Genomic DNA, 113,398 nt, shown 5'->3' with positions numbered 1-113,398 from the left:
CTCTTGGCGAGCAGCTCGGTGTAGGAGGTCGAGCGGAGACCGCCCGGGAAACCCGAGTGGCGGTAGGCCTTCTTCTTCTCGGCCTTGGCGCCGGTCAGGGCGACCTTGTCGGCGTTGATGATGATGACGAAGTCACCGGTGTCGACGTGCGGCGCGAAGGTCGCCTTGTGCTTGCCGCGGAGCAGCACGGCGGCCTGGCTCGCGAGCCGGCCGAGCACGACGTCGGTGGCGTCGATGACGTGCCACGCGCGGGTCACGTCGCCCGGCTTCGGGGTGAAGGTACGCATGAGAGTCCTCTTGTTGCGGGTCGGATGGCGTGTGCCGAGTGCTCCCGCGAGGGAGCGACGGCCCTCGTGACAGCGCACGGCACACCAGTCGTCCATGCTACGGACCCCCGGCCCGCTCCCCCAAATCGTCGCGACAGGCCACCTGACCTGCACCGACGCCGTCCACATCCTTCGTGCACCACTCTTGTGCAAACAAACTGTGCACAGGTACTGTGCACACATGACCCCTCCGGAGCCCACCGATGACGGCCACCTGACCGGCCTGCGGCTCGACGCCGCGTCCCTGAAGACCCTGGCCCACCCCCTGCGCAGCCGGCTCCTCTCGGCGCTGCGGGTCGGCGGCCCCGCGACGGCCACCGACCTCGCCGCGGCGCTCGGGACCAACTCCGGCGCCACCTCCTACCACCTGCGTCGCCTGGAGTCCGTCGGGCTCGTCGCCGACACCGGCGACGGCGAGGGCAAGCGCCGGCTGTGGCGCGCCGCCACCGAGAGCCACCAGTGGGAGCCCAGCGACTTCGCGGGCGACGACGACGCCGAGAGCGCGCTCGGCTGGCTCCAGCGCGACTACTCCCGCCACCTCGGCGAGCGCTACGAGCGCTGGCTCGACGTCGAGTCGGCGTGGCCCACCGACTGGCGCGACGCGATGGGGATGGACGACTCGTGGGTCGTCGCCACCCCCGACCAGGCCCGAGCCCTGCGCCAGGAGCTCGACGACGTCGTCGCGCGCTACCGCCGCGTCGGCCAGGGCAACCCCTCGGCCCGCCGGGTCGCCGTCTATGCCGTCATGTACCCGGTCGACCTCGACCGCGCCCCGCGGGGCGGCGAGCAGCGGTGAGCGCGCCGGCGCGGACCACGGCCACGCTCGGGGCGGCGCAGGCGCTGCGCGTCCTGCTCCTGCTCACCTTCACCCGCTGGTTCCCCGTCGGCCTCGTCATCGGCGTGACGACGCTCCTCGCCCTCGAGCGGGGCATGTCCCTGGCCCAGCTCGGCGTCATCCTCTCGATGCAGGGCTTCGTCGTCCTCGCGCTCGAGCTGCCGACCGGCGGCTTCGCGGACGCCCTCGGGCGCCGCCCGCTGCTCGTCGCCTCGAGCCTCGTCGCGCTGCTGTCCGCGGTCGTCTTCGTCACGGCGCACACCTTCGCCGCGTTCTGCGTGGCCCTGCTGCTCCAGGGCGTCTTCCGGGCGCTCGACTCCGGGCCGCTGGAGTCCTGGTACGTCGACACCGCCCAGGCCGACGACCCCGGGGTCGCCGTCGAGCGGGGCCTGGCGCGCGCCGGCACCGTGCTCGGCGCGGCCATCGCCACCGGCGCGGTCGTCTCCGGCGGCGTCATCGCCTGGCACCCCGTCGGCACCCTCACCGCGCTCGAGAACGCCTACTGCCTCTCCCTCGTCTTCGTCGCCCTCAACCTCGTCGCCACCCTCCTGCTCCTGCGCGAGCCGCGCACCCACGTCGACGCGCGCGGCGTGCGGCGGGCCCTGGACTCCGCCCGCGAGGCGCCGCGGGTCGTGGCGGCGGCCCTGCGCCTGCTCGGGCGCAACCGCGTGCTGCGCGCGCTCGTCCTCGTCGAGGTCTTCTGGAGCGTCGGGATGATCGCCTTCGAGACCTTCCTGCCCGTCCGCCTGTCCGAGCTCGTCGGGGGCGAGACCGAGGCCGGCGCGCTCATGGGCCCGGTGTCCGCCGTGGCGTGGGGGCTGTTCGCGGCCGGCTCGGCCGCCGCGGCCCTGGTCGCCCGGCGGGTCGGCGTGACCTGGACGGCCATCGCCTCCCGCGTCCTCCAGGGCGGGTTCGTCGTCGTCATGGCGCTCATGACCGGCCCGGTCGGGCTCGTCACGGCGTTCTTCGTCGTCTACACGCTGCACGGCACCGCCGGCCCGGTGCACAGCACGCTCCTGCACCGGCAGGCCGACGCCGGCAACCGCACGACGGTGCTGTCGATCAACTCGATGGTCGGGGGCGGCTGCTACAGCCTCGGGCTGCTCGTGCTCGGCCCCCTCGCCGAGGCGACGAGCACCGCGACCGGCATCCTCGTCGCCGGGGCCTTCAGCGTCCTCGGAGCGCTGTGCTACCTCCCCGCGCTGCGGCAGGAGCGCGCCCTCCCCACGGGCGCCTGACGCCGGCCCCGCCGAGGACCCGGCCGCCCGGTGAACCGTCCGGGCCGTGCCGGCGTACCTCCCTGCGACGGCGGGACGGACCCGCCGGCCGAGGAGGAGACCATGGGACCAAGCACCGCACTGGCCATCGCCGTCACGAGCACCGCCGCCGTCGTCGCGGTCGCCGTGGGCACCACGACACCCGCCGTCGCGGACGGGGACGGGGACCACCACACCGAACGGGCCGCCGAGGTGCGGATCGTGGCCCCCGCCCGGCAGGACGTCGTGGGGGTCGCGGGCCGCGGCTGGGCGGTCGACCTGCGCGTCACCGTGCACGGCCGGGACGCCCTGGCCCGGTCGGGCTTCTCCCCGCAGCTGACCGGTCCGGCCGCCCACGCGAGCACCGCGCCCTTCCCCGGCGCCTTCGCCCCCGGCGCCGACGAGGCGCTGCCCGGCCTGGTCGTCCTCGACTCGACCACCGCGATCGGTGCCGGTGCCGGGCAGAACCTCGCCGGCCTGTTCAACCTCACCGCCCTGACCGACCTCCGGCCCGACCGGGTGTCGGTGATGGACACGTGGATCGTCGGCGCCCCGTCCTTCGGCACGAGCACGCGCTCGACCATCCTCGCGGCCGTCGTCGACGACCTCGACCAGGACGGCCGCTACGACGACGCGCCGGCCGTGGTGCCGGACGCCGACGGTGACGGTGACGTCGACGCCCGTGACCTGCGGGCCCTCGGGCTCGCGTCGCGCGTGGCCTCGGTCGACTTCGTGGTCACCGGACCCTGAGCGCGCCACCATCTCCCCCATGACCCCTCCGGCGGACGAGGCCGCCCTCGCCACGGTGTACGCCGCGCACGCCCCTGCGGTGCTGGCGTACCTGCGTCGACGGGCGGCCTCCCCGCAGGTGGCCGACGACCTCCTGCAGGAGACCTTCCTGCGGGTGTGGCGGACCATCGGCCGGCTCGAGGCGGGGCGCGACGAGCGGGAGGTGCGGGCCTACCTCCTGACCGTCGCCCGCAACGTCGCGACCGACGCCTGGCGCTCCGCCGGCCGCCGGCCCGAGCTCCTCGACGACGGCTCGGTCCTGGGCGCCCTGCCCGAGGAGGACGGCCTGGAGGAGGCCGTCGACGGCTGGCTCGTCGCGGAGGCGCTCGGGCGGCTGCGGCCGGACCACCGGGAGGTGGTGCGGCTGCTCTTCCACGAGGGCCTGTCCGTGCGCCAGGCGGCCGCCCGGCTCGGGGTGCCGGAGGGCACGGTCAAGTCACGCAGCCACTACGCGGTGCGCGCCCTGCGCGTCGCCTTCGAGGAGATGGGAGTCACCCGGTGACCGAGGACCACGACGAGCTGAGGCACCTGCTCGGGCCGTGGGTGCTCGGCGGGCTCGACGCCGCCGACCGTGCCCGCTTCGGCGCCCACCTGGACGGGTGCCCCGTGTGCCGGGCCGAGGTCGAGGCCTCGACGCCGGTGGCGGGCCTCCTGCGCCGCGTCCCCCCGCAGGAGTGGGCCCGACCCGCCACGGACGGCGCCCCGCCGGGGGACCTCGCGCCCCTCCTCCTGGCCGTGGCGGCGCAGCGCCGCGCCGGTCGCCGCCGCACGCTCGCCCTGGGCGCGCTCGCGGCGACCGTCGCCCTCGTGGGGGGCGTCGCGCTCGGGGCACGCCTCGACGGTCCCCAGGACCCACCCCCCGTCGCAGCCGCCATCGCGCTCGCCCCGGCGCCCGGCTCCGGCACCACGGGCCGCGCCGATCTCGCCCCCCGCCCCTGGGGGACCCAGCTGGCCCTCGAGGTGCTCGATCTGCCGAGCACGGGGCGCTACGCGCTGGTCGTGCACTCGACCGACGGCACGCGCGAGACCGGGGCCACGTGGTCCGCCACCGACCGCGCCCGGATCCGCGTCGTCGGGGCCACCTCCCTCCCCCCGGCGCGCATCGCGGTCCTCGAGGTCGTCTCGGTGGAGGGTGGGACCCTCGCCGAAGGACACGCGACCTGACCGATCGGAGAGGGTCTGGCCGGTCCCGGTCACGACCCGGGCGGACGGGTGCGCGACCTCGCCGCGAGGGTTACCGTGGCTGCACCCGAGGGGCCAGGAGGGCCGGGATGACGGCGCTGGGCGGCAACGGAGCCGGGACCACGACCACGACGTGGCCGCTCGACGCGTCCGCGCTCGTCAAGTTCCAGGCCCCGGAGATCGTCTTCGGGATCGGCGCGCTCGCCGAGGCCGGGTACGCCGCCCGTCGGCTCGGGGCACGCCGGCCGTTCGTCGTCACCGACCCCGGGCTCGTCGAGGCGGGCTGGGCCCACGAGCTGCTCGGCCACCTGCGCGAGGTCGGCCTCTCCCCCGTCGTGTGCAGCGACGTCTCGCCCAACCCGCGCGACGTCGAGGTCGCCGCCGCGCACGACCTCTACCGGGCCAACGACTGCGACGTCATCATCGGCCTCGGCGGCGGCTCCGCGATGGACGCCGCCAAGGGGGTCGCCGTGCTCGCCGGCAACGGCGGCTCGATCCTCGACTACCGGGGCGTCGACCAGGTGCACCGCGAGATCCCGCCGACGCTCATGGTGCCGACCACGTCCGGCACCGGCGCCGACGTCAGCCAGTTCTGCATCGTCACCGACACCACGCGCCACGTGAAGGTGACGATCATGGGACGCGCGCTCGTGCCCGACATCTCGATCACGGACCCGCGCCTGCTGACGACGATGCCCGAGTGGCTCAACGCGGCCACCGGTCTCGACGCCCTGACCCACGGGATCGAGGCCTTCGTGTCGCGGGCGCACAACGCCCTCGCCGACGTCCACGCCCTCAACGCCGTCGGCCTGGTCGACCAGCACCTCGTGCAGACGATGCGCAGGCCCGACGACCCCGAGGCCCGCACCGGGATGGCCGAGGCTGCGCTGGCCGCGGGGCTCGCCTTCACCAACGCGATCCTCGGCGCGACGCACGCGATGAGCCACCAGGTCGGCGGTCTCCTGGACGCCCCGCACGGCGTCATCAACGGGATCCTCCTGCCGCACGTCATCCGCTACAACGCCGCGTCCTCCCCCGACCGGTTCGTGCCGCTCGCACGCTCCGCCGGGATCGCCGTCGACGGGATGCCTCCCGCCGAGGCCGCCGAGGCCCTCGCGACGAAGGTGCGCGCGCTGGCCGACGAGGTCGGGGTGCCGCGCTCGCTGCGCTCCCTCGGCATCACCGAGGAGCACCTCGTGACGCTCTCGGAGAACTCCCTCGAGGACGCCTGCCTCACGACGAACCCGCGCCCCACCGACGCCGCCGACATCGAGCGCATCTTCCGGGCCGCGCTGTGAGCGAGGGCGCCACCGACATCTCTCGGCTCACCGGGGTCCGGTCGGGCAAGAACTCCTACTACCCGGCGTACCTGCGCTCGACCGAGCGGACGCAGCGGGCCGTGCGCGCCATGGACACGATCTCGCGGGCGGTCGTGCGCACCGTGGAGGGCCCGCGCGGGCTGCTCGAGGAGGTCGCCCGGGCGGCCGCCGACCACCTCGACGCCGACTGGGCCGTCCTCGCGCTCGCCGACAGCCACCTCGAGCGGGCCCGGCCGCGCTTCGTCGTCATCGGCCCGGACCGGCGCAGCGTCGGCGACCCCACCGAGGTCCCCGAGGCGGTGCGGCTCGAGCTGTCGGCGGTGCGCTCCGGGTACGCCGGCCCGTCGGCGCGCACCGACGTCTGGGTCCGCGTCCCGATGTACCTCGAGGGGCGCCGGGTCGGCGGGCTCGCCGCGCGCCACGGCCTGCACGACGAGCCGGAGCCGGAGGACCTCGCCGTGCTGCGCATCCTCGCCAACCAGGCGGCCGTCTCCCTCCACACGAGCGAGCAGTACCAGGCGGGGCTCTCCCTGCACCGCCGCGCGCAGCGCCTGCACGAGGAGACGCGGGCGCAGGCGCGCGACCTCGCAGCCCGCACCGCCGAGCTGGAGGCGGCCGAGCACCGGCTCGCCGTCGCCGAGCAGCGCGAGCTCGTCGACGCGGAGCGGCACCGCATCGCCCGCGAGCTGCACGACAGCGTGACGCAGTACGTGCTCTCGGCGGGGATGGCCGTCGAGGTCGCGCGCGGCGAGGCCGAGGCGATGGGTGCGCGCGACGTGGGGGCGCAGCTGCAGACCGCGAAGTCGTTGACGCAGACGGCGGTCGAGCAGCTGCGCACCGCGATCTTCGCCCTGACCCGGCCGCACACCGACTCCGTCGCCTCGCTCGAGGACCTCCTGCGCGAGGTCGTGCACCACCACCGGCCGACGCTCGACATCCAGGTACGGGTCGCCGGGCGCACGACCGCGCTCGGCCACGAGGTGCACCACGAGGTCGCCCGGGTCGTCGGCGAGGCGCTCTTCAACGTCGTCACCCACGCCCGGGCGCGGCGGGCCGTCGTCCGGGTCCGGTGGATGCCGGACGCGCTCGTGGTGTCGGTGTCCGACGACGGCGACGGCGAGCCCGCCGCGCTGCGCCGGATGCTCCAGCTCGAGCGCCGGACGGTGCGCGACGGCCGGCACCAGGGCCTGGCCAACATGGACTGCCGCGTGCGCGGCCTCGGCGGCACGCTCGCGTTCCGCCGCTCGCGCCTCGGGGGCGTCCGGCTCACCTTCCGCGTCCCCCTGCCCGTCGTCCGGGTCCCCGCCGGGCTCGCTCCCCCGACCGCCGAGGAGGCCACGCCGTGCTGAGCGCCACCGACGTCCGAGACACCGCCCCCGACGACCGCGAGACCATCGGGGTGATGCTCGTCGACGACCACGCGATCGTCCGGCAGGGGCTGCGCTCCGTGCTCGAGCGGGAACCGGACATCACGGTCGTCGCCGAGGCCTCCTCGCGCGGCGAGGCGCTGGCCGTCCTCGAGCGGGTGACGCCACGCGTCCTGCTCCTCGACCTCAAGCTGTCGTCGTCGAGCGACACCGAGGGCCTCGAGCTCGCGCAGGCCATCAGCACCGGCCACCCGAGCGTCGCGGTGCTCGTGCTCACGACCTTCCTCGACGAGACGCTCGTCCTCGAGGCGGTGCGGGCCGGGGCGCGCGGCTACGTCGTCAAGGACGTCGACACCGCCGCGCTCGTGCGGGCCATCCACGACGTGAGCAAGGGCGAGTCGGCGTTCGACGCGCGGTCGGCCGCGGCGATGGTGCGCGGGATGCAGGCGCCGCCCCAGCCGGTGGCGCCGACGCTGTCGGCGCGCGAGGACGAGGTGCTCCAGCTGTTGGCCCGAGGGCTGTCCAACAAGGAGATCGGGAAGCGGCTCTACATCTCCGAGACGACGGCGAAGTTCCACGTCGGCAACATCCTGCGCAAGCTGGAGGTGTCGGGGCGGGCCGAGGCGGTCTACGAGGCGACGAAGCGCGGGCTGCTGCAGTAGCTGCAGCAGGCGGTGCGGCAGGCGGTGCACCCGGGAGCACCGCGCCCACCGTGACGACGTTCGGATCCCGGCCGCGTACTCCTGTTCTTTGCTGCGGGAGAGCGGTTTTCCACAGCCTTGGTGATGGTCGTCGGTCGTCCACAGGTCTGCGTCCGGGGCTGACGGACTGTCGGTGGCCCCTGCCAGATTGGTCACATGGCAACGGGGACAGGCGAACTCGAGGAGCGACGCTCCCTGCTGAAGGCTGCCACCGACGCCCTGACCGACCTCGACGAGGCCTTGGCCGCCGCACCGGGTGACGACCTCGGCGACCTGATGGAGCTGCTCGACACCCTCGCCGCGCGCGCGTCCGCCGCCCGCGTCCAGGTCACCCTCGAAGCCGTCCGCCGCGGCGAGGTCGCCGGCTCCGCCACCCACGCCTGGGTCCGCACCCACGCCCCCTCCCTGCGACAGTCAGGCGCCGCCGCCGTCACCCGCCTCGCCCTCGACGTCGCCGCCGACGACACCCCCACCCACCGCAACGACCCCGGCCCCGACACCCCCCTCGGCATCGTCTGGGCCGCCGTCCACGACGCACACATCGACGCCCACACCGGGTGCGCCGTCCTGCGCGAGACCACCCGCCTCGCCCCACTGCTCGAGTCCGCCGCGCTGCCCACCGCCACCTCGGGGCTCCTCGCCCTGGCCGCCGAGTACGGGCCGTCCGTGATGCGCCGCCTGCGCCCCCGGCTCCTCGCCGAGCACGGCCACGACGGCGCCCTCGAGGACCTCCACACCCGCCTGGCCGCCGCAGCCCGCCTGTCCATGCCGCACGTGGAGTCCGGGGACCTCACCGAGTACCAGCTCTGGATGACCCCCGCACAGGCCGCCACCCTCGAAGCCGCCATCGGGCCGCCGTCCGCGCCCGCGCCGAACGACGACACCGGCGAGGCCGACCTGCGACCCGCCGGCCAACGCCGCGTCGAAGCCCTCACCGTCGTCTGCGCCACCGCCACCGCCCACACCACCGGCGCCCACGACACCGACCGCGGCCCCGACACCACCCTCCACCTCACCATCCCCCTCGCCGACCTCACCACCACAGACACCGCCACCCCCGCCACCACCTCCGACACCGGTGGGCTGTTCGCCACCCCCACCGGCACACCCGCCCGCGGCGCCGGGACCGTGCTCGCCACCACCGCCGACGGCACCCTCCTCACCCCCGAGACCGCCCGCCGCCTCGGCTGCGACGCCGCCCTCCTGGTCCACCTCCTCGGCACCCGCGGCGAACCCCTGACCCTCACCCGCATCCTGCGCCTGTTCACCCGCGGACAACGCCGCCACCTCCTGTTGCGAGACCGAGGCTGCACCTACCCCGGCTGCACCGCCCCCGCCGCCTGGACCCGAGCCCACCACGTCCACCACTGGGCCGACGGCGGCCCCACCGACATCACCAACGCCGCCCTCCTCTGCGAACGCCACCACACCCACGTCCACCGACGCCGCCTCTGGGCAGAAGTCCACCAACACCCCGACGACCACGGCACCCACGTCACCTGGGACCTCACCCCCCACTCCTACGACCGACACCTCGACACCCTCGAACACCCACCCGACCAAGCCGACGCCGTGGCCTGACGCTCGCCCGGGCCCCGGGGGTACCGGCCGTGAAATCGGTTGCCCGCCGGCGCGTCACGCGCGCACAGTGGCGTCGTGACCGACCGGCCGACCCTGTTCCTCACCGTCGGCCTCCCGGGGGTGGGCAAGACGACCCGGGCCCGGGAGCTCGCGGCGACCCACGGCATCCTGCGGCTCACCCCCGACGACTGGATGGCGCCGCTCCTCGGCGACAGCGATGCCGACGGCCGCCGCGACGTGCTCGAGGGCCGGATGGTCTGGGTCGCCCACGAGGTGCTGCGCAGCGGCGTCGGGGTGGTCCTCGACGTCGGCTGCTGGTCCCCGGAGGAGCGCTACGCGATCCGCGCCGTCACCGAGTCCGCCGGCGGACGCTTCGTCCTGGAGGTGGTCCACGCGGCCGAGGAGGAGCGGCGACGGCGGGCGCGGCAGCGCTGGCTCGACGCACCGGAGACCACGTTCGAGATGACCGACGCGGACCACGACCGCTTCCTCGCCGCGGTCCGGCTGCCGGACGCCGCCGAGCTCTCGGGCGGTCCGCTGCCCGCCCCACCAGCCGGGCACCCGACGTGGCACCGCTGGGCGAGCACGCGCTGGCCGACGCTCCCCGACCTCGCACCGCCGGGCGGGGTCTGACGCGGACGACCGCGGGTCGGGTCAGCGCACCCGGAAGGCGTCGACGTTGACGCGGCCGCTCAGCCGCTCGAGCACCATCGTGTGCTTGCCCGCCGTCAGGGTCGGCCCGGCGACCATCCGGCCGTCGACGATCGTGGGGCTGGACAGGTTCACCGTCCGCACGTACCGGCCGTCGACGGACATCCGGACCTTGCCGCCACCGGGCCCGGTCGACGCGACCCAGTCGGCGCGCGTCCCGGTCCACGTGAGGGTGGCCTTCGCCCCCGACGCCGAGCTGTTCTTCTGCACGTTGCCCGGGCTGCAGGTCGACGCGCCGCACGTGCCCGTGCGCCAGGTGCCGGAGTAGCGGACCGCCGCGGCGTCCTGCTCGACGAGCGTCGGCGCCGCCTGGGTCGTCGTGAAGCTGACCTCCGTGCCGGCGGCCGGAGTCGCGCCGCATCCGCCGGTGGCGTGACCGAGACCGTCCTGGACGGCCGTCGTCCCGCGCCACGGGGCGGGGCTCGTCCGCACCCACGTGTCGTCCGGCCCGAGGTCGTTCTGGTAGCTGTCGCCGAAGACCGCCCTGACCGTCGAGGAGCCCTCGACGAACTGGGCCTCGAAGGCCCACTCGGCGTAGGGGTCGGAGTAGCTGAGCCCGGCGAGGCCGGCCCGCCACTGGACGACGAACGTGCGGTGCGGCGCCGTGCCGTGGACGCCGGTGAAGATGCCGAGGGTCGGCTTCTGCGAGGTCTGCTTGGCGAACCCGCTGTGCACGGCGAAGGCCGCACCCACCTCGGGGTCGGGGAAGCAGCCGATCGACTCGGTGCGCGTCGCGTCACCGGAGAACTGGATGTTGCCGGCGGTGTCGGCGAGCGCCGACGTGTAGGTCTTCCCGAAGAACTTGACCGGGAAGGGGAACTCGAGCGGCGTCGTGCACGCGCTCGTGTTGTTCCACTCGTCGTAGCTGCCGCAGTGGTTGCCGATGTCGGTGCTCGCGCCGAGGAGGCCCACCCCCGTCCGGACGGACGTGACGTAGCCCGGCGACGCGGCCACGGAGGCCGACGACGGGGCCCACGACACGGGCCGCGCCTGCGCGGACGAGAGAGCGAGCGTCGGCGCGCAGAGCCCGATGGCTGCTGCGATCGCGAGCATGGTCCGACCAGTTGGTGCCACGGCGCCTTCCCCTGTCAAAGCCGCTGTACACGAGGAGGGTAACCCCTCCCCGTCCGTCCCGACAGCGGTGTCCCAGCGTGTCCCCGGAGCAGCCGGACGCGACCCCCGCCGAGGTCATCCGCGGTCGAGCACCAGCCACCCGCCGTGGTGCTCGGACACGTCCGCCCGCCAGCCCGCGGCCGCACGGCCCCACTCCCGCAGGGTCTCGAGCGAGACGGCCCACAGGTGTCCGTACTGCTCCGACGGCGAGTCCTCGAGCGGCACGCCGACGACGACCCGCCCGCGCGCGACGCGGCAGGCCTCCCGCAGCACCTGGGCCGCGTGGTCGGGCTCGAGGTGCTCCAGCAGGTGCACCGCGAGGACGGTGTCGGCGCTGCGGTCGGGCAGCGGGACGTGGGCCGCGTCGCAGGCGAGGGTCTGCACGTCCACGCCGAAGCGCGGTGCCATCGCGGCGAGCAGCCGCATCGTGCCGCCCGAGACGTCCGACGCGGTCACCGTGCGGCCGTCGGCGGCCACCCGCAGGGCGAGGAAACCGAAGCAGCTCCCCAGCTCGAGGACCGACCGGCCGCGCACGAGCGACTCGGCCCGGGCGTACACCGGTGCGTAGTCGCGGATGCACCCGTGGCCGGCGGCCGTGCCCGGGGTCGGCTGCGAGCGCGCGGCCGCGCCGACCGCCGCGAGGGTGTTGGCGTAGAACGCCTCCCACGCGACCTCGGGCCGGTCGGCGCACGTGAGTACGACCCCGGTGAACACCCGCTCGAAGAGCTCGGACCCGCGCAGCCACCCCGCCTCGAACAGCTCGTCGGAGAGCAGCCCGGCGAGGTCGTCGTCGACGTCGGACAGGCCGAGCCCGTGCTCGACCACGAGGTCGGCGCCGTCGTGGACGAGGTCGAAGTGCGGCGTGCGCACCGCCCCGAGCCGCATCCGGGTGTCGGGGCGTCGCGGCCGCACCGTCACGACCCCGTCCCGGTAGCAGGCCCCCACCAGCGGGGCGAGGGCGTCGATCGGCGCGACGGTCACACCAGCACCTCCGACATCCGGTGCGAGAACGACTCCAGCGCAACGAGGTTGCGGACCACCTCGATGTGGTCGCACGACGGCTCGTAGAGCGGCAGGTCGCAGCGGCCGAGTCCCCACGAGTACCGCGGCTCCGGCGTCAGCCAGACGACGTGCCGGGCGCGGCGCGCGATCTCCTCGAACGCCCCGACCGCCGGGTCCTTGCCGTTGCCCCGGCCGTCCCCGATGACGACGACCGTCGTCCGACGGGTGATCGCGGACCCGTACTCGTCGAGGAACTGCCGCAGCACGCTGCCGTAGTCGCTGTCGGCGTCGACGTCGACGACGCCGCCGTCCGAGCGACCGGCCATGACCATCGCGAGCGCCTGCTGCACGTGGTGGTCGTCGAACAGGTCGGTGATCTCGGCGACCTCGTCGACGAACGCGAACGAGCGCACCTTGGACGCCACCGACTGCAGCCCGTGGACGAGGTGCAGCGCGAACCCGGACGCCGCCCGCACCGACAGCGACACGTCGCACAGCACGAGGAGCTGCGGGCGGTCCTCCCGCTTGCTCACGAGCACCGGCCGGAACGGCACGCCGTCGTAGCGCATGTTCGAGCGCATCGTCCGCCGGCTGTCGATGACCCCGCGGCCGGCGACGTGGCGCCGCGGCCGGGGGGCGCCCCGCAGTGCCCGCAGCAGCCGGCGCACCGCCTCCTCGAAGGCGAGCCGGTCGGACTCCGCGAGCACCTCCGCCCGCGCGACGTCGAGCTCGCGCTCCTCGACCTCGGCCTGCGTCGCCATCAGCTGCTCGATGTGCTGCTTGATCCGCTCCGGCAGCGAGGCGAGCAGGGGGGCCAGCTGCGCGCGCAGCCGGGCGGTGTCGGGGTCGTCGAGCAGGGCCTCGAGCTCGTCGTCCGGCTCGCCGAGCCAGCTGAGCAGGGCGAGCTCCTCGGCCACGGTCAGCTCGACGTCGAGCTCGGCGCCGCGCGCCTCGGTCAGCCGACCGGGCGTGCCGGGGTTGTGCAGCCGCGACGCCGACACCTGCACCCGGGCGGCCTCACCCTGCGGCGTCACCCCGTCCTTCGAGAGCACGACCTCGTCGGTCATCGACGCCATGTCGATCTTGTTCGCCTCCTGGTGGAGGTTGTACTGCTGCGCGAGGTCCTCGGGGCGGAAGAACTCCCGGATGTCCTGCGGCGCACCGTGGCTGTGCCCCTGCTGCGGGGTGTCGGACAGCTCGTCCGAGATCGTCAGCCCGCTCAGCTCCCCGTCGTCGGAGAGGTCGTCGTGGGCGTGACCGTGCCCCTGCGCCTCGGTGACGACCGAGCGCAGCCGGAAGAACCGGTCGAACACGGCGTCGAACACCTCGAGGTCGCGCCGGTCCTTGACGAGCGTGACCCGCAGCGCCGACCGCAGCACCTCGCGGTCGGCCATGATCCCGGGCTGGGCCGCGGCCTCGAGCGCGTCGACCGTCTCGGCGACGCTCACCCGCATCCCGTGCAGGCGCAGGAAGCGGATGAAGCGGTGCAGCGAGCTCTCCACGACGCCTCGTCAGACCGGCCGCCGCCGGGCCCCGCCGCTGCGGAACGAGCGCTGGCCCTGGCTGCTGGAGACCTGCTTCGGCTCGGCCGGCGCCGCGCTCGGCGACCCGTAGTACGCCTCGTCGTGCCGCCCCGGCCGGTCCTTGCCCGCCCGCACGTCGCGCCCGTCGGGGCCGTCGGTCCCGTCGGTCCCGTCGTGCGCGTGACCGTGCCCGTGGCCATGTCCGTGCCCGTGGCCCGACCCGCGCTCGGCGGGCACCTCCCGGTTCGGGTCGACGAGCCGCGGCAGCTCGCGCGTCGCGAGCCCGAGGTCGCGCTCGTACTTCGTCACGACGTTGAGGGTCTCGGCGAGCACCGGCGCCGACAGCTCGGTCACGCCGAGCACGGCGAGCGTGCGGGCCCAGTCGATCGTCTCCGAGATGCTCGGCGCCTTGCGCAGCTCCAGCCCGCGCAGGCCGCGCACGACCCCGACGAGCTGCTCGGCGAGCGCGTCGGCGAGGCCGGTGTCCTTGGAGCGGATGATCTCGAGCTCGCGCTCGGCGGTCGGGTAGTCGAGGAAGAGGTGGAGGCAGCGGCGCTTGAGGGCCGCCGACAGGTCGCGGGTGTTGTTCGAGGTGAGGACGACGAGGGGCTTCTGCTCGGCGACGAAGGTCCCGACCTCGGGCACCGACACCTGGAACTCCGCGAGCAGCTCGAGGAAGACCGCCTCGAGCGCCTCGTCGGCCCGGTCGACCTCGTCGATGAGCAGCACGACGGGGTCCTCCGACGTGATCGCCTCGAGCAGCGGACGGGCGACGAGGAAGCGCTCGGAGAAGAAGACGCTGTCCTGGGCGGCGATCCGCTCGACCGCGGCCGCGATGTCGGGGGCGTCCTCGACGACCTGCCCGATCTTGTCGCGGAGCATCTGCGTGTAGAGCAGCTGCTTGCCGTAGTCCCACTCGTACAGGGCCTTGGTCTCGTCCTGCCCCTCGTAGCACTGCAGCCGCAGCAGCCGCCTACCCGTCGCGGCGGCCACGCTCTGCGCGAGCTGTGTCTTGCCGACGCCGGCGGGCCCCTCGAGCAGCAGCGGCTTGCCGAGGGCCGACTGGAGGAAGGCGGTCGTCGCGAGCCGGTCGTCGGTGAGGTAGCCGACCTCGCGCAGCCGCTCGCGGGCGTCCTCGACGCTCGCGAACGTGGACGGGGTGGTGGCGGGGTCGGTGCTCACGGGCGGTGTCCTCCAGCGTCGTCGGTGGTGGGCCGTGGGGCCGGAGCCACCCGGGCGCAGCGAGCGCGCCCGGGTGGCTCCGGGGCTCCGGTCACGAGAGCAGGTCGTCCAGGTCGCCGTTCATGCAGTGGTCGACGACCGGTCGCACCGTCTCGAAGGTGCACTCCTTGGCGTTGCCCGGGGTGCAGGCGTCGCCGAGGACGTGGTTGGTGATGCGGTCGACGTCGGCGTCGTCACCGGTGATGACCTTCGCGTTCTCGTAGAACTTCGTCGGGCCCTGTCCCAGACGGTTCTTCGAGTAGCTGTCGGCGGTCACGTCGGTGAACTTCTCGGTGATGCCCACGTCGCGCAGGAGGCGGATCGCGGCCTCGAGGGCGGCGTCGGCGGCCTGCACGTCGGTCATCCCGTAGGTGTCGACACCCATCGCCTGCGCCATGTCGGCGAAGCGCTTGTACTGGGTCGGCATGTTGAAGGCCCAGACGCGCGGCAGCGCGATCGCGTTGTTCAGCCCGTGGTGGGTGTCGTAGAACGCCGACACCGCGTGGCTGATCGAGTGGATGATCCCGAGGCCGCCGGAGTTGAACGCCTGCGCGGCGATGTACTGGGCGTACATCATCCCCTGGCGGCCGGCGAGGTCCTGGCCGTTCCACACCGCCTGGCGCAGGTTCTCCGCGGTCAGCTTGATGGCCCGCAGCGCGTTGCCGAGCGAGGGTTCGAAGTTGAGCCGCGACACGTACGGCTCGCTCGCGTGGGCGAGGACGTCGAACCCGCACTGCGCCGTGTAGTCGACCGGGCAGTCGTAGTAGAGCACCGGGTCGTCGATGGCCAGCGTGGTCACCGAGGCGTCGTCGAACGCGACGTACTTGTGCGGGTTGTCGGGGTCGGTCGTCGTGTCGGTGATGACGTACGCCCACGACGTCTCCGAGCCGGTGCCGGCCGTCGTCGAGACCGCGATGTGCGGCGGGTTCTTCGGGTTCTCGGACTTGTTGAAGCCCTCGAACTCGTTGACGTTGCGGCCGTCGTGGGCCACCGCGACGCGGGCCCCCTTGCAGGCGTCGTGCGAGCTGCCGCCCCCGATGGACACGAACGAGTCGCACTCGTTGTCCTGGTAGAGCGAGACCGCGTCCATGACGTTGTAGTCCTTGGGGTTGGACTCGACCTTGTCGTACACGACAACCTCGAGGCCGTGGTACTTCATCGACTCCACGATCTTGTGCACGACGTTCGTGCCGCGCAGGCCCGACGTCATGACGAGGGTCTTGCGGAAGCCCAGCTTGAGGGCCTCCGGACCGATCATCTCGTGCGCCCCCGGACCCATGAGGGCCCGCGGGAAGGGGTGGAACTCCTTGATGGGGAACGGTTTGAGCAGCTCGTCGACCTGCATCGGACATCCTCCTCGTTGAGGCACTGGGGGTCAGCGGCCTCGACGCTAGGAGCGCCGCGGCGGCGTGCATAGACGAGGACCGGGAAACCGCCCGCCTGCCCGGGGGCGCCCTACCCGGTCCGGCAGGAGGGCACCGACCGGGCGAGGGGTGGGCGCCCCTGTGGTGCGTTCCTAGCGTGGTGGCACGCCCCGTGACGCGGGTCGTGACCTACCGACGATGCTGGGAGAGGAGTCGCCATGACCCCCGAGGAGATGGCGCAGGAGACCACCGAGGTCGAGCCCGACGAGCTGCTCGCCGACACCCTCGTCGAGGACGTGTCCATCGACGGCATGTGCGGCGTCTACTGAGGCCGGCGACGTGCTCGAGCAGTCCTGGGAGCTGAACGGCTCGGTGGCGATCCGCCCCGAGCCGTTCGGTGCCCTGCTCTACGACTTCACCAGCCGCCGGCTCACCTTCCTCAAGGACCCGCGGCTCGTCGCCGTCGTGGAGGGGCTGCAGGCCGCACCCACCGTGGCCGACGCCCTCGACCGGGCCGGCGTCCCCGCCGCCGACCGCCCCGGCTTCGACGCGGCCCTGCGCCGCCTCGCCGACCAGCGGATGATCACCAGGAGGACCGGATGACCCTCGCCCCCGAGCGCCCCGCGGCGCCGCCCGCCCCCGGCACCCGGCTCGTCGAGCACTTCGAGCACGGCCTCGACGCTCCCATCTGCCTCACCTGGGAGCTGACCTACGCCTGCAACCTCGCGTGCGTCCACTGCCTGTCGTCCTCCGGCCGCCGCGACCCGCGCGAGCTGACCACGCAGGAGTGCTTCTCGCTCGTCGAGGAGTTCCAGCGGATGAAGGTGTTCTACGTGAACATCGGCGGCGGCGAGCCGACGGTCCGCCCCGACTTCTGGGAGATCGTCGACCACGCCGTGGCTCATGACGTCGGGGTCAAGTTCTCCACCAACGGTTTCCGCATCACCAAGGAGCGCGCGGCTCGCCTCGCGGCCACCGACTACGTCGACGTCCAGGTCTCCCTCGACGGCGCGACGCCCGAGGTCAACGACGCCGTCCGCGGCGCCGGCACCTACGACGCCGCCCTGCGCGCCCTGCGCAACCTGCGCGACGCGGGGATGACCGACACCAAGCTCTCCGTCGTCTGCACGCGCGAGAACATCCCCCAGCTCGACCGGTTCAAGGAGATCGCCGACGAGCACGGCGCGGTCCTGCGCCTGACCCGGCTGCGCCCGGCCGGCCGCGGCGCCGACGTGTGGAACGACCTGCACCCGCTCGCCGAGCAGCAGCGCGTCCTCTACGACTGGCTCGTGGCGCACGGTGACGGCGTCCTCACCGGTGACTCCTTCTTCCACCTCGCCGCGTTCGGGGACGCCCTGCCCGGGCTCAACCTCTGCGGCGCCGGCCGGGTGGTCTGCCTCGTCGACCCCGTCGGCGACGTCTACGCCTGCCCCTTCGCGATCCACGACCGCTTCCTCGCCGGCAACGTCCGCGACGCCGGGTTCGGCAGCGTCTGGCGCGACGCCGCGCTCTTCGCGGACCTGCGCTCCCCGCAGACCGGGGGCGCGTGCACCCGGTGCTCGGCGTACGACGCCTGCCGCGGCGGGTGCATGGCGGCGAAGTTCTTCACCGGCCTCCCCCTCGACGGCCCCGACCCCGAGTGCGTCAAGGGCAACGCCGAGGCCTCGCTGGCCGCCGTGGCGGACGGGGTGCGCCCGTCGCCGAGCCAGGACCACAGCCACCGCGGCCCGGTCCGCAACGCGCCGGTCCCGGTGACGATCGCCCGGCGCCCGCCGGCCTCGCCGTGCGACGAGAGCCCGGTCGGCCCGGGTCGGGACGCGCTCCGCGCGCGCTGACGCCTCGTGGACCTCGGGACGGCCGCCAGCGGCGAGCACCTCGTCGGGGCGACGCTGCTCGTGCCCCTCGGGGCCTGCGAGCAGCACGGCGCGCACCTCGCCCTCGCCGCCGACTCCCTCGTCGCCGGGGCCGTGTGCGAGCGGGTCGCCGTGCTCCTCGCGGAGCGCGACCCGGGGCGCCGGGTGCTCGTCGCCCCCACGCTCGAGTACGGCGCGAGCGGCGAGCACGAGGGGTTCGCGGGGACGGTCTCCATCGGCACCGAGGCGCTGCGGCTGGTCCTCGTCGAGCTCGTCCGCTCGGCCCGTCGCTGGTGCGGCCCGGTCGTGCTCGTCACGGGGCACGGCGGCAACGCGGAGGCGGTCGCGGCCGCCACCCGCCGCCTGCGGTGGGAGGGCCACGACGTCGGGTGGACCTCGTGCGCCGAGCCGGGGTGGGACGCCCACGCCGGCCGCGCCGAGACCTCGCTCGTCCTCGCCCTCGCACCCGACGCGGTGTCCCCCGCGTCCGCCGTGCCCGGGGCCACCGCACCGCTGCCCGAGCTGCTGCCCCGGCTGCGCGCGGGCGGCGTGGCCGCGGTGACGGCGACCGGCGTCCTCGGCGACCCCCGGGGCGCGAGCGCGGCCGAGGGCCGCTCCCACCTCACCCGGGTCGCCGAGCGCGTGACCGCCCAGGTGCTCGCCGCGGACGTCGACGAGCACGGCCGGCTCGTGCGGCCCGCGCCCGCCGGGGTGCCGGGATGAGCGGCCGCGTCTCCGTCGTCGCCGGTGGGGCTCGCGGTATCGGCGCCGCCGTCGCGCGACGGCTCACGGCTTCCGGGCCGGTCACCGTCCTCGACGACGTCGGCGGCGAGACGCTCGGGTACGCGCACGCGTCGGCCACCGACCGCGACGCGCTGGCGGCCGAGGGCATCCCCTGCCGCGTGGTCGACCTGCGCGACCTCGACGCCACGCGCGCCGCCGTGGACGCCGTCGCCGACGAGCACGGCGGGCTCGACGTCGCGGTGTCGTGCGCGTCGGTCATCGCCGGCGGTGCGCCCCTGTGGGAGACCGCTGCCGAGGTCCGCGACGGGCTCTTCGCCTCCGACGCGGCGACCGCGTGGAACCTCGCGAGCGCGGCGGTCCCCCACCTCCTGCGGCGTCCCGCGGACTCCCGACCGACGGTCGTCGTTCTCACCTCCACCGCGGGCGAGCGCGGGCTCTACGGGCTGTCGGCCTACGTCGTCGCCAAGCACGCCGCGACCGGCGTCGTGCGCGCCCTGGCCGCCGACCTCGTCGGCACCGGGGTCACGGCCGTTGGCGTCGCCCCCGGCGCGACCGGCTCCCCGATGCTCGCCGCCACCGCCCGCCTCTACGGCCTCGACGACGTCCGGTCCCTGACCGAGCACCAGGCGGCGCGGCGCCCGCTCGACCCCGACGAGGTCGCCGCCGTCGTCGAGCTCGCGGCGAGCGCCGGCACCGTGCTGCACGGGGCCGTCCTCGACGCGGGCGGGGGGTCCGGCCGTGGCTGACCTCCCCCACGGCTTCCGGGTGCGTCTCGCCGACGACGCCCACCGCTGCGACGACGGGCGCACGCTGTTCGGCGGCTCCTCGGGGCGCCTCGTGCACCTGCGCCCGGCCGCCCTGCGACGCATCGACGACGCCGGCGTGCTGCGCGTCGACGACCCCACCTCCGCACGCGTCGCCCGGATGCTGCTGGACCGCGGTCTCGCGCACCCGTGGTGGAACGGGAGCCGTCCGTCGTCGACCACCGGGGACGTCACGGTCGTCGTGCCGGTCCTCGACCGCCCGGCCGCGCTGGACCGGCTGCTCGGCGGGCTCCCGGGGACGACCGTCGTGGTCGTCGACGACGGCTCCACCGACCCGGCCGCGATCGTCGAGGTCTGCCGACGCCGGGGGGCGCGCTACGTCCGCCACCCCGAGCGCCGGGGCCCGGCGGCCGCCCGCAACACCGGGCTGCGGGTCGCGACCACCGACGTCGTCGCGTTCGTCGACTCCGACGTCGTCCTCGACGCCGCCTCCCTCGCGGCCCTCCGACGCCACCTCGAGGACCCGGGGGTCGCTCTCGCGGCGCCCCGGGTCCTCGGGCTGGACGAGGGCCGCGGCGTGCTCGCCCGCTACGAGGCCGCCCGCTCCTCCCTCGACCTCGGCGCCTCCCCGGCACGCGTGCACCCGCACGGGCGGGTGTCCTACGTGCCGAGCGCGGTCCTCCTCGCCCGGCGGGAGGCCCTGGGTGACGGCTTCGACGAGTCGCTCGAGGTGGCCGAGGACGTCGACCTCGTGTGGCGGGTCGCCCGCCACCACGACGTGCGCTACGACCCGACCGTCGTCGTCCGGCACGAGCACCGCACGACCGCGCGGGCGTGGCTGTCCCGCAAGGCGTTCTACGGCACCGGAGCAGCACTGCTCGCCGCCCGGCACGGTGAGGCCGTCGCCCCGGCCGTGCTCGCGCCCTGGACGGCGGTGCTCGCCGGCGCCCTCCTCGCGCAGCGCCGCTGGAGCATCCCGGCCGCCGTGGCCGCGAGCGCGGTGGCGCAGGTGACCCTCGCGCGCCGGCTGCGCGGCAGCGACCACCCGCACCGGGCCGCCGCGGCCGTCCTCGGCGTCGCCCTGCACGCCACCCTCACCCAGACCACCGCCCTCGTCGTGCGCCACCACTGGCCGGTCACGGCCGCGCTCGTGCCGTTCTCGCGCCGGGCGCGCCGGGTGGCCCTCGCCGCGGCCGTCCTCGACGGCGTGCTCGACCACCGCCGGGTCCGCCCCGACCTCGACGTCCTGCGCTACACGGCCCTGCGTCGCGCCGAGGACCTCGCCTACGGCGCAGGCCTGTGGCGCGGCTGCCTGCGCGCCCGCTCCCCCCGCGCACTCCTCCCCGTCCTCCGGCCCCGGCCGGCCCCGCCCACCACCCACCCCGAGAGGTGACCTTCATGAGCAGCACCGGATGGTTCGAGACCGTCGCGGAGGCCCAGCGCCGCGCCGAGAAGCGGCTCCCCCGCTCCGTCTACAAGGCCCTGCTCGCCGGGTCCGAGCGCGGGCAGACCTACGAGGACAACATCGCCGCGTTCGCCGAGCTCGGGTTCGCGCCGCACGTCGCGGGCGGCAGCGCCGAGCGCTCGCTCGCCACCCGCGTCATGGGGATGGACCTCGCCCTGCCGGTCATCATCTCGCCCACCGGGGTCCAGGCCGTGCACCCCGAGGGAGAGGTCGCCGTCGCCCGGGCGGCCGCGGCGCGCGGGACGGCGGTCGGGCTCAGCTCCTTCGGGTCCAGCCCGATCGAGGACGTCGTGGCCGCCAACGACCGCACGCTGTTCCAGATCTACTGGTCCGGCGGCCGCGACACGATGACCGAGCGGCTCGAGCGGGCCCGCTCGGCCGGCGCGCAGGGCGTCATCGCCACCCTCGACTGGACCTTCTCGCACGGCCGCGACTGGGGCAGCCCGACCATCCCCGAGGCCCTCACCCCCCGGGCGATGCTCTCCTTCGCCCCCGAGGTCGTCCGCAAGCCGCGCTGGCTGCTGGACTTCGTGCGCTCCGGCGCCCTGCCCGACCTCACGACCCCGAACATGGCACCGCGCGGGCAGAAGGGGCCGACCTTCTTCGGTGCCTACGGCGAGTGGATGACGACGCCGCCGCCCTCCTGGGAGGACATCGCCTGGCTGCGCGAGACGTGGGGCGGCCCGTTCATGGTCAAGGGCATCTGCCGGGTCGACGACGCGCGCCGCGCGGTCGACGCCGGGGCCACGGCCATCTCGGTCTCGACGCACGGCGGCAACAACCTCGACGGCATCCCCGGTGCCATCCGGATGCTCCCGGGCATCGCGGACGCGGTCGGCGACCAGGTCGAGGTCGTCCTCGACTCCGGCATCCGGCGCGGCGGCGACGTCGTCAAGGCGCTCGCCCTCGGCGCGAAGGCCGTGATGATCGGGCGCGCCTACCTCTGGGGGCTCGCCGCCAACGGGCAGGCCGGCGTCGAGAACGTCCTCGACATACTCTCCGGCGGGGTGTCGTCGGCCCTGCTGGGGCTCGGGCGCGGCTCGGTCCAGGAGCTGACCCGCGACGACATCCTCGTGCCGGAGGGGTTCACCCGCACGCTCGGCGCCGCGCAGGTGCCACGCTGACCGGGTGAAGCGGTTCCTCCTCGGTGTCCTGACGACCCTGGTCGTCCTCGTGCTCGGCGTGATCGTCCTCGGGCTCTCGCTCGGCTCGGGGGCCACTCCGGCAGCGCTGCCCTCCCCGCCCCCGTCGGGGGTGCGCGTATCGCCGCCGGGCGACCTCGGGCCTGACGAGACCTGGCTCGGCGCCGTCCGGCTCCAGAGCCGGGAGGTGCTCGCCGCGGAGGGCGACCTCGTCGACGTCGACGCGACCGGCACCGGTGTGCGCTTCGGGCCGGACGGCCTGCGGGCCACGACCCTCGCCGTGCGGGCGACCCTGCCGTTCGGCACCGTCGCCGAGCAGGTGGGCGCCGGGACCCGCCTCTACGCGGCGGGCGAGGGACGCGCCGGGGTCGAGCGGCAGGTGAACGTCCTCGGCCGCGACCTGCTCGTGCGTGCCACCGGGCGGGTCCGGGCCGAGGGCGGCCTGCTGGTCCTCGAGCCCGAGACCGTCGACGTCGGCGGCCCCGGGCCGGTCGACGCGGCCCTCGGCGCCGCGGCCCGGCAGCTGGTGACCATCCGGACCCCCGTGACCGGCCTGCCCGACGGGATGGTCCTGCGCGAGGTCGGGGTCGACGGCGCCGGCTTCGCCGTCCGGCTCGACGGACAGGACGTCGTCCTCGGTCGCTGACCTGGCGCCCGTCACCGGGACGCACCACCCGGGGACGGCGACGGGTCCGCCACCTCGTGGAGGTGGCGGACCCGTCGTCGGTCCGGTGCGAGACCCGGGTCAGGGCGCCTCGGAGGTCACCGTCGTCTCGTGCGTGCGCACGTCGTACAGGAACGTCGTCCGCGCCCCGTCGACCGGCACGGTCACCGACATGTTGGGCCCGTCGGGCACGCCGCCGTCCCCGTAGTTGGTGTCCCACGAGAGGTCGTGCGCGATCTTGAACTCGTAGGTCCCGGCGGGGATACCGGTGAGCGTCAGCGCGTAGACGCCGTCGCCGTCCGGGTCCTGCAGCCACGGCCGCAGGCAGTCGGCCGCCCAGTCCGCGGCGCAGCCGAGCTCGGACTGGAACGAGCCGCCGGCCACGACGACCGGGCCCTGCTCGTCCGACGTCGCCCAGTGCGTCGCGGGGTCGTAGTAGAAGGTGACCTTGCCGTCGGTCGTCTCGACGTCGATGTTCGCGCCGTCGCGCGCACCGCCGGCGCCGTAGTTCTCGGTCCACGCCCGGTCGAGCGCGGCCTTGTACGAGTACGGGCCGACGGGCAGGTCCACCGTCTTCTTCCAGATGCCGTCCGTGGTGTCGAGCGTCGCCTGCGCCTGCTCGCAGTCGGGCAGCCAGTCGGCCGTGCAGCCCATCTCGCTGTTGAGCGTGCCCGCGAAGGCCACGGTGCCCGGCTGGGTGGCGGGGCGGTCACCGTTCTGCGGGACCGTCGCCGACGGCGGCTGCGCCGTCACGGCCCACCCGCTGTCGGCCGCCACGCGCCCGGCGGCGTCCTCGACCACGGCGCGGTACTCCAGCGCGGTGCCGACGGGCATCCCGCTGACGTCATGGAAGACCCGGAACGGCGCGTTGTCGTCGGTGCCGAGCAGGCGCCAGTCGCGGGTGCCGACCGGCCGGTAGAGGAACGTCGCCTGGCTGAAGGTGCCGGACTCGACGCTCGCGCCGACCTCGGTGCGACCGTGCACGGCGTCCCCGTCGAGGTCGAGGGTGACGCGCGGCGCGGCGACGCGGGTGTCGACCGGCGACCACGCCCGCCAGACGGCGACCGTGAGCGGCGGGACCGTCACCGTGACGGAGCCGTCGGCGCCCGTGCGCAGCGTGCTCTTCGTGCCGTACAGGGGCTGGAACCCGCTGCGGCTGGTCCAGGTGTCGAACGTCGCGGTCTTCGGGGTGGTCCCGTTGTTCGCGACGACGAGGTACTCACGCTGCGCGTCCTTCTCGTGCCCCTTGGGGTGGTGCTCGCGCTCGTCGGTGGACCCGACGCGCGAGACCGCGAACAGGCCGGCCCCCTCGTCGGCGTAGCGCTGCACCTGCGCCCCGTCGGCGAGCACCGGGTGCTTGGCCCGCAGCCGCGAGAGCTCGGCGAGGTGACGGTAGATGGGGTGCGTGGTCGAGTAGCGGTCGCGCGAACCGGGCTTGCCGGCGAGGACGGCCTCGTCGTTGTAGACCTGCGTCCTGCTCGCGAACATGTCCTGGCGGGCCAGCTGGTCGCCGCCGGTGCCGATGAAGCCCTGCTCGTCGCCGTAGTACGTGACCGGGTTGCCGCGCATCGTGAACATCAGCGAGTCGGCGAACAGGACGCGCTTGAGCAGGTCCGCGTCGTCCTTCGCGGCGCCCTTGAGGAACATCGCGACCCGGCCCATGTCGTGGTTCCCGAGGAAGGTCGGGAGCTGGTAGGCGTTGCTGTCGGCGTCGGTGTAGTAGTCGTCCTTGGCGAAGAAGTCGGCGAGGACGTTGGCCGGGTTGCCCTTGGCGAAGTCGACGCCCTGCTGCTGGAAGCCGAAGTCGAGCGTCGCCTGCAGCTTGCCGGAGGTCGTGTACTCGGACATGACGGCCGGGTTGCCGTCGTACACCTCACCGAACGCGAAGAAGTCCTTGTTCTTGACCCGCTTGGCCTCGCCGAGGATGTCCGGGATGAACTTCTGCCAGAACTCGAGGTTCACGTGCTTGACGGTGTCGATGCGGAAGCCGTCGATGCCGAAGTCGACCCACTGCTTGTAGATCTCGCCCATCCCGTCGACGACCTCGGGCCGCTCGGTGAACAGGTCGTCGAGGCCGACGAAGTCGCCGTAGGTCGAGGACTCGCCGGCGAAGGTCGAGTCACCCCGGTTGTGGTACATCGTCACGTCGTTGAGCCAGGCCGGGGTCTTGGCCTTCTCGTCGCCCGGGTGGAGGAACGGCGTGTACGGGAAGGAGACCGCGGGGTCCAGCGTCGGGAAGGCCTGGTTGACGTGGTCGCGGTCGTCGAAGGCGGTGCCGCTCGCGTCCTTGTACGGGAAGGCCTTCTTCGTCCGGTAGGTGTACTGGTCCTCGCGGTAGTCGATGACGTCGGCGGTGTGGTTGGTGATGATGTCGAAGAAGACCTTCATCCCCTTCCTGTGCGCCGCGTCGATGAGCTTCTTCATCTCGGCGTTCGTGCCCAGGTGGGGGTCGATCTTCGTGAAGTCGGTGATCCAGTAGCCGTGGTAGCCGGCGCTCTCCTGGCCGGGGCCACCCTGCACCGGCTTGTTCGTGAAGCTCGGCGTCAGCCAGATGGCCGTCGTGCCCATGCCCTTGATGTAGTCGAGCTTCTGGGTCAGGCCCTTGAGGTCACCACCGTGGTAGAAGCCCTTGTGGGTCGGGTCGAAGCCCGTCGTCAGCGGGCCCCCGGTCAGGCCGCCGCGGTCGTTGGCGGTGGAGCCGTTGGCGAACCGGTCGGCCATGACGAAGTAGAACCGCTCGCGCGTCAGGCTGGAGCGCAGCGAGTCCTGGGCCAGGCGGCGGTCGGCCCGGGACGTGCCGCCCGCGAGGTCGACGGGCGTCATCGAGATGGCGTGGGTCGCGTCGTCGTAGGTGAACCGCACGCGGGCGTCGCCCTCGAGCACGAGTGGCACGTTGGGGCCGTCGAACACCCCGCCGGCGCCGTAGTTCTCGGTCCAGCCGTCGTCGAGGGCGACCTTCCACTGGTAGCTGCCGGCCGGCAGGCGGAAGGTCGCGCTCCAGGTGTCGGTGCTCCCCTCACGGGTCAGCTCGGTCGCGTCGCAGTCGGGCGCCCAGTCCGCGGCGCAGCCGAGCTCGCTCTGGAGGTCGCCGACGAGGGCGACCGAGCGGTCGGTGGCCGAGGCGGGGACGGCGGCCAGCAGGCCCGGTGTCCCCAGGACCAGGGCCGTCGCGACGACGGTGGACAGGCGGCGATGGGCTCGGGGCATCGTTGCTCCTCGGGTGGCGGACGGGCGGTCCCGTCCGGCGCGGGCTCTCCGACCAGTGAACCTAGATGCGTAAACGCTTTACATGAAGGGGCAGCGACCGTCCTGACCAAGTCTTTACCCTTCGGCGTCGGCCCCGGGCGGACCTACCGCGTGCGCTGCACCCGTCCCTCGTCCCACACCGGCTCGTCGGCCTCCACGACCCGGCCGTCCTGGCGGAAGACGAGGAAGCGGTCGAGGTCGCGGGCGAACCACCGGTCGTGGGTCACCGCGACAACGGTGCCCTCGAACGCCGCGAGGGCGTCCTCGAGGGCCTCCGCCGAGTGCAGGTCGAGGTTGTCGGTCGGCTCGTCGAGCAGGAGAAGGGTCGCGCCGGACAGCTCGAGCAGGAGGATCTGCAGCCGGGCCTGCTGGCCACCGGACAGCGCGTCGAAGGACTGCTCCGCTGCGCCGGCGAGCCCGTACCGGTCCAGCGCCCGTGCCGCGAGGTCGCGGGGCATCCCGGCCCGGTGCTCGTCCCCGCGGTGGAGGATCTCGAGCAGCGTGCGGCCGTGGAGGGCCGCGTGGTCGTGGGTCTGGGCGAACCAGCCGGGGCGCACCCGGCTGCCGAGGACGACCCGTCCACCGTGCTCGACCGGGCCGGGACGGATCTCCCCGACGGGCTCGTGCTCGCGCTCGGGGTCCGTGCCGCCGGCCGCGAGCAGCCGCAGGAAGTGCGACTTGCCCGACCCGTTGCTGCCGAGCACGCCGACCCGCTCGCCGAACCACAGCTCGGTGTCGAACGGCTCGACGAGCCGCTCCCCGCCGACCCGCAGCTCGAGCCCGGACGCCACGACGGCCCGCTTCGCCGTCCGGCCGCCGGTCAGGCGCATCGACACCCTCTGCCGCAGGGGAACGGCCTCCGGCGGACCGGCCTCCACGAACCGCCGCAGCCGGGTCTCCGCGGCCTGGAGCCGGGCGGCCATGTCGGAGTTGTAGGCCGCCTTCTGCCGGTACATGACGACCAGGGCCTTGAGCTTGGCGTGCTCCTCGTCCCAGCGCCGCCGCAGCTCCTCGAGCCGGGCGTTGCGGTCCTCCCGCGCCGCGTCGTAGGTGGAGAAGCGCCCCGGATGCACCCAGGCGGTGTTGCCGCCGTGCCCCGGCTCGAGGGTGACGATGCGGCTGGCGACCCGGTCGAGGAGCTCGCGGTCGTGGCTGACGAACAGGACGGTCTTCGGGGAGGCGACGAGCTGCTCCTCGAGCCAGCGCTTGGCCGGCACGTCGAGGTAGTTGTCGGGCTCGTCGAGCACGAGCACCTCCTCCGGGCCGCGCAGCAGGGCCTCGAGCACGAGGCGCTTCTGCTCGCCCCCGGAGAGCGTCGTCACCGGGCGCCACTGGGCGCGCTCGTACGGGACGCCGAGCGCGGCGACGGTGCAGACGTCCCAGAGGGTCTCCCACTCGTAGCCGCCGACGTCGCCCCAGTCGACGAGGGCCTGGGCGTAGTCGAGCTGGTCCTGCTCGCTCTCGCGCTCCATCATCGCCAGCTCGGTCCGCTCGACCTCGGCCGCAGCGGCCCGGATGGCGGCCGGGGCCACCGAGACGAGGAGGTCGCGCACGGTGGAGCCGTCACGGACCTTGCCGATGAACTGGCGCATCACCCCGAGACCACCACTGCGGGTCACGACGCCGTCCTGGGCGTCGAGGTCCCCGGCGAGGATGCGCAGCAGGGTCGTCTTGCCGGTCCCGTTCGGCCCGACGAGCGCCACCTTGGCTCCCTCCCCGACCCGCAGGCTCACCTCACGCAGGAGAGGACGGCCGTCCGGGAGCGAGTAGCCGACGCCGGCGATGTCCACGTGTCCCACCCCGTCATGGTGCCAAGTCAGAAGGCGCTCGGCACCCGCATTTTCAGAGCCGCACACGCCTGGCCGGCGTGGCCGCCGGACGCACGAGAGCCCACCGCGGGTGCGGTGGGCTCTGGGGAGGACACGGTGTGGGCGATGACGACCGCTCAGGACGTTCAACGCTCTGGCATCGAACACTCTGGCACTGAACGTCCAGGCATTGACTGCTGAAACGTTGAACGCCAAAGCAGTGGACGCGAGGTGTTCGGGAAACCGAGAAAGGGCCCACCAAACGTGTTGGTGGGCCCTTTCTGGATTGGTTGTCCGGCTGCGTCCTACTCTCCCACACCGTCACCAGTGCAGTACCATCGGCGCTGAAGGGCTTAGCTTCCGGGTTCGGAATGGAGCCGGGCGTTTCCCCTTCGCTATGACAGCCGAAACTCTATGGAGATCTCAAATCGGGTTCCCGACCGTATCTCGGGAACTGCACAGTGGACGCGAACACAGAAAGTCTTGTAAGTGTGTATCAAGTTGTCGGCTTATTAGTACCAGTCAGCTGCATGCATTGCTGCACTTCCACATCTGGCCTATCAACCCGGTAGTCTAGCCGGGAGCCTCTCGGGAACAAGTCCCATGGAAACCTCATCTTGAAGCGTGCTTCCCGCTTAGATGCTTTCAGCGGTTATCACTTCCGAACGTAGCTAATCAGCGGTGCCCTTGGCAGAACAACTGACACACCAGAGGTTCGTCCATCCCGGTCCTCTCGTACTAGGGACAGCCCTTCTCAAGTTTCCTACGCGCACAGAGGATAGGGACCGAACTGTCTCACGACGTTCTAAACCCAGCTCGCGTACCGCTTTAATGGGCGAACAGCCCAACCCTTGGGAGCAACTCCACCCCCAGGATGCGACGAGCCGACATCGAGGTGCCAAACCATGCCGTCGATATGGACTCTTGGGCAAGATCAGCCTGTTATCCCCGGGGTACCTTTTATCCGTTGAGCGACGGCGCTTCCACAAGCCACCGCCGGGTCACTAGTTCCGACTTTCGTCCCTGCTCGACCTGTCAGTCTCGCAGTCAAGCTCCCTTGTGTACTTACACTCGACACCTGATTGCCAACCAGGCTGAGGGAACCTTTGAGCGCCTCCGTTACATTTTAGGAGGCAACCGCCCCAGTTAAACTACCCACCAGGCACTGTCCCTGATCCGGATCACGGACCGAGGTTAGATATCCAGAACGACCAGAGTGGTATTTCAACGTTGACTCCACACACACTGGCGTGCATGCTTCACAGTCTCCCACCTATCCTACACAAGCCGTACCGAACACCAATACCAAGCTATAGTAAAGGTCCCGGGGTCTTTCCGTCCTTCTGCGCGTAACGAGCATCTTTACTCGTAGTGCAATTTCGCCGAGTTCGCGGTTGAGACAGTGGAGAAGTCGTTACGCCATTCGTGCAGGTCGGAACTTACCCGACAAGGAATTTCGCTACCTTAGGATGGTTATAGTTACCACCGCCGTTTACTGGGGCTTAAATTCTGAGCTTCGACCCCAAAGGGATCTAACCCGTCCTCTTAACCTTCCAGCACCGGGCAGGCGTCAGTCCGTATACATCGTCTTGCGACTTCGCACGGACCTGTGTTTTTAGTAAACAGTCGCTTCTCCCTGGTCTCTGCGGCCCTTTCCCCTAGGACGTGAAGTCCTTCAAGGTCTGGGCCCCCCTTCTCCCGAAGTTACGGGGGCATTTTGCCGAATTCCTTAACCACGATTCACTCGATCGCCTTGGTATTCTCTACCTAACCACCTGAGTCGGTTTGGGGTACGGGCGGCTCGAACCTCGCTAGAAGATTTTCTTGGCAGCATAGGATCACCCTGCTTCCCGCATTCGCGGTCACTATCAGGTCTCAGGATATGTGTGACACGGATTTGCCTATGTCACTCCCTACACCCTTGGACGTGGACTACCATCGCCACGCGGAGGCTACCTTCCTGCGTCTCTCCATCGCTTGACTACTACAACCTCGGGTCACGCGTTCCGCCGGCCGACCCACACTCCCGAAGGAGAGCAGGCAGTGGCCGGTTTCAGGCGTTTAGCATCAGAAGGTTCGTCATGGGCGGTTCTTCGCCGGTTCCGGAATATCAACCGGATGTCCATCGACTACGCCTGTCGGCCTCGCCTTAGGTCCCGACTTACCCAGGGCAGATTAGCTTGACCCTGGAACCCTTGGTTATTCGGCGGACGGGTTTCTCACCCGTCATTCGCTACTCATGCCTGCATTCTCACTCGTGTGGCCTCCACGGCTGGATCACTCCGCCGCTTCCCTGGCCACACGACGCTCCCCTACCCATCGACACGCTTGGACCACCAACCCGCAGGCGTGGTGGCCGGGCAATATGTCAATGCCACAGCTTCGGCGGTGTGCTTGAGCCCCGCTACATTGTCGGCGCGGAATCACTTGACCAGTGAGCTATTACGCACTCTTTAAAGGGTGGCTGCTTCTAAGCCAACCTCCTGGTTGTCAATGCAACTCCACATCCTTTCCCACTTAGCACACGCTTAGGGGCCTTAGCTGGTGATCTGGGCTGTTTCCCTCTCGACTACGGAGCTTATCCCCCGCAGTCTCACTGCCACGCTCTCACTTACCGGCATTCGGAGTTTGGCTAACGTCAGTAACCTGGTGAGGCCCATCGGCTATCCAGTAGCTCTACCTCCGGTAAGAAACACGTGACGCTGCACCTAAATGCATTTCGGGGAGAACCAGCTATCACGGAGTTTGATTGGCCTTTCACCCCTACCCACAGCTCATCCCCTCAGTTTTCAACCTAAGTGGGTTCGGTCCTCCACGACGTCTTACCGTCGCTTCAACCTGGCCATGGGTAGATCACTCCGCTTCGGGTCTAGACCCAGCGACTCAATCGCCCTATTCGGACTCGCTTTCGCTACGGCTTCCCCACACGGGTTAACCTCGCCACTGAGCACTAACTCGCAGGCTCATTCTTCAAAAGGCACGCCGTCACCCCACAAGGAGGCTCCGACGGATTGTAGGCAAACGGTTTCAGGATCTATTTCACTCCCCTCCCGGGGTACTTTTCACCTTTCCCTCACGGTACTTGTCCGCTATCGGTCACCAGGGAATATTTAGGCTTAGCGGGTGGTCCCGCCAGATTCACACGGGATTTCTCGGGCCCCGTGCTACTTGGGATACTTCTCTGGAGATCATGACATTTCGTCTACGGGGGTCGCACCCTCTGTGCCGGACCTTTCAATGTCCTTCGACTATGACACGATTTTTTGACTCCATGACAAGGTGTCAGCCTCATCCGAAAAGTCCCACGACCCCGTACCTGCAACGCCTGACAGCTATCACACAGATACGGTTTAGCCTCTTCCGCTTTCGCTCGCCACTACTCACGGAATCGCGGTTGCTTTCTCTTCCTGTGGGTACTGAGATGTTTCACTTCCCCACGTTCCCTCTACCCGCCCTATATATTCAGGCGGGAGTGACTGGACTTGCCTCCAGCCGGGTTTCCCCATTCGGAAATCCTCGGATCACAGTCTGGTTATCGACTCCCCGAGGCTTATCGCAGATTCCTACGTCCTTCTTCGGTTCCTGGTGCCAAGGCATCCACCGTTTGCCCTTAAAAACTTGATGCACAAAGATTTTAAGATGCTCGCGTCCACTGTGTAGTTCTCAACATACGGGCGGGCCCCCACCGTGCGCCGGCGCCTACCAAGCACTCACGCTCGGCGGTTCGTCCGCGGTAGGGGTCCTGGCCGCCCTAGAAGGCGACCCAGAGAGCGAACACCCACACACCCAGAAGGCGTGCAGGTCGTTCGAGCCCTCAGGACCCAACAACGTGTCAGGCACCGCCTCCCCAGGATCCCGCGTTCCACACCCACCCCGAAGGATCAGCCGTACTTGCGAGGACCACCAGGTCCACGGTGCCAGAATCGATGTTCCACCCAGAGCACCCGCTGCCCCACACTCGGGGACAGACCGGGCGTTACATGGACCAGAACCCCTGACCTCCGAAGAGGCCGGCCTGGCCTGTGCTCCTTAGAAAGGAGGTGATCCAGCCGCACCTTCCGGTACGGCTACCTTGTTACGACTTAGTCCCAATCGCCAGTCCCACCTTCGACAGCTCCCTCCACAAGGGTTGGGCCACCGGCTTCGGGTGTTACCGACTTTCGTGACTTGACGGGCGGTGTGTACAAGGCCCGGGAACGTATTCACCGCAGCGTTGCTGATCTGCGATTACTAGCGACTCCGACTTCATGGGGTCGAGTTGCAGACCCCAATCCGAACTGAGACCGGTTTTTTGGGATTCGCTCCACCTCGCGGTTTCGCAGCCCTTTGTACCGGCCATTGTAGCATGTGTGAAGCCCAAGACATAAGGGGCATGATGATTTGACGTCGTCCCCACCTTCCTCCGAGTTGACCCCGGCAGTCTCCTATGAGTCCCCGCCATCACGCGCTGGCAACATAGAACGAGGGTTGCGCTCGTTGCGGGACTTAACCCAACATCTCACGACACGAGCTGACGACAACCATGCACCACCTGTATACGAGTGTCCAAAGAGAACGACATCTCTGCCGCGTTCTCGCATATGTCAAGCCTTGGTAAGGTTCTTCGCGTTGCATCGAATTAATCCACATGCTCCGCCGCTTGTGCGGGCCCCCGTCAATTCCTTTGAGTTTTAGCCTTGCGGCCGTACTCCCCAGGCGGGGAACTTAATGCGTTAGCTGCGGCACGGATCTCGTGGAATGAGACCCACACCTAGTTCCCAACGTTTACGGCGTGGACTACCAGGGTATCTAATCCTGTTCGCTCCCCACGCTTTCGCTTCTCAGCGTCAGTTATGGCCCAGAGACCTGCCTTCGCCATCGGTGTTCCTCCTGATATCTGCGCATTTCACCGCTACACCAGGAATTCCAGTCTCCCCTACCACACTCTAGTCTGCCCGTACCCACCGCAAGTCCGGGGTTGAGCCCCGGATTTTCACGGCAGACGCGACAAACCGCCTACAAGCTCTTTACGCCCAATAATTCCGGACAACGCTCGCACCCTACGTATTACCGCGGCTGCTGGCACGTAGTTAGCCGGTGCTTCTTCTGCAGGTACCGTCACTTTCGCTTCTTCCCTGCTGAAAGAGGTTTACAACCCGAAGGCCGTCATCCCTCACGCGGCGTCGCTGCATCAGGCTTTCGCCCATTGTGCAATATTCCCCACTGCTGCCTCCCGTAGGAGTCTGGGCCGTGTCTCAGTCCCAGTGTGGCCGGTCGCCCTCTCAGGCCGGCTACCCGTCGTCGCCTTGGTGAGCCACTACCTCACCAACAAGCTGATAGGCCGCGAGCCCATCCCAGACCGAAAAACTTTCCACACCATGACCATGCGGCCTGATGTCGTATCCGGTATTAGCTCCGGTTTCCCGGGGTTATTCCAGAGTCTGGGGCAGGTTACTCACGTGTTACTCACCCGTTCGCCACTGATCACCCAAGAGCAAGCTCTCAAGATCACCGTTCGACTTGCATGTGTTAAGCACGCCGCCAGCGTTCGTCCTGAGCCAGGATCAAACTCTCCGTTGATGAATCACATCCACCAGCGCCGTTAAGCAACCAGTGAACAACTCATACACACGAAACGTGTGAAACCCGGCTGAGCACGAACAACCAGCAATAAAGCTGTTTGTTCGTCATCAACCAAAGGAAAAACTCGAGCACCACCCACACCCACCCCAGACGGGACGAGCTAAGAGCGATGCGACGAGGTAAAAATTGGCATCGATTCTTGACACGCTGTTGAGTTCTCAAGGTTCGAACGCGCACCCACGGTCTGTTCTGCGAACATCTCGCCGGGGCTGTTCTGTGTTGTCCCAGTCGCGCTGAAGCAACTGTTCAAACTTACCCGCGTCCATGCTTGGGCGTCAAATCCGTGACCCGCTCTTGGAGCGGCCGGCTTCGATCGCGCTTGGATCTCTGCGGTGCGACCCACACTGTAGCACCCGTTCCGGGCCCTTCTCCACTCACTCCGGCCCGAGCGGGCTGGTGGAGTGGAGCTGGTGGGTGTCGGCCCCGGGACCGGCCTCCGCGGCGAGGTCTCCCTCTGCGGTGTCCGTTCCTCCCTCTCGGGCTGACGTCGAGAACAGTAGATGACTCCCGGCGCCGAACACAAATCCGCCCCCTCCCGACGTGGTGAGCCGGCGCGACGCGCGGCGTTCGCGCAGGTCAGGGCGTCGGGGGCGGCAGCACCCGGACGGCGCGCGCCTCCTCGGCGCGCGCGGCGAGCTCCTCGTCGGGCGGGTAGCGCACCTCCTCGAGCGAGAGCCCGTGCGCCGGCATCACCCGTACCCGCGGGTCCCTCACCGCACCGAGCAGCACCTCGCGCGGGAACCCCACCGGGTGGCGCCCCTCCCCCACCGGGACCACGGCGCCGACCAGAGCGCGGACCATCGAGTGGCAGAAGGCGTCGGCGACGACGCTCGCCTCGAGAACGCCGTCCTCCCCCCGGGCCCAGGCGTAGTGCAGGAGCGTGCGCACCGTGCTCGCCCCCTCCCGTCGCTTGCAGAACGCGGCGAAGTCGTGCAGCCCCACGAGCCCCCGGGCCGCGGTGTCCATCGCCTCCACGTCCAGGCGGTCGCGCACGAGCACGGTGTCGCGCCGGCGCAACGGGTCCATCCCCCCCGGGGCGTCGCACACCCGGTAGCGGTAGCGCCGCTGGAGCGCGGAGAAGCGCGCGTCGAACCCCGTCGGCGCCCGCCGCACCGACCGCACGACGACGTCGGCGGGCAGCACCCCCGTCAGCCGTGTCCGCGCGGCCTCCTCCGGCCCACGGTCCGAGCGCCCGGGCAGCTGCGCGAACGCCTCGTCGTCGACGTCGGCGTGCACCACCTGCCCCCGGGCGTGCACCCCCGCGTCGGTCCGCCCCGCCACGGTCACCCTGACCGGCGCCGGCGCGCGCAGCACCGTGGCCAGCGCGCTCGACAGCTCCCCCTCGACGGTCCGCAGCCCGGGCTGCGCCGCCCATCCCGAGAAGTCGGTCCCGTCGTAGGCGAGGTCGATCCGCAGGCGCACCGTCACGCGCTCCAGCGTACGGGCGCCGAACACACGACGAGGGCCGCCTCCCTCACGGGAGACGGCCCTCGTCGGTGCGGTCGCGGGAGGCTCAGGCCTCGTCCTCGACCTGCTGCTTCGCGGCGCCACCGGCCGGCTCGAAGCCGGCGGCCTCGGCGGCCGCGGCGTCCTTGAACCAGAACTCTGCGACCGTCTGGTCGTACCACTGCGAACCCTCGACGTGGTACTTGCCCGAGTCGGCGTTGCCCTTGACGGTGTAGCCCTCGGGGGCGGCGCCGTCCTCGGTCGCGGCGACGGCACCCTCGGGGAGCTCCGCCGCAGCGGTCTCGTCCGTGGTGGTCTCCTCGACGGGAGCCTCCTCGGCCTTCGCCGAGTCCTTGGCCGCACGCTTGGTGGCGGCCTCGGCCTCCTTGACGGTGGCCTTCTTGGCGACGGGCTCGCGGACGAGCTCGATGATCGCCATCGGGGCGTTGTCGCCCTTGCGCGCGCCGATCTTCGTGATGCGGGTGTAGCCGCCGTTGCGCTCCGCCATGTCGGGAGCGATCTCGACGAAGAGGCGGTGGACGACGCCCTTGTCGCGCACGACCGTCAGCACGCGACGGCGGGCCGAGAGGTCACCGCGCTTGGCGAAGGTGACCATGCGCTCGGCGAGGGGGCGCAGGCGCTTGGCCTTGGCCTCCGTCGTCGTGATGCGGTCGTGCTCGAAGAGCGACGTCGCGAGGTTGGCGAGGATGAGCCGCTCGTGAGCGGGACCGCCTCCGAGACGGGGACCCTTGGTGGGGGTAGGCATTGCTGTTCTCCTTGAGTGACGTGCCGGGAGGCGTTAGGTCAGAGCTGCTCGTCCTCGGCGAACGCCGAGTCGTCCTCGCCCTCACCGAAGGTGAAGTCGTCGTAGCGGTCGGCGATCATGCTCGGGTCGAACCCGGGGGGGCTGTCCTTGAGCGCGAGGCTCATGCCGGCGAGCTTGGCCTTGACCTCGTCGATCGACTTCGCACCGAAGTTGCGGATGTCGAGCAGGTCGGCCTCGCTGCGGCCCACGAGCTCGCCCACGGTGTGGATGCCCTCGCGCTTGAGGCAGTTGTAGGACCGGACGGTGAGGTCGAGGTCCTCGATCGGCAGCGCCAGGTCGGCGGCCAGGGCGGCGTCGGTCGGCGACGGGCCCATGTCGATGCCCTCGGCCTCGACGTTGAGCTCACGGGCCAGGCCGAAGAGCTCGACGAGGGTCTTGCCCGCCGAGGCGAGCGCGTCGCGCGGGGCCATCGAGCTCTTGGTCTCGACGTCGACCACGAGGCGGTCGAAGTCGGTGCGCTGCTCGACGCGGGTGGCCTCGACCTTGTAGGTCACGGTGAGGACCGGGCTGTAGATGGAGTCGACCGGGATGCGGCCGATCTCCTGGTCGCCGGCCTTGTTCTGCACGGCGGAGACGTAGCCGCGGCCACGCTCGACCGTCAGCTCCATCTCGACGGTGCCCTTGTCGTTGAGCGTCGCGATGTGCAGGTCGGGGTTGTGCACCTCGACACCGGCCGGCGGCGCGATGTCCGCGGCGGTGACGGCACCCGCACCCTGCTTGCGCAGGTACATGACGACCGGCTCGTCGTGCTCCGAGGAGACGACGAGGCTCTTGACGTTGAGGATGATCTCGGTGACGTCCTCCTTGACCCCGGGGATCGTGGAGAACTCGTGGAGCACGCCGTCGATGCGGATGCTCGTGACCGCGGCACCCGGGATGCTCGAGAGCAGGGTGCGACGCAGGCTGTTCCCGAGCGTGTAGCCGAAGCCAGGCTCGAGGGGCTCGATGCTGAAACGGCTCCGGTACTCGGAGACGACGTCCTCGGAGAGGACGGGACGCTGTGCGATGAGCACGGTGGTTCTTCCTTCCCACGGGCGACCGCCATATGACGCCTCGTGAACGCCGGGCACCATCCCGGCACCTGCCCCGGCTCGGTCCCCGGGACGGGCTTCGTCCGCGGCGCCGGTCCACCACGAGGGAGGACCGGCGACCGCGGACGTCAGGTCAGTTCTTGGAGTAGAACTCGACGATGAGCTGCTCGGTGAGGACCGTGTCGATCTGCGCACGGATCGGCAGCGAGTGGATGAGGATCTGCAGCGAGCCCGGGACGACCTGCAGCCAGGCCGGGGTCGGGCGGTCGCCGAAGGACTCACGCGCGAGCTGGATCGGGAACGCCTCCACCGACTGCTTGCGCACGGTGATGATGTCGTACTGCTCGACCCGGTAGCTCGGGACGTCGACGCGCTGGCCGTTGACCTCGAAGTGGCCGTGCGTCACGAGCTGGCGCGCCTGACGACGGGTGCGGGCGAGGCCGGCACGGTAGACGACGTTGTCGAGACGGGACTCGAGGATCGTCAGGATGTTCTCGCCGGTCTTGCCGGGGCGGTTGGCCGCCTCCTTGTAGTACCGACGGAACTGCTTCTCCATGACCCCGTAGGTGAAGCGGGCCTTCTGCTTCTCCTGGAGCTGGGTCAGGTACTCCTTCTCCTGGATCCGGCGACGGCCGTGCTGGCCGGGCGGGAACGGGCGGAGGTCGAAGTTCTTGTCACCGCCGACGAGGTCGGTCTTCAGGCGACGCGACTTCTTGGTGATGGGTCCGGTGTAACGGGCCATGTCTCTCTCTTACCTTTCGCGAAGTCTTGTGTCGCTCAGACGCGGCGGCGCTTGGGCGGACGGACGCCGTTGTGCGGCTGGGGGGTGACGTCCTGGATCGAGCCGACCTCGAGGCCGGCCGCGGTCAGGGAACGGATGGCGGTCTCACGACCGGAGCCCGGGCCCTTGACGAAGACGTCCACCTTGCGCATCCCGTGCTCCATGGCACGGCGCGCAGCGGCCTCGGCGGCGGTCTGCGCGGCGAACGGCGTGGACTTGCGCGAACCCTTGAAGCCGACCTGGCCGGCGGAGGCCCAGGAGATGACGGCACCGGTGGGGTCGGTGATCGAGATGATCGTGTTGTTGAACGTGCTCTTGATGTGGGCCTGGCCCACGGCGACGTTCTTCTTCTCCTTGCGGCGCACCTTCTTGGCGCCGGTGTTGCGTCCCTTGGGAGGCATGTGTTTCTCCTACGAAGTCTTCGGAAGCGGTGGTGGCGTGACGCGCGTCAGGCGCGGGTCACTTACCGGCCTTCTTCTTGCCGGCCACGGTGCGCTTGGGGCCCTTGCGGGTGCGCGCGTTGGTCTTGGTCCGCTGGCCCCGGACGGGGAGACCCCGGCGGTGACGCAGGCCCTCGTAGGACCCGATCTCGACCTTGCGGCGGATGTCCGCGGCGACCTCGCGCCGCAGGTCACCCTCGACCTTGAGGTTGTCCTCGATCCAGTCGCGGAGCTTGACCAGGTCGTCGTCACCGAGGTCCTTGACCCGGGTGTCGGCGCTGACGCCGGTGGCCGCGAGGGCCTTCTGCGCGCTGGTCTTCCCGACTCCGAAGATGTAGGTCAGTGCGACCTCGGCGCGCTTGTCGCGCGGGAGGTCGACGCCCATCAGACGTGCCATGTGGGGATGTTTCCTTCTCGTGGTGTCCGGAGGTCTGGAGCAACACCGGTCCGGCCATCCTGGTCCGGTCCCCGGCCTCCGGGCCGGGGGTGACGTCCCGCGTCCACCTGCGATCCAGGTGACCCGTCGGGGGTCGGGTGCTGCGTGCTTCTGGTCTGCGTGCTCGGATCGATGACCCGTGCGGGGCCCTTGCGGGCGGTGGTGCGTCTGACTCGCGTCAGCCCTGGCGCTGCTTGTGGCGCAGGTTCTCGCAGATCACCATGACCCGGCCGTTGCGGCGGATCACCTTGCACTTGTCACAGATCTTCTTGACGCTCGGCTGAACCTTCATGTCGCCTTTGCTGTCTCGTCGATGTGTCTCAGCGGTAGCGGAAGACGATGCGGCCGCGTGTCAGGTCGTACGGGCTCAGCTCCACCACCACACGGTCCTCGGGGAGGATCCGGATGTAGTGCTGCCGCATCTTGCCGGAGATGTGCGCGAGCACCTTGTGACCGTTCGTGAGCTCAACCCTGAACATCGCGTTCGGGAGAGCCTCGACGATCGTGCCCTCGATCTCGATGACGCCGTCCTTCTTGGCCATACCCTCTCAATCCGCCGTTGGGCAGCCCTTCGTCAGGTCGGACCGCCCATGGAAATCGGCCCCGTGCTGCTTCGCAGGACGCACCATGCGGAACGCACACGTGACCGACGTTCAATGCTACGCGAGGCGGGGCACATCACGAAATCCGTGGAAAGCCCCGGGGAACACGCCACCGGGCCGGCCGATGCAGGGGGGGTGGCCGACCCGGTGGGTAGTTCGAGAGGGCGTCCGTGCAGGGGGTGGACGCCCGTCCCCGCGCCCCGGTGGACAGGGGCCTGGACCGTGGGGTCCGGCATCACCGGGGTGCTGAGGACGACTCTTCCCTCTCTGTCAACGACCCACCAACCCCACGGTCACCTCGTGCCGTTTCGGCCCCCGGAGTCACGGACGTCCGGCCGGTGCGACATCAGCCGTTCGGAGGAGTCGGACCCTCCTGCGCGGCCCCGCGCAGCTCGTCGGCGTACAGGGCGAGCACCCGCGCGGCCCCCTCGACCGCGCTCGTCGTGCCCGCGCGGACGGCGGACTCGATGGCCTCGCGCTCGGCGCGCACCCCCGGCGCGGCACGGACGCCGTCGGTCAGCTCTGCGTCGACGAGCGCCCACATCCAGTCCTGCTGCTGCTGGGCGCGCCGCCCGGCGAGCGAGTGCCGCTCCTCGAGGTGGGCCCGGTGCTCGAGCACCGCCTGCCACACCTCGTCGAGCCCGGCGCCGGTGAGGGCCGAGCAGGTGAGGACCGGCGGCCGGCGCACGTCGCGCCCGGGCATCATCAGGCGCATCGCGCCCATGAGCTCGCGGGCGGCGGTGCGGGCCGGGAGCTCGCCGTCGCCGTCGGCCTTGTTGACCGCGATGACGTCGGCGAGCTCGAGGATGCCGCGCTTGATGCCCTGGAGCTGGTCCCCCGCCCGGGCGAGGGTGAGCAGGAGGAAGGTGTCGACCATCTCGGACACCGCGATCTCGTTCTGGCCCACCCCGACGGTCTCGACGACGACGACGTCGAAACCGGCCGCCTCGAGGACGAGCATCGACTCGCGCGTCGCGCGGGCCACCCCGCCGAGGTGGCGGCCGGAAGGGCTCGGCCGCACGAACGCGGCGTCGGAGGCGGTGAGCCGGGCCATCCGGGTGCGGTCGCCGAGGATCGACCCGCCGGTGCGCCGCGAGCTGGGGTCGACGGCGACGACCGCGACCCGGTGCCCCTGCTCGACGAGCCGGACGCCGAGCGCGTCGATGAACGTCGACTTGCCCGCGCCCGGCACCCCGCTGATGCCGACGCGGACCGCTCCCCCGGTGCGGTCCGCGAGCCCCGCCAGCAGCGCTCGGGCCGCCTCGCGGTGGTCCGGGCGGCGCGACTCGAGCAGGGTGATGGCCCGCGCCACGTGCTGGCGCGAGCCCTCCCGGACGCCGGCGACGAGCTCGTCGACGGGGACGGGCTTCACCCGAGCCGCTCGCGCAGCTCGTGGACGAGGGCGACGGCCGCCTTGCTGATGACGGTGCCCGGGGGGTAGATGGCGTCGGCGCCGGCCGCGCGCAGGGCCTCGCGGTCCTGGTCGGGGATGACGCCGCCGACGACGATCATCAGGTCGTCGCGGCCGAGGTCGTCCAGGGCCGCGCGCAGCGCCGGGACGAGGGTCAGGTGGCCGGCCGCGAGCGAGCTGACGCCGACGACGTGCACGTCGGCCTCGACGGCCTGCCGGGCGACCTCCTCCGGCGTCTGGAACAGCGGGCCCACGTCGACGTCGAAGCCGAGGTCGGCGAACGCGGTGGCGATGACCTTCTGCCCGCGGTCGTGGCCGTCCTGGCCCATCTTCGCGACGAGGATGCGCGGGCGGCGGCCCTGCTCCTCCTCGAACTCCTCGACGGCGGCCTGGGCCTCGCGCACGGTCGCGTCCTCCCCGGCCTCGGCGCTGTACACGCCGCCGATCGTACGGATCTGGGCGGTGTAGCGGCCGAACGCCTCCTCCATCGCGAGCGACATCTCGCCGACCGTGGCCTTGGCGCGGGCCGCCTCGATGGCGAGCGCGAGCAGGTTGGTGCCCATCGAGCCGTCGGACCCGGCGCGGGCGGCCTCGGTCATCCGGGCCAGCGCGGCGCGGCAGGCGTCCTCGTCGCGCTCGGCCCGCAGCCGCTCGAGCTTGGCGACCTGGCTCGCGCGCACCGCCGCGTTGTCGACCTTGAGCACCTCGATCGGCTCGTCCTCGTCGACGGGGTAGGTGTTGACGCCGATGACCGGCTGGTGGCCGGAGTCGATGCGGGCCTGGGTGCGGGCCGCGGCCTCCTCGATGCGCATCTTCGGGATGCCGGCCTCGATCGCCTTGGCCATCCCGCCGGCGGCCTCGACCTCCTCGATGTGCTGCCACGCGCGCTCGGCGAGGTCGCGGGTCAGCCGCTCGACGTACGCCGAGCCGCCCCACGGGTCGATGGTGCGCGTCGTGCCGGACTCCTGCTGGAGCACGAGCTGCGTGTTGCGGGCGATGCGCGCCGAGAAGTCGGTCGGGAGGGCGATGGCCTCGTCGAGGGCGTTGGTGTGGAGGGACTGCGTGTGCCCCTGCGTCGCGGCCATCGCCTCGATGCACGTGCGGACGACGTTGTTGTAGACGTCCTGCGCGGTGAGGCTCCAGCCGGAGGTCTGGCTGTGGGTGCGCAGGCTGAGCGACTTCGGGTTGCTCGCCCCCTGCTCGCGCACGAGCCGCGCCCAGAGCAGGCGCGCGGCCCGCATCTTCGCGACCTCCATGTAGAAGTTCATCCCGATGGCCCAGAAGAACGACAGCCGCGGCGCGAACCGGTCGACCTCGAGCCCGACCGCCTGCCCGGCGCGGAGGTACTCCACACCGTCGGCGAGGGTGTACGCGAGCTCGAGGTCCTGCGTCGCCCCGGCCTCCTGCATGTGGTACCCGGAGATCGAGATCGAGTTGAAGCGCGGCATCTCCTGGCTCGTGAAGGCGAAGATGTCGCTGATGATCCGCATCGAGGGCTCGGGCGGGTAGATGTAGGTGTTGCGGACCATGAACTCCTTGAGGATGTCGTTCTGGATGGTCCCGGTCAGCCGGTCCGCGCTCACCCCCTGCTCCTCGGCCGCCACGACGTAGAGCGCGAGCACCGGCACGACGGCGCCGTTCATCGTCATCGACACCGACATCCGGTCCAGCGGGATGCCATCGAAGAGGGTGCGCATGTCGTAGATCGAGTCGATGGCGACGCCGGCCATCCCGACGTCGCCGGCGACGCGCGGGTGGTCGGAGTCGTAGCCGCGGTGGGTCGCGAGGTCGAACGCGACGCTCAGGCCCTTCTGGCCGGCGGCGAGGTTGCGCCGGTAGAAGGCGTTGGACTCCTCGGCGGTGCTGAAGCCCGCGTACTGGCGGATGGTCCACGGCTGGGTCGTGTACATCGTCGGGTAGGGGCCGCGCAGGAACGGCGGCGCGCCGGGGACGGTGTCGAGGAAGTCGAGGCCCTCGAGGTCGCGCTCGGTGTGCAGGGGCGCGACGTCGATGCCCTCGGGGGTGGTCCACACCGTCGCGGCGGGTGCGTCGGTGGGGGGCACGACGTCGGGGGCCGGGGTGCCGGGGCCGAGGTCGAGGCCGGTGAAGTCGGGGACGGTCGTCATCGGGTCTCTCCCTCGGTCGGGGCGCCGAGCCGGTCGAGCAGGTCGGTGAGCAGGGCGACGACGTCCGTGCCGTCGAAGACCTCGCCGTCGACCACGCCGGCGTCGTCGCCGAGCTCGCGGGCGCGGCCGGCGAGCAGGACGTGCTCGGCGCCCGCGGCGCGCAGCTCTGCCACCGCGGCGGCACCGTGCTCGGCGTACTGCTCGCGGCTGCTCGCGAGGACGGCCACCGGGCCGACCTCGTCGGTCGCGGCGAGGCCGCCGACCGCGAGCAGGTTGAGGACGAACCCCTGGCGGGCACCGAAGTCGCGCTGGGCGCCGAGGGTGCGCACGGTGACCTGCGGGGCGTCGAGGGTCCGGGCGCGGTCGCGCAGCCCCTCGAAGACGGCGGCGTCGCGGCGCGGGACGAAGGCGCCCTCGGCCACCGCGAGCGCGGCGCGGGGCCGGCGCTCCGGGGCGGTGTCGGCGAGGTTGGGGAACATCGAGACGCCGGTGATCGGCCGGCGCCGCGTGGCGAGCAGGGGGTCGCGCTCGGCCGTGGCCGCGTCGACCCACTCGCGCAGCAGGCCGTCGCGCAGGGCGGCGCGCACTCCCCCGGCGCGCTCGAGGTCCTGGAAGCGCGCCCAGGCCCGCTCGGCCACCTCGTCGGTCAGGGACTCGAGGTACCACGAACCGCCGCCGGGGTCGGTGACGCGACCGACGTTGGACTCGTCGGCGAGGAGGATCTGCGTGTTGCGGGCGAGCCTGCGCGAGAACCGTTCCGGGAGGCCGGCGACCGTGTCGTGGGGCAGCACCGTGATCGCGTCGGCGCCGCCGATGGAGGCGCCGAACGTCGCGAGGGTGTTGCGCAGGACGTTGACGAAGGGGTCCTCGCGGGTGGCCATCCGCAGGCTAGTCACCGCGTGGGTGCGGGCGCCGCGGTCGGCCTCGGGCACGCCGACGGCCTCGCCGACCCGCGCCCAGGCGCGGCGCAGGGCGCGCAGGACGGCGGCGGTGAGGAACTGGTCGGCGGTGGCGCTGACACGGAACTCGATGTGCCGGAACGCCTTTGCGGGGTCGACGCCGACCTGCTCGAGGTGGCGCAGGTAGTCGACCCCGGTCGCGAGCGCGACGGCGAGCGCGTCGACCTCGCTGGCGCCGGCGTCGTGCAGCACGCGGGCGTCGACGGTGATGGCCCGCCACCCGTCGCGGCCGTCGAGGGCGGCGACGAGGTCGGCGAGCGGCTCGAGGTCCGGTGTGCCGCCGGTGCGCAGGGCGGCCCCGACCGGGTCGAGGCCGAGGTTGCCGCCGACCGAGGGCCGCTCCCCCACGACGTCGAGCAGCGCGCGGGCGGCGCCGGGCTGGTCGGTGGCGGAGGACACGACGACCGGCGCGAGGTCGAGTCGCAGGTCGGCGAGGACCTCGGCGAGGTCGCCGGGCGCGACGCCGTCGTCACCGACGTGCACCCACACCGACGTCACGCCGTGCTCGAGGTCGTCGAGGACGGCGACCCGGGCGCGGGCGGCATCCGGCTCGTCGTGCAGCTGGCGGACGTCCCACGGGAGGGTGGCCTCACGCACGACGCGACCGCGGGTGAACGGCATCGCGCCGGGGACACCGAGCGGTCGGTCCTCGCGCAGGTAGAGGCCGGCCGTCGTCAGGCCGCCGTCGAGCGCGGTGACGAGCGCCCGCTCGGCGTCGGCCGGGTCGGTCCTGGCGTCGTCGGTCCGGCGCTTGTCCAGCACGTCCGCGACGAGCCGCTGCCAGTCCTCGCGCGTGCGGGGGTCGAACCCCTCGGCGAGCGGCAGGTGGCCCTGCGGAGGCGACGACGTCGTCATCGGGCACTCCTGGGGTCGGTGGTCTGCTCCGCCTCCACCCTAGCCAGCGGGCACCCGCCGATCACCGAGACATCGGTCACCCGGCCGGGCGTGCGGGTCGGGGTCCGGCGTCAGGCGTCAGGCGGGCGCGATGTCGGCGAAGGGCACACCGAGCGCGGCGAGCCGCTCGCGGCCCCCGTCCAGCGCGGTGAGGACGCAGGTGCCCGCGGCCGTCACGGCGATCGAGTGCTCCCAGTGCGCGGCGCGCGAGCCGTCGCGGGTGACGACGGTCCACTCGTCCTCGAGCACGGTGTTGTCCTGGTCGCCGAGGGTCACCATCGGCTCGATGCAGATGGTCATCCCGTCGACGACGGTCGGGCTGCGGCCGTCGACGCGGTAGTTCGGGACCTGCGGGTCCATGTGCATCGAGGTGCCGATGCCGTGACCGACGTAGTCCTCGACGATGCCGTACTCACGGCCGCGGCCGTCGCCGGAGGTGGTCAGCGAGTCCTCGACGGCGGCGCCGACGTCGTAGAGCGGGCGGCCGACGCGCAGCGCGGCGATGCCGGCCCACAGGGAGGTCTCGGTGTCGTCGCTCAGCTCGAGGTCCTCGGGGCGCCCGGCCTCGCGGCCACCGACGACGAGCGTGAGGGCGGAGTCGCCGTTCCAGCCGTCGACCTCGGCGCCGCAGTCGACCGAGAGCAGGTCGCCGGCCTCGAGCACGCGCCCGCGCGGGATGCCGTGGACGATCTCGTCGTTGACGCTCGTGCACAGCGTGTGCCGGTAGCCCGGGACGAGCTGGAAGTTGGGGATGCCCCCGTGGTCGCGGATGTGCGCCTCGGCGAGGGCGTCGAGGTCGAGCGTCGTCATCCCCGGGCGCACCTGCGCGCTGACGAGCTCGAGGGTGCGGGCGACGAGCAGGCCCGCGGTCCGCATCTTCGCGAGCTGCTCCGGGGTCTTGGCCTCGACGCGGTCACGGCTGAACAAACCCATGCGGCGAACCCTACCCGCGCCGCCGACGCACCCCCACATCCCCGCATCCCCCCGGTCGAACGACGAGAACATGCCGTCTTGCCCCTGCGCGACGCGGCACGTCCTCGTCGTTCGACTGGTGTCACAGCCCGAGGGAGCGGCGGACCCGAAGAACCAGCGCCGCCCGGCGCCCCCATGAGGCGAGGTCCTCGGCCCAGACCTCGTGGACGCTCCACCCCTCGTCGACGAGCAGCCCTCGACGGGACGCGTCGGCGCTGCGCCGACGACGGTCGGCGTGGACCTCTCCCTGGTACTCGGCGACCACGCGCTGCTGCCTCCAGACGAGGTCCCCCTCGGCGAGCCAGCAGCCCGCACGGTCGGCGATGACCGCGTTCACCTCGGGTTCGGGCAGGCCGGCCTCGTGGAAGACGACCCGGGTCCGGCTCTCCTGCGCGGACCGGACCCCCGGCCGCACGAGGAGGAGCGCCTGCCGCAGGGCGACCGCGCCACGCGGGCGGACCCGCCGTCGGAGCGTCTCGGCCAGCACCTGCCGCCCCACCGACTCCGCCCGGGTCACGCCTGCCGCCTCGTCGATGCGCGTGACGGCCGCGTCCCCAGCCACCACGAGGTCCTCGACGCCGAGCCGCCGCCTGCCGAGGTCCCCGAGGTCGCACCAGGTGTCCGCGACCTCGACCAGGACGACGCTCCCGTCGCGCACGACCGCGCGCGACTCCACACCGCGGTGACCGCGGAGCCCCCGGCGCAGCGGCTGCCCCGAGCCCGACCGGGTCATGACGTCGAGTCCGTCCAGCTGCTCGAGGTCCGAGGGCAGCGGGAGGCGCCACCACCGCGCGGCCGTCACGTGCGAGAAGGCGACTCCGTCGGCCAGCCCGGGGGCGCAGGCACGCATCTGGGCCACGAGATCGGCAGGCACGTCGTGGCACCGCGCGCCACGGGTGGGACGCACGAGGTCCGACCTGCGCAGACGATGTGCGCCCACACCCGCCCGCCGGGCTGCCCCCACGGCGAAGGGGGCGCCCCGGAACTCGGGCGGCAGAGGCGTGGCATCCATCCGGGGATGGTGCTCCGCGAGCGACCCGTGGCTGGGTCGTCATCCACAGGCATCGGTCGAACGACGAGAACATGCCGCGCAAGCCTCGGCTCGCACGGCATGTTCTCGTCGTTCGACTGGGGACGCGCCCAGGTGGTGCGTCAGGCGAGGGCGGAGGTGATCCGCTCGGTCACGGCGTCGACCTCGCCGTCACCGTCGACGGTGACGAGCAGGCCACGCTCGCGGTAGGTCTGCGACAGCGGCCGGGTCTCGCGGTGGTAGATGGCCATCCGCTCGCGGATGACGTCCTCGGTGTCGTCCGCGCGGCCCTCGATCTCGGCGCGCTTGAGCAGCCGACCCACGACGACCTCGTCGTCGACGGTCAGCTCGAGGACGCGGTCGAGCGAGCCGCCGGACGCGGCGAGCATCCCGTCGAGCGCTTCGACCTGGGCGAGGGTGCGCGGGTAGCCGTCGAGGAGGAAGCCCCGTGCGCAGTCGTCCTGGCCGAGGCGGTCCTCGACGATGGCGTTGGTGATCTCGTCCGAGACGTAGCCGCCGGCGGCGAGGATCGCCTTGACCTGCTGCCCCAGCTCGGTCTCGTTCTTGATGTTGGCGCGGAAGATGTCGCCGGTGGAGATGGCGGGGATGCCGAAGTGCTCGGCGATGCGGGAGGCCTGCGTGCCCTTCCCGGCACCGGGCGGACCCAGGATGATCAAGCGCATCAACGGAGGAACCCTTCGTAGTGACGCTGCTGCAGCTGGGCCTCGATCTGCTTCACGGTCTCGAGTCCGACACCGACGATGATGAGGATCGACGTGCCACCGAACGGGAAGTTCTGGTTGGCGTTGACGAGGACCAGCGCGACGAGCGGGAGGAGCGAGATGAGCGCGAGGTAGATCGCGCCGGGCACGGTGATCCGGGTCAGGACGTAGTTGAGGTACTCGGCCGTGGGTCGCCCGGCGCGGATACCCGGGATGAAGCCGCCGTACTTCTTCATGTTGTCGGCGACCTCGGTCGGGTTGAACGTGATCGACACGTAGAAGAACGTGAAGAACAGGATCAGTGCGGTGTACAGCACCATGTAGATCGGGTGGTCACCGCGGGTCAGGTAGCTCTGGATCCAGTCGACCCAGCCGGGGTTGACCCCGTTGGCGCCCTGGTTGAACTGCGCGACGAGCGTGGGCAGCGTCAGCAGCGAGCTCGCGAAGATGACCGGGATGACACCGGCCATGTTGACCTTGAGCGGGATGTAGGTCGAGGTGCCGCCGTAGACGCGCCGGCCGACCATCCGCTTGGCGTACTGCACCGGGATGCGCCGCTGGCTCTGCTCGACGAAGACGACGAGGGCGATGACGACGAGCCCGAGCAGGATGACGGTGAGGAAGACGCCCCAGCCGGCGCGCTGCTGGATGTCCCAGAGCGAGGTCGGGAACTGCGCGGCGATCGAGGTGAAGATGAGGAGCGACATGCCGTTGCCGACGCCCTTGTCGGTGACGAGCTCACCCATCCACATGATGACGCCGGTGCCGGCGGTCATCGTGAGGACCATGATGAGGATGGTCACGACCGAGCTGTCGGTGAGGATGTTCGTGCAGGACGGGTTGTTGAACAGCGTCTGCGGGTTCTGCGCGAAGGTGATGAGCGTGGAGCTCTGGAGGACCGCGAGGCCGATCGTCAGGTAGCGCGTGTACTGCGTCATCTTCGTCTGCCCGGCCTGGCCCTCCTTCTTGAGGGCCTCGAACCGCGGGATGACCACGGTGAGCAGCTGGACGATGATGCTCGCCGTGATGTACGGCATGATCCCCAGCGCGAAGATCGACAGCTGGAGGAGTGCCCCACCGCTGAAGAGGTTGATGAGCCCGAGCAGCTGGTTGCTGTTGTCGGCACCGGCGATGCACTTCTGCACGAGCGGGTAGCTGACGCCGGGGGTCGGCACGTGGGCGCCGAGCCGGAAGATCACGATGATGAACAGCGTGAAGAGCAGCTTCCTGCGCAGGTCGGGCGTCTTGAACGCGCGGCCGAAGGCGGTGAGCACAGGGTCCTCCGTAGGTGGCGGCCGGTGGATGGTGGCCGCGTCGGTCAGCGATCCGTCACAACATACCCGGTGACCCGGCGGGGGCCGGGAGGCACGGGTGGGGTGAACGCGCGGCAGGGCCGGCTCCGGGGGATGTCCCGGAGCCGGCCCTGCGACACGCGGTCATGCGGGGGCGTCAGGCGGTCGTCGCCGAGCCGCCTGCCGCCTCGATCTTCTCCTTGGCGCTGCCGGAGAACGCGTGGGCCGTGACGTTGACGGCCGACGTGATCTCCCCGCTGCCGAGCACCTTCACGAGGTGCCCGTCGCGGACGGCGCCCTTGGCGACCAGGTCCTCGACCGTCACGTCGCCACCCTGCGGGTAGTGCGTGTTCAGCCAGTCGAGGTTGACGACCTGGTACTCGGTCTTGAACGGGTTCTTGAAGCCGCGAAGCTTCGGGAACCGCATGTGCAGCGGCGTGGTGCCACCCTGGAAGCCGACGGGCACCTGGTAGCGGGCCTTGGTGCCCTTGGTGCCGCGACCGGCGGTCTTGCCTCGCTTGCCACCCTCACCGCGACCGACGCGGATCTTGGCCTGCTTGGCGCCGGGCGCCGGGCGCAGGTGGTGGACCTTGAGCGCCGAGGCGCCCGTGGACGCAGCGGACTGTGCGGCCTTCTTCGTGGTGTCGGCCATGATCACTCAACCTCCTCGACGGCGACGAGGTGCGTCACCGTCCGGACCATGCCGCGGATCTCCGGGCGGTCCTCCTTGACGACGACGTCGCCGATGCGCTTCAGACCGAGGGTGCGCAGCGTGTCGCGCTGGTTCTGCTTGCCCCCGATCCCGGAACGGGTCTGGGTCACCTTGATCCGCCCCATCACGCACCGGCCTTCGCCTCGGCCAGGCCGGCGGCCTGGGCGCGGAGCATCGCGGCGGGAGCGACCCGGTCGACCGGGAGGCCACGGCGGGCCGCGACGGCCTCCGGGCGCTCGAGGCCGCGCAGGGCGGCGACGGCCGCGTGCACGATGTTGATCGCGTTGTCCGAGCCGAGGCTCTTGGACAGCACGTCGTGGATGCCGGCGCACTCGAGCACCGCACGCACCGGGCCACCGGCGATGACACCGGTACCGGGGCTGGCGGGGCGGAGCATGACGACACCGGCGGCAGCCTCACCCTGGACGGGGTGGGGGATGGTGCCCTGGATGCGCGGGACGCGGAAGAAGTTCTTCTTCGCCTCCTCGACACCCTTGGCGATCGCCGCGGGCACCTCCTTGGCCTTGCCGTAGCCGACGCCCACGGTGCCGTCACCGTCGCCGACGACGACGAGCGCCGTGAAGCTGAAGCGACGGCCACCCTTGACGACCTTGGCGACGCGGTTGATGGTCACGACGCGCTCGAGGTACTGGTTCTTCTCGGCCTCGCGGGAGTCACGGCCGCCGCGACGGTCGTCACGGCCGCCCCGACGGTCACCGCGCTCGGCGCCGCCGGTGGTCCCGCCGGTGCCTCGACGCTGGGGTCCTGGCATCAGATGTTCCTCTTCTCGACGTTCGTGGTGGTACGAGCAGCGTGGGTCACAGGGCCAGCCCGCCTTCCCGAGCGCCGTCCGCGATGGCGGCGACGCGACCGTGGTACTTGTTGCCGCCACGGTCGAACACGACGGCCTCGACACCCGCGGCCTTGGCACGCGAGGCGACGAGCTCGCCGACCTTCTTGGCCTTCTCGCGCTTGTCGCCCTCGAGGGAGCGCACGTCGGCCTCCATGGTCGACGCCGACGCGACGGTCTTGCCGACGGTGTCGTCGACGACCTGGACGAAGACGTGACGCGAGGAGCGCGAGACGACGAGGCGGGGCCGGACGGCGGTGCCGCTGACCAGCTTGCGGACGCGAGTGTGACGGCGCGTGCGCGCAGCCGACTTGCCCTTGGCGCGCTTGACGATCATGGCCATCGGTTACTTACCAGCCTTTCCGACCTTGCGGCGGATCTGCTCGCCCGCGTAGCGGACGCCCTTGCCCTTGTACGGGTCGGGCTTGCGGAGCTTGCGGATGTTCGCGGCGACCTCGCCGACGAGCTGCTTGTCGATGCCCTGGACCGAGAACCGGGTCTGGTTCTCCACCACGAAGGTGATGCCGGCCGGCGGCTCGACGGTGATCGAGTGCGAGTACCCGAGCGCGAACTCGAGGTTCGAGCCCTTGGCCAGCACGCGGTAACCGGTGCCGTGGATCTCGAGCTTCTTCTCGTAGCCCTCGGTGACACCGAGGACCATGTTGTTGACGAGCGAGCGGGTCAGGCCGTGGAGCGAGCGCGAGGTGCGCTCGTCGTTGGGCCGCTTGACCTCGAGCACGCCGTCGGCCTGCTCGATGGTGATCGGCTCGGCCACGGTGTGCGTGAGCTCGCCCTTGGGACCCTTCACGGTGACGTGCTGACCGGCAACGGTCACGTCGACACCCGAGGGGACGGTGACGGGGAGACGTCCGATACGCGACATGTCTGCTACCCCTTACCAGACGTAGGCGAGGACTTCCCCACCCACACCCTTGTTGGCGGCCTGACGGTCGGTCAGCAGGCCGGACGACGTCGAGATGATCGCGACACCGAGACCACCGAGAACCTTGGGAAGGTTGGTGGACTTGGCGTACACGCGCAGCCCGGGCTTGCTCACGCGGCGCAGGCCGGCGATGGAACGCTCACGGTTCGGGCCGTACTTGAGGTTCACCGTGAGGGTCTTGCCCACCTCGGCGTCCTCGACGGTCCAGCCGGCGATGTAACCCTCGGCCTCGAGGATCTCGGCGACGTGGCTCTTGAGCTTCGAGAACGGCATGGAGACTGCGTCCTTGTGCGCCGAGTTGGCGTTCCGGACGCGGGTCAGCATGTCCGCGATCGGGTCGGTCATGGTCATTGGGCTTCTCCGCCCTCTCTCACCGCGGTTTCTGCCGACGTTCTCGGCGGACCTGCGATGTAGATGGTCTGTGGATGGGGTGCCGCCCGGGGGCGGCGGGGGTGAGGACTTACCAGCTGGACTTGGTCACACCGGGGAGCTCGCCCGCGTGGGCCATCTCCCGCAGGCAGATCCGGCACAGGCCGAACTTGCGGTAGACCGAGTGCGGGCGCCCGCAGCGCTGGCAGCGCGTGTAGCCGCGGACCGCGAACTTCGGCTTCTTGTTCGCCTTGTTGACCAGGGCGGTCTTGGCCATGTCAGTTCTCCTTGAAGGGGAAGCCGAGCGCCTTGAGCAGCGCGCGTCCCTCGTCGTCGTTCGTCGCGGTGGTGACGACCGTGATGTCCATGCCGCGGACCCGGTCGATCTTGTCCTGGTCGATCTCGTGGAACATCGACTGCTCCGTGAGACCGAAGGTGTAGTTGCCACGCCCGTCGAACTGCTTCGGCGAGAGGCCGCGGAAGTCGCGGATGCGCGGCAGCGCGATGGTGACGAGCCGGTCGAGGAACTCCCACATCCGGTCGCCGCGCAACGTGGTGTGCGTGCCGATCGGCATGCCCTCACGCAGCTTGAACTGGGCGATGGACTTGCGGGCCTTCGTCACGACCGGCTTCTGGCCGGTGATGGCGGTGAGGTCGCGGACGGCACCCTCGATGAGCTTGCTGTCCTTGGCGGCGTCGCCGACGCCCATGTTGACGACGACCTTGACGACACCCGGGACCTGCATGACGTTCGGGTAGCCGAACTGGTCACGCAGGGCGCCCTTGATCTCGTCCTGGTAGCGCGCCTTGAGGCGGGGCTTGGTAGCGGTCTCGGCCATCTCTCTCACAGGTCCTTGCCCGAGCGCACGCCCACGCGGACACGGCTCGTCTTCTGACGGCCGTCGCGCTCGACGGTCTCGACGCGGGTCTTGACACGGGTCGGCTTCTTGTCCGAGGGGTCGACGATGGCCACGTTGCTCGCGTGGATCGGCGCCTCCTGGACGACGAGGCCACCGGTGCGGCTGCCCCGGGTGGACTCCCCCGCCTTGGTGTGCCGGGTCACCCGGTTGACACCCTCGACGGTGACGCGGCCGGTCTCGCGGTTGACCGCGATGACCTTGCCGGTCTGGCCCTTGTCCTTGCCGGCGAGCACCTGGACGGTGTCGCCCTTCTTGATCTTCGAGGCCATGGTTCAGAGCACCTCCGGCGCCAGGCTGATGATCTTCATGAACTTCTTCTCGCGCAGCTCGCGCCCGACCGGGCCGAAGATGCGCGTGCCACGGGGGTCACCGTCGTTGCGGAGGATGACCGCGGCGTTCTCGTCGAAGCGGATGTAGGAACCGTCGGGACGACGGCGCTCCTTGCGCGTCCGGACGATGACGGCCTTGACGACGTCGCCCTTCTTCACGTTGCCGCCCGGGATCGCGTCCTTGACGGTGGCGACGATGGTGTCGCCGATGCCGGCGTACCGGCGACCGGAACCACCGAGAACACGGATGCAGAGGATCTCCTTCGCACCGGTGTTGTCGGCGACACGCAGTCGCGACTCCTGCTGGATCACTGTCTAACTCCTACTCGTCGTGCTGGTTCTCGCCGGGGCGAGCCTGGCCGAACTGACTGGATTGCCTTGCGGCAGAGGCTTACTTGGCCTTCTCGAGGATCTCGACGACGCGCCAGCGCTTCGTCGCGGACAGCGGCCGGGTCTCCATGATGAGGACGCGGTCGCCGATGCCGGCGGCGTTGGCCTCGTCGTGGGCCTTGACCTTGCTCGAGCGGCGCAGGACCTTGCCGTAGAGCGCGTGCTTGACGCGGTCCTCGACCTCGACGACGACGGTCTTGTCCATCTTGTCGCTCACCACGTAGCCCTGGCGGGTCTTGCGGTCGTTGCGGCTGACGGTGGTCACGGTCTCGTCCTTCTTCTCGCTCACTTGGCCTCACCCTTCACGCCGATGCCGAGCTCGCGCTCACGCATCTCGGTGTAGATCCGGGCGATGTCCTTGCGGACGGCACGCAGCCGGCCGTGGTTGTCCAGCTGCCCGGTGGCGGACTGGAAGCGGAGGTTGAACAGCTCCTCCTTGGCCTTGCGCAGCTCGTCGACGAGACGCTCGTCGTCGAAGCCCCGCATCTCCTTGGGGCTCAGGTCCTTGGAACCGACTGCCATCAGAAGTCACCACCCTCACGCCGGACGAAGCGGCACTTCATCGGCAGCTTGTGCATCGCGAGACGCAGGGCCTCGCGCGCGACGTCCTCCGGGACACCGGAGAGCTCGAACATGATCCGACCCGGCTTGACGTTGGCGATCCACCACTCGGGGGACCCCTTGCCGGAGCCCATGCGGGTCTCGGCCGGCTTCTTGGTCAGCGGGCGGTCCGGGTAGATGTTGATCCAGACCTTTCCACCACGCTTGATGTACCGGGTCATCGCGATACGCGCGGACTCGATCTGGCGGTTGGTGACGTAGGCGGGCTCGAGGGCCTGGATGCCGTAGTCACCGAACGCGATGGTCGTACCGCCCTTGGCCATACCCGAGCGACCCGGGTGGTGCTGCTTGCGGTGCTTGACTCGACGGGGAATCAACATGGGTCAGGACTCCTCGGTGCTCGGAGCGGCCGGGGCCTGCTCCTGCTGGGCCTGGGCGGCGGGGGCCTCGGTGCGACGGGCGCGGGCCGGACGGTCGGCGCCGTCACGACGCGGGCCGCGACCCTGGCGCGGAGCCGTGGCCTGCTGGGCCGCGAGCTCGCGAGCGGTCATGTCGCCCTTGTAGATCCACACCTTGACGCCGATGCGCCCGAACGTGGTCTTGGCCTCGTACAGGCCGTAGTCGATCTGCGCACGAAGGGTGTGCAGCGGCACGCGACCCTCGCGGTAGAACTCGGTGCGGCTCATCTCCGCGCCGCCGAGGCGACCGGAGACCTGCACGCGGATGCCCTTCGCGCCGGCGCGGGTGGCCGACTGCATGCCCTTGCGCATGGCGCGACGGAACGAGACACGGGCGGACAGCTGCTCGGCGATGCCCTGCGCGACGAGCTGGGCCTCCTGCTCGGGGTTCTTGACCTCGAGGATGTTCAGCTGCACCTGCTTGCCCGTGAGCTTCTCGAGCTCGCCGCGGATGCGGTCGGCCTCGGCGCCGCGGCGGCCGATGACGATGCCCGGGCGGGCGGTGTGGATGTCGACGCGGACGCGGTCACGCGTGCGCTCGATGTCGACACGGGCGATACCGGCGCGGTCCATGCCCGTGGACATGAGCTTGCGGATCGCCACGTCCTCCTTGACGTAGTCGCGGTAGCGCTGACCCTCCTTGGTGGAGTCGGCGAACCAACGGCTCTTGTGCTCCGTGGTGATCCCGAGACGGAAGCCGTGCGGGTTGACCTTCTGACCCATCAGCGGGTGCCTCCGTTCGTGGTCTTGGCGGGCTTGGGAGCGACGACCACCGTGATGTGGCTCGTGCGCTTGTTGATGCGGCCGGCGCGGCCCTGGGCGCGCGGGCGGAAACGCTTCATGGTCGGGCCCTCGTCGACGAAGGCCGCCGAGACGACGAGCTCGCGCTCGTCGAACCGCTCGGCCGTCTTGTCGGCGCGGACACGGGCGTTGGCGATCGCGGACTCGAGGACCTTGAGGACCTGCTCGCTCGCCGCCTGGGGGGCGAAGCGCAGGACCGACACGGCCTCGGGGGCGGCCTTGCCGCGGATGAGGTCGACGACGCGGCGCGCCTTCATCGGCGTGATCCGGGTGTGGCGGGCGACGGCCCGCGACTCCAGCGTGGTGTTGTCGGTGGCCATCAGCGACGACGCCCCTTCTTGTCGTCCTTCACGTGACCCTTGAAGGTGCGGGTCGGTGCGAACTCGCCGAGCTTGTGGCCGACCATCGCCTCGGTGACGAACACCGGGGCGTGCTTGCGGCCGTCGTGGACGGCGAAGGTGTGGCCGAGCATGTCCGGGCTGATGACCGAACGGCGCGACCAGGTCTTGATGACGTTCTTGGTGCCCGCTTCGTTCTGGACATCCACCTTCTTCTGCAGGTGGTCGTCGATGAAGGGGCCCTTCTTCAGGCTACGAGGCATTCCAAAGGCTCCTTATCAGCGCTTCTTGCCAGTACGACGGCGACGCACGATGAGCTTGTCGCTGGGCTTGCCGGGGCGGCGGGTGCGGCCCTCGGGCTGACCCCAGGGGCTCACCGGGTGGCGACCACCGGAGGTGCGACCCTCACCACCACCGTGGGGGTGGTCGACCGGGTTCATGACGACACCACGGACGGTCGGGCGCTTGCCCTTCCAGCGCATGCGGCCGGCCTTGCCCCAGTTGATGTTCGACTGCTCGGCGTTGCCGACCTCGCCGACGGTGGCGCGGCAGCGCACGTCGACGTTGCGGATCTCACCGGACGGCATGCGCAGCTGCGCGTAGGGGCCGTCCTTGGCGACGAGCTGCACGCGGACACCGGCCGAGCGGGCGATCTTCGCACCGCCACCGGGCTTGAGCTCGACGGCGTGGATGACCGTACCGGTCGGGATGTTGCGCAGCGGCAGCGTGTTGCCGGGCTTGATGTCGGCGGCCGGACCGTTCTCGATCGTCGCGCCCTGCTCGAGGCCCTTGGGCGCCAGGATGTAGCGCTTCTCGCCGTCCGCGTAGTGCAGGAGCGCGATGCGCGCCGTGCGGTTGGGGTCGTACTCGATGTGCGCGACCTTGGCCGGCACGCCGTCCTTGTCGTGGCGACGGAAGTCGATCACGCGGTAGGCGCGCTTGTGGCCCCCACCGATGTGACGCGTGGTGATGCGGCCGTTGCTGTTGCGACCACCGCTCTTGGTCAGCGGACGGACGAGGGACTTCTCGGGGGTGGAGCGGGTGACCTCGACGAAGTCGGCCACGCTCGACCCGCGACGCCCAGGCGTCGTCGGCTTGTACTTGCGGATACCCATGGTGTAGTCCTCAGCTTCCTCAGGCGCCGGCGCTGCCGAAGATGTCGATCGAGCCCTCGCGGAGGGTGACGATCGCGCGCTTGGTGTCCTTGCGCTTGCCGGTGCCGAACCGCGTGCGACGGGACTTGCCCTGGCGGTTCATCGTGTGCACGGAGTCGACCTTGACCTTGAAGATCTCCTCGACGGCGATCTTGATCTCGGTCTTGTTCGACCGCGGGTCGACGAGGAAGGTGTACTTGCCCTCGTCGAGGAGGCCGTACGACTTCTCGGACACGACCGGCGCGATCAGGATGTCGCGGGGGTTCTTGCCCTGGCTCACTTCTGCTCCTCCTCGGCCTTCGCGGCGGTCTTCTTGGCCGCGGCCTTCTTGGCGGGCTTGGCGGCGGCGACGGTCTCACCGGTGAACGCCTCGTAGGCGGCCTTGGTGAAGACGACGTCGTCGGCGCACAGCACGTCGTAGGTGTTGAGCTGGTCGACCGCGAGCACGTGGACCTCGGCGAGGTTGCGCACCGACTTGAGCGACACGATGTCGCTGCGGTCGAGGACGACGAGCAGGTTCGGGCGCTCGGTCAGGCCGGCGAACAGGGTCCGCGCCGCCTTGGTCGAGGGGGCCTCGCCGTTGGCGATGGCCTCCACCACGTGGATGCGGCCGTGGCGCGCCCGGTCGGAGAGGGCACCGCGCAGGGCGGCGGCCTTCATCTTCTTGGGGGTGCGCTGCGCGTAGTCACGCGGCTGCGGGCCGTGGACGGTGCCACCGCCGGCGAACTGCGGCGCGCGGGTCGAGCCCTGACGGGCGCGGCCGGTGCCCTTCTGGCGGTACGGCTTGCGCCCACCGCCGCGGACCTCGCCGCGGGTCTTCGTCGCGTGCGTCCCCTGGCGGGCCGCCGCGAGCTGCGCGACGACGACCTGGTGGATGAGCGGGACGTTGGTCTGGACGTCGAAGATCTCCGTGGGGAGGGTGACGTCGAGCGTCGTGGTAGCCATGTCAGGCCCCCTTCGCGGCCGAGCGGACGAGGACGACCGCACCGCGGGGACCGGGGACGGCGCCCTTGACGAGCAGCAGGCCCTTGTCGGCGTCCACGGCGTGGATCGTGAGGTTCTGCGTGGTGTGGCGCACGCCGCCCATGCGGCCGGCCATGCGCATGCCCTTGAACACGCGACCCGGGGTGGCGCAGCCACCGATCGAGCCGGGCTTGCGGTGGTTCTTGTGCGCACCGTGGGAGGAGCTCACACCGTGGAAGCCGTGGCGCTTCATGACACCGGCGAAGCCCTTGCCCTTGGTCGTCGCGGAGACGTCGACCGAGGAGCCGGACTCGAAGGTGTCGGCGCCGAGCTCCTGGCCGAGCGAGTACTCGCCCGCGTCGGCCGTGCGGATCTCGATGAGGAAGCGGCGCGGCGTGACGCCGGCCTTCTCGAAGTGGCCGGCCAGCGGCTTGGTGACCTTGCGGGGGTCGATGGCGCCGTAGCCGAGCTGGACGGCCGCGTAGCCGTCGACCCCGGCCGCACGGACCTGGGTGACGACGTTGGGGCCGGCCTGGATCACGGTGACGGGCACGAGTCGGTTGTTCTCGTCCCACACCTGGGTCATGCCGAGCTTGGTGCCCAGCAGACCCTTCTGGGTCTTCGTGGCAGTAGTCATCGCGAGCCTCAGAGCTTGATCTCGATGTTGACGTCAGCCGGGAGGTCGAGACGCATCAGCGAGTCGACGGCCTTGGGCGTCGGGTCGATGATGTCGATGAGGCGCTTGTGCGTGCGCATCTCGAAGTGCTCGCGGCTGTCCTTGTACTTGTGCGGCGACCGGATGACGCAGAAGACGTTCTTCTCCGTCGGCAGCGGCACGGGGCCAACCACGGTCGCACCCGCGCGGGTCACGGTGTCGACGATCTTGCGCGCCGAGCTGTCGATGACCTCGTGGTCATACGACTTCAACCGGATGCGGATCTTCTGTCCCGCCATCTGTTGTTCCGTCTCTCTCTCGCCGTCCATCTGTCAAAGTGCCGGCCCGTGGACTTCCGACCCCCGCGGTCGGGCGTGTCGCCCTGTTTCCGCAGTCCGGGCGTGTGCGATCTCTCGCAGCTCGTCCGTGGGTCTGGCTGTCCGGTGGAACCGGGCCTGGCTCTTCGCCGACGAGCCGCCCCGCCGTCCGGCGGTTCAGTACCTCGTCGCGGTGGGCATCCTGTCCCGGTCTGGGACGCGGACGCACGCCAAGCAACCCCGCTAGTCTGCCAGAGCCCCCGGGCCCCGACCAAATCGGGCGCTACACCGTCGGGCGCCCCTCCCCCGGAACGTCCACGGGCGCGGCGCGTCGAGCACCCCCCAAGAACTGTTTGACACAGGCGGACCAGCGGCGTCACACTCCCCAAGAACCCTTTGGAGGTAGTGATGACCGATCCCGGCCACCTGCGGGCCCTCGCCCACCCCACCCGGCTGCGCATCCTGTCGCTGCTCACCGGCAGCGCCCTCACGGCGGCGGACGTCGCCCGGGAGCTGGGGCTCACGCACGCCAACGCCTCCTACCACCTGCGCCTCCTGCGCGACGCCGGCGAGCTCGTCGTCGCGGGCGAGGAGAGCATCCGCGGCGGGCGCGCGGTGCGCTACCGCCACCCGTGGCGCGAGGAGGACCGCCCCGGCTCAACGACCGGTGGTGAGGTCGACCCGGGTGCGGCCGAGCTCGTCGTGCGGGCCGCCGCCCAGGAGGTGCAGCGCCGCTACCGCGACCGGCGGCGCGACCTGCCGGGGCTCGTCACGGATGCCGAGCTGTGGGTCGAGGAGGAGACCTGGCTGCGCGCCCGCGAGCTCCTGCTCGAGGCCGCCACCCTCGTGCACGACGGCGCGCGGGCGCCGCGCAGCGAGGGCACGACGCTCGTCAACCTCTCGCTGTTCGCCTTCGCGATGGACCCACGGTGAGCCTCCTCCCCTCGGCGGGCCCCCTGCGGCACCCGGCCTTCGCCTGGTACCTCGCCTCCCGCGGCGTCAACCTGCTCGGCACCACGGCCGCCACCGTGGCGCTGGCCTTCGCGGTCCTCGACCTCGGGGGGTCGACCACCGCCCTCGGGCAGGTGCTCGCGGCGCGCACGCTCCCGATGGTCGCCCTCCTCCTGTTCGGCGGGGTGCTGGCCGACCGGCTCCCCCGCTCCCTGGTCCTGCAGGCCTCCAACCTCTCCAGCGGCCTGCTCCAGGCGGCCACCGCCGCCCTCCTCCTCACCGGCCACGCCCCGCTCTGGGCGGTGGTCGTCCTCCAGGCGCTGCAGGGGGCCGCCACGGGGGTGGGGTGGCCGGCGATGGCGGGGATGGTGCCGACCCTCGTCCCCGCGGACGAGCTCCAGCGGGCCAACGCCCTCGTGAGCATGACCCGGGGTCTCACCGCGGTCGCCGGCCCGAGCCTCGGCACCCTCCTCGTGGTCACCGTCGGCTCCGGGTGGGCGGTGCTCGCCGACGCCGCGGCCTGGTTCGTCGCCGCCGTGCTGCTCCTGCCCGTGCGCCGGTCCGCTCCACGACGGGCGCCCGCCGAGCGCGCCGGGCCGCGGGCGTCGACGCTCGTCGAGCTGCGCGAGGGGTGGCGGCTGTTCCGGCGCACCACCTGGCTGTGGGTCGTCGTCGCGGCCTTCGGCGTCCTCAACGCCATCGGCGGCGGTGCGTGGCTGACCCTCGGCCCCGCCCTCGCGGAGGACACCATCGGTCGCCAGGCCTGGGGCTGGGCGCTCTCCGCGGAGGCCGCCGGTGCGCTCCTCGGCACCGTGGCCCTCCTGCGGGTCCGGATGCCCCGGCCGCTGCTCGTCGGCCTGCCCGCCGTCGCCCTGCTCGGGCTCCCCATGATCGCGCTCGGCCTCGACGCCCGGGTGCTACCCCTGCTCGTCCTGACCTGCGTGGCCGGCGTCGGCCTCGAGGTCTTCGGGATGGGGTGGAACCTCGCCGTGCAGGAGAACGTCCCGGAGGCCCAGCTCTCGCGCGCCTACTCCTACGACGCCCTCGGGTCGCTCGTGGCGATGCCGGTCGGGCAGCTGGTGTACGGCCCGCTGGGGGACCGCTTCGGCGTCGGGCCGGTCGTGCTGTGGAGCGGTGTCGCCTATGTCGTCATCGCGCTGCTCGTGCTGCTGTCGCGCTCCGTGCGCCGGCTGCCCCGAGCGCCGTCACCCCGGACCGCGGCCGACCCCGCCACCGCGGCCCCAGGGTGACCAGGCCGACGCCGAGGACGAGCAGCACGCCGCCCAGCACGACGAGCAGGGTCGGGACCTCGCCGTCGGCGAGCCAGGCGGTGACGATGCCGATCGGCGGGACGAGGAGCGTGAAGGGCGCGACGTCCGAGGCCGGATGGCGCTCGAGCAGCCGGTTCCAGATGCCGTAGCCGACGAGGCTCGCGAGCACCGCGGTGTACGCGGTCGAGAGCCAGGTGACGAGCGAGAGGTGGGCCAGGGCGTCGCCGACGACCGCCGGGCCGTCGAGCAGGAGGCTCAGCCCGAGGGCCGGCACCGGCACGACGAGCGCCGACCACACGGTGAGGCCGAGGCCGCCGGGCACCCCGAGCCGGCGGACGAGCACGTTGCCGGTGGCCCACGACAGCGCCGCGAGCACGCAGACGACGAGGGCCACCGCCGGGACGCTGCCCCCGCGACCGAGGGCGACGACACCGAGCCCCACGGCCCCGAGGCCCACGCCGGCCAGCTGCACCCGCAGCGGGCGCTCCCCGAGGACGAGGGCGGCGAGCCCGACGGTGAGGACGGCCTGGGCCTGGAGCACGAGCGAGGCCAGGCCGGGCGGCATCCCGAGGGCCAGGGCCGTGTAGAGGAGCCCGAACTGCCCGAGGCTCATGCACGCCCCGACGGCGAGGACCCGGCGCAGGGGCGCGGCCGGCCGGGCGACGAACGGGAGGGCGAGCAGGACGACGGCGAAGCGCAGCGCGACGAAGAGCAGCGGCGGCACCCCGTCGAGCCCACGCTCGATGACGACGAAGTTCATCCCCCAGACGACCATGACGAGGAGGGCGGAGAGGGTGTCGCGCAGGGGCATGGGGACCATCCTCGCCGTCGAAGACCGTTCAGCACCAGCGCAGGATCGGCCATGATTCCGTGTAGCGTCGCTACATGATCGAGCTCGAGCACCTCGCGACCCTCGCCGCCGTCCGGCGCACCGGCTCGGTCGGCGGCGCCGCCACCGAGCTGGGGTACACGCCCTCGGCGGTCTCGCAGCAGGTCAAGCGGCTGGAGCGCCGGGTCGGTGGGCCGGTCCTCGAGCGGGTCGGCCGCGGGGTGATGCTCACCGAGCTCGGGCGCCACCTCGTCGACGAGGGCGGCGACATCCTCGCCCGGCTCGAGCGCCTCGAGTCCGGGCTCGGGCGGGTCACGGGCGGCCCCGTCGTCGGCAGCGTCCGGCTCGTCGCGTTCTCGACCGCCGTGCGCGGCCTGCTCGCCCCGGCCCTGCGCGCCCTCGCCACCGACGAGCCGGGCCTGACCGTCACCCTCGTCGAGCGCGACCCGCACGAGGCCATCGCCCTCGTCGCCGCCGGCGGCGCCGACGCGGCCCTGGTCCACAACTGGGGCGACCTGCCCCTGCCCTTCCCCGAGCACGTCGAGGTCGTCGGCCTCGGGGTCGACACCGCCGACGTGCTCGTGCACCGCGACCACCCGCTCGCCGGGGCGCGCAGCGCCACCGCGCTCGACCTCGTCGACGACGACTGGGTCTGCGCCCCCGAGGGGTCGGTGTGCCACGGGTGGCTGACCCACATGTTCGACCTGCACGGGACCCGCCCGCGCATCCGGCACTGGTCGTGGGAGTTCGCCTCGCACGTGGGCCTCGTCGCCGAGGGGGTCTGCGTCAGCCTCGTCCCCCGGCTCGGGCGCGAGGAGCTGCCGCCCTCCGTCGTCGCGGTCCCGCTGACCGACCCCGTGCCGACCCGCCGCGTCATGATGACCTGGCGACGCACGATGGCCCCCTCCCCCGCCATCGCCCGGGTCCGCGAGGCCCTCGCCGACGTCGCCGGCCGGCGGCTCTTCCCCGTGCCCTGAGCGCCGGCCCGGGCACGTCGAAGGGCCCGCACCCCCGGGGGGATGCGGGCCCTTCGACGAGCTGCCGGTCGGTGACCGGCGTCAGGTCACTTGGTGATCTTGGTGACCCGGCCGGCGCCGACGGTGCGGCCTCCCTCGCGGATGGCGAACTTGAGGCCCTCCTCCATGGCGATGGGCTGGATGAGCTCGACGGCCATCTCGGTGTTGTCACCGGGCATGACCATCTCGGTGCCCTCCGGCAGCGTCACGACACCGGTGACGTCCGTGGTCCGGAAGTAGAACTGCGGGCGGTAGTTGTCGTAGAACGGGGTGTGACGGCCACCCTCGTCCTTGGACAGGATGTAGACGTTGGCGTCGAAGCCGGTGTGCGGGGTGATCGACCCCGGCTTGACGACGACCTGGCCGCGCTCGACGTCCTCGCGCTTGATGCCGCGCAGGAGCAGCCCGACGTTCTCGCCCGCACGACCCTCGTCGAGGAGCTTGCGGAACATCTCGATGCCGGTGGCCGTGGTCTTGGTGGCCGGGCCGGTGTGGATGCCGACGATCTCGACCTCCTCGTTGACCTTGAGGACACCGCGCTCGATGCGGCCGGTGACGACGGTGCCACGACCGGTGATCGTGAAGACGTCCTCGACGGGCATGAGGAACGGCTTGTCGGTGTCGCGCTCCGGCTCCGGGATGTAGTTGTCCACGGCGTCCATGAGCTCGAGGACCGTCTGGCCCCACTCGGCGTCGCCCTCGAGCGCCTTGAGCGCCGAGACCTTGACGACGGGGAGGTCGTCACCGGGGAACTCGTAGGAGCTCAGCAGCTCGCGGACCTCCATCTCGACGAGCTCGAGGATCTCCTCGTCGTCGACCATGTCGGCCTTGTTGAGCGCCACGACGACGTAGGGGACGCCGACCTGGCGGGCCAGGAGGACGTGCTCCTTCGTCTGCGGCATCGGACCGTCGGTGGCGGCGACGACGAGGATCGCGCCGTCCATCTGCGCCGCACCCGTGATCATGTTCTTCACGTAGTCGGCGTGGCCCGGGCAGTCGACGTGGGCGTAGTGACGGCCCTCGGTCTGGTACTCGATGTGCGCGATGGAGATCGTGATACCGCGCTGCTTCTCCTCGGGCGCCTTGTCGATGTCGTCGAACGCGAACTGGGGGTTCAGGTCCGGGTACTTGTCGTGCAGGACCTTGGAGATCGCAGCAGTCAGCGTCGTCTTACCGTGGTCGATGTGACCGATGGTGCCGATGTTGACGTGCGGCTTGGTCCGCTCGAACTTTGCCTTCGCCACTTGATGTCCTCCTCAGGACTGATTTCTCGGTAACGCCGTTACGACCGGGCAGGACGTGGCGTCGTCTGGGGGTTGGTTGGAAGTGCTTCTCTCAGGCGAGATCAGCGACCACTGTAGCGGTCACTCGCCCCGGGTCTTCTTGATGATCTCCTCGGCCACCGACTTGGGGACCTCGGCGTAGGAGTCGAACTCCATCGAGTAGTTCGCCCGACCCTGGGTCTTGGACCGCAGGTCGCCGACGTACCCGAACATCTCCGACAGCGGGACCAGGCCGCGGACGACCTTGGCGCCGGAGATGTCCTCCATGGCCTGGATGTGGCCACGCCGCGAGTTGATGTCGCCGATGACCTCACCCATGTAGTCCTCGGGGGTGCGGACCTCGACGGCCATCATCGGCTCGAGGAGGACCGGCTCGCACTTGCGGACGGCCTCCTTGAGCGCCATCGAGCCGGCGATCTTGAACGCCATCTCCGAGGAGTCGACGTCGTGGTACGCACCGTCGAGGAGCGTCGCCTTGATGCCGACCAGCGGGTAGCCGGCGAGCACGCCGTACTGCATGGCGTCCTGGATGCCGGCGTCGACCGACGGGATGTACTCGCGCGGGATGCGACCACCGGTCACCTTGTTGGAGAACTCGTAGAGCTCGCCGTCGGCGGTGTCCAGGGGCTCCAGCGCGATCTGGACCTTCGCGAACTGGCCCGAGCCACCCGTCTGCTTCTTGTGGGTGTAGTCGTAGCGCTCGAGGGTCCGCTTGATGGTCTCGCGGTAGGCGACCTGCGGCTTGCCGACGTTCGCCTCGACCTTGAACTCGCGCCGCATGCGGTCGACGAGGATGTCGAGGTGGAGCTCGCCCATGCCGGCGATGATCGTCTGGCCGGTGTCCTCGTCGAGGTGCACCTGGAAGGTCGGGTCCTCCTCGGCCAGCTTCTGGATCGCGGTGCCGAGCTTCTCCTGGTCACCCTTGGTCTTGGGCTCGATGGCAACCTGGATGACGGGCTCGGGGAAGGTCATCGACTCGAGCACGACCGGCTTGTCGATGTCGCAGAGCGTGTCACCGGTGGTCGTGGTCTTCAGGCCGATGGCGGCGTAGATGTGGCCGGCCATCGCGTCCTCGACCGGGTTCTCCTTGTTGGCGTGCATCTGGAAGAGCTTCCCGATGCGCTCCTTCTTGACCTTGGTGCTGTTGAGCACCTGGGTGCCGGCGGAGATGTGGCCGGAGTAGACGCGGATGAAGGTCAGCGTGCCGAAGAACGGGTGCGAGGCGACCTTGAAGGCGAGCGCGGAGAACGGCTCGTCCTTGCTGGGCTTGCGCTCGACCTTCTCCTCCTCGTTGCCCGGGGCGTGACCCTCCATCGCCGGCACGTCGAGCGGCGAGGGGAGGTAGTCGACGACCGCGTCGAGCATCGGCTGGACGCCGCGGTTCTTGAACGCGGAGCCGCACAGGACGGGGTAGACCTCGGAGGAGATCGTCATCTTGCGGATGCCGGCCTTGAGCTCCTCGGGCGTGAGCTCGCCACCCTCGAGGTACTTCTCCATGAGGGCGTCGTCGGACTCGGCGACGCGCTCGATGAGGTGGTGGCGGTACTCCTCCACGCGCTCGACGAGGTCGGCCGGGATGTCCTGGATCTCGTACTTGGCGCCCATGGTGACGTCGCCCTTGGCGTCGCCCTCCCACACGAGAGCGCGCTTGAAGATGAGGTCGACGACACCGACGAAGTCGTTCTCGGCGCCGATCGGCAGCTGGAGCACGAGGGGCTCCGCGCCGAGGCGGTCCTTGATGGTGTCGACGGTGAAGTAGAAGTCCGCGCCGAGCTTGTCCATCTTGTTGACGAAGCAGATGCGGGGGACGTTGTACTTGTCGGCCTGGCGCCAGACCGTCTCGGACTGGGGCTCCACGCCCTCCTTGCCGTCGAAGACGGCGACGGCGCCGTCGAGGACGCGCAGGGAGCGCTCGACCTCGACCGTGAAGTCGACGTGACCGGGGGTGTCGATGATGTTGATCTGCGACCCCTCCCAGAAGGAGGTGACGGCGGCGGAGGTGATGGTGATCCCCCGCTCCTTCTCCTGCTCCATCCAGTCGGTGGTGGAGGCGCCGTCGTGCGTCTCACCCATCTTCCGGTTGACACCGGTGTAGAAGAGGATGCGCTCGGTCGCCGTCGTCTTGCCGGCGTCGATGTGCGCCATGATGCCGATGTTGCGGACCTTGTTGAGGTCCGTCAGGACGTCCTGTGCCACGTTCAGTGCTCTCGTCTCGTCGCTTCGGGTGGTGCGGGGTGGTGCGGTCGTGCACCGGTGGCCCGGGGAGCCGGCCGCGGGGCGGCGCGGCTCCCCGGACGGGGTCACCAGCGGTAGTGCGCGAAGGCCTTGTTCGACTCGGCCATCTTGTGCGTGTCCTCGCGACGCTTCACCGCGGCACCCAGGCCGTTGGAGGCGTCGAGGATCTCGTTCATGAGGCGCTCGGTCATCGTCTTCTCACGACGCTGACGGGAGTAGCCGACGAGCCAGCGCAGCGACAGGGTCGTCGCACGGTTCGGCTTGACCTCGATCGGGACCTGGTAGGTCGCACCGCCGACGCGGCGGGACTTGACCTCGAGGGTCGGCTTGATGTTGTCGAGCGCGCGCTTGAGCGTCTGCACCGGGTCGGTGCCGGTCTTCTCGCGGCAGCCCTCGAGCGCGCCGTAGACGATGCGCTCGGCGGTGGACTTCTTGCCGTCCAGGAGGACCTTGTTGACCAGCGAGGTCACCAGCGGGGACTGGTGGACCGGGTCGATGACGAGCGGCCGCTTCGGAGCGGGTCCCTTGCGAGGCATCAGCCCTTCACCTTCTTCGCGCCGTAGCGGCTGCGAGCCTGCTGGCGGTTCTTGACGCCCTGGGTGTCGAGCGCACCGCGGATGATCTTGTAGCGCACGCCGGGGAGGTCCTTCACGCGACCGCCGCGGACGAGCACCATGGAGTGCTCCTGGAGGTTGTGGCCGACACCGGGGATGTAGGCGGTGACCTCGATGCCGCTGGTCAGGCGCACGCGGGCGACCTTGCGCAGGGCGGAGTTCGGCTTCTTGGGGGTGGTCGTGTACACACGCGTGCACACGCCGCGGCGCTGCGGGGAGCCCTTGAGGGCAGGGGTCTTGGCCTTGACGGCCTTGTCCTGCCGGCCCTTGCGCACCAGCTGGTTGATGGTAGGCAACCTGAGTCCTTCGGTCTGGTCTGGTCAAGCGACGGCGGTGGCGCCGTCACTCCTTGTCATGGCCGGTGCTCGACCCCCGCGTTCGGGTGTGTCGCACCGGCTGCTCCTCCCTGCACTCCCCATGCGCCATTCCCCGGGGGGATGTGGTGTGGTGGGGCGCCCGGCAGGAGGTGGGCGAGGCCGTTCCCGTCACCTCGCGGTGTCGGTCCCGGCTCCTGGATCTGGTCCTAGCCAGACACAACAGCCAAGGATACCGGGCCGCGCGTGGCCGCCCAAATCGGTTGCCGGCGCCCCGGCTCAGCCCTGCGCCCGCTCGAAGGCCGGGGCGTAGCGGAAGGGCCCGGCGAGCTCGGGGCGCCAGGGGCGCAGGCGCAGCAGCTGGAAGAAGCGGTCCTCCCACGGACCGGGCGAGCCCACCCCGTGCTCGGCCGCGGTCTCGAAGCCGAAGGCGCCGTAGAACCCGGGGTCGCCGAGGAGGACGACCGAGGGCTCGGCGAGCTGCTCCGCGGTCGCGACCACCGACGCGACGAGGGCCGACCCGATGCCCTGGGCCATGTGGTCGGGCCGCACCGCGAGCGGTCCGAGGCCGACCGAGCGCCCCTCCCCCATGCTCGCCCGGCTGCAGGTCACCGAGCCCACGACCTCGGCGTCCAGCTCGGCGACGAAGGTGAGCGCGGGCAGCACGTCGCCGTCGGCGCGCAGGCCGTCGACGACCGCCACCTCGGCGCGGCCGTCGGAGTACTCGGTGCTCGCGAAGGCGGCGAGGACGAGGTCCCGGACGGCGGCGAGGTCCTCGGGACGCTCGGGACGGATGACGAGGTCGCGGCGCATGGCCCCATCCTCCCGTATCGCGGCCGGGCTCCGGTCAGCCCGACCGGCCCCGGCGGCGGCGCAGCACGAGCGCCGCGACGACGGCGGCGCACAGCAGGAGCGCGGCGGCGGGCGCCCAGCCCGGCAGCGCCTCGCGGCGGGCGTCGGCCCCCGGGGTGGCCACCGCGAGCAGCCACCGCACGGCGGCCGGCGCGACGGTGACGAGGAAGGCCCCGACCGCCGCCCCGGCGAGCACGAGGATCACGCGGGCCCGGGTCATCCCCCCATCCTGCCCGACCCCCGGCACGCCGACGGGCGGGCACCCCGGTGGTCTCCCACCGTGGTGCCCGCCCGGTCGGCGGTGCGGCGACTCAGATCCGGTCGAGACCGAGCTCGCTGTCGTCGAGGCGCACGGCCTCGCCCGACCCGGGGCCGAACGAGAACGCGTAGTCCTCGTAGTTCGGCATCGAGTACATGGCCGCCTTGGCCTCCTCGGTCGGCTCCACCGCGATGTTGCGGTAGCGGGGCAGACCCGTGCCGGCCGGGATGAGCTTGCCGAGGATGACGTTCTCCTTGAGGCCGAGGAGGGAGTCGGAACGACCCTCCATGGCGGCCTCGGTGAGGACGCGGGTGGTCTCCTGGAAGGAGGCCGCCGACAGCCACGACTCGGTCGCGAGCGAGGCCTTGGTGATCCCCATGAGCTCGGGACGACCCGAGGCCGGCTTGCCGCCCTCGGCGACGACGCGACGGTTCTCCTCCTCGAAGCGCCCGCGCTCGGCGAGCATGCCCGGGAGCAGGTCGGCGTCGCCCGACTCGATGATCGTGATCCGGCGCAGCATCTGCCGGACGATGACCTCGATGTGCTTGTCGTGGATCGACACACCCTGCTGGCGGTAGACGTTCTGCACCTCGTCGACGAGGTGCTCCTGCGTCTTGCGCGGGCCGAGGATGCGCAGCACCTGCTTGGGGTCGATCGACCCCTGCGTCAGCTGCGCACCGACCTCGACGTGCTGGCCGTCCTGGATGAGCAGGCGGGCCCGCTTGGTCACCGGGTAGGCGTGCTCCTCCGAGCCGTCGTCCGGCGTGAGGAGGATGCGACGCGCCTTGTCGGTCTCCTCGATCGTCACGCGGCCGGAGGCCTCGGCGATCGGCGAGACACCCTTGGGCGTGCGGGCCTCGAAGAGCTCGACGACACGCGGCAGACCCTGCGTGATGTCGTCACCGGCCACACCACCGGTGTGGAAGGTGCGCATCGTCAGCTGGGTGCCGGGCTCACCGATGGACTGCGCCGCGATGATGCCGACGGCCTCACCGATGTCGACGAGCTTGCCGGTGGCCAGCGAGCGGCCGTAGCACTTGGCGCAGGTCCCGACCTTGGAGTCGCAGGTGAGGACCGAGCGGACCTTGACCGCGTCGACGCCGGCCGCGAAGAGCGCGCCGATGACGACGTCCCCGAGGTCGATGCCGGCCTCGGCGAGGACCTCGCCGTCCTGGACGACGTCCTCGGCGAGCGAGCGGGCGTAGACCGAGGTCTCGACGTCGTCGTGGACCGTGCGGGCGCCGGTGCGCTCGTCGGTGCTCGCGATCGGCATCTTGAGGCCGCGCTCGGTGCCGCAGTCGTCCTCGCGGATGATGACGTCCTGCGAGACGTCGACGAGGCGACGGGTCAGGTAGCCCGAGTCCGCCGTGCGCAGCGCCGTGTCGGCCAGACCCTTGCGGGAGCCGTGCGTCGAGATGAAGAACTCGAGCACGGTGAGGCCCTCGCGGAAGTTCGCGCGGATCGGTCGCGGGATGATGTCGCCCTTCGGGTTCGACACCAGGCCACGCATACCGGCGATCTGGCGCAGCTGCATCCAGTTACCGCGAGCACCCGAGGAGACCATCTTGTAGATGGTGTTGTCCTTCGGGATGTTCGCCTCCATCTCCTTGGCGACCTCGTTCGTGGCCTGCGTCCAGATCTCGATGAGCTCCTGGCGACGCTCGTCGTCGGTGATCAGACCGCGCTCGTACTGCGTCTGGACCTTCGTGGCCTTGGTCTCGTAGCCGTCGAGGATCTCGAGCTTGCGCGGGGGCGTGACGACGTCGGAGATGGCGACCGTGGTGCCGGACCGGGTGGCCCAGTGGAAGCCGTACTCCTTGAGCGCGTCGAGGCTCGCCGCGACCTGCACCTTGCTGTACCGCTCGGCGAGGTCGTTGACGATCGTCGACAGGCGCTTCTTGTCGACCTGGTCGTTGACGTACGGGTAGTCCTCCGGGAGCGTCTCGTTGAAGAGCGCGCGACCGAGGGTCGTCTCGAGCGTCAGGGTCTGGACGAAGCCGTCGGCGTCGACCTCGACACCCTCGGGGAGGGTCGACATCGGGGTCGGCACGAGGTGCTCGAGGCGGATCTTGACGACCGAGCCGAGCTCGATCTGACCCGCGTCGAAGGCCATCCGCGCCTCGGAGGGCGTCGCGAAGACGCGCCCCTCGCCCTTACCGTTCTCGACCGCCGAGGTGAGGTGGTAGAGACCGATGATCATGTCCTGGGTGGGCATGGTCACGGGGCGGCCGTCGGCCGGCTTGAGGATGTTGTTCGAGGACAGCATGAGGATGCGGGCCTCGGCCTGCGCCTCCGCCGACAGCGGCACGTGCACGGCCATCTGGTCACCGTCGAAGTCCGCGTTGAACGCGGTGCAGACGAGCGGGTGGATCTGGATGGCCTTGCCCTCGACGAGCTGCGGCTCGAAGGCCTGGATGCCGAGGCGGTGCAGCGTGGGTGCGCGGTTGAGCAGCACCGGGTGCTCGGTGATGACCTCTTCGAGGACGTCCCAGACGACCGGACGCTGGCGCTCGACCATCCGCTTGGCGGACTTGATGTTCTGCGCGTGGTCGAGGTCGACGAGCCGCTTCATGACGAACGGCTTGAACAGCTCGAGCGCCATCTGCTTCGGCAGGCCGCACTGGTGCAGCTTGAGCTGCGGGCCGACGACGATGACCGAACGGCCGGAGTAGTCGACGCGCTTGCCGAGGAGGTTCTGGCGGAAGCGACCCTGCTTGCCCTTGAGCATGTCGGACAGCGACTTGAGCGGACGGTTGCCGGGGCCCGTGACCGGGCGACCGCGACGGCCGTTGTCGAACAGGCTGTCGACGGCCTCCTGGAGCATCCGCTTCTCGTTGTTGACGATGATCTCGGGCGCACCGAGGTCGAGCAGCCGCTTGAGGCGGTTGTTGCGGTTGATGACGCGGCGGTACAGGTCGTTGAGGTCCGAGGTCGCGAAGCGGCCACCGTCGAGCTGCACCATCGGGCGCAGGTCCGGCGGGATGACCGGGATCGCGTCGAGGACCATGCCGGCCGGCTGGTTCGTCGTCGTCTGGAAGGCCGAGACCACCTTGAGGCGCTTGAGGGCGCGGGTCTTGCGCTGGCCCTTGCCGGTCGCGATGATCTCGCGCAGCGTCTCGGACTCCGCGTCGAGGTCGAAGGTCTCGAGGCGCTTCTGGATCGCCGCGGCGCCCATCCCGCCCTCGAAGTAGAGACCGAAGCGGTCACGCATCTCGCGGTAGAGGACCTCGTCGCCCTCGAGGTCCTGGACCTTGAGGTTCTTGAAGCGGTCCCAGACCTGCTCGAGGCGCTCGACCTGCTGGTCGGCGCGACGGCGGATCGCGTTCATCTCGCGCTCGGCGGAGTCGCGGACCTTGCGCTTGGCGTCGGACTTGGCACCCTCGGCCTCGAGGGCGGCGATGTCGTCCTCGAGCTTCTTGGCGCGGCCCTCGACGTCGGCGTCGCGGCGGTTCTCGATCTCCTTCTTCTCGACCTGGATCTGGGCCTCGAGCGAGGGCAGGTCGGCGTGCCGCTGCTCGTCGTCGACGCTCGTGATCATGTAGGCCGCGAAGTAGATGACCTTCTCGAGGTCCTTCGGGGCGAGGTCGAGCAGGTAGCCGAGGCGGCTCGGGACACCCTTGAAGTACCAGATGTGGGTGACGGGGGCGGCGAGCTCGATGTGGCCCATCCGCTCACGACGCACGGCGGCGCGGGTGACCTCGACGCCGCAGCGCTCGCAGATGATGCCCTTGAAGCGGACCCGCTTGTACTTGCCGCAGGCGCACTCCCAGTCCCGGGTCGGGCCGAAGATCTTCTCGCAGAAGAGGCCGTCCTTCTCGGGCTTGAGGGTGCGGTAGTTGATCGTCTCGGGCTTCTTGACCTCACCGTGGCTCCAGGCGCGGATGGAGTCCGCGGTGGCGAGGCCGATCCGGAGCTCGTCGAAGAAGTTGACGTCGAGCACGTGGTTCCTTCTTTCGTTTCTTACGTCAGTCGTGGTCTGTCAGGTGGTGTGTCGAGCGGGTGGTGGGCCGGGGCGCGCGGGGCGCCCCGGCCCGTCACCTGTCAGACCTCTTCGACGCTGCTCGGCTCACGCCGGGACAGGTCGATGCCGAGCTCCTCGGCGGCACGGAAGACGTCGTCCTCCGCGTCGTGCATCTCGATGGTGGACCCGTCGCTGGACAGGACCTCCACGTTGAGGCAGAGGGACTGCATCTCCTTGATGAGCACCTTGAAGGACTCGGGGATGCCGGGCTCGGGGATGTTGTCGCCCTTGACGATCGCCTCGTAGACCTTGACGCGGCCGTTGACGTCGTCGGACTTGATGGTGAGCAGCTCCTGCAGCGCGTAGGCGGCGCCGTACGCCTCCAGGGCCCAGACCTCCATCTCACCGAAGCGCTGGCCACCGAACTGGGCCTTACCGCCGAGCGGCTGCTGGGTGATCATCGAGTAGGGACCCGTGCTGCGCGCGTGGATCTTGTCGTCCACGAGGTGGTGCAGCTTGAGGATGTACATGTAGCCGACCGAGACGGCCTCCGGGAACGGCTCGCCGGAGCGGCCGTCGAAGAGGCGGGCCTTGCCCGTGCCGTCGATGAGGCGGACGTCGTCGCGGGTCTTGCGCGTGCTGTCGAGCAGACCGACGATCTCGTTCTCGCGGACACCGTCGAACACCGGCGAGGCGACGCGGGTGCCGGCCGGGGCCTGGCGCGCGTCCCCGGGGATGAGGTCGGCCCACTCGGGCGTGCCCTCGATCTCCCAGCCGCGGCTCGCGGCCCAGCCGAGGTGCAGCTCGAGGATCTGGCCGACGTTCATGCGGCCGGGGACACCGAGCGGGTTGAGCACGACGTCGACCGGCGTGCCGTCCTCGAGGAAGGGCATGTCCTCGATCGGGAGGATCTTGGAGATGACGCCCTTGTTGCCGTGGCGGCCGGCGAGCTTGTCGCCGTCGGTGATCTTGCGCTTGTTCGCCACGTAGACGCGGACCAGCTGGTTGACGCCCGGGGGCAGCTCGTCGCCCTCGTCCTTGTCGAAGACCTTGACGCCGATGACGGTGCCGGTCTCGCCGTGGGGGACCTTGAGGGAGGTGTCGCGGACCTCGCGGGCCTTCTCGCCGAAGATGGCGCGCAGCAGGCGCTCCTCCGGGGTGAGCTCGGTCTCGCCCTTGGGCGTGACCTTGCCGACGAGCAGGTCGCCGTCGCGGACCTCGGCACCGATGCGGATGATGCCGCGCTCGTCGAGGTCGGCGAGGACGTCCTCGGACACGTTCGGGATGTCCCGGGTGATCTCCTCGGGGCCGAGCTTGGTGTCGCGGGCGTCGACCTCGTGCTCCTCGATGTGGATCGAGGAGAGGACGTCGTCCTGCACCAGGCGCTGGCTGAGGATGATCGCGTCCTCGTAGTTGTGGCCCTCCCACGGCATGAACGCCACGAGGAGGTTGCGCCCGAGCGCCATCTCGCCACCGTCGGTCGCGGGACCGTCGGCGATGAGCTGGCCGGCCTCGAGGCGCTGGCCCTCGTCGACGCGCACGACCTGGTTGTAGCTGTTGCCCTGGTTCGAGCGGTCGAACTTCGCGATCCGGTAGGTGCGCGAGGTGCCGTCGTCGGCGGCGACGGTCACGAGGTCCGCGGAGACCTCGGTGACGACACCGGCCTTCTCGGCGACGACGACGTCACCGGAGTCGACGGCGGCGCGCAGCTCCATGCCGGTGCCGACGAGCGGGGCCTCGGCCCGCACGAGCGGGACGGCCTGACGCTGCATGTTCGAGCCCATGAGGGCGCGGTTGGCGTCGTCGTGCTCGAGGAACGGGATGAGCGCGGTCGCCGCGGACACCATCTGGCGCGGGGAGACGTCGATGTAGTCGACCTCGGCGGCCGGGACGTACTCGACCTCGCCACCCTTGACGCGCACGAGGACGCGCTCGTCGACGAAGTGCGTGCTGTCCTGGGAGAGCGTCGCGTTCGCCTGGGCGATGACGTGCTCGTCCTCCTCGTCGGCCGAGAGGTAGTGGATCTCGTCGGTGACGCGACCCTTGTCGACCTTGCGGTACGGGGTCTCGATGAAGCCGAAGGAGTTGATCCGCCCGTAGGACGCGAGCGAGCCGATGAGGCCGATGTTCGGGCCTTCAGGGGTCTCGATCGGGCACATGCGGCCGTAGTGCGACGGGTGGACGTCGCGGACCTCCATGCCGGCGCGGTCACGGGAGAGACCACCCGGGCCGAGGGCCGAGAGACGCCGCTTGTGCGTCAGGCCCGCGAGCGGGTTGTTCTGGTCCATGAACTGGGAGAGCTGGCTGGTGCCGAAGAACTCCTTGATGGACGCCACGACCGGGCGGATGTTGATGAGCGTCTGCGGCGTGATCGCCTCGACGTCCTGGGTCGTCATCCGCTCGCGGACGACACGCTCCATCCGGGACAGGCCGGTGCGGACCTGGTTCTGGATGAGCTCGCCGACGTTGCGCAGGCGGCGGTTGCCGAAGTGGTCGATGTCGTCGGTCTCGACGCGGATGTCGACGGCCTCGCCGCGGCGGGTGCCGGGCATCGTGTCCTCGCCGGCGTGCAGCGCGACGAGGTACTTGATCGTGGCGACGATGTCCTCGAGGCCGAGGGTCGAGGTCGACAGCTCGCTCTCGATGCCGAGCTTCTTGTTGATCTTGTAGCGACCGACCTTCGCGAGGTCGTAGCGCTTGCCGTTGAAGTAGAGGTTGTCGAGCAGGGTCTGCGCGGCCTCCTTGGTCGGCGGCTCGCCCGGACGCAGCTTGCGGTAGATGTCCAGCAGCGCGTCGTCCTGACCCGTGGTGTTGTCCTTCTCCAGGGTCATGCGCATCGACTCGTAGTCGCCGAACTCCTCGAGGATCTCGGCCTCGGACATGCCGAGGGCCTTGAGGAGGACCGTGACCGACTGCTTGCGCTTGCGGTCGACGCGGACGCCGACCATGTCGCGCTTGTCGATCTCGAACTCGAGCCAGGCGCCGCGGCTCGGGATGACCTTGGTGGAGTAGACGTCCTTGTCGGAGGTCTTGTCCGGGGTGCGCTCGAAGTACACGCCCGGGGAGCGGACGAGCTGCGAGACGACGACGCGCTCGGTGCCGTTGATGATGAAGGTGCCGCGCTCGGTCATGAGCGGGAAGTCGCCCATGAAGACCGTCTGGCTCTTGATCTCGCCGGTGGTGTTGTTCATGAACTCGGCGGTGACGAACAGGGGCGCGGAGTAGGTCTGGTCGCGCTCCTTGCAGTCCTCGATCGAGTACTTGACGTCCTCGAAGCGGTGGTCGCGGAAGCTCAGCGACATCGAGCCGCTGAAGTCCTCGATCGGGGAGATCTCCTCGAAGATCTCCTCGAGTCCGGAGCGCTCCGGGACGTCGTCGCGGCCGGCCTCCAGGGCGGCGGCGACGCGCTCCTGCCAGCGCTCGTTGCCGAGCAGCCAGTCGAAGCTCTCGGTCTGCAGGGCGAGGAGGTCGGGGACCTCCAGCGGCTCACGGATCTTGGCGAACGAGAGACGGCCCGAAGCCGTCAGTGCGGTGGTCATCTTGGACGTGGTGCGCGAGGCAGCCAAGGAGGGTTCCTTCCACGGGCCTGGTCTGTTGTGCGAACTGGCCGCTCCCGACCCCATCGACCACCGTGTGCCGTGCCCACGCGGGTCCACCCGGGACAGCCGGGGGCATGGCGATGGGACGACTCGACGACGAGCGAGGGAAGGTTAGGGGCAGCGCAAAGAGATAGCATACCCGACGAAGGCAGCACCGTCCAACCGCGTCAAGCCCCCAGGCTCCCGGTGCGGCCCCCCGCGTGAGCAGGTGACGCGCAACAGGATGACGCCGCCAGGTGCCCGCGTCAAGCGAAACCGCCGTTCCCGGCGTGCCGCGCTCCGTGCGCGGGCGTCCCGGAGCCCTGCGTGCGGGTGCCCCGGACGGGCCCGGGGGCCGTCGTCAGTAGGCCGAGAGCTGCTCGACGAGCCAACGGCCGTCGACCTTGCGCATCGTCGCGATGACCCGGTTCTGGTCGACCGAGGGCTGCTCCTGGCCCTGCGCGGTCTTCGCCTGGTCGAGGAAGACCTGGACGGTGACGGTGTCGGGGGTCTGGCCCATGACGCCGGCTTCGTAGCTGCGCGCCTGGACCGTCACCTTCTGCTTCTGCGCGACCGGCGCGATGGTGGAGGCCATCGTCACGGCGTACTCCTTCTTGAAGGAGCCGGTCAGCAGGCCCGCGTTGCGCTGCGCCTGCGCGTCGAGGGTCTGCCAGCCGTACGACAGCAGCTGCTCGAGGGAGGTGCGGGCCGCCGCGGTGGCCGCCCGGGCGTCGCGCTCGCGCGCGCCGGGGTCGCGCAGCGAGACGGTGAGGACGAGCGCGAAGGCGACGAGGGCGAGGACGAGCAGGGTCAGGGGGGTCGCGACGCCGGCGGACAGCCGACCACGGCGCTCCTGGGCGGCGTCGTCGGGCCCGGTACCGTCGTGCTCCGTGTCGTCGTGCTCCGTGCCGTCGTGCCCGGTGTCGTCCTCGAGGGCCTGGACGTGCTCGACGGGTTCGTGGGTGACGGGCTCGGTGACGACGGGCGCGGTCACGACGTCCTCGGCCCGGTCCCCCACGACGGGCTCGGCCGGGGTGGTCGGGGCGGACATGGGCGCCCCGGGCTCGGGGGCCTGCTCGGCGGGTCGGCCGTGGCGGCGGCGCTGGCCGGCCACGCGGGGCCGGCGACGGTCATCCGACGAACTCAAGGCGCTCCACCTTCCACGTGCCACCGAGCTCCCGCAGGCCGAGCTTGACCCGGTAGGTCTTGGTCTCGCCGTCCGGGACGTTGGTGTTGCTCGTCGGCGCGACGATGCCGACGATGACCTGGGCCGAGTCGCGGTCGCCCGACACCAGCGCCGCCTCGGCCCGCTCGACGCGCGAGGTCGACCTGTTCTGCACGACGACGGTCCGCAGGTCGGCGAGGCTCTTGCCGTAGCTGTCGAGGAACTCCCCCGTGGCCCCGTCCTGCACCCGCTGGGTGTCGACGTCCACCTCCCGGTAGTCGAGGGTCGCGAAGTTGACGGCCAGCTGCCGGCCGGCCGCGAGCGCGTCGCGCTGGGCCTGCTCCAGCTGCCGACCCTCGTACCAGGCGCGGCCGCGGGTCGCGCCGAGCACGACCGTCGCGACGACGACGAGCGCGACGAGGGCCCACAGGACGCGGACGGTGCGGGTCATCGGGTGGCCTCCTCCATGATCCAGGACAGGCCGCCGCCGGCGGCCGGGGCGACGGGGGCGCCGACGGTCGCGGGCGCCCCGTAGGCGGTGGTCCCGAGCGGGACCGGCTCGGAACCGTACGCCATCGCGTAGCTCGTGCTGCCGGCCGGGCGCGCGCCGGGCGCGTTCTGCGCGCCGCGCACGGTCGAGGCCGACCCCCGGGGCAGCGTGCAGCGGGCGTCGGTGTTGACCGGCGGCAGTCCGCTCGTGCGGTTGGGGTCGGTCTTGGTCGTCCCCCCGTAGCCCTGGGTGCAGGGCCCCGGCGACTGCGAGAGCTGGAGGCCGAAGTGGGCGCTGCCGTCGCCGGGGACGACGGTGTAGCCGCCCGCGACGACCTCGGGGTAGGTGATGAGCAGCTGGTCGATACCGTCGACGCGGGCGCTCGTCACCTGCCCGACGGTCACGAGGTTGGCGAGCAGCGTCGCGAGCGAGGTGCGGTTCTCCGCGACGACCGCCTCGAGCTCGCGCGAGGCCACGGCGCCGCGGTCGAGGACGACGCGCAGGTCGGGGTCGGAGTCGCGCAGCGTCTCGGAGATGCGGGCGAGGTTGCCCGAGAGGGTCCGGATCTGCGAGGCGCCCTCGCGCTGGGTGTCGAGCACGACCTTGCCCGAGCGCAGCAGGGCGACGGTGTCGGGCAGCGCCTCGATCGCGCTGCGGGTCAACGCGTCCCCGTCGTCGATGAGCCGGCCGAGGTCGTCGCCGGTCCCCTCGAAGCCGGTGCCCAGCTCGTCGACGACCGTCGCGAGGTCGTCCTTCGGGACCGAGCGGACCGTGCGGTCGACGTCGAGGAGCAGCTGGTCGACGCGCAGCGGGGTGGCGGTGTCGTCGCGCGCGATGACGTCGCCGTCGGCGAGGTACGGGGCGCCGGCGGCTCGCGGCTGGAGGTCGAGGTACTGCTCCCCCACGGCCGAGCGGTTCTCGACGACGGCGCGGGTGTCGGTGGGCACCTCGACGCCGCTCTCGAGCTTCGCGTGGGCGCGGACGCCGTCGGCGCTGAGGGTCAGCTCCTCGACCCGCCCGACGCGGACCCCGCGGTAGGTGACCTCGGCGCCCTCGAAGATGCCACCGGAGCTCGCGAGGTCGACGACCACGGTCGGGCCGGTGCCGAAGACGCGCTCGGTGAGCCCGACGTAGCTCGCCGAGAGGATCGACGTCGCGACGACGGTGATGACGAGGAAGAGCCCGAGCTGGACCCGGGTCAGGCGGCGGATCACGGCTGCCCCCCGGTGTAGAGGGTGGTCCAGGACGCGTCCTCGGTGGAGCCGCCGCCGAGGCACACGGGCGGGCAGAGCGGCCCGCCGGAGCGCGTCGGCAGGGGCAGGCTCGGCAGGACCGTCGGCACCGGCACCGTCACGGTCGGCAGCGCCGTCGGGAGGGCGGTCGGGAGCCTGGTCGGCAGCACGGTGGGCAGCGAGGTCGGCAGGATCGTGGGCAACGAGGTCGGCAGGGGCAGGGTGAGGCCCCGCAGGTCGAGGTCCGCCGTCACGCGCAGGTTCGTGTAGTCGCCCTTGATGGCCTGCAGCGAGGAGTCGGGGAAGGGGTAGGTGAGCAGCAGCTGGAGGCTCGCGGGCAGGTCGTCGCCGGCCTTCGCCAGCTGGGCGAGCACGGGCTTCAGGGCCTCCAGGTTCGCCAGCGTGTCCTCGCGCGAGGCCCGCACGACCCGCGTGCCGACCTTGCCGAGGCGGTCGAGCGAGGTGAGCATCGTCGTCAGCTGCTCGCGCTGGTCGGCGAGGATCTTCAGGCCCTTCGGCAGCTCCCGCAGGACCCCCTCGAGCTCGTCGCGCCGCTGCGCCAGGCTCGCGCTCAGCCGGTCGATGCCGTCGATCGCGCGGATGATCTCGGCCTTCTGCTCGTCCAGGCCCCCGACGAAGGTGTCGAGCTGGGTGATGAGGCTCCTCACGTCGTCGGTGCGCCCCCGCAGCGCGTTGTTCAGCTCGGTCTCGATGACCTTGAGCTGGCCCACTCCCCCGCCGTTGAGCAGCATCGAGAGGGCGGCCAGCACCTCCTCGACCTCGGGGTTGCGGCCGGTGCGCTCCAGCGGGATGAGGTCGCCGTCGCCGAGCCGGCCGGAGCCGCCGCCGTCGGGGCGCTCGAGGGCGACGTACTTCTCGCCGAGGAGCGAGGTCTGCTTGAGCTCGGCCCGGGTGTCGTCGGGCAGGTCGCTCGCGGCCGGCACGCGCATCGTCACGCGGGCGGTCCAGCCGTCGAGGTCGATGGCCGTCACCTCGCCGACGGTGACCTCGTCGACCTTGACCGACGAGCGCGGGACGAGGTCGAGGACGTCGGTGAACTCCGCCCTGACGGTGATCTGGCGGCCCTCGGCCCGGGGACCTCCCGGGAGCGGCAGGTCGTAGACGCTCGTGCAGCCCGCGAGGACGAGGACGACGAGGGCGCTGACGACGGCGGTGGCGCGGCGGCGGGTGGTGGTCATCCGAGCAGCCCTCCGAGGGTCGGGTCGGCGCCGCGCAGCAGGCCGCCGGTGTCGCCCCGCGAGCCGGTGAGCCCGCCGAGGACGTCCGGCAGCTTCAGGTCGAGGAGGCCGGAGCTCTTGCAGAGGTCGGTGTTGCCCGTGCCGGTGGGGCCGGTGACGAGCGAGCAGAGGAGCAGCCCGGGCCGGTCGGTGCCCTGGATGGTCGCCCGGGTGTCGAGCGTGCCCGTCTTCTCGTCGTAGGCCAGCTGGAGGTTGGAGAGGGCGACGGGGGCGTCCTCGAGGGTCTCGGCCAGGGCCTTGCGCTCCTGCGCGACCGCGGAGGTGACGTCGGTGAGGCGCGCCACGTCGTCCTTGAGCACGGCGCGGTTGTCGCGGACGAACGAGGTGACCTGGTCCAGGGCGACCGCGAGGTTGGCCAGGGCCGAGGCGAGGTCGTCGCGCTCGTCGTCGAGGGCGGTGGTGACCGACGCGAGGTTCTCGTTGAGCCGGCGCACCTGCTTGTCGTTGGCGGCCACCGTCTCGGTGAAGGTGTTGAGGTTCTTCACGGTGGAGAAGAGGTCGCCGCGCCCCTCCGCGAAGGTCTGCACGGCCCGCGAGAGGTTGACGGTCGTGTCGTGGAGGGTCTGCCCGTTGCCGTCGAGGTTCGCGGCGCCGGTCTCGAGCACCCGCGAGAGCGCACCGTCGGCGTTGGCCCCCTGCGGCCCGAGCGCGACCATGAGGTCGTCGAGGCTCTGGCTGACGCGGTCGAGCTCGACGGGGACGGCGGTGCGCTCCAACGGGATCCGGGCGCCGTCACGCATCCGGGGGCCGTCGGTCCAGACCGGCAGCAGCTGGACGTAGCGGTCGCTGACGAGCGAGGGCGCGACGATGGCCGCCTGGGCGTCCGCGGGCACGGGGTGCTCGGTCGTCACGTCGAGGTCGACCCGGACGGTCTTCCCGCGCGGCTCCACGGCCGTGACCTCGCCGACCTTGACGCCGAGGATGCGGACGTCCGACCCGGGGAAGAGGCCGACCGCGCGGACGAACTCGGCGGTGAGGTGCATCGGCTGCGGCCGGGGCCAGGCGACCGCGACGACCGCCACGAGGGCGAGGACGAGGACACCGGCCGCGAGCGCGAGGCGTCGGGGCGTGCGGCGGGCGGCGGCGGCCACGCGGGCGGCGCCGGGGAGCGTGCGTCGGGTCATCCGCGCCCCACCCCTCCCACGGGGTTGGTGAGGTTCTGGATGTAGGTGTCGAACCACGGCCCGGTGCCGAGCGTGTTCGCGAACAGCCGGGTGAAGGGCGCCATCGCGCGGATGGTCGCCCGCAGGTCCTCCTCGTGGTCCTGCAGCGTGGAGAGGACCCCCTTGAGCTGCTCGAGGGCCGGTCGCAGCTCGGCCCGGTTGTCGCGGACCAGCCCGGTCACCTGCTCGGCGAGGGCGCTCGTGTTCGTGAAGAGGGTGTGGATGGCCTCGCGCCGGGTCTCGAGCTCGGCGACGAGGAGGTCGGCATCCTCGATCAGCCGGTCGACGACCGCGTTCTGCTCCGCCACGGTGCCCGTGACCGAGTCGGCGGCCCGGAGCAGCTCGCGCAGCTTCTCGTCGCGGCTCGCGATGGTCGACGAGAGCCGGCTCAGCCCGTCGAGCGCGCCACGGACGTTCTCGGGGGTGTCCTCGAACTCGGTCGCGAGGACGTCGAGGGAGCGGGCCAGCTGGTCGGTGTCGATCCGCTCGGTCGTGCGGGTGAGGTCGGAGAACGCGGTGACGACGTCGTACGAGGAGACGGTGCGCGACAGCGGGATCTGCGCGCCGACCTTCATCCGGCCGGTGCCGCGGGGCTCGAGGCCGACGTACTTCTCGCCGAGGAGGGTCTTGATGCGCACGGACGCCCCCGTCGTCGGCCCGAAGGCGACGTCCTCGGTGACGCGGAAGTCGACGCGCACGTGCGAGCCCTCGAGGTCGACGCCGGTGACCTGGCCGACCGTCACGCCCGCGATCCGCACGTCGTCGCCGTCGCGCAGGCCGCCGGCCTCGGTGAAGGCCGCGCTGTAGTCGTCGCCGCCGCCGATGAAGGGCAGGCTCGAGGCGTTGAACGCGAGCACCATGAGCACGACCATCGCCGCGATGCCCGCGATGCCGAGCCGCAGCGTGTTGCGGTCGCGCGGAGGCCGACCGGCCCGCGCCCGGCGGGAGGGCAGGCGGGGCAGGCTCGGCAGCCGGAGCGCCCTCACGACCGGCACCTCGCCGCCGCGACGTCGTAGCCCAGCCCGCCGGGCGTCTTGCCGGTGGGCAGCAGGAGGTTCTGCACGTCGAAGCGGCAGAGGTAGAAGTTGAACCACGAGCCGTAGGTCGCCGTCCGGGTGATGGTCGAGATCTTCGTCGGCGCCTGCGCGATGAAGCGCTCGAACTCCTGGGTGTTCTGCGGCTCGTTCAGCGTCCCCGCGAGGTCGCCGAGGTTCGCGATGTCGCTCTTGAGGTCCGGACGGGCGGCCTGCAGCAGGCTCGCGGTGTCACCGGTCAGCGCGTTGATGTTCGTCAGCGAGTCGCCGATGGCCTTGCGGTCCTGCGCCAGCCCGGAGACGAACCGCTGGAGCTGCGTCAGGAGGTCGGCGAAGGCGGTGTCGTTGGACTCCACCGTCCCGAGCACGGTGTTGAGGTTGTCGATCGTCCGGCCGATGACGGCGTCGCGGTCGGCGAGCGCCTGCGTGAGCGACGCGGTCTGCCCGAGGAGGCTGTTGACGTCGCCACCCTCGCCCTGGAGGACGGAGATGACCTGCGCGGACAGCTCGTTGACGTCCTGCGGCGACAGTGCGGCGAACAGCGGCTTGAAGCCGTTGAAGAGCACCGTGAGGTCGAGCGCGGGGTGCGTGCGCCCCAGCGGGATCGTGCCGCCCTCGGGCAGCGGCGTGGCGTCGCCCGGCTCCTGGGTCAGCGCGACGTAGCGCTCGCCGACGAGGTTGCGGTACTTGATGGTCGCCGCCGTGCCCTGCGTGAGGGTCGAGCTGCGCAGCACCTCGAAGGTCACCTCGGCGCTCACCCGGTCCTTCGCGACCCGGATGTCCTGGACGGTGCCGACGCGCACGCCGGCGATCCGGACGTCCTGGCCGCTGTTCAGGCCGGTGACGTCGGTGAAGACGGCGCGGTAGGTGGCCTTGTCGCCGGGCAGGACGTTGGCGATGGTCGCCGCGAGGACACCCGTGGCGAGCACGGTGACGACGACGAACGCGACGAGCTTGACGAGGCTGGGGCCGGTCCTCACTGGTCGACCACCGCCCCCCGCAGCATCGGGCCGGCGAGGAGGGTGGTCAGCGCCGAGGGCTCGCCGTGCCCCTCGGAGGCCAGCGCGATGGCGACGACCTCCTGCTCGGCCCGGGTCCCGGCCAGGCCGGAGTCGACGTTGCCGACGGCGACCGCCCCGGGCGCGAGCAGCGCCGAGGGCACCGACGAGCCGGCGGCGCCGCCCGTGCCGTCGGCGAAGGTCACCGACCCGCGCGGGTTCTTCTGGCTGCCGCCGGGCGAGGGGAGGCCGCGGCAGGTGGGCCCGCGGTCGTCCTGCCACGCCGGCTCCTGGCCGGGGCGGTAGGCGCTGCGCTGCGGCGGCGTCTCGAGGGTGATGTGGAACTGGCCGCCGGCGAAGATGCCCTCGGCTCGCGGGATCCAGTTGACCAGCCCCCGTGCGAGACAGGGGTAGACGGGCGCGTGCTTGGCGAGGACCTCCAGCGTCGGACGCTGCACCCGGCCGACCTGGATGATCCGGTCCTCGTTCTGCTCGAGGAAGGCGGCGGTCGTGTTGGCGAAACCGGCCGTCCCCGCGAGGAAGCCCGTGAGCTGGTCCTGCTTCTCGACGATGGTCGTGTTCGTCGTGCGCAGCGCGTTCGCGGCGCGCAGCAGGTCGGGAGCGGCCTCGGCGTACGTGCTCGCGAGGTCGGCCAGGCCGCTGATGTCCTCCTGGACCAGGGGCAGGCTCGGGTTGAGCTCGGTGAAGTAGCGGTTGACGAGGACGAGGTTCTCGCCGAGCTTCGTCCCCCGGCCGTCGAGGGCGGTCGCGAGCGCGTTGAGCGTCGCCGCCAGCTTCTCCGGCCGGACCGTGCGCAGCAGCGGCAGCAGCTCCTCGAAGACCCGCTCGAGCTCGATGGCGACGCTGGTCCGGTCCTGCGGGATGACGTCGCCCTCGCGGATCGCCCGGCCGGGGTCGCCCTGCGGCGCGACGAGGTCGACGAAGCGCTCGCCGAAGAGGGTCTTGGGCAGCAGCCGGGCGCTGACCGAGGCCGGGACGAGGTCGGTGGCGGCGGGGTCGAGCGCCAGCGTGAGCGTCGCGCCCTGCGGGCTCGAGGAGATGGAGCGCACCTCGCCGACGACGACGCCGCGGATCTTGACGTCGGCGGCCTCCTGGAGCTGGCTCCCGATCCGGTCGGTGCGCAGCGTGACGGTGACGACCTGCGTGAAGACCTTCTCGAAGGTGGCGACGGACGCCGCGACGCCGAGCACGGCGACGAGCAGGAACGCGACGCCGTACGCCCGCTCCCGCAGCCCCGCGAGGAACCCACCGCTCATCCGGCGATCCTCACCGTCGTCGTCGCGCCCCAGATCGCGAGGCTGAGGAAGAAGTCGATGACGTTGACGGCGACGATCGAGGTGCGCACCGCCCGGCCGACCGCGACGCCGACCCCGGCCGGCCCGCCGCTCGCGGTGTAGCCGTAGTAGCAGTGGATGCCGATGATGACGACGGCGAACACGAGCACCTTGGCGAAGGACCAGAGGATGTCGCCGGGCGGCAGGAACAGGTGGAAGTAGTGGTCGTAGGTGCCCTTGGACTGCCCGAAGTAGTCGGTGACGATGAAGCGGGTCGCCGCGTACGACGAGAGCAGCCCGAGGACGTAGAGGGGGATGACCGCGACGAAGCCGGCGATCATCCGGGTCGTCACGAGGAAGGGCAGGCTCGGGATGCCCATGACCTCGAGGGCGTCGACCTCCTCGCTGATCCGCATCGCCCCGAGCTGCGCGGTGAAGCCACAGCCGACGGTCGCCGCGAGGGCCAGGCCGGCCACCAGCGGCGCGATCTCGCGGGTGTTGAGGTAGGCCGAGACGAAGCCGGCGAACGCGCCGGTGCCGAGCTGGTCGAGCGAGCTGTAGCCCTGGAGGCCGACCTGGCTGCCGGTGAAGAAGGCGAGGAAGGTCAGCACGCCCACGGTGCCGCCGATGACGCTGAGGGCGCCGGTGCCGAGCGAGACCTCGGCGAGCAGGCGGACGACCTCGCGCCGGTAGCGCCGCAGGGTGCGCGGCACCCACCCGACGGACTGCACGTAGAAGCGCATCTGGGCGCTCAGCTCGTCGAGGAGCCGCAGCGGGGCGCGCGTGAGGGAGGGCAGGCGGGACATCGGCGTCAGATCTTCTGGGGGACGACTTGGAAGTACACCGCGCTGATGACGAAGTTGACGACGAACAGGAGCATGAAGGTGATGACGACGGCCTGGTTGACCGCGTCGCCGACACCCTTCGGGCCGCCGCCGGCGGTCAGCCCCTTGTACGAGGCGACGAGCGCGGCGAGCATCCCGAAGAGCAGCGCCTTGACCTCGGCGGTCACGAGGTCGGCGGTCTGCGCGAGGGCGGTGAACGAGGCGACGTAGGCGCCGGGCGTCCCGCCCTGGACCATGACGTTGAAGACGTAGCCGCCGGCGACGCCGACGACCGAGACGAGGCCGTTGAGCAGCGCGGCGACGATCATCGTCGCGAGGACCCGGGGCACGACGAGGCGCTGGATCGGTGAGATGCCGAGCACCTCCATCGCGTCGACCTCCTCGCGGATCTTGCGCGAGCCGAGGTCGGCGCAGATGGCCGAGCCGCCCGCGCCGGCGACGAGGAGCGCGGTGACCAGCGGCGAGGCCTCGCGCACGACCGCGAGGACCGAGGCGGCGCCGGTGAACGACTGGGCCCCCAGCTGCCGGGTCAGGGTGCCGAGCTGGAGGGCGATGACCGCGCCGAACGGGATGGACACCAGCGCCGTCGGGACGATGGTCACCGAGGCGACGAACCACGCCTGCTGGATGAGCTCCTTGAGCTGGAAGGGCCGCTTGGGCAGCGCCCTCGCGACGTCGAGGCACATCCCGAAGAACGAGCCGGCCTGGCGCAGGCCGCCGGTCACGACGCTCACGCCTGCGCTCCCGTGCGCACGCCGACGATGCCGGCCGTCGTCGAGGCGAAGCTGCCGGGGGGCGGGGTGACGCCGTTCGCCGTGCACCACTCCCCCGCCGTCCGCTCGGCCCGGCGCGGCGCCCCGTCGCTCGTCGGCAGCTGGAGCGGGATCGGCGGCAGCGGCGGGAGCTCCTGGCCGGACTCGGCCGCGAGCTCGTCGGCGTCCTTCTCCTCGGACATCCCGATCGGGCCGACGGTCTGGGCGTTGAGGAACTGACGGACCACCGGCTCCTCGGAGGACAGGAGCATCTCCCGCGGCCCGAACATCGCGAGGTGCTTGTGGTAGAGCAGGCCGATGTTGTCCGGCACCGTCCGGGCGGTGTTGATGTCGTGCGTGACGATGAGGAAGGTCGCGTCGATCTGCGCGTTGAGGTCGACGAAGAGCTGGTTGATGTAGCTCGTGCGGACGGGGTCCAGGCCGGAGTCCGGCTCGTCGATGAGGAGGATCTGCGGGTCGAGCACGAGGGCGCGGGCCAGGCCGGCGCGCTTCCTCATCCCGCCGGAGATCTCGCCGGGCAGCTTCTCCTCGGCGCCCGCGAGCCCGACGAGCTCCATCTTCTCGCGGACGACCGCGGCGACCTCCTTCTCGCTCTTGCGCGTGTGCTCGCGCAGCGGGAAGGCGACGTTGTCGAACAGGCTCATCGAGCCGAAGAGCGCGCCGTCCTGGAAGAGCACGCCGAAGAGCTTGCGGACCTCGTAGAGGTCGTCGCCGCGCAGCTGCACGACGTCGCGGCCGTCGATGACGATCGAGCCCCGGTCGGGGCGGATGAGCCCGACGAGGGTCTTGAGGAAGACCGACTTGCCGGTGCCCGAGGGGCCGAGGAGGACGGAGATCTCGCCGGCGGGGAGGGTGAGGGTCACGTCGTCCCAGATGAGCTGGCTCCCGAACCTCTTGGTCAGGCCGCTCACCGCGATCTCGACACCCATGTCGACCCTTCGTCGTGTGCGCTCCGGTGCGTGCGCGCCGAAGTTACCCAGTGGTAGGCCCCCGGCGCCGGACCATCAGACCACGAGCGGTCGGGTGACGACACGTTGAGGACCTATGGGTTTTCTCAGGTGGACGAATGCCCGTTCGCACGCCCGGACCCGGCCACGGAGACGGGTTCGGAGCCCTCCCCCCGACCGGATGGGTCCGGGGACGCCAGCGGGGCCCGACCGCGAACGGTCGGGCCCCGCTGGTGCGAAGCGAGTCCCCTCACGGGGACGGGCTCACTTGAGGGTGACGGTGGCGCCGGCGCCCTCGAGCTGCTCCTTGGCCTTCTCGGCCGCGGCCTTGTCGACCTTCTCGAGGACGGGCTTCGGGGCGCCGTCGACGAGGTCCTTGGCCTCCTTGAGACCGAGGGAGGTCAGCGCGCGGACCTCCTTGATGACGGCGATCTTCTTGTCGCCGGCAGCCTCGAGGACGACGTCGAACTCGTCCTGCTCGGCGGGGGCCTCGGCCTCGCCGGCGGCGGGGGCGGCGGCACCGGCGACCGCGACGGGCGCGGCGGCGGTGACGTTGAAGGTGTCCTCGAACTCCTTGACGAACTCGGAGAGCTCGATCAGGGTCATCTCCTTGAAGGCGTCAAGGAGCTCGTCGGTGCTGAGCTTGGCCATGATGGCGTCCTTTCGTTGATGCACTGTGCCGTGAGTGGCGGATTGTGTGGTGAGCGGGCCCGTGAGGGTCAGCTCTCGTCGCCACCCTCGGCGACGTCGGTGGCCGGGGCGTCAGCCTCGGCGGGGGTCTCCTCGGCCTCGGCCGGGGCGGCGGCGGTGTCCACCGGGCCCTCGGTCTCGACCTTGGCCCGCAGCGCGTCGACCGTGCGAGCGGCCTTCGAGAGCGGAGCGGCGAAGAGGTAGACGGCCTGGCTGAGCGACGCGTTCATGGCGCCGGCCAGCTTGGCGAGGAGCACCTCGCGGGACTCGAGGTCCGCGAGCTTGGTGATCTCCTCGGCGGAGAGGGTCTTGCCCTCGAGCACGCCGGCCTTGATCACCAGGAGGGGGTTGGCCTTGGCGAAGTCGCGCAGACCCTTCGCAGCCTCCACCGGGTCGCCCTCGACGAAGGCGATGGCGGACGGACCGACGAGCTGACCGTCGAACGCGGTCACCCCGGCGTCCTTGGCGGCGAGCTGGGTCAGCGTGTTCTTGACCACGGCGTAGGTCGCGTTGCCACGCAGGGTGTTGCGCAGGTCGGTGATCTGCTTCACCGAGAGTCCCCGGTACTCCGTGAGGACGGCGGCGTTGCTGCTCTGGAACTTCTCCGAGAGCTCGGCGATCGCCGCGGCCTTGTCGGGACGTGACATTCGGGCCTCCTTCCGTCGGGTCGGACCGACGGGAAGGGCCCGGGACGAGAACGAGCCCCGGCACAGGGCACGGGGCTCGGGGCGCACGACGGGTCGTGACGTTCCGGTACTTCGCAGCCTGCGCTGGTCGCCCACTCGCGGTGGATCCTTCGGTCACGTGCGGGTGCACGCGACGACCGGCGGTCTTTGGTCGTGGACCAGCGTACGGGACGCGGCCCCGTGCCCCAAATCGCCGTCGCGGCGCGCGTGGCCCGGACGCGCCCGCGGCGCCCCGGGAGGTCCCGGGGCGCCGCGGCGCATGGTGCGTGGTGCGGTCGAGTGGTCAGCTCGTCGGCAGCTCGAAGGTGCCGACCTCGCTCGCCGGCGGGGCCTGGACGGTGACGGGCTCGCCCCACTTGGAGTAGGTCATGACGAGCTTCTGGCCGGCCAGGTCGGTCGTGACCGTCTGCGGCAGGCCCTCGGCGTCGAAGGACATCTCGTAGGAGACGCCGTCGGGCATCTGCTTGAGCGCCTCCTCGGTGACCCCGGGGATGCCGGCCGCCTGCTTCTTGACCATCTGCGCGAGCTGGTCCTTGGTCAGCTTGACCTCGTAGGTCGTCACGCCGTCCTGGACCTTGGTCACGGTGCCCTTGACGCCGTCGACGTCCTTGAGCTGCTCGGTGGGGTTGGCCATCGCCGACTCCATCTGCTGGAGCATCGGCCCCATCATCTGCGACATGGAGTCCTTGCCCTGCGGGTCGATCTTGATCCACTGCTTGCCGCCGGACATCTGCTTGAACTCCTCGCCGCCCATGTACATGACCTTGTCGATGTACACGACCTTGAAGGACTGGCCGGACTCGGTCAGGTCCATCGCCATCTTCGGGGAGGAGCCGCTGTAGTCGAGGTCGGCCTCGATGGTCCCCTCGGTGCCGGTCGACATCGACATGTGGGCGGTCTTCTTCGCCTGGACGGCGGCCGCGCTCTGCTCGGCGAGGGTCTTCAGCTCGACCGTGTCGCCGACCTTCGCGGTGGGTGCCTTGCTCTCCTGCACGGCGGCGGCGGACGACGCGGCCCCGGTGGAGGTCTCGGTCGTGCTCGAGCCGCAGGCGCCGAGGGCGAGGGCCCCGGACAGGACCAGGGCGGACAGGACGGTGCGCTTCATACGGTGCTTCCCCCGATGGGTCGTCGTGGACGGAGGGCCCGTGGGGGCCGTCCGGGTTCTTGCCAGCGTACGTCTCCGACGACGCGGCCACCGCACCGGTTCCGGGTTCGTGACCACTTCGCGACCGCCCGGCCACCCCCCGGTCGCACGACGGAGCCCGCCGCCCCGGTGGGGGCGACGGGCTCCGTCGTGGTGAGGGACCGCTCAGGCGTCGGCCTGCTCCTCGAGGAGGTTGCGGGTCTTGCTGGAGTCGAGCGGGATGCCCGGGCCCATCGTCGTCGACAGCGTGGCCTTCGAGATGTAGCGGCCCTTGGAGCTGGCCGGCTTGAGGCGCAGCACCTCCTCCAGGGCGGTGGCGTAGTTCTCGACGAGGGCCTTCTCGTCGAAGGACGCCTTGCCGATGATGAAGTGGAGGTTGGCGTGCTTGTCGACGCGGAACTCGATCTTGCCGCCCTTGATGTCGGTCACGGCCTTGGCCGTGTCCATCGTGACCGTGCCGGTCTTCGGGTTCGGCATGAGACCGCGCGGGCCGAGGACCTTGCCGAGCCGGCCGACCTTGCCCATGAGGTCGGGCGTCGCGACGACGGCGTCGAAGTCGAGCCAGCCGCCGGCCACCTTCTCGAGGAGGTCGTCGGAGCCGACGTAGTCGGCGCCGGCCGCGGTGGCCGCCTCGGCCTTGTCGCCGTTGGCGAAGACGAGGACGCGGGCGGTCTTGCCCGTGCCGTGCGGGAGGTTGACCGTGCCGCGGACCATCTGGTCGGCCTTGCGCGGGTCGACCCCGAGGCGGAAGGCCACCTCGACGGTCTCGTCGTACTTGGCGGACGCGACGTCCTTGGCGAGGCGGACGGCCTCCAGCGGGCTGTACAGGGTGTCCGCGTCGATCTTCTCGGTCGCGGCGTTGTAGGCCTTGCTGCGCTTCATGTGCTGCTCCTGGGAGTGGTGGTGGAGTCGTGGTCGTCGGGCCAGCGCAGGCCCTGCCACAGGGGGTGGGACCGGGCTCAGAGCTCGGTCTCGATGCCCATCTGACGGGCGGTGCCGGCGATGATCTTCATCGCGGCGTCGACGTCGTTGGCGTTGAGGTCGGGCATCTTGGTCTCGGCGATCTCACGGAGCTGGTCCTTGGTGAGCTTGCCGGCCTTGGTCTTGTGCGGCTCGCCCGAGCCCTTCTGGACGCCGGCGGCCTTCTTGATGAGCTCCGAGGCCGGCGGGGTCTTCGTGATGAAGGTGAACGAGCGGTCTTCGTAGACCGTGATGACGACGGGGATGATGCTGCCGCGCTGGTGCTCGGTCGCCGCGTTGTACGCCTTGACGAACTCCATGATGTTGACGCCGTGCTGACCGAGCGCGGGGCCGACCGGGGGCGCCGGGGTGGCGGCACCGGCCTGGATCTGCAGGTTGATGTACCCGGAGACCTTCTTCTTGGGGGGCATGTCTGTCCTTCTTCGGTGGTGTGGGCCGACGCCGTGGGCGATGACCCCTTTGCAGTGTCCGCGGGTCCCCCGCGAAAGGGGCCTCCGGTCAGATCTTGGCGACCTGGCCGAAGGAGAGCTCGACCGGGGTCTCCCGGCCGAAGATCGAGACGAGCACCTTGAGCTTCTGGGTGTCGGCGTTGATCTCGGAGATCGTCGCCGGCAGCGTCTCGAAGGGGCCGTCCATGACGGTGACCGACTCGCCGACCTCGAAGTCGACGACGGTCGCGTCGCCCGAGGAGGAGCCGGAGGAGGAGGCGGAGCCACCGGACGCGGCCGCGGCGGCGGGCGTCTCGAGGTCGGCCGGCTTGAGCATCGTGAAGACCTCGTCGAGGGTCAGCGGCACCGGCTGGTGCGCGTTGCCGACGAAGCCGGTGACGCCCGGCGTGTGCCGCACGGCGCCCCACGACTCGTCGGTGAGGTCCATCCGGACGAGGACGTAGCCGGGCATCCGGACGCGGCGGACGAGCTTGCGCTGCCCGCTCTTGATCTCGGTGACCTCTTCCATCGGGACCTGCACCTCGAAGATGTAGTCCTCCATGTTGAGGGACTGGGTGCGGTTCTCGAGGTTGGCCTTGACGCGGTTCTCGTAGCCCGCGTAGGAGTGCACGACGTACCAGTCGCCGAACTTCGAGGCGAGGTCGTCCTTGAACGCCTTGACCGGGTCGACGGCGTCGAGGACGTCGCCGTCCTCGTCGACGGGGGTGGCCGGCTCGTCGTCCTCGACGTCGGCATCGGCGTCGGCGTCGGGCGCCTCGTCGGTGGTGTCGTCCGCGGTCGCGTCGTCGGCGACCTCGTCGGCGGTGGTGTCACCGTCGTCGTCGGTGCCGGCCTCGCGGGCGGCGTCGAAGGACTCGGCCGCGGCGGCGTCGACCTCCTGCACGGGGGTGTCGTCGACGGGAACCTCTGCGGTGTCGTCGGACCCCTGCTGGGGGGTGTCGGTCCACTGGTCGGACACGGGTGACCTCTTCCTTCGTCTGGCGGGTGCCGGGGGCGGGTGCGCGCGGAGGCGCGCGTCAGGAGCCGAGGACCAGGCCGACGAGCTTGCTGAAGCCGAGGTCGAGCCCGGACACGATCGCCATCATCACCGTGACGAACACGATGACGACGAGCGTGTAGTTCCAGAGCTCGTTCCGGGTGGGCCGGACGACCTTGCGGAGCTCGTCGAGGATCTGGCCGACGAACAGCCCGATGGCGCGGAACAGCCGCGAGACGGGGTTGCCGCCGCGCTCACGGCCCTTGGCGGGGCGGGAGCCGGCCTCGGTCTGGCCCAGGTCGGTCACGACTTGCCTCTTCACGTCGAGCTGGTCGGTTGCGGATGCCTACGGCGCGGCACGACCGTGAAAGGGGACCCGGACGACGCCGGGCCGCAGATCGTGGACGTACCACACGTGCGACGCAGGGCAGGAGGGACTCGAACCCCCAACCGCCGGTTTTGGAGACCGGTGCTCTACCAATTGAGCCACTGCCCTGTGGGACCGCCGTTGGGTGGCGGGCCCGGGGTGGTGCGACCTTCTGACGGGCACGCCGACATGGTGGTCACACCGAACGGACAGCATACGTGACGCCCCGGCCCCGGCGCGAACCCGCCCCGGGGCCGGAGGTCACCCCACCGGCCGGACGCGAGGTCAGCGCAGGGGGAAGGCGCCGTACATCATGCGGTGGTTCGACGGGGTGAACTGGGTCTTCACGCTGCCGCCCTGGCGCGCCGTCTTCGCAGCCCACGAGAACACGTAGTCGTACTTGCGGTCGGTGTTCTTCTTCACCCGTCCGATGGTGAACAGTCCGGCGCGCGCCTCGTTCCCCGTGCCGGCCGTCTGGTTCAGCTCGACGAAGTCGCCCCGGGCCTTGGTGCCGAGCGCGTACATCTGGGCCATCTCCCGGTCCGTCGGCAGGCTGTTGAAGTCTCCGCCCACGAGGACCGGGTTCTGCGCGTTCCACAGCCGCGCCTTGTCCTTGATCGCGCGCGTCATCGTCAACCGGAGCGCTGCACGGTCGGCCTCACGACCGGAGGGCAGATGGGTGGAGCACGCCCGCGTCGACTTCTTCCTGTAGGTGAAGTTCAGGCACGCGAGCCCGTAGGACTGACCCTTGTCGGGCTCCTCGAGGAGGGTGACCGAGTTGCCCTGACCCTTGGCGCCGCGCTGGTTGAGCATGACCACCTCGCCGATCACACCATCCGAGCAGTCGCCCTGGTTCGTCCGCCGGATGTGGAACTCCCTGGGCCCCTTCCCGTCGAGCTGCTTCAGCATGCTCTGGCAGACCTCTTGGAGGAACACGACCTCCGGACCGGGCGACTTGGCGCTGTCGGCCAGCGCGAGGACCTTCTGGAGCGCCTCGGGCTTCTTGGCCACGTTGTGCGTGATGACGCGGATCGAGCCCGTCGCGGCCTCGGCCGGTGCGGCCGTCGTCACCGTCGTCGCGAGGCCTCCCCCGGCCACGACCGCCGCCGCGACCGCCGTGACGGTCAGCCGGGCCTTCATCCCCCGTGTGGAACGCATGTGTGACTTCCTCTCGCTGTGCGGGGCACCGCTCGTCGGCCCCCTCCGACGACCCTCGCAGGGGCCCGCGTCCCACGCCATGGGGAGCGCTCCCCGCCCGCGCGGACGTTCTGGGACGATGGCCGGGTGAGCACCTCAGCCGCCTCCCGCACCCCCCTCGCCGAGCGCTCCCCCGAGGAGCTGCGCGCGTTCGCCGACGAGCAGCGCGCCGCCTACACGGCCCTGCGCGAGCGTGGGCTCTCCCTCGACCTCACGCGGGGCAAGCCCAGCCCCGAGCAGCTCGACCTCGCCGAGCGCCTCCTCACCCTCCCCGAGGGTCACCGCGACGCGGCGGGCACCGACGTGCGCAACTACGGCGGGCTCGAGGGGCTGCCCGAGCTGCGCTCGATGTTCGCCGAGCTCCTCGGCGTCGACGCCGACCAGGTCGTCGCGGGCGGCAACGCGAGCCTGACGATGATGCACGAGGTCCTCGTCGACCACCTGCTGCACGGCGGCCTCGGCTCGCCGCGGCCGTGGAAGGACGAGGAGAAGGTCACCTTCATCTGCCCGGTGCCCGGCTACGACCGGCACTACACGATGCTCGAGCACTACGGCATCGAGATGGTCACCGTCCCGATGCTCGAGGACGGCCCGGACGTCGCCGCCGTCGAGGCGCTCGTCAAGGACGACCCGAGCGTCAAGGGCCTGTGGATCGTGCCCACCTACGCCAACCCGGCCGGCTCGGTCGTGACCCAGGAGGTCGCGGCCCGTCTGGCGTCGATGCCCACCGCCGCCCCCGACTTCCGCCTGTTCTGGGACAACGCCTACGCGCTGCACCACCTGACGAGCGACGAGGCGAAGTCGGCGGACATCCTCTCTCTCGCCTCCGCCGCGGGGAACCCGCACCGCCCGATCGTCTTCGCGTCGACGAGCAAGATCACCTTCGCGGGGGCGGGCGTCGCCTTCCTCGCCGGGTCGCGCGAGACCGTCGCCTGGTACCTGTCGCACCTGAAGTTCGCGTCCATCGGGCCGGACAAGGTCAACCACCTGCGCCACGTGCAGTTCTTCGGCTCGGCCGACGGCGTGCGCGCGCACATGGCGAAGCACCGCGACATCCTCGCGCCGAAGTTCGCGGCCGTCGGCGAGGCCCTCGCGGACGGGCTCGCGGGGCTCGGCATCGCCGAGTGGAGCACCCCGCGCGGTGGCTACTTCGTCAACCTCGACGTGCCGGACGGGTGCGCGTCGCGCGTCGTGCAGCTCGCGAAGGAGGCCGGCATCGCGCTCACCCCGGCCGGGGCGTCCTTCCCCTACGGCAAGGACCCGCGCGACCGGAACATCCGTCTCGCACCGTCGTTCCCGTCGCTCGACGAGGTGCGCACGGCGATGGCCGGGGTCGCGACGTGCGTCGCCCTCGCCGCCGCCGAGCAGCGGCTCGCCGACGTAGGCTGAGGCGATGAGCGACCAGCCGGAGAACGTGACCGACGACCTCGGGAGCTACTCCCTCGACGACGAGGACCAGCTCCAGCCCGAGGACACCCTCGACGGGGCCGTGGACCCGCTGGACCGCGGCTACTCCCCGCCCGAGAAGCTGCACGGCTCCCTCGCCCACGGTGTGACCGCCGAGGAGCAGAGCCGTGACGAGACGATCGAGGAGCGCATCCACCAGGAGGTGCCGGACCCCACGTCGGCCTACGGCGCCCCCGACAACGAGTCCGGCCTCGACGTCGACCGCGTCGGCGGCGACGACCCCGACGCCATCGACGCCGAGGACGACTGGCTCGGCGACGGCGAGGTCGGCGACGAGCGCGCCGGCCGGCTCGTGGCCCCCGACGAGGGCCTGGCCGAGGACGACGAGAAGGACCTCGTGGGTGACGACGTCGGCATCGACGGCGCCGCGGCCTCCGCGGAGGAGGCGGCGATGCACGTCGTCGACGAGGAGACCTCGGAGGAGTGAGCGAGGCACCGGCCGGGAGCACCCCGGCGGTGCGTCGTGAGGACGGCCGCGTCCCCTCGGGGGCGCGGCCGCTCGCGACCCTGCCGAAGGCGCACCTGCACCTGCACTTCACCGGCTCGATGCGCGTCACGACGGTGCGCGAGATGGCGGCCGCCCACGGGATGCGGCTGCCCGCGACGCTGACGCACGACTACCCCCCGCTCTTCGACGCCGCCGACGAGCGCGGCTGGTTCCGCTTCCAGCGCCTGTACGACGTCGCGCGGGCCTGCGTGCGCGGCGAGGAGGACATGCGGCGCATCGTCCGCGAGGCGGCGCTCGACGACGGCGCCGAGGGCTCGCGGTGGCTCGAGATCCAGGTCGACCCGACGTCGTACGCGCCGTTCGTCGGGGGCATCACGCCGGCGCTGGAGATCGTCCTCGACGAGGCGGCTTCGGTCTCGCGCGAGCCGGGGGCGGCGCAGGTCGGGGTCGTCGTGGCGGCGTCCCGGATGCGGCACCCGCTCGAGGCGCGCACGCTGGCCCGGCTGGCGGCGCGCAACGCGGGGAGCGGCCCGGGGGCCGTCGTCGGCTTCGGGCTGTCGAACGACGAGCGCCGGGGCGACACGGCGGAGTTCGCGGCGGCGTTCCGCATCGCGCGGGACGCGGGGCTGGCGTCGGTGCCGCACGCCGGTGAGCTGCTCGGGGCCGAGGCGGTGGCGGCGACGCTGGACGCGGCGCTGCCGGACCGCATCGGCCACGGCGTGCGCTCGGTGGAGGACCCGCGGGTGCTGGAGCGGGTCGTCGAGGCCGGGGTGGCGCTCGAGGTGTGCCCGGGGTCGAACGTGGCGCTGGGGGTCTACGACGTGGCGGCGGACGTGCCGCTGCGCCGGCTGCTGTCCGCGGGGGCGGTCGTGGCGCTCGGCGCGGACGACCCGCTGATCTTCGGCTCACGCCTGGTGGAGCAGTACGAGACCGCGCGCTCCGTGCACGGGCTGTCCGACGCCGAGCTGGCCGGGCTGGCCCGCTCGTCGCTGGCGGCCAGCCGGGCGCCGGCGTCGGTGCGCGCGGAGGCCGAGGCCGACATCGAGGCCTGGCTGACCTGAGCAGGTCGTCACAGCCCGACTGATTGCGAGTTCGACCGCTCGACGCGCTGTTCCAGGGTGTGTCGAGCGGCGGAGCTCGCAACAAGTGCAGATTGAGGGCGGGGTCGAGGTGAAACCCGACCACCAGCGGGTCCCCTTTCACCTCGACCCGATGTCCTTGGACTCCGGACGATCTGCGTCATCACGACAGCGGAGGCTCGCGTCCGTGGTCGTCCACAGGGGGGATGCCGGCGCGCCGTCGTCCACAGTCCGCGCGAGGGGTCTGTCGGCCGGTGGCGGAACGGGGTGAGGCTCCCGGCATGAGACTCCTTCCCCTCACCTCCCCCACCGTCGCCCGCGAGCTGCATGCGGCGCGGGTGGCCCTCACGGTGGCCCACGAGGTCGGCGTGGCGCTGCGGACCCACCGCCGCGGGCTGGGCCTCGGGCAGCGCGCCTACGCTCGACATCGCGGATGGTCGACGAGCCACGTCGCACGGCTCGAGACCGACGCCGGTGACCTCCGGCTCACCGACGTGGTCGCTGCCCTCGGGCCCACGGAGTACCGCCTCGCGCTCTGTCACCGGGGCCACCCGGAACCCGACCCCGACACGCCGCCGGTCGCCCTGGCGGTGCCCGTGGCGCCCACGCGTTGGCCGCCCGCCGAGCTGCTCGCGCTCGGGCGACCCGGCAGCCGCGACCCGACGGACGGGAGCAACAGCCCTGCCACCACCGACGAGCCCCCGGCGCTCAGCGCGTGACTCCCCACGGCAGCACCGTCCCGGACGCCGGTCAGGCCATGGCCGGGTCGGGACGTGAGGTGCCGGTGCCGGTGCCGGTGCCGGTGCGTCAGGGGGTCCGGCGCGCCGGTCACGCCGTGGCCGGGTCGGGACGTGTGAATGTGGGTGGGGGTCCCGGTGCGTCAGAGGGTCTGGCCGAGGAGGACCGGCTCGTTGACGAGCGTCACCCCGAACGCGTCCTGCACGCCGTCGCGCACCTCGCGGGCCAGCGCCACGACGTCGGCCGCCCGGGCGCCGCCGCGGTTGGTCACCGCGAGCGTGTGCTTGGTCGACAGCGCGGCCGGCCCGGGCATCGCGTAGCCCTTGCCGAAGCCTGCCCGCTCGATGAGCCAGGCGGCCGAGGTCTTGACCGCACCGCCGGCCTCGGGGAAGCGCGGGGGCACCGCGTCGTCACCGAGCCGCTGCGCGACGCGGGCCTCGAGGGAGGCGAACTCGTCCGCCGTGAGCACCGGGTTGGTGAAGAACGAGCCGCACGACCAGGTGTCGTGGTCGTCCGCGTCGAGGACCATCCCGCGCCGGCGTCGCTGCGCGAGCACGGCCTCCCGGGCGTCGGCCAGCGGGACGCGGGCCCCGACCTCGACCCCCAGCTGGGTCGCGAGGTCGGCGTAGCGCACCGGCCCGGACAGGTCGGCGAGCACGAGCTGGAACATGACGTCGAGGACGACGTAGCGGTCGGTGCCCTTGAAGAGCGAGTGGCGGTAGGTGAACCGGCAGTCGAGCGACATCATCGTCCGGACGCGCTCCTCGAGGCGGTCCCAGACCCGCACCCGGGCGATCGTCTGGGAGACCTCCTGGCCGTACGCACCGACGTTCTGCACCGGCGTCGCGCCGGTCGAGCCGGGGATGCCGGAGAGCGCCTCGACGCCCGACCAGCCCTCGGCCACGGCGCGCTCGACGAACGGGTCCCACGGCTCACCGGCCGCGACGACGACGTTGGCGCCACCGCAGGAGTCCTCCGAGTCGACCTCGACCCCCGTCGTCGCGACGAGCACGACCGTGCCGGCAAAGCCCTCGTCCGGGAGGACGAGGTTGGACCCGCCCCCGAGCACGAGCAGCGGCTCGTCGGCGTCGTCGACCTCGCGCACGGCGTCGACGAGCTCGTCCGTGGTCTCCGCGACGACCATCCGCGCCGCCGGGCCGCCGACGCGCATGGTCGTGTGGCCCGCGAGGGGCTCGTCGTGCAGCTCGCGCATCAGTCGAGGCGGACCACGGCGATGCACCGGCCGAGGACCTTCTGGCCCTCGCTCGTGGCGGTCAGCTCGACCGTCGCCCGGCGGGTCTCGGGGTCGAGCGCCTTGACGACGCCCTGGACGACGAGCTCGGCCCCCGTGGCCGGCACGACGACGGGCTTGGTGAAGCGCGTGCCGTACTCGACGACGCGACCGGCGTCGCCGGCCCACTCGGAGACGACCGTGCCGGCGGCGCCCATCGTCCACATCCCGTGGGCGATGACGTCGGGGAGGCCGACGGAGCGCGCGAAGGACTCGTCCTGGTGGATGGGGTTCTGGTCCCCCGAGGCGTTCGCGTAGGCGACGAGCGTCTCGCGGCCGACCGGGACGGTGACCGGCCCGACGGTGTCGCCGACGGCGACGGACTCCAGCGTGCGGACGGCCATCAGTCCTCCCCTCCCCGGACGACGATGGTCGAGGTGCACGTCGCGAGCGCCTCGCCGCCGGTCGTCGCGAGCTCGGTCCGGGTGGTGACCATCGAGTGGCCGCCGGCCTGGCGGACGGCGTCGACGGTCAGGGTGCCGACGACCTCGTCGCCGGCCGTGATCGGGCGGTGGTGGACGAACCGCTGCTCGCCGTGGACGACCCGGCTGTAGTCGATGCCGGCCTCCGGGTCGGCGACGTAGGCGCGGTCCGAGGCCTGTGCGAAGCGCACGGCCATCGTCGGCGGCGCGACCACGTCGGCGTACCCGGCCGCGCGGGCGGCCTCGGGGTCGGTGTGGACCGGGTCGCTCGAGCCCACGGCCGCGGCGAACGCGGCGATGAGGGCGGCGTCGACGGGGTAGGGCCCGCTCGGCGGGTAGGTGCGTCCGACGAAGTCGGGGTTAACGGCCATGCCGCCCACTCTAGGGGCGGGCGCCCCGGGGACGACGCGAGGCCGCCCGCACCCTGGGGGTGCGGGCGGCCTCGTCGGCTGCGGGCGCGTCGGTGACGCGCCGGCGTCAGCGGGTCTCGCGGTGCGCGGTGTGCTTCTTGCAGCGCGGGCAGAACTTGGCCAGCTCGAGCCGGTCGGGGTCGTTGCGCCGGTTCTTCTTGGTGATGTAGTTGCGCTCCTTGCACTCCGTGCACGCCAGCGTGATCTTGGGGCGGACGTCGGTGGCCTTGGCCATGGAAGCAACCTGCTCTCGGGAACGAAGTGTGGATCTGGGGTGGCGCCTCGGCGCGGATCTCGACCGCGCGCAGCACCAAGCACAACAGGGTACGCGGTCCGTGGGGTGACACGGAAATCGCGACCTCGGTAGCGGGAGCGGGGCTCGATCCCGCGACCTCACGATTATGAGTCGTGCGCTCTAACCAGCTGAGCTACCCCGCCAGGGGGAACGACCAGGAGTCCTTCTCGGGGAGCCGGACTCCGGCCGGACCAGAGCCCCCTGTCGGAATCGAACCGACGACCTTTTCCTTACCATGGAAACGCTCTGCCGACTGAGCTAAGGGGGCGTGCGCACCAGCCGAAAACCGCTCTGGAGCGCGACGGAGACACTACACGGTCACTCTCGGTCGAGCGAAATCCGGGCCTCCACGAGAGCCGGTCCGTACCAGGTGAGGAGCCGCCCGGACACCAGCCGGGTGGGCACCCGACCGAACGCCTCGGGCCCGTCGAGCGACGTGAACTCGTAGGGCTCGTCGGGCAGCAGGACGAGGTCCGCGAGCGCGGGGTCGTCGAGCGCGGCGACGTCCGCGCTCGGGTAGCGGCCGGTCCCCGCCGCTCCCCCGACGACCTCGTACCCGCAGCGCGCGAGGAGGTCGGCGGTGAACGTCGGCCGGCCGACGACCATCCACGGGTCGCGCCAGACGGGGACGACGACGCGCGCCGTGGCCGCCGGCACGGGGCCCGCCCACGCGGCGCGCGCCTCCCCCAGCCACCCGGGCTCGGGCACCTCCAGCGCCTCGGTGAGCAGGCGCGCCATCGAGGCCAGCGACTGCGGCACGGTCTCGATGTCGGTCACCCAGACCGCCAGCCCCCGCTCGCGCATCCGGCGCACGTCGAGCTCGCGGTTCTCCTCCTTGTTCGCCACGACCAGGTCGGGCGCCAGGGCGGCGACGGCGGCGAGGTCGGGGTTCTTGGTGCCCCGCACGCGGCCGACGTCGAGGTCGGCCGGGTGGGTGCACCAGTCCGTCGCCCCGACGAGCCGGTCGGGGCAGGTGGCGGCGAGCGCCTCGGTGAGCGAGGGGACGAGCGAGACGACGCGGCGCGCCGGGCCCGCGAGGGGCACCGGCGCGCCGAGGTCGTCGCGCAGGGGCGCGCGGGTGGCCGGCACGGTCAGCGCGGCGCCATCCGCAGCGCGCCGTCCATCCGGATGACCTCGCCGTTGAGGTAGTCGTGCTCGACGATCGAGACGGCGAGCTGCGCGTACTCCTCCGGTCGCGCGAGGCGCTGCGGGAACGGCACCCCGGCGGCGAGGCCGGCGCGGAACTCGTCGGAGACGGTGGCGAGCATCGGCGTCTCGACGATGCCCGGGGCAATGGTCATGACCCGGATGCCGTGCTGCGCGAGGTCGCGGGCCGCCGGCAGCGTGAGGCCGACGATGCCGCCCTTGCTCGAGCTGTACGCGGCCTGGCCGACCTGCCCGTCGTAGGCGGCGATGCTCGCCGTGTTGACGACGACGCCGCGCTGGCCGTCGGCGTCCGGCTCGGTGGCGGCCATCGCCTCGGCGGCGACGGTGAGGACCACGAAGGTGCCGAGGAGGTTGACCTCGACGACCTTGCGGTAGAGGTCGATCGAGTGCGTGCCCTTGCGGCCGAGGATGCGGGCCGACGGACCGATGCCGGCGCAGTTGACGACGACGCGCAGCGGGCGGTCGGCGTCGCCGGCCGCGACCGCGACGGCGGCGCGGACGTCGGCCTCGGAGGTGACGTCGGTGGGGACGTACTCGACGCCGTCGACGGCCGGGGCGTTCTCGCAGGCGTCGGGGAGGTCGAGGGCGACCACGCGGGCGCCGCGACCGGCGAGGGCGGCGGCGGTGGCCGCGCCGAGGCCGGAGGCGCCGCCGGTGACCAGGGCGGTGGTGTCAGCGATCTGCATGGCGCCATCCTGCCCTGCCCCGGGCCGCCCGCCGGGATCGGGCGACGGGCGGTCGGTGGCCGGTCGTACGGTGGGCGCATGGAGCTGCGCATCGGAGGACACGTCGACCAGGCCGACCCGGTGGCGGAGGCCGTCGCCCGGGGCGCCACGCTCAGCCAGCTCTTCCTCGGCGACCCGCAGAGCTACAAGGGCCCTGTGGTCGAGCACGCCGGGGGCGCCGAGGCGCTGCGGGCGGCGGCCGAGGCCGCGGGCGTCGACCTCTACGTCCACGCGCCCTACCCGATCAACGTCGCCTCGACGAACAACCGCATCCGCATCCCCGGGCGCAAGCTGCTCCAGCAGCACCTGCACGCCGCCGCCGAGATCGGCGCCAAGGGCGTCGTCGTCCACGGGGGCCACCTCGGCAAGGACGAGGACGCCGCGAAGGGCTTCGACAACTGGCGCAAGTGCATCGACGGCCTCGAGATGCCCGTGCGGCTCCTCATCGAGAACACGGCCGGCGGGGACAACGCGATGGCCCGGCGGCTCGAGGCGGTCGCACGCCTCTGGGAGGCCATCGGGCGCGCCGAGGGCGGCGACACCGTCGGCTTCTGCCTCGACACCTGCCACGCACACGCCGGGGGCAACGACCTCGCCGACGTCGCCGCGAAGGTCCGGGCGATCACCGGGCGCATCGACCTCGTGCACTGCAACGACAGCCGCGACGAGTTCGACTCCGGCGCCGACCGCCACACCAACCTCGGCTCGGGGCACATCGAGGCCGCCGACATCGCCCACGTCGTGCGCGAGGCCGCGGCGCCGGTCGTCGTCGAGACCCCCGGCGGGGTCGAGGGGCAGCGCGCCGACATCGCGTGGCTGCGTGACCGGTTGGCCTGACCCGATCGGACAGGGTCGGCTCCCGCGTCGACGCCCGTCGGGGTCGTCCGTAGCGTCCTGGCGGGTCCACGCCACCGGCCGAGGAGACCCGACGACGATGTCGACCCACCGCGCGACCAGCCCCACGACCCGCCTCACCCGCCGCACCGTCGGCGGGGCGGCCCTCGCCCTCGGCGCCCTCGGCGCGACGGGGACGACCGCCTCCGCGGCCCCCTCCCGCCCCGGCCCGGCGACCGGGCGCGGGCAGTGGGCCGCCCGCGCCGAGGACGCCTACGCGGCCCTCCAGCGGCACTTCGCCGTGCGCGACGGCAGCCGGCTCTACCTCGAGCACTGGCCCCCGGCGCCCGAGGACCCGACCTACTCCTACGAGTGGCCGTTCTCGCAGGCGCACGGGGCGACCCTCGACCTCACCGGCCTGCCCGGCGCCACCGGCCGTCGCTACCTCGACGACCTCGCCGAGCGCCGCACCGGCCAGCGCCGCTACTTCAGCGAGGCCGGCTCGACCGGCCTGCCCGGGTACGCCTCGGCCCCGACGGCTCCGTGGGGTGGCGGCGGCGACTTCTTCTACGACGACAACGAGTGGGTGGGGCTCATCGACGTCCAGCGCCACCTCATGCACCGCGACCCCGCGGCCGTCCGCGACGCCCGGATGATCTTCGAGCTCGTCGTCTCGGGCTGGGACGACGACCCCTCGCACCCGGCGCCCGGGGGTGTCTTCTGGACGCAGGCGCCGTGGAGCCAGGACCGCAACACGGTGTCGAACATGCCCGGCGCCCAGCTCGGGCTGCGGCTGTTCCAGCTGACCCGCGAGCGCCGCTACCTCGACTGGGCGCGGCGGACGTACGCCTGGACCAACGAGCACCTGCAGATCCGCGACGGCGCGCAGGCCGGGCTCTACCACGACCACCTCGACCTCGCCGGCACGGTGGAGAAGACGGTCTGGAGCTACAACCAGGGCGTGCCGGTCGGGGTCGACACGCTGCTCCACCTCGTGACCGGGGAACGGCGTTACCTGCGGGAGGCGTGCCGCGTCGCCGACGCCGCGCGGCGCTTCTACGCGCAGCCGGACCCGCAGCAGCCGGGCCTGACGCGCCTGGACACCCAGCCGGTGTTCTTCAACTCCATCTACTTCAAGAACCTCCTGCTGCTGGCCTCGGTGACGGGCGAGCGCCGGGCCGCCGACGACCTGGCCGCCTACGCCGACCGCGTGTGGCGCACCCGCCGCGACCCCGCGACCGGGGTCTTCCGGTTCGGCGGAGACTCGACGCAGATGATCGAGCAGGCGGCGGTCGTCCAGCTGTTCGCCGTGCTGGCGTGGTCGCCGAAGGACTGGTCGCACCTGTACTGAGCGCGACCCGCGGGGCCGGCCGGGACCCCCGGCCGGCCCCGCGGCGTCATCCGGCGAGATGGCCCCACGCCCCGGACAGCTCGCGCCACGGACCCGTCGCCGCGACCCGCCCGTCGACGAGGACGAGCACGCGGTCGGCCTCGGCGAGCGCGGCGCGCTTCGAGGTGGCGCCGACGACGGTCGTGCGGCGCGCCCGCAGCGCGGTCCACAGCTCGACCTCGGTCGCCGCGTCGAGGGCGCTCGAGACGTCGTCGGCGAGGAGGAGCTCGGTCTCGGCCGCGAGCGCCCGCGCGAGGGCGAGGCGCTGCACCTGCCCGCCGGAGAGCCGGACCCCGCGGTGCCCGACGAGGGCGTCGTGGCCCCCGGCCTCGCGGACGTCGTCGCCGAGCCGGGCGTCGGCGATGGCGCCCTCGAGCGAGCGACCGTGCCCGAGCGCGACGTTGTCGGCGAACGACCCGGAGAGCACCCGGGGCACCTGCGCCACGTGGGCGACCTGCCCCGGCCGCAGGAAGACCTCGGCGTCCTCGACCTCGACGCCGTTCCAGGTGATCGAGCCGGTGTGCTCGAGCAGCCCGGCGAGGGCGGAGATCAGGCTCGACTTGCCGGAGCCGACCTGGCCGAGGAGGAGGACGAGCTCGCCGGAGCGCACCGTGAGGTCGACGCCCTCGACGCCGCGGGTGCCGTCGTCGTGGACGGCGCCGACGCCGTGCAGCCGCAGCTCCTGCAGCGGCACGCGCCCGGGGACCGGGGCGGCCGGCGCCGTGCCGGCGACGAGGTCGACGCCGGTCGGCAGCCGGACGAGGTCGACGCCCCCGGCGAGGCGGCTCGTCGCCTGCTGCCACGAGCGGGTGCCCGGGGCCTCGGTGACGACGGCGCCGGCGACCCGGCCGAACCAGTCGAAGCCGTTGACCGCCCCGGCGACGAGGATCGCGGTGGCGAGCGACCACCCGCCGAGCACGTAGGTGCCCCAGGCGGCGACGACGCCGCACTGCACCATGACGATGGGCACGCCGTCGAGGACGGCCTGGACGCGGTGCTCGAAGACGGCCGCGCGCACCCGGCCGGCGTCGACGCGGCGCAGGTGTCGGTGGGCCGAGGGGGTCGCGGCCGCGAGCTTGACCGTGCGCGCGGACTCCAGCACCGAGACGACGGCCCGGCCGAAGCGCGCCCGGGCCCGGGAGGACTCGGTGGCCGAGCGACCGGCGATCGGCCGACCGACCGCCGAGGCGAGGGCCGCCCCGAGGAGGACGACGAGCAGCACCCCGCCCGCGAGCAGGCTGCCCCCGAGCAGGGCGGTGACGACGACGATCCCGAGGCCGTTGAGGAAGTCGACCCAGCGGTCGGCGTACAGGGCGTAGCGGTCGGCGTCCATCGAGCGGGCGACGACCTCGCCGGCCGGCGTGCGCTCGAGCCGGTGCTGGCGGGTCTGCCCGAGCAGCACCGACATCCGCACCCGGAGCATGACCTCGATCCACCAGCGCGGGTAGCGCCGCATCGCCGCGACGAGCACGAAGGGGGCGAACAGGACCGAGGCCGCCGTCAGGCCCGTGAGCACGACGGTCGTGGTGTCCCACGCGGCGTCGGCCTGCAGCCGCTCGACGAGGCGCCCCCAGACGAAGCCGGTGGCCGCCCCGAAGGCGCCGCCGAGCGCGGAGACGAGGAAGAGCAGGGCCGGCCAGACGCCCCACCACGGGCGCACGAGCAGCGCCGAGAGGATGCCACGGGTCAGCGAGGGCCCGTGCCCGGGGTCGGGCAGGTCCGGGGCGGGGCCGGCCCGGCGGGCCCCGGCCACGGCGGTGGCGCCGGGCTCGACCGCGCTCGGCGCGGGCTCGCTGGGGACGGGTGCGAGGTCGTCGCCGCTCGCCTCGAGCAGCGTGCGGAACGGCCCGGGGACCCGGGCCAGCTCGGCGCGCGGGCCCTGCTGGACGACACGGCCGTGGTCGAGCACGGCGACGCGCTCGGCCCGCCGGGTCGTCGAGAGCCGGTGCGCCACGAGGATGCCCGTGCGGCCGGTGAGCAGGCGGTCGGCCGCCCGGACGACGAGGGCCTCGGTCAGCGGGTCCATCCGGGCCGTCGCCTCGTCGAGGACGACGACGGACACGTCGCGCACGAGCAGGCGGGCGAAGGCGACGAGCTGCTCCTCCCCCGCGGACAGCGACGTGCCGCCCGGCCCGAGGAGGGTGTCGAGGCCGTCGGGCAGGCCGGCGACCCACCGGTCGAGCCCGAGCTGGCCGACGGCGGCCTCGACCCGGGCGCGCGGCAGGTCGGCGAAGAGGGTGATGTTCTCGGCGAGGGTGCCGGCGAGGACCTCGGTGCGCTGGGTGACGACGCCGACCGCCGCCCGCAGTTGCTGCAGGTCGAGGTCGAGGACGTCGACGCCGCCGAGGAGCACCGTGCCGGGCTCGGGCTCGACCGCGCGCGAGACGAGCGAGGCGAGGGTCGACTTGCCCGACCCGGTGCGCCCGACGAGCGCGCAGGTGCGACCGCCGGGCACCGTCAGGTCGACGTCGCGCAGCGCGAAGTCGCCCTGGGCGTACCCGAAGTGCAGGTCCCGGAACTCGAGCTCGAGGGGGCCGGCCGGCACGGGGAGGCCACCGGTCGGCTCCGGCGACGCCCCGAGGAGCTGGCGCAGCCGCGTCACCGCCCCGAGCCCGGCCTGGAGCTCGGGGAGGTGGCGGGCCATCTGGTCGACCTGGCCGACGAACGTGCTCGTGACGAGGAAGAGCGTGACGAGCCGGGCGACGGACAGCCCGCCGCCGGCGACGAGGGCGACCCCGGCGACGCTCGTGCCGGCGAGCATCCCGTAGAGGAGGACGCCGGTGCGACGGGTCACCCGGGCCTGGAGGTCGATGACCCGGGCGAACCGCGCGTGGACGACCGACGAGAGCCGCGCGAGCCGGGCGACGACGTGGGCCTGGCCGAGGCTCGTGCGCAGGTCGTCGCGGGCGGTCACGCCCTCCTCGAGCGCGGCGGCGTGGTCGGTCCAGGCGATCTCCTCGTCGAGCTTGCGCGCGGCGATCTCCGGGAGGAGGCGGCGCACGAGGAGCACGGCCGCGGTCGCCGTCAGCGGGAACAGCACCCACGCGGGCCACCAGGTGAGCCCGGCGACGACCCACATCGGCACGGCGGCGAAGACGGTCCTCAGCGCGTCCCAGACCTGGCGCCGCAGCATCGCGCCGACGTCGTGGGTGTCGGCGTCGACCCGGTCGAGGATCTCGCCGACCGCCTGCTCGCCGAGGTCGGGCAGCGGCTGGGCCAGCGCGGCGGCGACGAGGTCGTCGCGCAGCCGCCCCTCGGCGCGGTCGACGACCCCGGCCCAGACCGTGCGGCCGGCGGTGTCGAGGACGGCCGCGCCGACGACGCAGAGGGCGAGCATCCCGACGAGGCGGGTCGAGGGGTTGGCCGCGAGCAGGCCGGCGACGACGGTGCCGAGCGTGCGGCCCAGCGCGCCGGTCGCGGAGGCGACGAGCGCGAGACCGGTCGGCCAGCCGCGCAGCCGCCCGAGGCGCAGCGTGCGCTCGGCGGGCACGACGGCATCACCCGCCGGCGCGAGCGTCGGCGTGAGCGGTGTCGCGGTCGTCGTCCCCACCCGAGAAAACTACGTCGTGCCGCCGACACCCGGCACCCGGGTTTTCGGCCGCGCCCCACCCGGTCGCTCCCGTCACTACGCTCGCGGCATGCCCGCGTTCACGTGGCTCCCGGCCAACGAGGCGACGCCCGAGGACGTCGAGGCGGTCCTCGGCGCCGGTGGCGCACGCCGCTGCCGCTGCCAGGCCCTCAAGGTGCCGGGGTGGATCTGGCGCGACAGCACGCAGGAGGAGCGCGAGGCGGCGCTCGTCGCACAGACCGGCTGCGGCACCGACGGACCCACCTCGGGGCTCGTCGGGTACGTCGACGGCGAGCCGGCCGGCTGGGTCGCCGTCGAGCCCCGCGAGAACTACCCCCGCATCTGGTCGCGCAAGGCACCGTGGATGCGGATGGACCCCGACGCCGAGGGCATCTGGTCCGTCACCTGCTTCGTCGTGGCCAAGGGCCACCGCCGGCAGGGCCTCGTGTACGAGCTGGCCGCCGCCACGGTCGAGTACGGCCGGCAGGTCGGCGCCCGCCTGCTCGAGGGCTACCCGACCGAGCCGCCGCCGGGCAAGACCGTCATCTGGGACGAGGCGTCCGTGGGCGTGCTCCAGGTCTTCCTCGAGGCCGGGTACGAGGTGCACGCCTCCCCCACCCTGCGGCGACGGGTCGTGCGCCACCACCTCGGCGCCTGAGCGCGCGTCAGACGTTGCGGCGGTACTGGCCGCCCACCTCGAAGAACGCCTCGGTCACCTGCTGGAGCGAGCAGACGCGCGCGGCCTCGACGAGCACCGCGAAGACGTTCTCGCCGCTCGTCGCCGCGGCCTTGAGGCGCGCGAGCGCCACCTCGGCCTCCTCGCGGTGGTCGGCGCGGAAGGACTCGACGCGGGCCAGCTGTCCCTCCTTCTCGTCCTCGGTGGCGCGCGCGAGCACGACCTCCTTGGGCGAGACGTCGGCCTCGGGCCGCACGAAGGTGTTGACGCCGACGATCGGCAGCGAGCCGTCGTGCTTGCGGTGCTCGTAGAGCATCGACTCGTCCTGGATGCGCCCGCGCTGGTAGCCGGTCTCCATCGCACCGAGCACGCCGCCGCGCTCGGAGATGCGGTCGAACTCGGCGAGCACGGCGGCCTCGACGAGGTCGGTCAGCTCGTCGACGACGAACGAGCCCTGGAGCGGGTTCTCGTTCATCGCCAGGCCCCACTCGCGGTTGATGACGAGCTGGATGGCCAGGGCCCGGCGCACCGACTCCTCCGACGGGGTCGTGACGGCCTCGTCGTAGGCGTTGGTGTGCAGGCTGTTCGCGTTGTCGTAGATCGCGGTCAGCGCCTGGAGCGTGGTGCGGATGTCGTTGAAGTCCATCTCCTGCGCGTGGAGGGAGCGGCCGCTCGTCTGGACGTGGTACTTGAGCTTCTGGCTGCGCTCGTTGGCGCCGTACTTCTCGCGCATCGCCACCGCCCAGATGCGGCGGGCGACGCGGCCGATGACGGTGTACTCCGGGTCCATCCCGTTGCTGAAGAAGAACGACAGGTTGGGCGCGAAGTCGTCGATGGCCATGCCGCGCGCGAGGTAGGCCTCGACGTAGGTGAAGCCGTTGGCGAGGGTGAACGCGAGCTGGCTGATGGGGTTCGCCCCGGCCTCGGCGATGTGGTACCCGCTGATCGAGACCGAGTAGAAGTTGCGGACCTGGTTCTCGATGAACCACTCCTGGATGTCGGCCATCATCCGCAGCGAGAACTCGGTGGAGAACAGGCAGGTGTTCTGGCCCTGGTCCTCCTTGAGGATGTCGGCCTGCACCGTGCCGCGGACCGTGGCCAGCGCCCGGGCGCGCACGGCGTGGCGCTCGTCCTCGCTCGGCTCACGACCGTTCTCCTGCACCCACTTCTCGACCTCGCGGTCCATCGCGGTGTTGAGGAAGAACGCGAGGATGGTCGGCGCCGGGCCGTTGATCGTCATCGAGACGCTCGTCGTCGGCGAGGTGAGGTCGAAGCCGTCGTAGAGCGCCTTCATGTCGTCGAGCGTCGCGACGGAGACGCCGGAGGTGCCGACCTTGCCGTAGATGTCGGGGCGCCGGTCGGGGTCGCGCCCGTAGAGCGTGACGGAGTCGAACGCGGTCGACAGTCGGGTCGCCGGCTGCCCCTCGGAGAGGAGCTTGAAGCGGCGGTTGGTGCGGAACGGGTCGCCCTCGCCGGCGAACATCCGGGCGGGGTCCTCGTTGTCGCGCTTGAAGGGGAAGACGCCCGCGGTGAAGGGGAACCGGCCGGGCAGGTTCTCGCGGCGCAGGAAGGTCAGCAGGTCGCCGTCGTCGGCGTGGCGCGGCAGGCTGACCCGCCGGACGACGTTGCCGGACAGCGTCTCCCGCGTCAGCTTGGTGTGGATCTCCCTGTCGCGCACCGTGACGACCTGCTCGTCGCCCGAGTACGCCTCGACGACGGACGGCCACTGCTCGAGGGCCTTGCGGGCCTCGGCGGGCAGGGCGTCACGCGCGTCGTCGAGGAGGGCGTCGAGGTCGGCGGTGTCCTTGCCGGCGGCCGCGAGCGCGGCGCGGGCGTCGCCGAGGCGCTGGACGCGACGGGCGGCGTCGGCCCACCGCTCGGTGTCGTCGTGGAAGCCGCGGACGGTCTCGGCGATCTCGGCGAGGTAGCGCACCCGCTGCGGCGGCACGACCTGGCGCAGCATCGTCGAGTGGCGCACGTCGACCGGTGCGAGGGCGCCCTCGTCGACGGTGAGGCCCTTCGCGGCCAGCTGCGCGCGCAGCTCCTGGTAGAGCGCGGTGACGCCGTCGTCGTTGAACGTCGCGGCCGAGGTGCCGAACACCGGCATGTCCTCGGGGCGCTTGCCGAAGGCCTCGCGGTTGCGGACCATCTGGCGGCCGACGTCGCGCAGGGCGTCGAGGGCGCCACGTCGCTCGAACTTGTTGACGGCGACGACGTGGGCGAGGTCGAGCATGTCGATCTTCTCGAGCTGGCTCGCGGCGCCGAACTCGGGCGTCATGACGTAGAGGTTGACGTCGGCGTACGACGTGATGGCGGCGTCGCCCTGGCCGATGCCGGGGGTCTCGACGACGACGAGGTCGTAGCCGGCGGCCTTGAGCACCGTGAGGACGTCCTCGAGCGCCTCGGGCACCTCGCGGTGGCCACGCGTCGCGAGCGAGCGGAAGTAGACGCGGTCGCCGTCGAGGCTGTTCATCCGGATGCGGTCGCCGAGCAGCGCCCCGCCGCCGCGACGACGGGTGGGGTCGACGGCGACGCAGGCGATGCGCAGCTTGTCCTGCTGGTCGGTGCGCAGGCGGCGCACGAGCTCGTCGGTGAGGCTGGACTTGCCGGAGCCGCCGGTGCCCGTGATGCCGAGGACCGGCACGGTGCGGGCCGCGGCGGCGCGCCGGAGCTCGGCGCGGAAGGCGTCGTCGAGGTGGCCGCTCTCGGCGCCGCTGATGGCGCGGGCGACGGCCGAGCGCTCGCCGGAGAGCACCGCCTCGACGGTGGTCGGGGCGAGGTCCCAGAGGTCGCGGTCGCAGGCGGCGACGACCTGGTTGACCATCCCGGGCAGGCCGAGCCGCTGGCCGTCCTCGGGGCTGAAGATCGTCACCCCGGCGGCGCGCAGGCGCTCGATCTCGCGGGGGACGATGACGCCACCCCCGCCGCCGACGACCTGGACGTGGCCGGCGCCGGCCTCGCGCAGCAGCTCGACGAGGTACTCGAAGTACTCGACGTGCCCGCCCTGGTAGGAGCTGACCGCGATGCCCTGCGCGTCCTCGTCGAGCGCGGCGTCGACGACCTCGCGGACCGAGCGGTTGTGCCCGAGGTGGACGACCTCTGCCCCCTGGCCCTGCATGATCCGCCGCATGATGTTGATCGACGCGTCGTGCCCGTCGAACAGGCTCGAGGCGGTGACGATGCGGACGGGGTGCGTCGGGACGTGGAGTCCCTCGCTCGGCTGCGCTGCCATGGGGTGGGTCCTTCCGGGGTCGCCGGGTGGCGTTCTCCCGAGATAGTAGGACGTCCAACTACCTACCCGGAAGTCACGACCGGGCGGCCAGCCAGTCGACCGCCTCGGCGTAGCCGGCGACGCCGTGCCCGATGACGTGGTGGTCGCAGACGTCGGCGAGGTAGGAGAAGTGCCGGAACTCCTCGCGGGCATGGATGTCGCTGATGTGCACCTCGACGCGGGGCACCCGGCAGGCCGCGAGGGCGTCGCGCAGGGCGACGGAGGTGTGCGTGTACCCCGCGGCGTTGACGACCATCCCGGCGATGCCGGCCCGCCCCTCCTGCACCCAGTCGACGAGCGTGCCCTCGTGGTTGGACTGCCGGAAGTCGACGGTCAGGCCGTGGCGGGCGGCCGCCTCGTGGCAGAGGCGCTCGACGTCGGCGAGGGTCTCGTGGCCGTACACGGCGGGCTCGCGCTCGCCGAGCAGGTTGAGGTTCGGGCCGTTGAGCACGAGCACGGTGCGGGCGTCCATGGGCCGCAGCATCCCACGCCCCGGTTGCGGCCCACCGGGTCCCGACGTCTGATGGAGGGATGACCTCCACCCCTCGGTCCCCCTCCGCCTCGCGCCGCACCCTCATCGCCGGCACCGTCGCCGCCGGGGGCGCCCTCGGCGCCTCCGCGGTCGCCGGCCCGGCCGCGGCCGCCGCCTCGTCGGGCGGGCACGGCTCGTCCACGCAGGACTGGCCCGACGGCCCGGGCCGTCCCCTGCGCGCCCAGCGGCCCACCGACGAGCTGCGCCGGATGCTGCGCGAGATCGACCCGGAGCGCATCGACGCGACGATCCGGCGGCTGGTGTCGTTCGGCACCCGGCACACCCTCTCGTCGCAGGACGACCCGCGCCGCGGCATCGGCGCGGCCCGCGACTGGCTGTTCGACGAGCTGTCCCGCTCCGCCCGGGCCTCGGGCGGCCGGATGACGGTCGCGAAGCAGTCCTACGTCCAGCAGCCGGCCAGCCGCATCCCGACGGCCACGCGCATCACCAACGTCGTCGCGACCCTGCGCGGCTCGAGCGAGCCCGAGCGGGTCTACGTCGTCTCGGGGCACTACGACTCGCGGGTCACCGACGTCATGGACGCCACGAGCGACGCCCCCGGCGCGGACGACGACGCCTCGGGTGTCGCGGTCGTGCTCGAGATGGCGCGGGTCATGGCGAGGCACCGGCCGGCCGCCACCATCGTCTTCGCGGCGGTCGCGGGCGAGGAGCAGGGCCTCTACGGGTCGACGTACCTCGCCGAGTCCTTCCGCGCCGCCGGCACCGACGTGCAGGCGATGTTCACCAACGACATCGTCGGCAGCCCGACCGCCGACGACGGCACCCGCGACCCCCGCAGCCTGCGGCTGTTCGCCGAGGGCGTCCCGAGCGACGAGACCCCCGAGGAGGCCGCGGTGCGCCGCTCGGTCGGCGGCGAGAACGACTCCCCCGCACGGCAGCTCGCCCGGTTCGTCACCGACGTCGCGCACCGCGACGTCACCGGGATGGACGTGCGCGTGATCTACCGGCGCGACCGCTACCTGCGCGGCGGCGACCACATCCCCTTCCTCGAGCGCGGGTTCCCCGCCGCCCGGTTCACCGAGCCGAACGAGGACTACGACCACCAGCACCAGGACGTGCGCGTCGAGGACGGGCGCCGGATCGGCGACCTGCCGGAGTTCTGCGACCCGCGCTACGTCGCCGGGGTCGCGCGGGTCAATGCGGCGACGCTGTGGTCGCTCGCGACGGCCCCGGGCACCCCGACGGGTGTCACCGTGGAGACGACCGAGCTGACGAACGACACGGTCCTGCACTGGGCGCCGACGCCGGGGGCGGCCGGGCACGAGGTCGTGTGGCGGCCGACGACGGAACCCGACTGGACGCACGTCATCGACGCCGGCCGCGCGAGCACGATCCGCATCGACCTCTCCAAGGACAACGTCGTCTTCGGTGTCCGGTCGGTGGGCCGCGACGGGCGGCGCAGCCCGGCGGCCTTCCCGCAGCCGCAGCGCTGAGGGTCCGAGGGCGGGCTGCGGTCAGCGGCGAAGGGTGTCGGTCAGCACCGCGTCGCAGCCGGCCGGCTGCGGCGTGAAGTCACGGGCCACGTCCGCCGCCCGGGCCCGGCCGAGGTTCCAGCCCAGCCAGTCGTCGTCGGTGCCCAGGCTGCCCGTCCCGCTCGAGTACGGGCGCTGGAGGACGCAGTCCGCGACGTCGCGCGGCAGGCGCTCGGCGATGACCGGGGCGGCGTCGGCCGAGAGGCCGGAGAGGTAGAGGGCGTCGAGGGTGCGGCCTGCCTCGTAGCGGTCGATGTTGCGGTGCGCGACCCAGGCGTCCGGGTTCATCGCCGCGAAGCCGAGGGTGAAGACCGCGCCCGTCACGAGCACCGCCCGCGGCACCCAGCGCCACGACAGCCGCAGCACCCCGACGAGCAGGAGCACGACCACGGTGCCGAGCCACAGCTCGAAG

Annotated in this window: 111 protein-coding genes, 3 tRNA genes and 3 rRNA genes (2 of these 117 cut by a window edge); 29 read left to right on the top strand and 88 right to left on the bottom strand. The window is 71.6% G+C overall.

All coding sequences use genetic code 11. From position 1 onward, the window contains the following. Positions 1-287, bottom strand: partial view of a 50S ribosomal protein L13 gene (gene rplM, locus HL663_RS08055; protein ID WP_173027848.1) — the 5' portion only. 157 nt of this gene lie to the left of the window's left edge; only the first 287 of its 444 coding nucleotides appear in the window; it begins with the start codon at positions 285-287; its stop codon lies off the left edge, out of view. Between the two features lie 220 nt (positions 288-507). On the opposite strand from rplM, the gene HL663_RS08050 reads away from it, so the two are divergent. From HL663_RS08050 to HL663_RS08005, 10 genes are all read left to right on the top strand, one after another. After that, entirely contained in the window at positions 508-1,122 is a 615-nt protein-coding gene (locus HL663_RS08050; protein ID WP_173027847.1) for an ArsR/SmtB family transcription factor, read from the top strand. Beyond that, positions 1,119-2,399 (top strand): MFS transporter, encoded by a 1,281-nt coding sequence (locus HL663_RS08045; protein WP_173027846.1) that lies wholly within the window; start codon positions 1,119-1,121, stop codon positions 2,397-2,399. Before HL663_RS08050 ends, HL663_RS08045 begins: the two co-directional genes overlap by 4 nt. A gap of 102 nt (positions 2,400-2,501) precedes the next feature. Continuing rightward, positions 2,502-3,167 carry a hypothetical protein gene (locus HL663_RS08040; protein WP_173027845.1) on the top strand — a complete coding sequence of 222 codons (666 nt, stop codon included), beginning with the start codon at positions 2,502-2,504 and terminating at the stop codon, positions 3,165-3,167. 19 nt (positions 3,168-3,186) lie between these two features. Continuing rightward, complete coding sequence (locus HL663_RS08035) at positions 3,187-3,708, top strand: sigma-70 family RNA polymerase sigma factor (protein WP_173027844.1); 522 nt, start codon at positions 3,187-3,189, stop codon at positions 3,706-3,708. Continuing rightward, complete coding sequence (locus HL663_RS08030) at positions 3,705-4,370, top strand: anti-sigma factor family protein (RefSeq protein WP_173027843.1); 666 nt, start codon at positions 3,705-3,707, stop codon at positions 4,368-4,370. Before HL663_RS08035 ends, HL663_RS08030 begins: the two co-directional genes overlap by 4 nt. Positions 4,371-4,477: 107 nt before the next feature. Beyond that, the gene (locus HL663_RS08025) at positions 4,478-5,686 is read left to right on the top strand and encodes an iron-containing alcohol dehydrogenase (RefSeq protein ID WP_173027842.1); all 1,209 of its coding nucleotides are present in this window, start codon (positions 4,478-4,480) and stop codon (positions 5,684-5,686) included. Beyond that, positions 5,683-7,056, top strand: coding sequence for a MadS family sensor histidine kinase (locus HL663_RS08020; RefSeq protein ID WP_173027841.1), 1,374 nt, complete (start codon positions 5,683-5,685; stop codon positions 7,054-7,056). Before HL663_RS08025 ends, HL663_RS08020 begins: the two co-directional genes overlap by 4 nt. Then, the gene (locus HL663_RS08015; RefSeq protein WP_286176003.1) at positions 7,050-7,736 is read left to right on the top strand and encodes a MadR family response regulator transcription factor; all 687 of its coding nucleotides are present in this window, start codon (positions 7,050-7,052) and stop codon (positions 7,734-7,736) included. The genes HL663_RS08020 and HL663_RS08015 overlap by 7 nt, the downstream gene beginning before the upstream one ends. 195 nt (positions 7,737-7,931) lie before the next feature. Beyond that, positions 7,932-9,356 (top strand): HNH endonuclease signature motif containing protein, encoded by a 1,425-nt coding sequence (locus tag HL663_RS08010; protein WP_173027840.1) that lies wholly within the window; start codon positions 7,932-7,934, stop codon positions 9,354-9,356. A 75-nt stretch (positions 9,357-9,431) separates the two neighbouring features. Beyond that, positions 9,432-9,989, top strand: a complete 558-nt coding sequence (locus HL663_RS08005) for a P-loop nucleotide/nucleoside kinase family protein (protein WP_173027839.1) — start codon at positions 9,432-9,434, stop codon at positions 9,987-9,989. A 21-nt stretch (positions 9,990-10,010) separates the two neighbouring features. Here the strand turns inward: HL663_RS08005 and HL663_RS08000 are convergent, their stop codons facing one another. From HL663_RS08000 to mdo, 5 genes are all read right to left on the bottom strand, one after another. Further along, entirely contained in the window at positions 10,011-11,120 is a 1,110-nt protein-coding gene (locus tag HL663_RS08000) for an NIDO-like domain-containing protein (protein WP_173027838.1), read from the bottom strand. A gap of 135 nt (positions 11,121-11,255) precedes the next feature. After that, a complete protein-coding gene (gene mftM / locus HL663_RS07995; protein WP_173027837.1) occupies positions 11,256-12,161 on the bottom strand; it encodes a mycofactocin oligosaccharide methyltransferase MftM in 906 nt (301 codons plus the stop codon). After that, positions 12,158-13,684, bottom strand: coding sequence for a VWA domain-containing protein (locus HL663_RS07990; protein ID WP_173027836.1), 1,527 nt, complete (start codon positions 13,682-13,684; stop codon positions 12,158-12,160). Before HL663_RS07990 ends, mftM begins: the two co-directional genes overlap by 4 nt. Before the next feature lie 9 nt (positions 13,685-13,693). Beyond that, on the bottom strand, positions 13,694-14,887 hold the full coding sequence (locus HL663_RS07985; protein ID WP_173027835.1) for an AAA family ATPase: 1,194 nt from the start codon (positions 14,885-14,887) through the stop codon (positions 13,694-13,696). A 91-nt stretch (positions 14,888-14,978) separates the two neighbouring features. Beyond that, the gene (gene mdo, locus HL663_RS07980; protein WP_173027834.1) at positions 14,979-16,271 is read right to left on the bottom strand and encodes an NDMA-dependent methanol dehydrogenase; all 1,293 of its coding nucleotides are present in this window, start codon (positions 16,269-16,271) and stop codon (positions 14,979-14,981) included. 237 nt (positions 16,272-16,508) lie between these two features. Between mdo and mftA the strand changes: the two genes are divergently transcribed. Genes mftA through HL663_RS07940 form a run of 8 tightly spaced genes read left to right on the top strand, consistent with a single transcriptional unit; the run spans position 16,509 to position 22,904 of the window. Further along, positions 16,509-16,619, top strand: a complete 111-nt coding sequence (mftA, locus tag HL663_RS07975) for a mycofactocin precursor MftA (protein WP_173027833.1) — start codon at positions 16,509-16,511, stop codon at positions 16,617-16,619. 10 nt (positions 16,620-16,629) lie between these two features. Beyond that, positions 16,630-16,893 carry a mycofactocin biosynthesis chaperone MftB gene (gene mftB / locus HL663_RS07970; protein ID WP_030529738.1) on the top strand — a complete coding sequence of 88 codons (264 nt, stop codon included), beginning with the start codon at positions 16,630-16,632 and terminating at the stop codon, positions 16,891-16,893. Then, positions 16,890-18,125, top strand: a complete 1,236-nt coding sequence (gene mftC / locus HL663_RS07965) for a mycofactocin radical SAM maturase (protein WP_173027832.1) — start codon at positions 16,890-16,892, stop codon at positions 18,123-18,125. Before mftB ends, mftC begins: the two co-directional genes overlap by 4 nt. A gap of 6 nt (positions 18,126-18,131) precedes the next feature. Next, the gene (gene mftE / locus HL663_RS07960; RefSeq protein WP_173027831.1) at positions 18,132-18,866 is read left to right on the top strand and encodes a mycofactocin biosynthesis peptidyl-dipeptidase MftE; all 735 of its coding nucleotides are present in this window, start codon (positions 18,132-18,134) and stop codon (positions 18,864-18,866) included. Beyond that, positions 18,863-19,633 carry a mycofactocin-coupled SDR family oxidoreductase gene (locus HL663_RS07955; protein WP_173027830.1) on the top strand — a complete coding sequence of 257 codons (771 nt, stop codon included), beginning with the start codon at positions 18,863-18,865 and terminating at the stop codon, positions 19,631-19,633. The genes mftE and HL663_RS07955 overlap by 4 nt, the downstream gene beginning before the upstream one ends. Then, complete coding sequence (mftF, locus tag HL663_RS07950; RefSeq protein WP_173027829.1) at positions 19,626-21,044, top strand: mycofactocin biosynthesis glycosyltransferase MftF; 1,419 nt, start codon at positions 19,626-19,628, stop codon at positions 21,042-21,044. The genes HL663_RS07955 and mftF overlap by 8 nt, the downstream gene beginning before the upstream one ends. Positions 21,045-21,049: 5 nt before the next feature. Then, the gene (mftD, locus tag HL663_RS07945; RefSeq protein ID WP_173027828.1) at positions 21,050-22,240 is read left to right on the top strand and encodes a pre-mycofactocin synthase MftD; all 1,191 of its coding nucleotides are present in this window, start codon (positions 21,050-21,052) and stop codon (positions 22,238-22,240) included. Between the two features lie 4 nt (positions 22,241-22,244). Beyond that, positions 22,245-22,904, top strand: coding sequence for an LmeA family phospholipid-binding protein (locus tag HL663_RS07940; RefSeq protein ID WP_173027827.1), 660 nt, complete (start codon positions 22,245-22,247; stop codon positions 22,902-22,904). A gap of 99 nt (positions 22,905-23,003) precedes the next feature. Here HL663_RS07940 and HL663_RS07935 read toward each other — a convergent pair whose 3' ends face one another. The 41 genes from HL663_RS07935 to rpsJ all read right to left on the bottom strand — a co-directional run bounded on the left by HL663_RS07935 (position 23,004) and on the right by rpsJ (position 58,308). After that, entirely contained in the window at positions 23,004-26,129 is a 3,126-nt protein-coding gene (locus HL663_RS07935; RefSeq protein WP_173027826.1) for a pullulanase X25 domain-containing protein, read from the bottom strand. Positions 26,130-26,272: 143 nt separating this feature from the next. Beyond that, positions 26,273-27,967 (bottom strand): ABC-F family ATP-binding cassette domain-containing protein, encoded by a 1,695-nt coding sequence (locus tag HL663_RS07930; protein WP_173027825.1) that lies wholly within the window; start codon positions 27,965-27,967, stop codon positions 26,273-26,275. A gap of 301 nt (positions 27,968-28,268) precedes the next feature. Next, a 5S ribosomal RNA gene (gene rrf, locus HL663_RS07925) occupies positions 28,269-28,385 on the bottom strand. Between the two features lie 83 nt (positions 28,386-28,468). After that, positions 28,469-31,600: ribosomal RNA gene (locus HL663_RS07920) — 23S ribosomal RNA — on the bottom strand. 409 nt (positions 31,601-32,009) lie between these two features. Further along, positions 32,010-33,535, bottom strand: a 16S ribosomal RNA gene (locus tag HL663_RS07915). Together the 16S, 23S and 5S rRNA genes form the textbook arrangement of a ribosomal RNA operon. 639 nt (positions 33,536-34,174) lie before the next feature. Further along, positions 34,175-35,020 carry a tRNA pseudouridine(38-40) synthase TruA gene (gene truA, locus HL663_RS07910; RefSeq protein WP_173030060.1) on the bottom strand — a complete coding sequence of 282 codons (846 nt, stop codon included), beginning with the start codon at positions 35,018-35,020 and terminating at the stop codon, positions 34,175-34,177. 91 nt (positions 35,021-35,111) lie between these two features. After that, positions 35,112-35,810, bottom strand: coding sequence for a 50S ribosomal protein L17, sunset domain variant (rplQ, locus tag HL663_RS07905; protein WP_173027824.1), 699 nt, complete (start codon positions 35,808-35,810; stop codon positions 35,112-35,114). 38 nt (positions 35,811-35,848) lie between these two features. Continuing rightward, complete coding sequence (locus tag HL663_RS07900; protein ID WP_030526859.1) at positions 35,849-36,883, bottom strand: DNA-directed RNA polymerase subunit alpha; 1,035 nt, start codon at positions 36,881-36,883, stop codon at positions 35,849-35,851. Between the two features lie 151 nt (positions 36,884-37,034). Continuing rightward, positions 37,035-37,643, bottom strand: a complete 609-nt coding sequence (rpsD, locus tag HL663_RS07895; protein WP_173027823.1) for a 30S ribosomal protein S4 — start codon at positions 37,641-37,643, stop codon at positions 37,035-37,037. 35 nt (positions 37,644-37,678) lie between these two features. Then, positions 37,679-38,083, bottom strand: coding sequence for a 30S ribosomal protein S11 (rpsK, locus tag HL663_RS07890; protein ID WP_030526857.1), 405 nt, complete (start codon positions 38,081-38,083; stop codon positions 37,679-37,681). Positions 38,084-38,141: 58 nt separating this feature from the next. Next, entirely contained in the window at positions 38,142-38,519 is a 378-nt protein-coding gene (rpsM, locus tag HL663_RS07885; protein ID WP_173027822.1) for a 30S ribosomal protein S13, read from the bottom strand. A gap of 217 nt (positions 38,520-38,736) precedes the next feature. Continuing rightward, the gene (gene rpmJ, locus HL663_RS07880) at positions 38,737-38,850 is read right to left on the bottom strand and encodes a 50S ribosomal protein L36 (protein ID WP_006592630.1); all 114 of its coding nucleotides are present in this window, start codon (positions 38,848-38,850) and stop codon (positions 38,737-38,739) included. 28 nt (positions 38,851-38,878) lie between these two features. Next, entirely contained in the window at positions 38,879-39,100 is a 222-nt protein-coding gene (gene infA / locus HL663_RS07875; protein WP_006946284.1) for a translation initiation factor IF-1, read from the bottom strand. A gap of 406 nt (positions 39,101-39,506) precedes the next feature. Beyond that, positions 39,507-40,532 (bottom strand): methylmalonyl Co-A mutase-associated GTPase MeaB, encoded by a 1,026-nt coding sequence (meaB, locus tag HL663_RS07870; RefSeq protein ID WP_173027821.1) that lies wholly within the window; start codon positions 40,530-40,532, stop codon positions 39,507-39,509. Continuing rightward, positions 40,529-42,697: a methylmalonyl-CoA mutase gene (scpA, locus tag HL663_RS07865; RefSeq protein ID WP_173027820.1), complete on the bottom strand. Its 2,169-nt coding sequence runs from the start codon at positions 42,695-42,697 to the stop codon at positions 40,529-40,531. The genes meaB and scpA overlap by 4 nt, the downstream gene beginning before the upstream one ends. Then, complete coding sequence (locus HL663_RS07860) at positions 42,694-44,511, bottom strand: methylmalonyl-CoA mutase subunit beta (protein ID WP_173027819.1); 1,818 nt, start codon at positions 44,509-44,511, stop codon at positions 42,694-42,696. The genes scpA and HL663_RS07860 overlap by 4 nt, the downstream gene beginning before the upstream one ends. Positions 44,512-44,628: 117 nt before the next feature. Then, the gene (gene map / locus HL663_RS07855) at positions 44,629-45,483 is read right to left on the bottom strand and encodes a type I methionyl aminopeptidase (RefSeq protein ID WP_173027818.1); all 855 of its coding nucleotides are present in this window, start codon (positions 45,481-45,483) and stop codon (positions 44,629-44,631) included. A 121-nt stretch (positions 45,484-45,604) separates the two neighbouring features. Beyond that, complete coding sequence (locus tag HL663_RS07850; protein ID WP_173027817.1) at positions 45,605-46,396, bottom strand: hypothetical protein; 792 nt, start codon at positions 46,394-46,396, stop codon at positions 45,605-45,607. A gap of 278 nt (positions 46,397-46,674) precedes the next feature. Further along, positions 46,675-47,235: an adenylate kinase gene (locus tag HL663_RS07845; RefSeq protein ID WP_173027816.1), complete on the bottom strand. Its 561-nt coding sequence runs from the start codon at positions 47,233-47,235 to the stop codon at positions 46,675-46,677. After that, positions 47,235-48,548 (bottom strand): preprotein translocase subunit SecY, encoded by a 1,314-nt coding sequence (gene secY, locus HL663_RS07840; protein WP_173027815.1) that lies wholly within the window; start codon positions 48,546-48,548, stop codon positions 47,235-47,237. Before secY ends, HL663_RS07845 begins: the two co-directional genes overlap by 1 nt. A gap of 175 nt (positions 48,549-48,723) precedes the next feature. Beyond that, a complete protein-coding gene (gene rplO / locus HL663_RS07835; protein ID WP_173027814.1) occupies positions 48,724-49,218 on the bottom strand; it encodes a 50S ribosomal protein L15 in 495 nt (164 codons plus the stop codon). Positions 49,219-49,220: 2 nt separating this feature from the next. After that, the gene (rpmD, locus tag HL663_RS07830) at positions 49,221-49,403 is read right to left on the bottom strand and encodes a 50S ribosomal protein L30 (RefSeq protein ID WP_173027813.1); all 183 of its coding nucleotides are present in this window, start codon (positions 49,401-49,403) and stop codon (positions 49,221-49,223) included. After that, positions 49,403-50,050: a 30S ribosomal protein S5 gene (gene rpsE / locus HL663_RS07825; RefSeq protein WP_173027812.1), complete on the bottom strand. Its 648-nt coding sequence runs from the start codon at positions 50,048-50,050 to the stop codon at positions 49,403-49,405. The genes rpmD and rpsE overlap by 1 nt, the downstream gene beginning before the upstream one ends. A 46-nt stretch (positions 50,051-50,096) precedes the next feature. After that, the gene (rplR, locus tag HL663_RS07820) at positions 50,097-50,471 is read right to left on the bottom strand and encodes a 50S ribosomal protein L18 (protein WP_286176002.1); all 375 of its coding nucleotides are present in this window, start codon (positions 50,469-50,471) and stop codon (positions 50,097-50,099) included. 3 nt (positions 50,472-50,474) lie between these two features. Further along, a complete protein-coding gene (rplF, locus tag HL663_RS07815) occupies positions 50,475-51,011 on the bottom strand; it encodes a 50S ribosomal protein L6 (protein WP_173027811.1) in 537 nt (178 codons plus the stop codon). Between the two features lie 12 nt (positions 51,012-51,023). Then, positions 51,024-51,422, bottom strand: coding sequence for a 30S ribosomal protein S8 (rpsH, locus tag HL663_RS07810; RefSeq protein WP_173027810.1), 399 nt, complete (start codon positions 51,420-51,422; stop codon positions 51,024-51,026). Between the two features lie 109 nt (positions 51,423-51,531). Continuing rightward, complete coding sequence (locus HL663_RS07805) at positions 51,532-51,717, bottom strand: type Z 30S ribosomal protein S14 (RefSeq protein ID WP_030526842.1); 186 nt, start codon at positions 51,715-51,717, stop codon at positions 51,532-51,534. A 1-nt stretch (position 51,718) separates the two neighbouring features. Beyond that, on the bottom strand, positions 51,719-52,279 hold the full coding sequence (gene rplE / locus HL663_RS07800) for a 50S ribosomal protein L5 (protein ID WP_173027809.1): 561 nt from the start codon (positions 52,277-52,279) through the stop codon (positions 51,719-51,721). A 5-nt stretch (positions 52,280-52,284) separates the two neighbouring features. Beyond that, complete coding sequence (gene rplX, locus HL663_RS07795) at positions 52,285-52,629, bottom strand: 50S ribosomal protein L24 (RefSeq protein WP_173027808.1); 345 nt, start codon at positions 52,627-52,629, stop codon at positions 52,285-52,287. A 3-nt stretch (positions 52,630-52,632) separates the two neighbouring features. Next, positions 52,633-53,001: a 50S ribosomal protein L14 gene (rplN, locus tag HL663_RS07790; RefSeq protein WP_030526839.1), complete on the bottom strand. Its 369-nt coding sequence runs from the start codon at positions 52,999-53,001 to the stop codon at positions 52,633-52,635. 79 nt (positions 53,002-53,080) lie between these two features. After that, positions 53,081-53,368 (bottom strand): 30S ribosomal protein S17, encoded by a 288-nt coding sequence (rpsQ, locus tag HL663_RS07785; protein WP_173027807.1) that lies wholly within the window; start codon positions 53,366-53,368, stop codon positions 53,081-53,083. Continuing rightward, positions 53,365-53,601 (bottom strand): 50S ribosomal protein L29, encoded by a 237-nt coding sequence (gene rpmC / locus HL663_RS07780; protein WP_030526837.1) that lies wholly within the window; start codon positions 53,599-53,601, stop codon positions 53,365-53,367. The genes rpsQ and rpmC overlap by 4 nt, the downstream gene beginning before the upstream one ends. After that, positions 53,601-54,020 carry a 50S ribosomal protein L16 gene (gene rplP / locus HL663_RS07775; protein WP_030526836.1) on the bottom strand — a complete coding sequence of 140 codons (420 nt, stop codon included), beginning with the start codon at positions 54,018-54,020 and terminating at the stop codon, positions 53,601-53,603. Before rplP ends, rpmC begins: the two co-directional genes overlap by 1 nt. Positions 54,021-54,023: 3 nt before the next feature. Further along, positions 54,024-54,821 (bottom strand): 30S ribosomal protein S3, encoded by a 798-nt coding sequence (rpsC, locus tag HL663_RS07770; protein ID WP_030526835.1) that lies wholly within the window; start codon positions 54,819-54,821, stop codon positions 54,024-54,026. Beyond that, positions 54,821-55,219, bottom strand: a complete 399-nt coding sequence (rplV, locus tag HL663_RS07765) for a 50S ribosomal protein L22 (protein WP_502709042.1) — start codon at positions 55,217-55,219, stop codon at positions 54,821-54,823. The genes rpsC and rplV overlap by 1 nt, the downstream gene beginning before the upstream one ends. Further along, on the bottom strand, positions 55,219-55,500 hold the full coding sequence (gene rpsS, locus HL663_RS07760; protein ID WP_030526833.1) for a 30S ribosomal protein S19: 282 nt from the start codon (positions 55,498-55,500) through the stop codon (positions 55,219-55,221). The genes rplV and rpsS overlap by 1 nt, the downstream gene beginning before the upstream one ends. 15 nt (positions 55,501-55,515) lie before the next feature. Further along, entirely contained in the window at positions 55,516-56,352 is an 837-nt protein-coding gene (rplB, locus tag HL663_RS07755) for a 50S ribosomal protein L2 (protein ID WP_173027806.1), read from the bottom strand. A 19-nt stretch (positions 56,353-56,371) separates the two neighbouring features. Then, positions 56,372-56,671: a 50S ribosomal protein L23 gene (gene rplW, locus HL663_RS07750; RefSeq protein ID WP_030526831.1), complete on the bottom strand. Its 300-nt coding sequence runs from the start codon at positions 56,669-56,671 to the stop codon at positions 56,372-56,374. Continuing rightward, positions 56,668-57,336, bottom strand: a complete 669-nt coding sequence (gene rplD / locus HL663_RS07745; RefSeq protein WP_173027805.1) for a 50S ribosomal protein L4 — start codon at positions 57,334-57,336, stop codon at positions 56,668-56,670. Before rplD ends, rplW begins: the two co-directional genes overlap by 4 nt. Before the next feature lies 1 nt (position 57,337). After that, a complete protein-coding gene (gene rplC, locus HL663_RS07740) occupies positions 57,338-57,991 on the bottom strand; it encodes a 50S ribosomal protein L3 (RefSeq protein ID WP_173027804.1) in 654 nt (217 codons plus the stop codon). Positions 57,992-57,999: 8 nt separating this feature from the next. Then, entirely contained in the window at positions 58,000-58,308 is a 309-nt protein-coding gene (gene rpsJ / locus HL663_RS07735) for a 30S ribosomal protein S10 (RefSeq protein WP_012867945.1), read from the bottom strand. A 426-nt stretch (positions 58,309-58,734) separates the two neighbouring features. Between rpsJ and HL663_RS07730 the strand changes: the two genes are divergently transcribed. Next, a complete protein-coding gene (locus tag HL663_RS07730) occupies positions 58,735-59,259 on the top strand; it encodes an ArsR/SmtB family transcription factor (protein WP_173027803.1) in 525 nt (174 codons plus the stop codon). Next, positions 59,256-60,527, top strand: coding sequence for an MFS transporter (locus tag HL663_RS07725; protein ID WP_173027802.1), 1,272 nt, complete (start codon positions 59,256-59,258; stop codon positions 60,525-60,527). The genes HL663_RS07730 and HL663_RS07725 overlap by 4 nt, the downstream gene beginning before the upstream one ends. On the opposite strand, the gene HL663_RS07720 is transcribed toward HL663_RS07725, so the two are convergent. Beyond that, positions 60,427-61,359, bottom strand: coding sequence for an EamA family transporter (locus tag HL663_RS07720; RefSeq protein WP_173027801.1), 933 nt, complete (start codon positions 61,357-61,359; stop codon positions 60,427-60,429). The two genes, HL663_RS07725 and HL663_RS07720, sit on opposite strands and share 101 nt — an antisense overlap. A gap of 74 nt (positions 61,360-61,433) precedes the next feature. Between HL663_RS07720 and HL663_RS07715 the strand changes: the two genes are divergently transcribed. After that, positions 61,434-62,354 carry a LysR family transcriptional regulator gene (locus HL663_RS07715; RefSeq protein ID WP_173027800.1) on the top strand — a complete coding sequence of 307 codons (921 nt, stop codon included), beginning with the start codon at positions 61,434-61,436 and terminating at the stop codon, positions 62,352-62,354. A gap of 86 nt (positions 62,355-62,440) precedes the next feature. Here HL663_RS07715 and tuf read toward each other — a convergent pair whose 3' ends face one another. The 28 genes from tuf to HL663_RS07575 all read right to left on the bottom strand — a co-directional run bounded on the left by tuf (position 62,441) and on the right by HL663_RS07575 (position 93,141). After that, the gene (tuf, locus tag HL663_RS07710) at positions 62,441-63,637 is read right to left on the bottom strand and encodes an elongation factor Tu (RefSeq protein WP_173027799.1); all 1,197 of its coding nucleotides are present in this window, start codon (positions 63,635-63,637) and stop codon (positions 62,441-62,443) included. Between the two features lie 120 nt (positions 63,638-63,757). After that, the gene (gene fusA, locus HL663_RS07705) at positions 63,758-65,872 is read right to left on the bottom strand and encodes an elongation factor G (RefSeq protein ID WP_173027798.1); all 2,115 of its coding nucleotides are present in this window, start codon (positions 65,870-65,872) and stop codon (positions 63,758-63,760) included. A gap of 104 nt (positions 65,873-65,976) precedes the next feature. Further along, positions 65,977-66,447 carry a 30S ribosomal protein S7 gene (rpsG, locus tag HL663_RS07700; RefSeq protein ID WP_030526822.1) on the bottom strand — a complete coding sequence of 157 codons (471 nt, stop codon included), beginning with the start codon at positions 66,445-66,447 and terminating at the stop codon, positions 65,977-65,979. Then, on the bottom strand, positions 66,447-66,821 hold the full coding sequence (gene rpsL, locus HL663_RS07695; protein WP_055815452.1) for a 30S ribosomal protein S12: 375 nt from the start codon (positions 66,819-66,821) through the stop codon (positions 66,447-66,449). Before rpsL ends, rpsG begins: the two co-directional genes overlap by 1 nt. A gap of 297 nt (positions 66,822-67,118) precedes the next feature. Next, the gene (locus HL663_RS07690) at positions 67,119-67,652 is read right to left on the bottom strand and encodes a GNAT family N-acetyltransferase (protein WP_173027797.1); all 534 of its coding nucleotides are present in this window, start codon (positions 67,650-67,652) and stop codon (positions 67,119-67,121) included. 34 nt (positions 67,653-67,686) lie between these two features. Beyond that, positions 67,687-67,911, bottom strand: a complete 225-nt coding sequence (locus HL663_RS07685; protein WP_173027796.1) for a hypothetical protein — start codon at positions 67,909-67,911, stop codon at positions 67,687-67,689. 91 nt (positions 67,912-68,002) lie between these two features. Then, positions 68,003-71,890, bottom strand: a complete 3,888-nt coding sequence (locus HL663_RS07680) for a DNA-directed RNA polymerase subunit beta' (RefSeq protein WP_173027795.1) — start codon at positions 71,888-71,890, stop codon at positions 68,003-68,005. A gap of 101 nt (positions 71,891-71,991) precedes the next feature. Continuing rightward, positions 71,992-75,477, bottom strand: a complete 3,486-nt coding sequence (rpoB, locus tag HL663_RS07675) for a DNA-directed RNA polymerase subunit beta (RefSeq protein ID WP_216842703.1) — start codon at positions 75,475-75,477, stop codon at positions 71,992-71,994. A 373-nt stretch (positions 75,478-75,850) separates the two neighbouring features. Continuing rightward, a complete protein-coding gene (locus HL663_RS07670; protein WP_173027793.1) occupies positions 75,851-76,540 on the bottom strand; it encodes a hypothetical protein in 690 nt (229 codons plus the stop codon). A gap of 79 nt (positions 76,541-76,619) precedes the next feature. Continuing rightward, positions 76,620-77,105: an Rv1363c family protein gene (locus HL663_RS07665; RefSeq protein WP_173027792.1), complete on the bottom strand. Its 486-nt coding sequence runs from the start codon at positions 77,103-77,105 to the stop codon at positions 76,620-76,622. Continuing rightward, positions 77,102-78,358 (bottom strand): MCE family protein, encoded by a 1,257-nt coding sequence (locus HL663_RS07660; RefSeq protein WP_173027791.1) that lies wholly within the window; start codon positions 78,356-78,358, stop codon positions 77,102-77,104. The genes HL663_RS07665 and HL663_RS07660 overlap by 4 nt, the downstream gene beginning before the upstream one ends. Next, positions 78,355-79,575: an MCE family protein gene (locus tag HL663_RS07655; RefSeq protein ID WP_173027790.1), complete on the bottom strand. Its 1,221-nt coding sequence runs from the start codon at positions 79,573-79,575 to the stop codon at positions 78,355-78,357. The genes HL663_RS07660 and HL663_RS07655 overlap by 4 nt, the downstream gene beginning before the upstream one ends. Further along, positions 79,572-80,759 carry an MCE family protein gene (locus HL663_RS07650; protein ID WP_173027789.1) on the bottom strand — a complete coding sequence of 396 codons (1,188 nt, stop codon included), beginning with the start codon at positions 80,757-80,759 and terminating at the stop codon, positions 79,572-79,574. The genes HL663_RS07655 and HL663_RS07650 overlap by 4 nt, the downstream gene beginning before the upstream one ends. Further along, the gene (locus HL663_RS07645; RefSeq protein ID WP_286176001.1) at positions 80,756-81,784 is read right to left on the bottom strand and encodes an MCE family protein; all 1,029 of its coding nucleotides are present in this window, start codon (positions 81,782-81,784) and stop codon (positions 80,756-80,758) included. The genes HL663_RS07650 and HL663_RS07645 overlap by 4 nt, the downstream gene beginning before the upstream one ends. Continuing rightward, on the bottom strand, positions 81,781-82,812 hold the full coding sequence (locus tag HL663_RS07640; protein WP_173027787.1) for an MCE family protein: 1,032 nt from the start codon (positions 82,810-82,812) through the stop codon (positions 81,781-81,783). The genes HL663_RS07645 and HL663_RS07640 overlap by 4 nt, the downstream gene beginning before the upstream one ends. Further along, entirely contained in the window at positions 82,809-84,107 is a 1,299-nt protein-coding gene (locus tag HL663_RS07635; protein ID WP_173027786.1) for an MCE family protein, read from the bottom strand. The genes HL663_RS07640 and HL663_RS07635 overlap by 4 nt, the downstream gene beginning before the upstream one ends. Then, positions 84,104-84,931 carry an MlaE family ABC transporter permease gene (locus tag HL663_RS07630; protein ID WP_173027785.1) on the bottom strand — a complete coding sequence of 276 codons (828 nt, stop codon included), beginning with the start codon at positions 84,929-84,931 and terminating at the stop codon, positions 84,104-84,106. The genes HL663_RS07635 and HL663_RS07630 overlap by 4 nt, the downstream gene beginning before the upstream one ends. Positions 84,932-84,936: 5 nt before the next feature. Beyond that, on the bottom strand, positions 84,937-85,704 hold the full coding sequence (locus HL663_RS07625) for an MlaE family ABC transporter permease (RefSeq protein WP_286176000.1): 768 nt from the start codon (positions 85,702-85,704) through the stop codon (positions 84,937-84,939). Then, on the bottom strand, positions 85,701-86,672 hold the full coding sequence (locus HL663_RS07620; protein ID WP_173027784.1) for an ABC transporter ATP-binding protein: 972 nt from the start codon (positions 86,670-86,672) through the stop codon (positions 85,701-85,703). Before HL663_RS07620 ends, HL663_RS07625 begins: the two co-directional genes overlap by 4 nt. Before the next feature lie 282 nt (positions 86,673-86,954). Beyond that, positions 86,955-87,341 carry a 50S ribosomal protein L7/L12 gene (gene rplL / locus HL663_RS07615; protein ID WP_173027783.1) on the bottom strand — a complete coding sequence of 129 codons (387 nt, stop codon included), beginning with the start codon at positions 87,339-87,341 and terminating at the stop codon, positions 86,955-86,957. A gap of 68 nt (positions 87,342-87,409) precedes the next feature. Further along, positions 87,410-88,027, bottom strand: a complete 618-nt coding sequence (rplJ, locus tag HL663_RS07610) for a 50S ribosomal protein L10 (protein ID WP_173027782.1) — start codon at positions 88,025-88,027, stop codon at positions 87,410-87,412. Between the two features lie 322 nt (positions 88,028-88,349). After that, positions 88,350-89,171 carry an SCO4651 family lipoprotein gene (locus HL663_RS07605; protein ID WP_173027781.1) on the bottom strand — a complete coding sequence of 274 codons (822 nt, stop codon included), beginning with the start codon at positions 89,169-89,171 and terminating at the stop codon, positions 88,350-88,352. A gap of 204 nt (positions 89,172-89,375) precedes the next feature. Next, entirely contained in the window at positions 89,376-90,092 is a 717-nt protein-coding gene (gene rplA / locus HL663_RS07600) for a 50S ribosomal protein L1 (protein WP_173027780.1), read from the bottom strand. Positions 90,093-90,169: 77 nt separating this feature from the next. Beyond that, positions 90,170-90,601, bottom strand: coding sequence for a 50S ribosomal protein L11 (gene rplK, locus HL663_RS07595; protein WP_030526801.1), 432 nt, complete (start codon positions 90,599-90,601; stop codon positions 90,170-90,172). Positions 90,602-90,689: 88 nt separating this feature from the next. Next, complete coding sequence (gene nusG / locus HL663_RS07590) at positions 90,690-91,598, bottom strand: transcription termination/antitermination protein NusG (RefSeq protein WP_216842702.1); 909 nt, start codon at positions 91,596-91,598, stop codon at positions 90,690-90,692. Between the two features lie 58 nt (positions 91,599-91,656). Further along, positions 91,657-91,923: a preprotein translocase subunit SecE gene (secE, locus tag HL663_RS07585; protein ID WP_030526799.1), complete on the bottom strand. Its 267-nt coding sequence runs from the start codon at positions 91,921-91,923 to the stop codon at positions 91,657-91,659. 116 nt (positions 91,924-92,039) lie between these two features. Further along, positions 92,040-92,112, bottom strand: a tRNA-Trp gene (locus HL663_RS07580). A 156-nt stretch (positions 92,113-92,268) separates the two neighbouring features. Then, a complete protein-coding gene (locus HL663_RS07575; RefSeq protein WP_173027779.1) occupies positions 92,269-93,141 on the bottom strand; it encodes an endonuclease/exonuclease/phosphatase family protein in 873 nt (290 codons plus the stop codon). Positions 93,142-93,267: 126 nt separating this feature from the next. On the opposite strand from HL663_RS07575, the gene HL663_RS07570 reads away from it, so the two are divergent. From HL663_RS07570 to HL663_RS07555, 4 genes are all read left to right on the top strand, one after another. Next, positions 93,268-94,569, top strand: coding sequence for an aspartate aminotransferase type Ic (locus tag HL663_RS07570; RefSeq protein WP_173027778.1), 1,302 nt, complete (start codon positions 93,268-93,270; stop codon positions 94,567-94,569). 4 nt (positions 94,570-94,573) lie between these two features. Then, positions 94,574-95,074, top strand: a complete 501-nt coding sequence (locus tag HL663_RS07565; protein ID WP_173027777.1) for a DUF5709 domain-containing protein — start codon at positions 94,574-94,576, stop codon at positions 95,072-95,074. Between the two features lie 119 nt (positions 95,075-95,193). After that, positions 95,194-96,156: an adenosine deaminase gene (locus HL663_RS07560; RefSeq protein ID WP_286176049.1), complete on the top strand. Its 963-nt coding sequence runs from the start codon at positions 95,194-95,196 to the stop codon at positions 96,154-96,156. A 299-nt stretch (positions 96,157-96,455) separates the two neighbouring features. After that, positions 96,456-96,893, top strand: a complete 438-nt coding sequence (locus HL663_RS07555; RefSeq protein WP_173027776.1) for a helix-turn-helix domain-containing protein — start codon at positions 96,456-96,458, stop codon at positions 96,891-96,893. A 161-nt stretch (positions 96,894-97,054) separates the two neighbouring features. Here the strand turns inward: HL663_RS07555 and HL663_RS07550 are convergent, their stop codons facing one another. The 8 genes from HL663_RS07550 to HL663_RS07515 form a co-directional block, all read right to left on the bottom strand. Further along, positions 97,055-98,125: a UDP-N-acetylmuramate dehydrogenase gene (locus HL663_RS07550; protein ID WP_173027775.1), complete on the bottom strand. Its 1,071-nt coding sequence runs from the start codon at positions 98,123-98,125 to the stop codon at positions 97,055-97,057. Beyond that, positions 98,125-98,547, bottom strand: a complete 423-nt coding sequence (locus HL663_RS07545) for a MaoC family dehydratase (protein WP_173027774.1) — start codon at positions 98,545-98,547, stop codon at positions 98,125-98,127. Before HL663_RS07545 ends, HL663_RS07550 begins: the two co-directional genes overlap by 1 nt. Further along, positions 98,547-98,996, bottom strand: coding sequence for an FAS1-like dehydratase domain-containing protein (locus tag HL663_RS07540; RefSeq protein WP_030526790.1), 450 nt, complete (start codon positions 98,994-98,996; stop codon positions 98,547-98,549). The genes HL663_RS07545 and HL663_RS07540 overlap by 1 nt, the downstream gene beginning before the upstream one ends. 106 nt (positions 98,997-99,102) lie before the next feature. Next, complete coding sequence (rpmG, locus tag HL663_RS07535; RefSeq protein ID WP_030526789.1) at positions 99,103-99,270, bottom strand: 50S ribosomal protein L33; 168 nt, start codon at positions 99,268-99,270, stop codon at positions 99,103-99,105. A gap of 129 nt (positions 99,271-99,399) precedes the next feature. After that, positions 99,400-99,473 (bottom strand) — tRNA-Met (locus tag HL663_RS07530). 52 nt (positions 99,474-99,525) lie between these two features. Beyond that, positions 99,526-99,598 (bottom strand) — tRNA-Thr (locus tag HL663_RS07525). 50 nt (positions 99,599-99,648) lie between these two features. Further along, positions 99,649-100,419: a helical backbone metal receptor gene (locus tag HL663_RS07520; protein WP_286175999.1), complete on the bottom strand. Its 771-nt coding sequence runs from the start codon at positions 100,417-100,419 to the stop codon at positions 99,649-99,651. A gap of 2 nt (positions 100,420-100,421) precedes the next feature. Further along, on the bottom strand, positions 100,422-101,183 hold the full coding sequence (locus tag HL663_RS07515; RefSeq protein WP_173027773.1) for an SDR family NAD(P)-dependent oxidoreductase: 762 nt from the start codon (positions 101,181-101,183) through the stop codon (positions 100,422-100,424). A gap of 78 nt (positions 101,184-101,261) precedes the next feature. Between HL663_RS07515 and HL663_RS07510 the strand changes: the two genes are divergently transcribed. Both HL663_RS07510 and HL663_RS07505 read left to right on the top strand, forming a co-directional pair. After that, positions 101,262-102,059, top strand: a complete 798-nt coding sequence (locus HL663_RS07510) for a deoxyribonuclease IV (RefSeq protein WP_173027772.1) — start codon at positions 101,262-101,264, stop codon at positions 102,057-102,059. Between the two features lie 97 nt (positions 102,060-102,156). Continuing rightward, entirely contained in the window at positions 102,157-103,407 is a 1,251-nt protein-coding gene (locus tag HL663_RS07505; protein ID WP_173027771.1) for a glycoside hydrolase family 76 protein, read from the top strand. A gap of 46 nt (positions 103,408-103,453) precedes the next feature. Here HL663_RS07505 and HL663_RS07500 read toward each other — a convergent pair whose 3' ends face one another. Beyond that, entirely contained in the window at positions 103,454-106,996 is a 3,543-nt protein-coding gene (locus tag HL663_RS07500; RefSeq protein ID WP_173027770.1) for an ATP-binding cassette domain-containing protein, read from the bottom strand. A gap of 88 nt (positions 106,997-107,084) precedes the next feature. On the opposite strand from HL663_RS07500, the gene HL663_RS07495 reads away from it, so the two are divergent. Then, positions 107,085-107,672 (top strand): GNAT family N-acetyltransferase, encoded by a 588-nt coding sequence (locus HL663_RS07495; RefSeq protein ID WP_173027769.1) that lies wholly within the window; start codon positions 107,085-107,087, stop codon positions 107,670-107,672. Between the two features lie 7 nt (positions 107,673-107,679). Here the strand turns inward: HL663_RS07495 and icmF are convergent, their stop codons facing one another. Both icmF and aroQ read right to left on the bottom strand, forming a co-directional pair. Further along, a complete protein-coding gene (icmF, locus tag HL663_RS07490) occupies positions 107,680-110,922 on the bottom strand; it encodes a fused isobutyryl-CoA mutase/GTPase IcmF (protein ID WP_173027768.1) in 3,243 nt (1,080 codons plus the stop codon). Positions 110,923-110,995: 73 nt separating this feature from the next. Then, positions 110,996-111,433 carry a type II 3-dehydroquinate dehydratase gene (gene aroQ, locus HL663_RS07485; RefSeq protein ID WP_173027767.1) on the bottom strand — a complete coding sequence of 146 codons (438 nt, stop codon included), beginning with the start codon at positions 111,431-111,433 and terminating at the stop codon, positions 110,996-110,998. A 59-nt stretch (positions 111,434-111,492) separates the two neighbouring features. Between aroQ and HL663_RS07480 the strand changes: the two genes are divergently transcribed. After that, the gene (locus HL663_RS07480; RefSeq protein ID WP_173027766.1) at positions 111,493-112,947 is read left to right on the top strand and encodes a M20/M25/M40 family metallo-hydrolase; all 1,455 of its coding nucleotides are present in this window, start codon (positions 111,493-111,495) and stop codon (positions 112,945-112,947) included. A 21-nt stretch (positions 112,948-112,968) separates the two neighbouring features. On the opposite strand, the gene HL663_RS07475 is transcribed toward HL663_RS07480, so the two are convergent. Continuing rightward, a protein-coding gene (locus tag HL663_RS07475; protein WP_173027765.1) for a DUF4153 domain-containing protein crosses the window boundary here: on the bottom strand, positions 112,969-113,398 show its final stretch. 2,198 nt of this gene lie beyond the right edge of the window; only the last 430 of its 2,628 coding nucleotides appear in the window; its start codon lies off the right edge, out of view; the stop codon is at positions 112,969-112,971.

The organism is Arthrobacter sp. NEB 688, from assembly GCF_013201035.1.
Lineage (GTDB): Bacteria > Actinomycetota > Actinomycetes > Actinomycetales > Dermatophilaceae > Phycicoccus.
Note: the sequence above shows the minus strand (reverse complement) of the source record. Positions and strands in the feature narration are given on the sequence as shown.

Excerpts from the sequence above, each read along its gene's own strand:
- HL663_RS08050 (WP_173027847.1), top strand. The coding sequence starts at position 508 with ATGACCCCTCCGGAGCCCACCGATGACGGCCACCTGACCGGCCTGCGG.
- HL663_RS08040 (WP_173027845.1), top strand. The coding sequence starts at position 2,502 with ATGGGACCAAGCACCGCACTGGCCATCGCCGTCACGAGCACCGCCGCC.
- HL663_RS08035 (WP_173027844.1), top strand. The coding sequence starts at position 3,187 with ATGACCCCTCCGGCGGACGAGGCCGCCCTCGCCACGGTGTACGCCGCG.
- HL663_RS08025 (WP_173027842.1), top strand. The coding sequence starts at position 4,478 with ATGACGGCGCTGGGCGGCAACGGAGCCGGGACCACGACCACGACGTGG.
- HL663_RS08010 (WP_173027840.1), top strand. The coding sequence starts at position 7,932 with ATGGCAACGGGGACAGGCGAACTCGAGGAGCGACGCTCCCTGCTGAAG.
- HL663_RS08000 (WP_173027838.1), bottom strand. The coding sequence starts at position 11,120 with ATGCTCGCGATCGCAGCAGCCATCGGGCTCTGCGCGCCGACGCTCGCT.
- mdo (WP_173027834.1), bottom strand. The coding sequence starts at position 16,271 with ATGCAGGTCGACGAGCTGCTCAAACCGTTCCCCATCAAGGAGTTCCAC.
- mftA (WP_173027833.1), top strand. The coding sequence starts at position 16,509 with ATGACCCCCGAGGAGATGGCGCAGGAGACCACCGAGGTCGAGCCCGAC.
- mftC (WP_173027832.1), top strand. The coding sequence starts at position 16,890 with ATGACCCTCGCCCCCGAGCGCCCCGCGGCGCCGCCCGCCCCCGGCACC.
- HL663_RS07955 (WP_173027830.1), top strand. The coding sequence starts at position 18,863 with ATGAGCGGCCGCGTCTCCGTCGTCGCCGGTGGGGCTCGCGGTATCGGC.
- mftD (WP_173027828.1), top strand. The coding sequence starts at position 21,050 with ATGAGCAGCACCGGATGGTTCGAGACCGTCGCGGAGGCCCAGCGCCGC.
- HL663_RS07935 (WP_173027826.1), bottom strand. The coding sequence starts at position 26,129 with ATGCCCCGAGCCCATCGCCGCCTGTCCACCGTCGTCGCGACGGCCCTG.
- rplQ (WP_173027824.1), bottom strand. The coding sequence starts at position 35,810 with ATGCCTACCCCCACCAAGGGTCCCCGTCTCGGAGGCGGTCCCGCTCAC.
- rpsD (WP_173027823.1), bottom strand. The coding sequence starts at position 37,643 with ATGGCCCGTTACACCGGACCCATCACCAAGAAGTCGCGTCGCCTGAAG.
- rpsK (WP_030526857.1), bottom strand. The coding sequence starts at position 38,083 with ATGCCTCCCAAGGGACGCAACACCGGCGCCAAGAAGGTGCGCCGCAAG.
- rpsM (WP_173027822.1), bottom strand. The coding sequence starts at position 38,519 with ATGGCACGTCTGATGGGCGTCGACCTCCCGCGCGACAAGCGCGCCGAG.
- rpmJ (WP_006592630.1), bottom strand. The coding sequence starts at position 38,850 with ATGAAGGTTCAGCCGAGCGTCAAGAAGATCTGTGACAAGTGCAAGGTG.
- infA (WP_006946284.1), bottom strand. The coding sequence starts at position 39,100 with ATGGCCAAGAAGGACGGCGTCATCGAGATCGAGGGCACGATCGTCGAG.
- scpA (WP_173027820.1), bottom strand. The coding sequence starts at position 42,697 with ATGACGACCGTCCCCGACTTCACCGGCCTCGACCTCGGCCCCGGCACC.
- HL663_RS07860 (WP_173027819.1), bottom strand. The coding sequence starts at position 44,511 with ATGACGACGTCGTCGCCTCCGCAGGGCCACCTGCCGCTCGCCGAGGGG.
- map (WP_173027818.1), bottom strand. The coding sequence starts at position 45,483 with ATGGGTTTGTTCAGCCGTGACCGCGTCGAGGCCAAGACCCCGGAGCAG.
- HL663_RS07845 (WP_173027816.1), bottom strand. The coding sequence starts at position 47,235 with ATGCGCTTGATCATCCTGGGTCCGCCCGGTGCCGGGAAGGGCACGCAG.
- rplO (WP_173027814.1), bottom strand. The coding sequence starts at position 49,218 with ATGGCCGACACCACGAAGAAGGCCGCACAGTCCGCTGCGTCCACGGGC.
- rpmD (WP_173027813.1), bottom strand. The coding sequence starts at position 49,403 with ATGGGGCGGATCAAGGTGACCCAGACCCGTTCCGGGATCGGGGGCAAG.
- rpsE (WP_173027812.1), bottom strand. The coding sequence starts at position 50,050 with ATGCCAGGACCCCAGCGTCGAGGCACCGGCGGGACCACCGGCGGCGCC.
- rplR (WP_286176002.1), bottom strand. The coding sequence starts at position 50,471 with ATGGCCATGATCGTCAAGCGCGCCAAGGGCAAGTCGGCTGCGCGCACG.
- rplF (WP_173027811.1), bottom strand. The coding sequence starts at position 51,011 with ATGTCGCGTATCGGACGTCTCCCCGTCACCGTCCCCTCGGGTGTCGAC.
- rpsH (WP_173027810.1), bottom strand. The coding sequence starts at position 51,422 with ATGACCATGACCGACCCGATCGCGGACATGCTGACCCGCGTCCGGAAC.
- HL663_RS07805 (WP_030526842.1), bottom strand. The coding sequence starts at position 51,717 with ATGGCCAAGACCGCCCTGGTCAACAAGGCGAACAAGAAGCCGAAGTTC.
- rplE (WP_173027809.1), bottom strand. The coding sequence starts at position 52,279 with ATGGCCGAGACCGCTACCAAGCCCCGCCTCAAGGCGCGCTACCAGGAC.
- rplX (WP_173027808.1), bottom strand. The coding sequence starts at position 52,629 with ATGGCCTCGAAGATCAAGAAGGGCGACACCGTCCAGGTGCTCGCCGGC.
- rpmC (WP_030526837.1), bottom strand. The coding sequence starts at position 53,601 with ATGGCAGTCGGTTCCAAGGACCTGAGCCCCAAGGAGATGCGGGGCTTC.
- rplP (WP_030526836.1), bottom strand. The coding sequence starts at position 54,020 with ATGTTGATTCCCCGTCGAGTCAAGCACCGCAAGCAGCACCACCCGGGT.
- rpsC (WP_030526835.1), bottom strand. The coding sequence starts at position 54,821 with ATGGGTCAGAAGGTCAACCCGCACGGCTTCCGTCTCGGGATCACCACG.
- rplV (WP_502709042.1), bottom strand. The coding sequence starts at position 55,219 with ATGGCCACCGACAACACCACGCTGGAGTCGCGGGCCGTCGCCCGCCAC.
- rpsS (WP_030526833.1), bottom strand. The coding sequence starts at position 55,500 with ATGCCTCGTAGCCTGAAGAAGGGCCCCTTCATCGACGACCACCTGCAG.
- rplB (WP_173027806.1), bottom strand. The coding sequence starts at position 56,352 with ATGGGTATCCGCAAGTACAAGCCGACGACGCCTGGGCGTCGCGGGTCG.
- rplD (WP_173027805.1), bottom strand. The coding sequence starts at position 57,336 with ATGGCTACCACGACGCTCGACGTCACCCTCCCCACGGAGATCTTCGAC.
- rplC (WP_173027804.1), bottom strand. The coding sequence starts at position 57,991 with ATGACTACTGCCACGAAGACCCAGAAGGGTCTGCTGGGCACCAAGCTC.
- rpsJ (WP_012867945.1), bottom strand. The coding sequence starts at position 58,308 with ATGGCGGGACAGAAGATCCGCATCCGGTTGAAGTCGTATGACCACGAG.
- HL663_RS07730 (WP_173027803.1), top strand. The coding sequence starts at position 58,735 with ATGACCGATCCCGGCCACCTGCGGGCCCTCGCCCACCCCACCCGGCTG.
- HL663_RS07720 (WP_173027801.1), bottom strand. The coding sequence starts at position 61,359 with ATGCCCCTGCGCGACACCCTCTCCGCCCTCCTCGTCATGGTCGTCTGG.
- HL663_RS07715 (WP_173027800.1), top strand. The coding sequence starts at position 61,434 with ATGATCGAGCTCGAGCACCTCGCGACCCTCGCCGCCGTCCGGCGCACC.
- rpsG (WP_030526822.1), bottom strand. The coding sequence starts at position 66,447 with ATGCCTCGCAAGGGACCCGCTCCGAAGCGGCCGCTCGTCATCGACCCG.
- HL663_RS07690 (WP_173027797.1), bottom strand. The coding sequence starts at position 67,652 with ATGCGCCGCGACCTCGTCATCCGTCCCGAGCGTCCCGAGGACCTCGCC.
- HL663_RS07685 (WP_173027796.1), bottom strand. The coding sequence starts at position 67,911 with ATGACCCGGGCCCGCGTGATCCTCGTGCTCGCCGGGGCGGCGGTCGGG.
- HL663_RS07670 (WP_173027793.1), bottom strand. The coding sequence starts at position 76,540 with ATGTCCGCCCCGACCACCCCGGCCGAGCCCGTCGTGGGGGACCGGGCC.
- HL663_RS07665 (WP_173027792.1), bottom strand. The coding sequence starts at position 77,105 with ATGACCCGCACCGTCCGCGTCCTGTGGGCCCTCGTCGCGCTCGTCGTC.
- HL663_RS07655 (WP_173027790.1), bottom strand. The coding sequence starts at position 79,575 with ATGACCACCACCCGCCGCCGCGCCACCGCCGTCGTCAGCGCCCTCGTC.
- HL663_RS07650 (WP_173027789.1), bottom strand. The coding sequence starts at position 80,759 with ATGACCCGACGCACGCTCCCCGGCGCCGCCCGCGTGGCCGCCGCCGCC.
- HL663_RS07635 (WP_173027786.1), bottom strand. The coding sequence starts at position 84,107 with ATGAGCGGTGGGTTCCTCGCGGGGCTGCGGGAGCGGGCGTACGGCGTC.
- HL663_RS07630 (WP_173027785.1), bottom strand. The coding sequence starts at position 84,931 with ATGTCCCGCCTGCCCTCCCTCACGCGCGCCCCGCTGCGGCTCCTCGAC.
- HL663_RS07620 (WP_173027784.1), bottom strand. The coding sequence starts at position 86,672 with ATGGGTGTCGAGATCGCGGTGAGCGGCCTGACCAAGAGGTTCGGGAGC.
- rplL (WP_173027783.1), bottom strand. The coding sequence starts at position 87,341 with ATGGCCAAGCTCAGCACCGACGAGCTCCTTGACGCCTTCAAGGAGATG.
- rplJ (WP_173027782.1), bottom strand. The coding sequence starts at position 88,027 with ATGTCACGTCCCGACAAGGCCGCGGCGATCGCCGAGCTCTCGGAGAAG.
- HL663_RS07605 (WP_173027781.1), bottom strand. The coding sequence starts at position 89,171 with ATGAAGCGCACCGTCCTGTCCGCCCTGGTCCTGTCCGGGGCCCTCGCC.
- rplA (WP_173027780.1), bottom strand. The coding sequence starts at position 90,092 with ATGAAGCGCAGCAAGGCCTACAACGCCGCGACCGAGAAGATCGACGCG.
- rplK (WP_030526801.1), bottom strand. The coding sequence starts at position 90,601 with ATGCCCCCCAAGAAGAAGGTCTCCGGGTACATCAACCTGCAGATCCAG.
- HL663_RS07575 (WP_173027779.1), bottom strand. The coding sequence starts at position 93,141 with ATGCGTTCCACACGGGGGATGAAGGCCCGGCTGACCGTCACGGCGGTC.
- HL663_RS07565 (WP_173027777.1), top strand. The coding sequence starts at position 94,574 with ATGAGCGACCAGCCGGAGAACGTGACCGACGACCTCGGGAGCTACTCC.
- HL663_RS07560 (WP_286176049.1), top strand. The coding sequence starts at position 95,194 with ATGCGCGTCACGACGGTGCGCGAGATGGCGGCCGCCCACGGGATGCGG.
- HL663_RS07555 (WP_173027776.1), top strand. The coding sequence starts at position 96,456 with ATGAGACTCCTTCCCCTCACCTCCCCCACCGTCGCCCGCGAGCTGCAT.
- HL663_RS07550 (WP_173027775.1), bottom strand. The coding sequence starts at position 98,125 with ATGCGCGAGCTGCACGACGAGCCCCTCGCGGGCCACACGACCATGCGC.
- HL663_RS07545 (WP_173027774.1), bottom strand. The coding sequence starts at position 98,547 with ATGGCCGTCCGCACGCTGGAGTCCGTCGCCGTCGGCGACACCGTCGGG.
- HL663_RS07540 (WP_030526790.1), bottom strand. The coding sequence starts at position 98,996 with ATGGCCGTTAACCCCGACTTCGTCGGACGCACCTACCCGCCGAGCGGG.
- rpmG (WP_030526789.1), bottom strand. The coding sequence starts at position 99,270 with ATGGCCAAGGCCACCGACGTCCGCCCCAAGATCACGCTGGCGTGCACG.
- HL663_RS07515 (WP_173027773.1), bottom strand. The coding sequence starts at position 101,183 with ATGCAGATCGCTGACACCACCGCCCTGGTCACCGGCGGCGCCTCCGGC.
- HL663_RS07510 (WP_173027772.1), top strand. The coding sequence starts at position 101,262 with ATGGAGCTGCGCATCGGAGGACACGTCGACCAGGCCGACCCGGTGGCG.
- HL663_RS07505 (WP_173027771.1), top strand. The coding sequence starts at position 102,157 with ATGTCGACCCACCGCGCGACCAGCCCCACGACCCGCCTCACCCGCCGC.
- HL663_RS07495 (WP_173027769.1), top strand. The coding sequence starts at position 107,085 with ATGCCCGCGTTCACGTGGCTCCCGGCCAACGAGGCGACGCCCGAGGAC.
- icmF (WP_173027768.1), bottom strand. The coding sequence starts at position 110,922 with ATGGCAGCGCAGCCGAGCGAGGGACTCCACGTCCCGACGCACCCCGTC.
- aroQ (WP_173027767.1), bottom strand. The coding sequence starts at position 111,433 with ATGGACGCCCGCACCGTGCTCGTGCTCAACGGCCCGAACCTCAACCTG.
- HL663_RS07480 (WP_173027766.1), top strand. The coding sequence starts at position 111,493 with ATGACCTCCACCCCTCGGTCCCCCTCCGCCTCGCGCCGCACCCTCATC.